Annotated in this window: 69 protein-coding genes and 8 tRNA genes; 41 read left to right on the top strand and 36 right to left on the bottom strand. The window is 45.7% G+C overall.

What is annotated here, in order from left to right:
• Positions 1-51 precede the first annotated feature (51 nt).
• The 8 genes from ACTS60_RS05805 to ACTS60_RS05770 all read left to right on the top strand — a co-directional run bounded on the left by ACTS60_RS05805 (position 52) and on the right by ACTS60_RS05770 (position 949).
• Positions 52-136: transfer RNA gene (locus ACTS60_RS05805), tRNA-Leu, on the top strand.
• Between the two features lie 31 nt (positions 137-167).
• Positions 168-242: transfer RNA gene (locus ACTS60_RS05800), tRNA-Gln, on the top strand.
• 53 nt (positions 243-295) lie between these two features.
• A tRNA-Leu gene (locus ACTS60_RS05795) sits at positions 296-380 on the top strand.
• Between the two features lie 23 nt (positions 381-403).
• A tRNA-Met gene (locus tag ACTS60_RS05790) sits at positions 404-480 on the top strand.
• An 18-nt stretch (positions 481-498) separates the two neighbouring features.
• Positions 499-583 (top strand) — tRNA-Leu (locus ACTS60_RS05785).
• A 21-nt stretch (positions 584-604) separates the two neighbouring features.
• Positions 605-689, top strand: a tRNA-Leu gene (locus ACTS60_RS05780).
• Between the two features lie 46 nt (positions 690-735).
• Positions 736-810 (top strand) — tRNA-Gln (locus tag ACTS60_RS05775).
• 54 nt (positions 811-864) lie between these two features.
• A tRNA-Leu gene (locus ACTS60_RS05770) sits at positions 865-949 on the top strand.
• Between the two features lie 157 nt (positions 950-1,106).
• Here ACTS60_RS05770 and ACTS60_RS05765 read toward each other — a convergent pair.
• The gene (locus ACTS60_RS05765; RefSeq protein ID WP_440887473.1) at positions 1,107-2,282 is read right to left on the bottom strand and encodes a 2-octaprenyl-3-methyl-6-methoxy-1,4-benzoquinol hydroxylase; all 1,176 of its coding nucleotides are present in this window, start codon (positions 2,280-2,282) and stop codon (positions 1,107-1,109) included.
• Between the two features lie 258 nt (positions 2,283-2,540).
• On the opposite strand from ACTS60_RS05765, the gene miaB reads away from it, so the two are divergent.
• From miaB to lnt, 5 genes are all read left to right on the top strand, one after another.
• Complete coding sequence (gene miaB, locus ACTS60_RS05760) at positions 2,541-3,965, top strand: tRNA (N6-isopentenyl adenosine(37)-C2)-methylthiotransferase MiaB (RefSeq protein ID WP_440887472.1); 1,425 nt, start codon at positions 2,541-2,543, stop codon at positions 3,963-3,965.
• 73 nt (positions 3,966-4,038) lie between these two features.
• Positions 4,039-5,136, top strand: coding sequence for a PhoH family protein (locus ACTS60_RS05755; protein ID WP_440887471.1), 1,098 nt, complete (start codon positions 4,039-4,041; stop codon positions 5,134-5,136).
• 2 nt (positions 5,137-5,138) lie between these two features.
• Positions 5,139-5,603, top strand: coding sequence for an rRNA maturation RNase YbeY (gene ybeY / locus ACTS60_RS05750; protein ID WP_440887470.1), 465 nt, complete (start codon positions 5,139-5,141; stop codon positions 5,601-5,603).
• A gap of 106 nt (positions 5,604-5,709) precedes the next feature.
• A complete protein-coding gene (corC, locus tag ACTS60_RS05745; RefSeq protein ID WP_005425551.1) occupies positions 5,710-6,609 on the top strand; it encodes a CNNM family magnesium/cobalt transport protein CorC in 900 nt (299 codons plus the stop codon).
• A gap of 37 nt (positions 6,610-6,646) precedes the next feature.
• On the top strand, positions 6,647-8,167 hold the full coding sequence (gene lnt / locus ACTS60_RS05740; protein ID WP_440887469.1) for an apolipoprotein N-acyltransferase: 1,521 nt from the start codon (positions 6,647-6,649) through the stop codon (positions 8,165-8,167).
• A 51-nt stretch (positions 8,168-8,218) separates the two neighbouring features.
• On the opposite strand, the gene ACTS60_RS05735 is transcribed toward lnt, so the two are convergent.
• Positions 8,219-8,689 carry a zinc ribbon-containing protein gene (locus tag ACTS60_RS05735; RefSeq protein ID WP_010446446.1) on the bottom strand — a complete coding sequence of 157 codons (471 nt, stop codon included), beginning with the start codon at positions 8,687-8,689 and terminating at the stop codon, positions 8,219-8,221.
• 154 nt (positions 8,690-8,843) lie between these two features.
• Between ACTS60_RS05735 and leuS the strand changes: the two genes are divergently transcribed.
• From leuS to lipA, 12 genes are all read left to right on the top strand, one after another.
• The gene (gene leuS, locus ACTS60_RS05730) at positions 8,844-11,417 is read left to right on the top strand and encodes a leucine--tRNA ligase (RefSeq protein WP_440887468.1); all 2,574 of its coding nucleotides are present in this window, start codon (positions 8,844-8,846) and stop codon (positions 11,415-11,417) included.
• Positions 11,418-11,588: 171 nt separating this feature from the next.
• On the top strand, positions 11,589-12,101 hold the full coding sequence (locus ACTS60_RS05725) for an LPS-assembly lipoprotein LptE (protein WP_440887467.1): 513 nt from the start codon (positions 11,589-11,591) through the stop codon (positions 12,099-12,101).
• A gap of 31 nt (positions 12,102-12,132) precedes the next feature.
• Positions 12,133-13,152: a DNA polymerase III subunit delta gene (holA, locus tag ACTS60_RS05720; protein ID WP_440887466.1), complete on the top strand. Its 1,020-nt coding sequence runs from the start codon at positions 12,133-12,135 to the stop codon at positions 13,150-13,152.
• Between the two features lie 90 nt (positions 13,153-13,242).
• A complete protein-coding gene (rsfS, locus tag ACTS60_RS05715; protein WP_029560931.1) occupies positions 13,243-13,560 on the top strand; it encodes a ribosome silencing factor in 318 nt (105 codons plus the stop codon).
• A gap of 4 nt (positions 13,561-13,564) precedes the next feature.
• A complete protein-coding gene (gene rlmH / locus ACTS60_RS05710; RefSeq protein ID WP_005447517.1) occupies positions 13,565-14,035 on the top strand; it encodes a 23S rRNA (pseudouridine(1915)-N(3))-methyltransferase RlmH in 471 nt (156 codons plus the stop codon).
• A 29-nt stretch (positions 14,036-14,064) separates the two neighbouring features.
• Complete coding sequence (mrdA, locus tag ACTS60_RS05705; RefSeq protein ID WP_440887465.1) at positions 14,065-15,984, top strand: penicillin-binding protein 2; 1,920 nt, start codon at positions 14,065-14,067, stop codon at positions 15,982-15,984.
• Complete coding sequence (gene rodA / locus ACTS60_RS05700; RefSeq protein ID WP_440887464.1) at positions 15,984-17,105, top strand: rod shape-determining protein RodA; 1,122 nt, start codon at positions 15,984-15,986, stop codon at positions 17,103-17,105. Before mrdA ends, rodA begins: the two co-directional genes overlap by 1 nt.
• A gap of 3 nt (positions 17,106-17,108) precedes the next feature.
• On the top strand, positions 17,109-17,912 hold the full coding sequence (locus ACTS60_RS05695; protein ID WP_440887463.1) for a septal ring lytic transglycosylase RlpA family protein: 804 nt from the start codon (positions 17,109-17,111) through the stop codon (positions 17,910-17,912).
• 90 nt (positions 17,913-18,002) lie between these two features.
• Positions 18,003-19,181, top strand: coding sequence for a serine hydrolase (locus tag ACTS60_RS05690; RefSeq protein ID WP_440887462.1), 1,179 nt, complete (start codon positions 18,003-18,005; stop codon positions 19,179-19,181).
• 161 nt (positions 19,182-19,342) lie between these two features.
• A complete protein-coding gene (ybeD, locus tag ACTS60_RS05685; protein ID WP_038865384.1) occupies positions 19,343-19,621 on the top strand; it encodes a DUF493 family protein YbeD in 279 nt (92 codons plus the stop codon).
• A gap of 176 nt (positions 19,622-19,797) precedes the next feature.
• A complete protein-coding gene (gene lipB / locus ACTS60_RS05680; protein ID WP_440887461.1) occupies positions 19,798-20,460 on the top strand; it encodes a lipoyl(octanoyl) transferase LipB in 663 nt (220 codons plus the stop codon).
• A complete protein-coding gene (gene lipA, locus ACTS60_RS05675; protein ID WP_440887460.1) occupies positions 20,457-21,422 on the top strand; it encodes a lipoyl synthase in 966 nt (321 codons plus the stop codon). Before lipB ends, lipA begins: the two co-directional genes overlap by 4 nt.
• A gap of 1,004 nt (positions 21,423-22,426) precedes the next feature.
• On the opposite strand, the gene glyA is transcribed toward lipA, so the two are convergent.
• A complete protein-coding gene (gene glyA, locus ACTS60_RS05670) occupies positions 22,427-23,677 on the bottom strand; it encodes a serine hydroxymethyltransferase (RefSeq protein WP_440887459.1) in 1,251 nt (416 codons plus the stop codon).
• A 347-nt stretch (positions 23,678-24,024) separates the two neighbouring features.
• On the opposite strand from glyA, the gene ACTS60_RS05665 reads away from it, so the two are divergent.
• Positions 24,025-24,627: a YitT family protein gene (locus ACTS60_RS05665; protein WP_005530699.1), complete on the top strand. Its 603-nt coding sequence runs from the start codon at positions 24,025-24,027 to the stop codon at positions 24,625-24,627.
• A gap of 83 nt (positions 24,628-24,710) precedes the next feature.
• Here the strand turns inward: ACTS60_RS05665 and treC are convergent, their stop codons facing one another.
• The 4 genes from treC to gmhB all read right to left on the bottom strand — a co-directional run bounded on the left by treC (position 24,711) and on the right by gmhB (position 29,662).
• A complete protein-coding gene (gene treC / locus ACTS60_RS05660) occupies positions 24,711-26,396 on the bottom strand; it encodes an alpha,alpha-phosphotrehalase (RefSeq protein ID WP_440887458.1) in 1,686 nt (561 codons plus the stop codon).
• A gap of 92 nt (positions 26,397-26,488) precedes the next feature.
• Complete coding sequence (gene treB / locus ACTS60_RS05655; RefSeq protein WP_440887457.1) at positions 26,489-27,913, bottom strand: PTS trehalose transporter subunit IIBC; 1,425 nt, start codon at positions 27,911-27,913, stop codon at positions 26,489-26,491.
• A gap of 175 nt (positions 27,914-28,088) precedes the next feature.
• Positions 28,089-29,036 (bottom strand): trehalose operon repressor TreR, encoded by a 948-nt coding sequence (treR, locus tag ACTS60_RS05650; protein WP_440887456.1) that lies wholly within the window; start codon positions 29,034-29,036, stop codon positions 28,089-28,091.
• A 74-nt stretch (positions 29,037-29,110) separates the two neighbouring features.
• Positions 29,111-29,662 (bottom strand): D-glycero-beta-D-manno-heptose 1,7-bisphosphate 7-phosphatase, encoded by a 552-nt coding sequence (gene gmhB, locus ACTS60_RS05645; RefSeq protein ID WP_005381961.1) that lies wholly within the window; start codon positions 29,660-29,662, stop codon positions 29,111-29,113.
• Between the two features lie 343 nt (positions 29,663-30,005).
• On the opposite strand from gmhB, the gene metN reads away from it, so the two are divergent.
• From metN to ACTS60_RS05630, 3 genes are read left to right on the top strand one after another with little or no spacing between them, the layout of a single operon-like run.
• Positions 30,006-31,040: a methionine ABC transporter ATP-binding protein MetN gene (gene metN, locus ACTS60_RS05640; protein ID WP_010446409.1), complete on the top strand. Its 1,035-nt coding sequence runs from the start codon at positions 30,006-30,008 to the stop codon at positions 31,038-31,040.
• Positions 31,030-31,707, top strand: coding sequence for a methionine ABC transporter permease (locus ACTS60_RS05635; RefSeq protein ID WP_440887455.1), 678 nt, complete (start codon positions 31,030-31,032; stop codon positions 31,705-31,707). Before metN ends, ACTS60_RS05635 begins: the two co-directional genes overlap by 11 nt.
• Before the next feature lie 32 nt (positions 31,708-31,739).
• Positions 31,740-32,549, top strand: a complete 810-nt coding sequence (locus ACTS60_RS05630; protein ID WP_440887454.1) for a MetQ/NlpA family lipoprotein — start codon at positions 31,740-31,742, stop codon at positions 32,547-32,549.
• Positions 32,550-32,628: 79 nt separating this feature from the next.
• On the opposite strand, the gene ACTS60_RS05625 is transcribed toward ACTS60_RS05630, so the two are convergent.
• The 4 genes from ACTS60_RS05625 to syd form a co-directional block, all read right to left on the bottom strand.
• A complete protein-coding gene (locus tag ACTS60_RS05625) occupies positions 32,629-33,819 on the bottom strand; it encodes a YibE/F family protein (protein WP_440887453.1) in 1,191 nt (396 codons plus the stop codon).
• A 91-nt stretch (positions 33,820-33,910) separates the two neighbouring features.
• On the bottom strand, positions 33,911-36,106 hold the full coding sequence (locus tag ACTS60_RS05620; protein ID WP_440887452.1) for a bifunctional metallophosphatase/5'-nucleotidase: 2,196 nt from the start codon (positions 36,104-36,106) through the stop codon (positions 33,911-33,913).
• Positions 36,107-36,420: 314 nt separating this feature from the next.
• Entirely contained in the window at positions 36,421-37,197 is a 777-nt protein-coding gene (locus ACTS60_RS05615; RefSeq protein ID WP_440887451.1) for a Zn-ribbon-containing protein, read from the bottom strand.
• A gap of 2 nt (positions 37,198-37,199) precedes the next feature.
• Positions 37,200-37,745: a SecY-interacting protein gene (gene syd, locus ACTS60_RS05610; RefSeq protein ID WP_440887450.1), complete on the bottom strand. Its 546-nt coding sequence runs from the start codon at positions 37,743-37,745 to the stop codon at positions 37,200-37,202.
• Positions 37,746-37,853: 108 nt separating this feature from the next.
• Here syd and queF point away from each other — a divergent pair, with 108 nt between their 5' ends.
• The 5 genes from queF (at position 37,854) to xni (ending at position 45,244) form a co-directional block, all read left to right on the top strand.
• Complete coding sequence (queF, locus tag ACTS60_RS05605; protein ID WP_440887449.1) at positions 37,854-38,699, top strand: NADPH-dependent 7-cyano-7-deazaguanine reductase QueF; 846 nt, start codon at positions 37,854-37,856, stop codon at positions 38,697-38,699.
• A gap of 160 nt (positions 38,700-38,859) precedes the next feature.
• Positions 38,860-41,142 (top strand): tetratricopeptide repeat protein, encoded by a 2,283-nt coding sequence (locus ACTS60_RS05600; RefSeq protein WP_440887448.1) that lies wholly within the window; start codon positions 38,860-38,862, stop codon positions 41,140-41,142.
• Positions 41,143-41,240: 98 nt separating this feature from the next.
• Positions 41,241-42,806 (top strand): diguanylate cyclase, encoded by a 1,566-nt coding sequence (locus ACTS60_RS05595; RefSeq protein ID WP_440887447.1) that lies wholly within the window; start codon positions 41,241-41,243, stop codon positions 42,804-42,806.
• Positions 42,807-43,026: 220 nt separating this feature from the next.
• On the top strand, positions 43,027-44,403 hold the full coding sequence (gene ppnN, locus ACTS60_RS05590) for a nucleotide 5'-monophosphate nucleosidase PpnN (protein ID WP_440887446.1): 1,377 nt from the start codon (positions 43,027-43,029) through the stop codon (positions 44,401-44,403).
• Positions 44,404-44,461: 58 nt separating this feature from the next.
• Positions 44,462-45,244 carry a flap endonuclease Xni gene (xni, locus tag ACTS60_RS05585; protein ID WP_440887445.1) on the top strand — a complete coding sequence of 261 codons (783 nt, stop codon included), beginning with the start codon at positions 44,462-44,464 and terminating at the stop codon, positions 45,242-45,244.
• Between the two features lie 79 nt (positions 45,245-45,323).
• Here the strand turns inward: xni and rlmM are convergent, their stop codons facing one another.
• From rlmM to pomA, 7 genes are all read right to left on the bottom strand, one after another.
• Positions 45,324-46,415, bottom strand: coding sequence for a 23S rRNA (cytidine(2498)-2'-O)-methyltransferase RlmM (rlmM, locus tag ACTS60_RS05580; protein WP_440887444.1), 1,092 nt, complete (start codon positions 46,413-46,415; stop codon positions 45,324-45,326).
• Positions 46,412-46,810 carry a DUF423 domain-containing protein gene (locus ACTS60_RS05575; protein ID WP_440887443.1) on the bottom strand — a complete coding sequence of 133 codons (399 nt, stop codon included), beginning with the start codon at positions 46,808-46,810 and terminating at the stop codon, positions 46,412-46,414. Before ACTS60_RS05575 ends, rlmM begins: the two co-directional genes overlap by 4 nt.
• The gene (locus ACTS60_RS05570; RefSeq protein WP_440887442.1) at positions 46,800-47,423 is read right to left on the bottom strand and encodes an alpha/beta family hydrolase; all 624 of its coding nucleotides are present in this window, start codon (positions 47,421-47,423) and stop codon (positions 46,800-46,802) included. Before ACTS60_RS05570 ends, ACTS60_RS05575 begins: the two co-directional genes overlap by 11 nt.
• Complete coding sequence (locus ACTS60_RS05565; protein WP_274878233.1) at positions 47,404-48,324, bottom strand: transcriptional regulator GcvA; 921 nt, start codon at positions 48,322-48,324, stop codon at positions 47,404-47,406. Before ACTS60_RS05565 ends, ACTS60_RS05570 begins: the two co-directional genes overlap by 20 nt.
• A 520-nt stretch (positions 48,325-48,844) precedes the next feature.
• A complete protein-coding gene (thiI, locus tag ACTS60_RS05560) occupies positions 48,845-50,293 on the bottom strand; it encodes a tRNA uracil 4-sulfurtransferase ThiI (protein ID WP_440887441.1) in 1,449 nt (482 codons plus the stop codon).
• A gap of 211 nt (positions 50,294-50,504) precedes the next feature.
• Complete coding sequence (locus tag ACTS60_RS05555) at positions 50,505-51,452, bottom strand: flagellar motor protein MotB (protein ID WP_440887440.1); 948 nt, start codon at positions 51,450-51,452, stop codon at positions 50,505-50,507.
• 13 nt (positions 51,453-51,465) lie between these two features.
• Complete coding sequence (pomA, locus tag ACTS60_RS05550; protein ID WP_088881250.1) at positions 51,466-52,227, bottom strand: flagellar motor protein PomA; 762 nt, start codon at positions 52,225-52,227, stop codon at positions 51,466-51,468.
• A gap of 260 nt (positions 52,228-52,487) precedes the next feature.
• Between pomA and xseB the strand changes: the two genes are divergently transcribed.
• Genes xseB through dxs form a run of 3 tightly spaced genes read left to right on the top strand, consistent with a single transcriptional unit; the run spans position 52,488 to position 55,522 of the window.
• Entirely contained in the window at positions 52,488-52,730 is a 243-nt protein-coding gene (xseB, locus tag ACTS60_RS05545; RefSeq protein WP_440887439.1) for an exodeoxyribonuclease VII small subunit, read from the top strand.
• A gap of 21 nt (positions 52,731-52,751) precedes the next feature.
• The gene (gene ispA, locus ACTS60_RS05540) at positions 52,752-53,636 is read left to right on the top strand and encodes a (2E,6E)-farnesyl diphosphate synthase (RefSeq protein ID WP_440887438.1); all 885 of its coding nucleotides are present in this window, start codon (positions 52,752-52,754) and stop codon (positions 53,634-53,636) included.
• Positions 53,637-53,656: 20 nt separating this feature from the next.
• Complete coding sequence (dxs, locus tag ACTS60_RS05535; RefSeq protein WP_440887437.1) at positions 53,657-55,522, top strand: 1-deoxy-D-xylulose-5-phosphate synthase; 1,866 nt, start codon at positions 53,657-53,659, stop codon at positions 55,520-55,522.
• A gap of 98 nt (positions 55,523-55,620) precedes the next feature.
• Here the strand turns inward: dxs and pgpA are convergent, their stop codons facing one another.
• The 14 genes from pgpA to ACTS60_RS05465 all read right to left on the bottom strand — a co-directional run bounded on the left by pgpA (position 55,621) and on the right by ACTS60_RS05465 (position 68,425).
• Positions 55,621-56,124, bottom strand: coding sequence for a phosphatidylglycerophosphatase A (gene pgpA, locus ACTS60_RS05530; RefSeq protein ID WP_010446353.1), 504 nt, complete (start codon positions 56,122-56,124; stop codon positions 55,621-55,623).
• A gap of 57 nt (positions 56,125-56,181) precedes the next feature.
• Positions 56,182-57,147: a thiamine-phosphate kinase gene (thiL, locus tag ACTS60_RS05525; protein WP_010446352.1), complete on the bottom strand. Its 966-nt coding sequence runs from the start codon at positions 57,145-57,147 to the stop codon at positions 56,182-56,184.
• A gap of 78 nt (positions 57,148-57,225) precedes the next feature.
• Entirely contained in the window at positions 57,226-57,693 is a 468-nt protein-coding gene (nusB, locus tag ACTS60_RS05520) for a transcription antitermination factor NusB (protein WP_005440182.1), read from the bottom strand.
• The gene (ribH, locus tag ACTS60_RS05515; RefSeq protein ID WP_005440184.1) at positions 57,693-58,163 is read right to left on the bottom strand and encodes a 6,7-dimethyl-8-ribityllumazine synthase; all 471 of its coding nucleotides are present in this window, start codon (positions 58,161-58,163) and stop codon (positions 57,693-57,695) included. Before ribH ends, nusB begins: the two co-directional genes overlap by 1 nt.
• Before the next feature lie 169 nt (positions 58,164-58,332).
• On the bottom strand, positions 58,333-59,442 hold the full coding sequence (gene ribBA / locus ACTS60_RS05510; RefSeq protein ID WP_440887436.1) for a bifunctional 3,4-dihydroxy-2-butanone-4-phosphate synthase/GTP cyclohydrolase II: 1,110 nt from the start codon (positions 59,440-59,442) through the stop codon (positions 58,333-58,335).
• Between the two features lie 159 nt (positions 59,443-59,601).
• Positions 59,602-60,255 (bottom strand): riboflavin synthase, encoded by a 654-nt coding sequence (locus ACTS60_RS05505; RefSeq protein ID WP_010446324.1) that lies wholly within the window; start codon positions 60,253-60,255, stop codon positions 59,602-59,604.
• A gap of 17 nt (positions 60,256-60,272) precedes the next feature.
• Positions 60,273-61,391, bottom strand: a complete 1,119-nt coding sequence (ribD, locus tag ACTS60_RS05500) for a bifunctional diaminohydroxyphosphoribosylaminopyrimidine deaminase/5-amino-6-(5-phosphoribosylamino)uracil reductase RibD (protein ID WP_440887435.1) — start codon at positions 61,389-61,391, stop codon at positions 60,273-60,275.
• A 7-nt stretch (positions 61,392-61,398) separates the two neighbouring features.
• Positions 61,399-61,848: a transcriptional regulator NrdR gene (gene nrdR / locus ACTS60_RS05495; RefSeq protein ID WP_010446320.1), complete on the bottom strand. Its 450-nt coding sequence runs from the start codon at positions 61,846-61,848 to the stop codon at positions 61,399-61,401.
• A gap of 127 nt (positions 61,849-61,975) precedes the next feature.
• Positions 61,976-63,226: a glutamate-5-semialdehyde dehydrogenase gene (locus ACTS60_RS05490; protein WP_440887434.1), complete on the bottom strand. Its 1,251-nt coding sequence runs from the start codon at positions 63,224-63,226 to the stop codon at positions 61,976-61,978.
• Positions 63,227-63,243: 17 nt separating this feature from the next.
• Positions 63,244-64,383: a glutamate 5-kinase gene (gene proB, locus ACTS60_RS05485; protein WP_010446316.1), complete on the bottom strand. Its 1,140-nt coding sequence runs from the start codon at positions 64,381-64,383 to the stop codon at positions 63,244-63,246.
• A gap of 122 nt (positions 64,384-64,505) precedes the next feature.
• The gene (gene crl / locus ACTS60_RS05480) at positions 64,506-64,895 is read right to left on the bottom strand and encodes a sigma factor-binding protein Crl (RefSeq protein ID WP_440887433.1); all 390 of its coding nucleotides are present in this window, start codon (positions 64,893-64,895) and stop codon (positions 64,506-64,508) included.
• A 118-nt stretch (positions 64,896-65,013) separates the two neighbouring features.
• Complete coding sequence (gene frsA / locus ACTS60_RS05475; protein WP_440887432.1) at positions 65,014-66,261, bottom strand: esterase FrsA; 1,248 nt, start codon at positions 66,259-66,261, stop codon at positions 65,014-65,016.
• Positions 66,262-66,351: 90 nt separating this feature from the next.
• A complete protein-coding gene (tet(34), locus tag ACTS60_RS05470; RefSeq protein WP_038886920.1) occupies positions 66,352-66,816 on the bottom strand; it encodes an oxytetracycline resistance phosphoribosyltransferase domain-containing protein Tet(34) in 465 nt (154 codons plus the stop codon).
• A 319-nt stretch (positions 66,817-67,135) separates the two neighbouring features.
• Positions 67,136-68,425 carry an NCS2 family permease gene (locus ACTS60_RS05465; RefSeq protein ID WP_038886921.1) on the bottom strand — a complete coding sequence of 430 codons (1,290 nt, stop codon included), beginning with the start codon at positions 68,423-68,425 and terminating at the stop codon, positions 67,136-67,138.
• Positions 68,426-69,458: 1,033 nt separating this feature from the next.
• On the opposite strand from ACTS60_RS05465, the gene ACTS60_RS05460 reads away from it, so the two are divergent.
• Positions 69,459-70,931, top strand: a complete 1,473-nt coding sequence (locus tag ACTS60_RS05460; RefSeq protein WP_440887431.1) for an aminoacyl-histidine dipeptidase — start codon at positions 69,459-69,461, stop codon at positions 70,929-70,931.
• 70 nt (positions 70,932-71,001) lie between these two features.
• Here the strand turns inward: ACTS60_RS05460 and ACTS60_RS05455 are convergent, their stop codons facing one another.
• Positions 71,002-71,541, bottom strand: coding sequence for a DUF3332 domain-containing protein (locus ACTS60_RS05455; RefSeq protein WP_010446291.1), 540 nt, complete (start codon positions 71,539-71,541; stop codon positions 71,002-71,004).
• 330 nt (positions 71,542-71,871) lie between these two features.
• Here ACTS60_RS05455 and ACTS60_RS05450 point away from each other — a divergent pair, with 330 nt between their 5' ends.
• Complete coding sequence (locus ACTS60_RS05450; protein ID WP_440887430.1) at positions 71,872-72,942, top strand: succinylglutamate desuccinylase/aspartoacylase family protein; 1,071 nt, start codon at positions 71,872-71,874, stop codon at positions 72,940-72,942.
• 97 nt (positions 72,943-73,039) lie between these two features.
• Here ACTS60_RS05450 and ACTS60_RS05445 read toward each other — a convergent pair whose 3' ends face one another.
• Positions 73,040-73,348, bottom strand: coding sequence for a DUF3622 domain-containing protein (locus ACTS60_RS05445; RefSeq protein WP_440887429.1), 309 nt, complete (start codon positions 73,346-73,348; stop codon positions 73,040-73,042).
• Positions 73,349-73,567: 219 nt separating this feature from the next.
• On the bottom strand, positions 73,568-77,491 hold the full coding sequence (purL, locus tag ACTS60_RS05440) for a phosphoribosylformylglycinamidine synthase (RefSeq protein WP_440887428.1): 3,924 nt from the start codon (positions 77,489-77,491) through the stop codon (positions 73,568-73,570).
• Between the two features lie 599 nt (positions 77,492-78,090).
• Between purL and mltF the strand changes: the two genes are divergently transcribed.
• Positions 78,091-79,695, top strand: a complete 1,605-nt coding sequence (gene mltF / locus ACTS60_RS05435) for a membrane-bound lytic murein transglycosylase MltF (RefSeq protein ID WP_440887427.1) — start codon at positions 78,091-78,093, stop codon at positions 79,693-79,695.
• Between the two features lie 285 nt (positions 79,696-79,980).
• A complete protein-coding gene (locus ACTS60_RS05430; protein WP_010446281.1) occupies positions 79,981-80,115 on the top strand; it encodes a hypothetical protein in 135 nt (44 codons plus the stop codon).
• Between the two features lie 63 nt (positions 80,116-80,178).
• Here the strand turns inward: ACTS60_RS05430 and tadA are convergent, their stop codons facing one another.
• Positions 80,179-80,712: a tRNA adenosine(34) deaminase TadA gene (gene tadA, locus ACTS60_RS05425; protein ID WP_440887426.1), complete on the bottom strand. Its 534-nt coding sequence runs from the start codon at positions 80,710-80,712 to the stop codon at positions 80,179-80,181.
• Positions 80,713-80,917: the final 205 nt, after the last annotated feature.

The following is an 80,917-nucleotide window of genomic DNA, read 5'->3' as shown; positions in this document are numbered from 1 at the left end:
ATCCAGGTAGACCTGCCACTATTTTGATTATTGAGTTTACTCAGTAATTATGCGGAAGTGGCGGAATTGGTAGACGCACCAGATTTAGGTTCTGGCGCCGCAAGGTGTGAGAGTTCAAGTCTCTCCTTCCGCACCATTATTTGATATGTCTTAGGACTATCGCCCGTAGGTCTATCGCCAAGCGGTAAGGCAGCGGCTTTTGATGCCGCCATTCCCTGGTTCGAATCCAGGTAGACCTGCCATATTCAATGTTACTGATGTTTTACCAATTACATCAATAACTACAGATTAAGTTGCGGAAGTGGCGGAATTGGTAGACGCACCAGATTTAGGTTCTGGCGCCGCAAGGTGTGAGAGTTCAAGTCTCTCCTTCCGCACCATACTTGATTAAAGAATATAGAATGGCTACGTAGCTCAGCTGGTTAGAGCACATCACTCATAATGATGGGGTCACAGGTTCGAATCCCGTCGTAGCCACCATTAATATAGATTTTAGATGCGGAAGTGGCGGAATTGGTAGACGCACCAGATTTAGGTTCTGGCGCCGCAAGGTGTGAGAGTTCAAGTCTCTCCTTCCGCACCATCTAAAAATAATCTATACTTTGCGGAAATGGCGGAATTGGTAGACGCACCAGATTTAGGTTCTGGCGCCGTAAGGTGTGAGAGTTCAAGTCTCTCTTTCCGCACCATTCTTTCCTTTACAGGAAAGCACTTAGTTGAAAGGCTAAGACTAGTAGGGCTATCGCCAAGCGGTAAGGCAGCGGCTTTTGATGCCGCCATTCCCTGGTTCGAATCCAGGTAGCCCTGCCAATACACAACGTTGTTGAGGTTTTACCAATTACCTTGATAACTACAGAATAAGTTGCGGAAGTGGCGGAATTGGTAGACGCACCAGATTTAGGTTCTGGCGCCGCAAGGTGTGAGAGTTCAAGTCTCTCCTTCCGCACCATTCTTGAGAAACCCAGCATTGATTTGCTGGGTTTTTTCTTTTTTCCGATTCTGGACTCGGTAACTCTCTGAGTTATCGAATTAAAAAAGCGAGCTCATGGCTCGCTTTTTTTCTATCTATTGCTTTATCGACGGCTTTCTATGTGCTCAGAAGTCTTTTACATACCTAGCGCATACTTCAATACTTGCGCTTTAATCGGTCCTGAGTTTTCCGCCAGCTTTAATGCAGCATTACGAGCAAACTTCAATGGACCTAAATCATTGCTAAAGCCTTTGTAGAAGACATCCATGCCTGTTTGCATTAACAAGTTATCGGGACGACGAGTACGTTCATATTTGGCAAGCAATGCATCGTTAAGTTGCTCTTGCTGATCCGTAACTGAAAGCAGGATATCAGCATCTTTGAAGCCAAGATTTACGCCTTGCCCAGCAAGTGGATTGATCGTATGAGCAGAATCACCAACTAACACGCAATTCTTGTTTGAATAGCTTTGAGCATGACGACGAGTGAGTGGGAATGAACCAAACTGTAAAACTTCAATATCGCCCAATTCGGCAGGGAAATGGCGTAGGATCTCTTCTCTTAACTGCGGTTTGGTCATCGCGCACAATTGTTTAATGCGTTTTGGCGAGTCATACCAAACCAGTGAACCCTGCCCGACTTCTTTACCATCTTCAGTTAATGAGCATAGCGGCAAGAACGAGCGTGGACCTGACGGAGTAAATTGCTGCCAAGTGATGTCTTGTTGAGGAAGTTCGGTTTTCACGTTGATCAGCATACAGTGTTGACGGTAATCCCATGCGGTTACACCAATCCCCGCTAATTGACGAACTTTCGAGTTCGCGCCATCGGCACCAATCACCCAATTTGCTTCAAACTGCTCGCCGCTTTCTAGGGTTACACGGTTTACCTCGGTAAATTCTATATCTTTCAATCGTTCAGGGCACATCAACGTTAAGTTGTCATATTGCGCGAAAGTTTGCCAAAGACCAAGTTGGATTAGGCGATTTTCAACAATGTAGCCTAACTGCTCCAATGACAGCTCATCAGAGTGAAAACGAGTACGGCACTCAGGATGTTCCCACGTTTCCAAACGACGATAAGGGCACACACGCATGCTTTCAATTACAGACCACGCACCCAATGAATCAAGTAGCTTCACTGACTGATGGGAAATAGCAGATACACGAATATCCAATGCTTGAGAAGCCTCAAAAGCCTTGGGTTCTGCGCCTTCTACTACCACAACGCTTCTGCCTTGCTTGGCAAACCCAACAGCCACCGCGGCCCCGACCATTCCTCCACCGATTACGGCGATGTCATACTTGTTCATTTTTTGCTCTTCATCGTATTGATTAATTGGCGTTTTTTAATTGTACGTTCCACGACTATTTTTACAAAATTCTTTAACAAAAAACCTTGCTGTATATAGGGCAAAAAACTAGATTTCATCAGGGTTTGCAGAGAATTCGTCAGATCACTAGTCAGGTGCTTTTTAAAGCAGTACAATACGCCGCTTACCGCCGTGATGGCGGCTATAATTTGAGCAATAGCTCTCCGATTTAAGTACAACTGAACGAGCGAAAGTGAGATGAGTAAGAAACTGCTAATTAAAACCTGGGGCTGCCAGATGAACGAATACGATTCATCAAAAATGGCCGACCTGCTTAATGCTGCAAACGGCTATGAGCTGACTGAAGAGCCAGAGGAAGCAGACGTACTTCTACTTAACACCTGTTCGATCCGTGAAAAAGCGCAAGAGAAAGTTTTCCATCAACTTGGTCGTTGGAAAACACTTAAAGATAAAAAGCCTGGCGTTGTTATCGGTGTAGGTGGTTGTGTTGCAACTCAAGAAGGCGATCACATTCGTCAACGTGCGCCATATGTAGATGTAATCTTTGGTCCACAAACGCTTCACCGTCTTCCTGAGATGATTAAACAATCTCAATCGGATGAAGCACCAGTCATGGACATTTCATTCCCAGAAATCGAAAAGTTCGACCGCCTACCTGAGCCTCGTGCAGAAGGTGCAACGGCATTCGTTTCTATCATGGAAGGCTGTTCTAAGTACTGTACTTACTGTGTAGTACCGTACACTCGTGGTGAAGAAGTAAGCCGTCCAATGGATGACGTACTGTTCGAAATCGCACAGCTAGCCGAGCAAGGTGTACGTGAAGTAAACCTACTAGGCCAAAACGTAAACGCATACCGTGGCCCTATGCACGATGGTGAGATCTGTTCATTTGCAGAGCTGCTTCGTTTAGTTGCGTCTATCGATGGTATCGATCGTATCCGCTTTACTACAAGCCACCCATTAGAGTTTACTGATGACATCATCGCAGTATACGAAGATACGCCTGAACTAGTGAGCTTCCTCCACCTACCAGTACAAAGTGGTAGCGACCGCGTGCTGACTATGATGAAACGTCCTCACACTGCGATTGAGTACAAGTCGATCATCCGTAAACTGCGTAAAGCGCGTCCTGATATCCAAATCAGTTCAGACTTTATCGTTGGTTTCCCTGGTGAAACAGACAAAGATTTCCAAGACACAATGAAGCTAATCAAAGACGTAGACTTTGACATGAGCTTCAGCTTTATCTTCTCTCCACGCCCAGGCACGCCAGCAGCAGATTACCCTTGTGATCTAGCTGAAGAAGTGAAGAAAGAACGTCTATACGAGCTACAACAAACAGTAAACACACAAGCAATGCGCTACTCGCGTCTAATGCTAGACACAGAGCAACGCGTTCTGGTTGAAGGTCCTTCTAAGAAGAACCTAATGGAGCTACGCGCTCGTACAGAAAACAACCGTGTAGTAAACTTTGAAGGTAGCGCAGACCTAATTGGTCAGTTCGTTGACGTGAAGATTACGGATGTATTTGCTAACTCACTACGTGGTGAGCTAGTGCGTACAGAAAAAGACATGGACCTTCGTAGCGTGATTTCACCAATGCAAATGATGGCGAAAACACGTCGTGAAGATGAGCTAGGTGTAGCTACTTTTACGCCATAAGCTCGTACAAATAGCCATTGAGAGCCTGGTCGTTATCAGGCTCTCGTTAAGTGGCATAAAATGAGAGGCAACATTGAGCAATAAAATCGTAACGCTAGAAATCAATCTAGAACCTTCAGACAACCGCCGACTAGCAAGCCTGTGCGGTCCATTCGATGACAACATCAAGCATTTAGAACGTCGTCTAGGCGTTGAAATTAACCACCGTAGCGACCTTTTCACCATTGTAGGTAAACCTCATACTGCAGCGGCTGCGTTGGATATTCTCAAAACCCTTTACGTAGACACGGCGCCTGTTCGTGGCGAAATACCTGATATTGAACCAGAACAGATCCATCTGGCAATTAAGGAATCTGGTGTACTGGAGCAAACGACAGACTCAACTTTCGAACACGGCAAAGAAGTCTTCGTAAAAACGAAGAAAGGCGTGATCAAGCCTCGTACACCAAATCAGGGTCAATACCTGATGAACATGGTGACACACGATATCACTTTCGGTATCGGTCCTGCAGGTACAGGTAAAACTTACCTAGCGGTTGCAGCAGCCGTTGACGCACTAGAGCGCCAAGAGATCCGTCGTATTCTATTAACTCGTCCTGCGGTTGAAGCGGGTGAGAAACTGGGCTTCCTACCTGGTGATTTGAGCCAGAAAGTCGACCCTTACCTACGTCCTCTGTACGATGCTCTATTTGAAATGCTGGGCTTTGAGCGCGTAGAAAAGCTGATTGAACGTAACGTGATTGAGGTAGCGCCTCTTGCTTACATGCGTGGTCGTACTCTAAACGACGCCTTCATCATTCTTGATGAGAGCCAAAACACCACCGTCGAGCAGATGAAGATGTTCCTAACGCGTATCGGCTTCAACTCTCGTGCAGTTATCACCGGTGACGTCACTCAGATTGACTTACCTCGCGGCGCAAAATCGGGGCTTCGTCATGCGATTGAAGTACTGAGCGAAGTAGACGACATCAGCTTTAACTTCTTCCAAGCAGACGACGTAGTACGCCATCCTGTGGTTGCTCGTATCGTTAACGCTTACGAGAAATGGGAAGCGCAAGACCAGAAAGAACGTAAAGAGTTCGAAAAACGCCGTCGCGAAGAACGTGATGCCAAACTGCTAGAAGCAGCGAAAGCAGAACTGAGCGCACAAGTCACGGCAACTAAGGAATAACCATGGCAATTGAACTTGATTTGCAACTGGCAGTCGAAAATGAAGAAGGCTTACCTTCTGAGCAAGATTTCCAATTGTGGCTAGATAAGACTATCCCTTTATTTCAGCCTCAAGCGGAACTGACGATTCGTATTGTCGACGAGCAAGAAAGTCACGAGCTAAACCACGAATACCGTGGCAAAGATAAGCCGACCAATGTGCTGTCTTTCCCATTCGAAGTACCACCTGGTATGGAAATGGACCTACTGGGCGATTTGATCATCTGTCGCCAAGTCGTTGAAAAAGAGGCTCTAGAGCAGAACAAGCCTCTATTAGCACATTGGGCGCATATGGTTGTACATGGCAGCTTGCATCTGCTAGGTTATGACCATATCGAGGATGATGAAGCTGAAGAGATGGAATCCCTCGAAACAGAAATCATGCAAGGTATGGGTTATGAAGACCCGTACATTGCTGAAAAAGAGTAACTTTGGTTGCTCGACAGGGAAAGGCGAACCACCCAGATAACTATCTCGTGCTCGTCTTTCTATGTGAGCTATCACACATCTGATAGCGTTACTTAATTGAGAAACAATGAACGAAGATAATTCTCCCTCTTCTAATGAAGGCAAGAAAGAAAAGGCAGAAGGTCCGAGTAGAAAGTCCTTCTTTGAACGTCTAGGTCAACTATTTCAAGGCGAACCAAAAGACCGCCAAGAGCTTGTGGATGTAATCCGCGACTCTGAAATCAATGACCTGATTGACCACGACACCCGCGACATGCTTGAAGGTGTTATGGAAATCTCCGAAATGCGCGTGCGTGACATCATGATCCCGCGTTCGCAAATGGTTACTGTTGAGCGCACAGACGATCTCGATACTTTGATCGCGTTAATCACTGATGCTCAGCACTCTCGCTACCCTGTGATCAGCGAAGATAAAGACCATGTGGAAGGCATTCTACTAGCGAAGGACTTACTCAAATACTTGGGCTCAGGCAGTAACCCATTTGATATCGAAGAAGTAATTCGACCTGCAGTGGTTGTACCGGAAAGTAAACGTGTCGACCGACTGCTAAAAGAGTTCCGTGAAGAACGTTATCACATGGCGATTGTTGTCGATGAATTCGGCGGGGTTTCTGGTCTTGTGACTATCGAAGATATTCTTGAAGAAATCGTAGGGGATATTGAAGATGAGTTCGATGACGATGAAGAAACCGATATCCGTAAGCTAAGCAAACACACGTTTGCTGTCAGAGCTCTGACAACCATTGAAGAGTTTAATGAGACATTCGGTACCAACTTCAGCGATGAAGAAGTGGATACCGTTGGCGGCATGGTAATGACTGCTTTTGGTCACCTACCATCGCGTGGCGAAGTAGTTGATATTGAAGCATACAGCTTCAAAGTGACTGCAGCCGACAACCGTCGTGTCATTCAACTTCAAGTGACGATTCCAGACGAAGAAAAGCTGGTTGAAGCCACTCAAGAGTAACGCGATACCCTAACATCGGGAATATCAGAAAAATAAAATGATGAATGTACTCTTTCATCGCCTCAAGCGGCCCTTAGTGGCCGCTTTTGTTGGCGCCTCCACTACCCTAGCATTTGCCCCTTACCAGTTATGGCCAATCGCCATACTCAGCCCTGCCATTCTACTTATTCTTCTTGCAAACCAATCGCCTAAGCGTGCGCTGTGGATCGGTTATGCATGGGGTCTAGGTCAATTTTCGACTGGCGTTAGCTGGGTTTACGTCAGCATCGCAGGCTTTGGCGGCATGCCGCTGATTGCAAACGTCTTCCTAATGGGCCTATTGATCGCTTACTTGTCGGTTTACACCGGCCTGTTTGCATGGCTCAGCAACAAGTTCTTCCCAGAATTTACCCTAAGCAAAGCGCTGCTTGCCGCCCCTGCATTATGGCTAGTTACTGACTGGCTACGCGGCTGGGTGATGACAGGCTTCCCTTGGCTATGGCTTGGTTACAGTCAAATTGACGCACCATTTGCCAGCTTTGCACCTATTGGTGGTGTAGAGCTCTTAACGCTATTCGTAATGATCAGTGCCGGCGCATTGGCGTATGCTTGGATTCACAAACAGTGGCTGATGATCATCATCCCTGCCGTGTTATTAAGTGCTGGCTTTGGTATCCGCCAATACGATTGGGTAACCCCACGCGTAGGAGACGCTACCAAAGTAGCTCTTATCCAAGGCAACGTTGACCAAAAACTAAAATGGCTACCAAGCCAACGATGGCCAACCATCATGAAATACGCAGACCTAACCCGTGAAAACTGGGATGCCGACATCATTGTATGGCCAGAAGCTGCTATTCCTGCGTTTGAAATCGAAGTGCCATCATTCCTAAGAAATATTGATGCGGCTGCTAAGATGAATAACAGCGCAATCATCACTGGAGTGGTAAACCAAGGTGAAGACGGTCAATTCTACAACAGCATTCTATCTTTGGGTGTGAATCCATACGGTGACTACAGCTTTGATATGGACAAACGCTACCACAAGCATCACTTGCTTCCATTTGGTGAGTTTGTACCATTTGAGAATGTACTGCGCCCATTAGCGCCATTCTTTAACTTGCCAATGTCTTCCTTTAGCCGCGGTGACTTCATTCAACCAAACATCGTGGCGAATGGTAAGCACATGGACCCTGCGTTGTGTTACGAGATCATCTTTAGTGAGCAAGTGCGTCAGAACGTCACTGACGATACAGACTTCATTCTAACGCTGTCTAACGATGCGTGGTTCGGTCATTCAATTGGTCCACTGCAACACATGGAAATCGCTCGTATGCGTGCGTTGGAGCTTGGTAAACCGCTGATTCGCTCGACCAATAATGGTTTAACCGCCGTTACTGACCATAAAGGTAAAATCATCGAACAAATTCCTCAGTTTGAGACCGCCGTACTACGCGCAGAACTTGTTCCGACAGATGGGCAAACGCCATATCGAGTCGTAGGTACTTGGCCGCTGTATATTTGGGCTGGCTTGAGTTTGATGCTGGCTTGGTGGTTACCAAGAAAGAAAAAGTCATAAACAAAAAAAGAGGCTCATGAGCCTCTTTTTTATTTCGTTTGCTAACGTCCACTATGGCTTAAGAGATTGACGACTAAAGCCCGTATGATTGCACTTAATACATGGAATGATGATAGTTGGATGGTTGTAAGTCGTTTTGTGACCACACTCGTCACAGACTAGCGTGCCAAGGCCAATCACCTCGCCCGCTTCGTAAAGCCCCTGATGCTCTAGATCATCAAATAACTCTACCCACTCCACCTTGGTTCGATCGGTAATATCGAGCAGACCTTGCCAGATTGAATCAGCAATCGTGAGGTAGAAAGGTCCACTCTTTCCTTCTTCATAGCTGTCTGAAAACTCTTTCAAATCCGCTTTAACATAAGCCGAGATCAACGAGAGTTCATCTTTAGTCATGTCGTTGGCGGCATCCACCACTTTGCCCGACGTTTCGAACACTTTGTTAACTTCATCCGGACTGTGCTTCAAGGTTTCAATCACATCCTCGAGCATTTCCTCATAACCTGCTTTACGTTTAGGCATAACTGACCTCCATCTTTCTACTGCCAGCACCAATTCAAGGTACATGGGTATAGATTGGCTATTGTTGTGATCCCTAGCTTTAGGTATTCTATGATGATCTATTAAAGTCTGTTCTAACCGAACTCACAAATTCCAAGATAACCGGATACCATCGATGCAAGAACAATACAATCCACAAGACCTTGAACAGAAAGTTCAAAAGCACTGGGATGACAACAAGACCTTTGTTGTAAGTGAAGACCCAAATAAAGAAAAATTCTACTGTCTATCCATGTTCCCATACCCAAGTGGTCGACTGCACATGGGTCACGTGCGTAACTACACCATCGGTGACGTAGTATCTCGTTTCCAACGCCTACAAGGCAAAAACGTAATGCAACCAATCGGTTGGGATGCGTTTGGTCTACCTGCAGAAAACGCAGCTGTGAAAAACAACACTGCGCCTGCACCATGGACTTACGAAAACATCGAATACATGAAGAACCAACTTAAGCTTCTTGGCTTTGGTTACGACTGGAACCGTGAATTCGCAACATGTACACCTGAGTACTACCGCTGGGAACAAGAGTTCTTCACTAAACTTTACGAGAAAGGCCTGGTTTACAAGAAGACGTCTTCTGTTAACTGGTGCCCAAACGACCAAACTGTTCTTGCAAACGAACAGGTTGAAGACGGCTGCTGCTGGCGTTGTGACACGCCTGTGGAACAAAAAGAAATTCCTCAGTGGTTCATCAAAATCACAGAATACGCTCAAGAACTGCTTGACGATCTAGATAAGCTTGAAGGTTGGCCAGAAATGGTGAAAACCATGCAACGAAACTGGATCGGCCGTTCTGAAGGTGTTGAACTCAAGTTTGAAGTGAAAGGTCAACAAGACCTAGAAGTTTACACAACACGCCCAGACACGCTAATGGGTGTGACTTACGTTGGTATCGCAGCAGGTCACCCTCTTGCGACTATCGCAGCTGAGAACAACCCAGAGCTTGCAGCGTTCATCGAAGAGTGTAAGAACACCAAAGTTGCAGAAGCTGAACTGGCGACAATGGAGAAGAAAGGTATGGCGACTGGCCTTACTGCGATTCACCCATTGAACGGCCGTGAAGTTCCTGTTTACGTAGCAAACTTCGTACTGATGGACTACGGTACAGGCGCTGTAATGGCAGTACCTGCACACGACCAACGTGACTTCGAGTTCGCAACTAAGTACGGTCTAGACATCGTGCCAGTTATCAAGCCAGTTGATGGCAGCGAGCTAGACATCTCTGAAGCGGCATACACAGAGAAAGGTGTACTGTTCGATTCAGGTGAATTCGACGGTCTAGAATTCCAAGCGGCGTTCGATGCAATCGCAGCGAAGCTAGAAGCAGAAGGCAAAGGCACTAAGACAGTTAACTTCCGTCTACGTGACTGGGGTGTATCTCGTCAACGTTACTGGGGTGCGCCAATCCCAATGGTAACAACTGAAGACGGTGAAGTTCACCCAGTACCAGCTGACCAACTACCAGTAATCCTTCCAGAAGACGTGGTAATGGACGGCGTAACGAGCCCAATCAAAGCAGACAAAGAATGGGCGAAGACAACTTTCAACGGCGAACCTGCTCTACGTGAGACAGATACGTTCGATACGTTCATGGAATCTTCTTGGTACTACGCGCGTTACTGTTCACCACAAGCTGACGATATCCTAGATCCTGAAAAAGCAAACTACTGGCTACCAGTAGACCAGTACATCGGTGGTATCGAGCACGCTTGTATGCACCTACTGTACTCTCGCTTCTTCCACAAACTACTGCGTGATGCGGGCTACGTAACTTCTGACGAGCCGTTCAAGCAACTACTATGTCAAGGCATGGTACTAGCAGACGCGTTCTACTTCGAGAACGACAAAGGCGGCAAAGAGTGGGTTGCACCAACAGATGTAGCTGTAGAGCGTGACGGTAAAGGCCGTATTACTTCAGCTAAAGACACTGAAGGCCGCGATGTTAAGCACTCAGGCATGATCAAAATGTCTAAGTCGAAAAACAACGGTATCGACCCTCAAGAGATGGTAGATAAATACGGCGCTGACACAGTACGTCTATTCATGATGTTCGCATCTCCTGCAGACATGACACTTGAATGGCAAGAGTCTGGTGTAGAAGGTGCTAACCGCTTCTTGAAACGTGTTTGGAAACTTGTGAACGAGCACACATCAAAAGGCGCAGCAGAAGCAGTAGATACAGCAGCACTTTCTGGTGACCAAAAAGCACTTCGTCGTGACGTTCATAAAACTATCGCGAAAGTGACTGACGATATCGCTCGTCGCCAAACGTTCAACACGGCAATCGCTGCGATCATGGAACTGATGAACAAACTAGCGAAAGCGCCTCAAGAATCTGTACAAGATCGTGCAATCCTTGATGAAGCGCTAAAAGCGGTAGTTGCAATGCTTTACCCAATCACTCCGCACATCTCATACGAGCTATGGGCTGCACTAGGTGAAGCAGACATCGACAACGCAGTATGGCCAACGTTCGACGAGAAAGCTCTAGTTGAAGACGAGAAGACTATCGTTGTTCAAGTAAACGGCAAACTACGTGCGAAACTGACTGTTGCAGCAGACGCAACGAAAGAACAAGTGGAAGAGCTTGGTCTAAATGACGAAAACGTTACTAAGTTCACAGATGGCCTAACAATCCGTAAAGTAATTTACGTACCAGGTAAACTGTTGAACATCGTTGCGAACTAACCTTTCGCGACAAACGAAACGCAGCTTGCAATAACTCAAAGCAGTGCGAACTTATTCGCATGTAAAGAGTCATTAAACAGGGTAGTTCGCTACCCTGTTTATTTACCTCAAACCATTCACGCCGAGTGGTTTAAGGTAAATAACCCCTTCAATTTAGGATGAATACAATCAATGCGCTTTTTCTCTTTGATTAAACTACCAGTGGTATTGGTATTAGCGGGGCTTCTTTCTGCCTGTGGTTTTCACCTTCGTGGCGAGTATTCCGTTCCGGAAGAACTCCACACCATGTCTTTCACAAGCTACGATGAGTACAGCCCACTTACACGCTATGTTCGCTCTCAGCTAGAACTAAACAAAGTTAAATTAGTAACGCCAAGTAAAACGACACCTAACCTATACCTCATTGGAGAAACTACAGAGGAACGCACGCTATCTCTGTATCAAAACAGCCGCGCAGCAGAAAAAGAGCTAACCTACGTGGTACGTTACCAGGTGACTATCCCAGAACAAGGCACTGAAGAGTTCACAACAACGGTAAACCGAAACTTCTTAGATAACCCGCTAACCGCACTGGCAAAATCGGTAGAACGTGACGTTATCGAAGACGAAATGCGCCAACAAGCAGCATCGCAAATGATGCGCCAACTTGGTCGTGTAAGAGCTGAGTTTGAAACAGCTCAATAGCAATAAATTAATAAACAACTGAACGACCCTTATGCGAATTTTTGCAGATAAATTGGCCGACCACCTAGCTAAGCATATCAAGCAAGTTTACCTAATTTTTGGTAATGAGCCCCTTTTGATTCAGGAAAGCCGTCAAGCGATTCAAAACATGGCTCGCCAACAAGGCTTTGAAGAGAGACACCGTTTTGCCGTCGACGCCAGCTTAGATTGGAATCAAGTGTATGACTGCTTCCAAGCGCTTAGCCTATTCTCTAGTCGTCAACTGATTGAGCTTGAACTACCTGAGGCTGGTGCCAACGCAGCCATTAGTAAAGAACTGGTCAGTCTATGCGAAATGCTCCATGACGACATTATGTTAGTGGTGGTTGGCAGCAAACTGACTAAAGCACAAGAAAACGCTAAATGGTTCAAAGCACTGAGTGCCAAGGGTGACTGGGTAAGTTGCCTAACACCAGACTTGCAACGCTTGCCGATGTTTGTGCAAGCACGCTGCCGAGCATTAGGGTTAAAAGCGGATCAGCAATCACTGCAAATGCTGGCACAGTGGCACGAGGGTAATTTATTCGCACTATCGCAAAGCTTAGAGAAACTGGCTTTACTCTATCCAGATGGTGAGCTGACGGTTATCCGTCTCGAAGAAGCACTTAGCCGCCACAATCACTTTACAACGTTCCACTGGATTGATGCCCTACTCGCGGGTAAAGCGAAGCGTGCACAGCGTATCTTGCGTCAACTCGAAGCAGAAGGTATAGAAGCTGTCATTCTGATCCGCAGCATACAGAAAGAGTTCAACCAACTGCTCAACATGCACCGAGACCTGACGCAAATGGCGATGAGTCAAGTCTTTGAAAAACACCGAGTGTGGCAAAACAAACGCCCATTTTACAATGCTGCGCTGACTCGCCTGTCAGCCTCCCGAATTTGCGCGCTTTTATCTCTATTGGCACACGCCGAGATAAAAGCCAAAACCCAATATGATGAATCTGTGTGGCCAACTATCCATCAATTGAGCCTAGAAACCTGTTCACCTGATATTAAGCTGGCAATTTAGCTTACAAAGCGTGATATAGTGCGCAACCAGTTTTAACCCAGTGAAGTTAAAACGCCCACAGATAGAAACAAAAATACCGAGGAAAACCGAGTGCTTCGCGAAGAACTTAAAGACTTTTTAGCCGATAAAGCCGACGACATGAAAGCAGAACAGATTGTTATTCTAGATGTAGAAGGCAAATCAAGCGTGACAGATTACATGATCATTTGTACTGGTACGTCTAAGCGTCACGTTTCATCTATCGCTGATCACGTCGCTTCTGAAGTGAAAAAAGCGGGTCTAGAGCCACTAGGTATGGAAGGCGAAAATGAAGGTGAATGGGTCGTCCTAGATATGGGTGACGCCATGCTTCACGTAATGCAAGAAGAGCACCGCGAGCTGTACCAATTAGAAAAACTCTGGGGTTAATCTTTTGAAAATTCAACTAATTGCCGTTGGCACAAAAATGCCAAAATGGGTCGAAGAAGGTTTTCAAGAATACCGCCGTCGTTTCCCGCACGATATGCCACTTGAGTTGGTTGAAATCCCTGCGGGTAAACGTGGCAAAAACGCAGACATTGCACGTATTCTACAAAAAGAAGGCGAAGCAATGTTGGCTGCAGTACCTAAAGGTGCGCGTATAGTCACGCTCGATATTCCTGGCAAGAAGTGGGATACCCCACAACTGGCAGAACAATTAGAAGCTTGGAAATTAGATGGTCGTGACGTTTCAATCCTGATCGGCGGCCCTGAGGGTTTGGCACCAGCATGCAAAGCAGCGGCAGACCAAAGCTGGTCACTTTCAGCACTGACATTGCCACATCCTCTTGTGCGTATCGTAATGGCAGAAAGCCTATATCGAGCGTGGAGCATTACAGCTAACCACCCTTACCACCGCGAATAATAGCGACTTAGCAGTAGAGATAAGCGTTAATGATTCGTAGACGTCGCACCCAAATTCGAGACTATCAAGCAGAAGCACGCCTGTTCGCCAGCCGTGCTGTTGTTGCTTTTTTTGGTATTGTAGTCTTGATGGGCCTGTTAGTTGCCAATATGTACAACATTCAGGTCAACCAGTTCCAAGATTATCAAACTCGCTCCAACGACAACCGCATTAAAGTGGTTCCTATCGCACCTAACCGCGGCCTTATCTACGACCGCAACGGAGTGCTACTCGCCGAAAACCGTCCCGTTTATAACCTGGAGTTAACGCCAGAAAAGATTAAAAACATTGACGAGACGATCCAAGGGTTACAAACCATTCTGGAAATTACCCCAGAACAAATAGAACGCTTTCAACGTGAGCGCAAGCGTACACGTCGCTTTAAATCTGTTCCACTTTTGACCCAATTAAATGAAAAGCAAGTAGCCGTATTTTCTGTCAATCAATACCGTTTCCCTGGTGTTGAGATCAGTGCGACCTTGAAGCGTTACTACCCATACGGAGAAGTGCTGACTCACGTAATTGGTTACGTATCACGAATCAACGACCGCGATATGCAACGCCTGATCCGTGAAGAAAAAGATGCAAACTATCAAGCCACTCGCGATATCGGCAAATTAGGTATCGAAAAATATTACGAAGACTTATTGCACGGCACGGCGGGCTACCAAGAAGTCGAAGTCAATAGCCGTGGTCGTGTCATCCGTACACTAAAATATATTCCTCCGATTCCAGGCAAAGACATCGTCTTAAACCTCGATATCAACCTTCAGTTGTACGTGCATCAGTTGCTGGATGGTCGACGAGGTAGTGCTGTAGTCCTTGATCCTCGTGATAATGGCGTATTGGCTATGGTTTCTAGCCCAAGTTACGACCCAAATGCCTTTGTACATGGTATCTCAGGTAAAGCTTATCGCGCTCTACTGAACGACAAGAATCGTCCACTGGTTAACCGAACTACGCTCGGAATTTATCCACCAGCTTCGACGATTAAGCCATTCATGGCGGTGGCAGCACTGGAAGAAGGCGTTGTCACACCTAAAACAACCCGTAATGACCCAGGTTATTGGCGCATTCCAAACTCCGACACTCGTCCATTCCGCGACTGGTTACGTTGGGGACACGGCCGTGTTGATATCATCAAGTCAATCGAAGAGTCTGTCGATACTTTCTTCTATCAAATCGCCTACGACATGGGCATTGACCGAATCTCTAACTGGATGATGATGTTTGGTTTTGGTGACTACACGGGAATCGACATTTACGAAGAGAGCAAAGCCAACATGCCGACGCGTGATTGGAAAATGGCTCGCCATAAGACACCTTGGTACAAGGGCGATACAATACCTGTTGGTATTGGCCAAGGGTATTGGACAGCTACACCAATGCAAATCGCCAAAGCAACATCGGTTCTCGTCAATGAAGGCGCGGTAACTGCACCGCACTTACTCAAGGCAACCATTGATAATGGCGGCAACTTTGAACAGCAAAAAACAGCCGAATACGTCACTTACCCTCCGATCCAAAACGTTCCAGATAAATACTGGAATATGGCAAAAGAAGGTATGCGCTTAGTTAACCATGGTCATAAAGGCACCGCTCGCCGCTCGTTTTACAACATGACTTATCAAACGGCTGGTAAATCAGGAACAGCACAAGTATTTGGCCTTGGTGAAAACGAAGAGTACAAAGCAGACGAAATCGCCGAACACTTACGTGACCATGCATTGTTTACAGGGTTTGCACCATTTGACGATCCAAAAGTTGTTGTCACTGTTGTACTAGAAAACGCAGGTGGTGGTTCAAGTAATGGTGCACCGGTAGTGAGAAAGATCTTCGACAGAGTTGTTTTGGACGATAACGTAGCATCACAAGACGATAACCCAGCGAAGAAAAAGGTATCGCACTAATGAAAATGGATCCTTCTACAGGTAAGAATCGAGCTTTATTTGAGCGTTTTCATATCGACTTGCCATTGCTGTTAGGCATACTAGCACTAATGGGATTTGGTTTGGTCATCATGTACAGTGCGAGCGGACAGAGCTTTGCTATGATGGATCGCCAAGCGATGCGTATGGTGTTATCACTGGCAGTAATGATCGTTTTAGCTCAGATATCGCCAAGGACTTATGAAAGCCTAGCCCCACTGATGTTTGTCGGAGGGGTTATCCTCCTTCTCGGAGTTCTCTTTTTTGGAGAAGCTTCCAAGGGTGCTCAGCGCTGGCTTAACCTTGGTTTCGTTCGTTTTCAACCTTCAGAACTGCTAAAACTTGCCGTACCGTTAATGGTAGCGCGCTACATAGGTAGAAAGCCTCTGCCACCAACATTAACCACACTCATTGTCGCTCTGATGATGGTGTGTATTCCAACTATTCTCATTGCCAAGCAGCCAGACCTAGGAACATCAATCCTGATCGCAGCCTCAGGAATCTTCGTTATCTTCTTAGCAGGTATCAGTTGGAAAATCATCGCTGGTGCTGCCATTGCGCTGGGGGGCTTCATTCCAGTCTTGTGGTTCTTCCTGATGCGTGAGTATCAAAAAGTCCGCGTTCGAACTCTTTTCAATCCAGAATCCGATCCGCTCGGTGCGGGTTATCACATCATACAAAGCAAAATCGCGATTGGCTCTGGTGGTATTTCAGGCAAAGGCTGGTTACAAGGCACGCAATCACAGCTAGAGTTTCTTCCTGAGCGACACACTGACTTTATCTTTGCAGTAATTGCGGAAGAATGGGGTATGATTGGCTTCCTTTGCCTACTAGCCATCTATCTATTTATCATTGGGCGTGGTCTCTACCTCGCAAGCCAAGCGCAAACCGCGTTTGGTCGAATGATGGCAGGCAGTATTGTACTCAGCTTCTTCGTGTATATTTTTGTAAATATTGGCATGGTAAGTGGCATCCTACCTGTTGTAGGCGTACCTTTACCGTTGATCAGTTATGGTGGTACCTCAATGGTGACCTTGATGGCTGGTTTTGGCATTTTGATGTCAATTCATACACACAGAAAAGCATTCTCTAAGGCAACCTAGACCATGCAAAAACGCGCTTTATATTTCTTAGTTTTTTCTGCTGTGATTTTGGCGGGCTGTTCTTCTACCGACCAAAAAACACAGGAAGGCCGCTATGAGCTTGAATCCGATGTAGCTCCTGATAAACCCCTGTCGGTCGAGCACATTGAGGATGCGCATCCTAAATACGAACCTTACAGCTTAGGCGGTAACAGCGATTACAACCTACGTGGTTCGGACTACAAAATCGTTCGTGATGCAAAAGGCTTTAAGGAAAAGGGTCGTGCCTCTTGGTACGGCAAAAAATTCCAAGGCCATTTAACCTCGAACGGCGAAATCTACGACATGTACTCAATGACGGCAGCGCATAAAACCCTGCCACTGCCGAGCTATGTGAAAGTGACCAATACCGACAATGGCAAGTCGACCGTAGTACGTGTTAATGACCGTGGTCCTTTCCATGAAGGCCGTATCATTGATTTGAGCTACGCGGCGGCACATAAGCTGGATGTGGTGAAAACCGGTACCGCAAACGTAGAAATTGAAGTCATTACGGTAGATAAACCGACCGATGAAAAGTCACTCGCTGCGCACCCGAGATACGTAATTCAGGTTGCGTCATCAAAATATGCAGATCGAGCGCGAACTTTAGGCCAAGAGCTTGGTCAAAAGCTGGATACGGAAACTTTCTTGGAGTCTTCGAAAGATACGTATCGCTTATTGCTAGGCCCATATACTGACTATTCCCTGACGCAAGCCACTCTGGATAAAGTAAAGTTGCTCGGCTATTCGACCGCATTTATTAAAAAACACAAAACTGTTAAATGACCCGATTCATGAATTTCTATGCAGAGCCTCTCTTATATAACCAGGGATTCTGTTAAGATGTCGACAGTTAACCAAAAAATTTGAATTACCATGAATAAAAATAAGTTTGTGAAATCTATTCTCGTTTCTTCGGTTGCTCTTTCTGCAACCTTTGCTCAATCAGCACTTGCATCACCAATTGTTGTTCCAGACGCACCACAAATCGCAGCGAAAGGCTACGTATTGATGGATTACCATTCAGGTAAAGTACTGGCAGAAAAAGAGATGAACACTAAGTTATCTCCTGCAAGTCTAACGAAAATGATGACCAGCTACGTAATTGGTCAAGAACTAGCGCGTGGTAATATTTCAGAAGATGATGATGTAACCATCAGTAAAAATGCATGGGCTAAAAACTTCCCAGATTCTTCAAAAATGTTCATCGAAGTAGGTACTACCGTTAAGGTACATGACCTAAACCGCGGTATCATCATCCAATCTGGTAACGATGCTTGTGTTGCGATGGCGGAACATATCGCAGGTTCAGAAGATGCATTTGTTGATTTAATGAATGCATGGGCTGATACCCTAGGCATGACGAACACGCACTTCGCAAACGTACACGGTCTAGACAACCCAAATCTATACTCAACGCCTTACGACATGGCACTGCTTGGTAAAGCACTGATTCGTGACGTTCCTGATGAGTACCGTATTTACTCGGATAAGAAATTCACTTATAACGGCATCACACAGTACAACCGTAACGGTCTATTGTGGGATAAGAGCATGAACGTTGATGGCATCAAAACTGGCCATACAAGCAATGCCGGTTACAGCCTAGTAAGTTCAGCAACAGAAGGCCAAATGCGCTTGGTTGCTGTTGTTATGGGTACAAAAGATGCGAACGCGCGTAAATCAGAAAGCAAAAAGCTACTGAGCTACGGCTTCCGTTTCTTCGAAACTGTAGCACCACACAAAGCGGGTGAAACTTTCGTAGAAGAAAAAGTATGGATGGGCAGCCAAGATACAGTAGCACTAGGTGTTGATGAAGATACCTATGTTACCCTACCTCGCGGTCAAGCGAAGAACCTAAAAGCAAGCTTCGTACTTGAAAAAGAACTAGAAGCCCCAATTAATAAAGGTGATGTGGTTGGTAAGCTATACTATCAAATCGATGGTGAAGATATTGCTGAGTACCCACTAATGGCACTGGAAACAGTAGACCAAGGCAGCCTATTTAGCCGCATGTGGGACTACATCGTATTGTTGTTCAAGAGCTTCTTCTAAGAGTCGCTTCTGACCAACAAACAAATCTGCAAAGCCGCCAACTAGGGCGGCTTTGTTATCTATACTCAAGCGACGTTAAGATGCTTGGGGATGATCTTGAGTTCCCCCTAATTTGACTGTACTATTTCGCACCGCAACGAATACCAACTGGAGTTATCGATATGCTAACCATCAACTCTGATGCAAAATTGAAAGACCTGCTTGAGTTCCCTTGTTCATTTACTTACAAGGTAATGGGCCATGCAAAACCCGAGCTTCCAGAACTTGTTCTTGAAGTAATCCAGCGCCATGCTCCTGGCGACTACAGCCCAGCAGTAAAACCAAGCGCTAAGGGTAACTACCACTCAGTGTCTATCAACATCACTGCGACCTCTATCGAGCAGGTTGAAACCCTATACAAAGAACTGGGCGAAATCGACATCGTACGCATGGTTCTATAATTTTTTGATAAATTAAATTTTTTTTGAAAGCAGCTTCGGCTGCTTTCTTTTTATTTATCATATAGATAATGCAAAACCTCTCATGCAACAGTTAAAAATCTGTTACTCAGCTGTAGAGCATTAGGGTTATCCGGTTTATAATCCAAAAACTTTATTTATTAGCGACAGGAATTTCCATGCAACACCAACTTGTTGTAAAACGACTTGGACGCCAAGATTATGAGCCTGTATGGAAGGCAATGCATGAGTTTACCGATCAACGCACAGAAGACACACCTGATGAAGTTTGGTTGGTAGAGCACAATCCAGTATTTACACAAGGTCAAGCGGGGAAAGCTGAGCACCTTATCAACACTGGAGATATTCCTGTTGTACAAAGCGATCGTGGTGGCCAAGTGACCTATCATGGACCGGGTCAATTAGTTGCGTATTTCTTGATCAATCTACGTCGCAAAAAATTAGGAGTGCGAGATCTCGTTACGCACATTGAGAACCTCGTTATTAACACTCTGAAGGCATACAATATAGATTCTGCTGCGCGACCTGACGCTCCGGGCGTTTATGTCGACGGTAAAAAAATATGTTCTCTCGGACTTCGCATTCGTAAAGGATGCTCATTCCATGGTCTGGCGTTGAACGTGAATATGGACTTAGGTCCGTTTTTACGTATTAACCCATGTGGCTATGAAGGAATGGAGATGGTTCAGGTAAGCCAAATAGGCGGACCAGAAGACATCAAAGCCGTGGAAAAACAACTAATACAAGAACTCGTTACTTTGCTTGATTATGAGCAAGTAGATTTCAGCACAGAAGCACCTTCTCAAGGTAACAAAGCATGAGCAAACCAATCCAGATGGAAAAAGGCGTCAAATACCGCGACGCTGATAAGATGGCATTGATTCCAGTAAAGAACATGCCTGCAGAGCAGAAAGAAGTGCTACGTAAGCCTGATTGGATGAAGATCAAGCTACCAGCCGACAGCCAACGTATTCAAGACATCAAATCAGCAATGCGCAAGAATGACCTTCATTCTGTATGTGAAGAGGCGTCTTGCCCTAACCTAGCTGAATGTTTTAACCACGGTACGGCAACTTTCATGATCCTAGGCGCGATCTGTACTCGCCGCTGTCCTTTCTGTGATGTTGCCCATGGTCGTCCGCTCCCTGTTGAAGCAGAAGAACCAAAGAAACTAGCGAAAACCATCGCTGATATGAAGCTGAAATACGTAGTGATTACTTCAGTAGACCGCGATGATCTTCGTGACGGTGGTGCTGAACACTTCGCTAACTGTAACCGCGAAATCCGCGAACTGAACCCACACATCAAGATCGAAACTCTGGTTCCTGATTTCCGTGGTCGTATGGATGTGGCGCTTGATCTAATGAAAGACAACCCGCCAGATGTCTTCAACCACAACCTAGAAACGGCACCTCGTCTGTACCGTAAAGCTCGCCCAGGTGCGAACTACAAGTGGTCGCTACAACTGCTGCAAAAATTCAAAGAGCAGCACCCAAATGTACCGACTAAATCAGGCCTGATGATGGGTCTTGGTGAAACAAAAGAAGAGATCGTTGAAGTACTGAAAGACCTTCGTGCTCACGGCGTAACCATGCTGACGCTTGGTCAGTACCTAGCACCAAGCCGCCACCATCTGCCAGTAGAACGTTACGTTCCACCTTCAGAGTTTGACGAGCTAAAAGAGATCGCACTAGAGCTTGGCTTTACGCACGCGGCATGTGGCCCGTTCGTTCGTTCTTCTTACCATGCTGATATGCAGGCTCAAGGTATTGAAGTGAAATAAGCGCTCGCTTGTTTTGATGAGAAAAGGTTGGCTGAGTGCCAACCTTTTTTGTATCTGCCGAACATAAAACACTGTCATTCATACAATAAACCTCTGTCTCAGAATCAAAAACGCGTCATTCCGAAGAGCTTAGGCAATATCAGGAATCTGCTTTCAGCGCGCTCTAAGCTGTAGTAACACCAAGAGATTCCCTACCCCGCTCGTTCCTCGCTTGTAGGGAATGACGAAGTTGGGCTCTTGAGTAAATCCGAAGCATATTCAGAGTTTAATAATCTCTTTCGTTTTCGACTCAAATACTCCCAAGCTTCCACATAACAACTTGTCTCTCAGAACTAAAAACGCGTCATTCCGAAGAGCCTAAGCGATATCAGGAATCTCGTTTCAACACGCGCTCTAAGCAACAGTGACAATTAGAGATTCCCTATCCCGCTCGTCCCTCGCTTGTAGGGAATGACGCAGCTGGGCTCTTGAGTAAATCCAAAGTATATTCAAAACCTAATAACCTCTTTCGTTTTTCTACTCCCCCCAGAAGCCTCCACACAACAAACCTATTTCTCACAACTAAAAACGCGTCATTCCGAAGAGCCTACTCGTTTCAACACGCGCTCTAAGCAACAGTGACAATTAGAGATTCCCTATCCCGCTCGTTCCTTGCTTGTAGGGAATGACGAAGTTGGGCTCTTGAGTAAATCCAAAGTATATTCAAAACCTAATAACCTCTTTCGTTTTCCACTCAAATACTCCTGAGCCTCCACATAACAACCTGTCTCTCAAAACCCAAAGCGCGTCATTCCGAAGAGCCTAGGCGATATCAGGAATCTGCTTTCAACGTACTCTGAGCTGATACTTCCATACGCTAGAAAAACAAAAAGGCCCTCAAATGAGGACCTTTAAATTGGGTGAACTTTCGAAATAGATGGGTCGAACTCTAGGAGAACACACGGAGTTTGCTTCTAGCAAATGAGTATGTTCGACAACGAAATCGGCTCAGTCTATGAAGAAGGTTACGCGTAAACTGGTAGACGCTTACAGATCTCTAGAACTTTCTGTTTCGTCGCTTCGATAACTTCTTCGTTGCCGATGTTATCTAGAACATCACACATCCAGTTAGCTAGATCTTTCGCGTCTTCTTCAGTGAAGCCACGACGAGTAATTGCTGGTGTACCTACACGGATACCAGACGTTACGAATGGGCTGCGTGGATCGTTTGGTACAGAGTTCTTGTTTACTGTGATGTTTGCTGCACCTAGTGCTGCATCTGCATCTTTACCAGTAATATCCTTGTCGATTAGGTCAACTAGGAATAGGTGGTTCTCAGTACCGTTAGATACGATCTTGTAACCACGCTCTTGGAATTGACCAACCATTGCTTTTGCGTTTTTCACTACGCGAGCTTGGTAAGCTTTGAACTCAGGTTCCATTGCTTCTTTGAACGCTACAGCTTTACCAGCGATAACGTGCATTAGAGGGCCACCTTGACCACCAGGGAATACTGCTGAGTTCAGCTTTTTGTACATCTCTTCGCCGGCATTAGACAGGATTAGACCACCACGTGGGCCTGCAAGTGTCTTATGCGTAGTCGTTGTTACTACGTGAGCGTGTGGCACTGGTGTTGGGTATTCACCTGCTGCGATTAGACCAGCAACGTGCGCCATGTCTACGAATAGGTAAGCATCAACTTTGTCTGCGATTTCGCGCATGCGTTTCCAATCAACAATTTGCGAGTAAGCAGAGAAACCACCGATGATCATCTTAGGCTTGTGTTCAAGCGCTAGCTGTTCCATCTCGTCGTAGTTAATTTGACCCGCTTCGTCGATACCGTAAGGAATCACATTGTAGTGCTTACCAGAAAAGTTAACTGGTGAGCCGTGAGTTAAGTGACCACCGTGTGCTAGGCTCATACCTAGAACTGTGTCACCTGGGTTTAGAAGCGCCATGTAAACTGCGCTGTTTGCTTGAGAACCTGAGTGAGGCTGTACGTTCGCGTACTCACAGCCAAACAGTTGGCATGCACGATCGATTGCTAGTGCTTCAGCTTTATCTACGTACTCACAACCGCCGTAGTAACGCTTGCCTGGGTAGCCTTCAGCGTATTTGTTCGTTAGCTGAGAACCTTGCGCTTCCATTACACGTGGACTTGTGTAGTTTTCAGAAGCGATAAGTTCAATGTGCTCTTCCTGGCGAAGAGTCTCTTCCTGGATAGCTGCGAACAGTTCCGCATCGTAATCTGCGATGTTCATATCACGCTTAAGCATCTGTATCTCCTGACTCAGATTGGTACTGAAAGTTGCAAAAAAACTGAATAACGACCTAACGCAAACGTTTACGTCGAGCTAATGGCGCGCATTTTACATAATTTGATCTAGGTCATAAAGAGAAATTTGCAATTTTTCTCATGCAGTTTTTTCATGATGACAAGTAAGAAATATCATGACGATGTTGCAATCGTTTAACCATGATCCCCTAACTGTCAATTTTGTGCTTTACACCCTGTAAAACAACAATTACATAGGTTTACCGCAAATTTTACCCTCTAGCTACCGAAAAGATCATCTTTTTACTACTATGCATGCCCGATTTATCATCAACGACTGCGTATTCGATGGAAAAACACTCAAGAAAAGAAGACTGGATGGCAATTCTTACAGGTACCTTTTTGGTAGCTCAAGGGGTTTTCTTTCTCCAATCTGCCAACCTCTTAACCGGAGGCACGACAGGATTGGCTCTGCTTATTAGTCAATTTACACCTTTTACGTTTGGTGTGCTTTACTTTTTAGCCAACTGTCCTTTTTACTTACTGGCATGGAAACGCTTTGGCCGTCATTTTGCGATTAACAGTGCAATTTCTGGTGCTTTGGTTTCTATCTTTGCCGATAATCTGTATTTACTGATTTCACTGGAATCTATCAATGAGATTTACTGCGCCGTAGCTGGTGGGCTCTTGATGGGCTTGGGAATGCTGATCCTATTCCGCCACCGCTCAAGTTTGGGTGGCTTCAACGTATTGTGCCTATTCATTCAGGACAAGTTCGGCATTTCGGTCGGGAAATCTCAGATGGCGATCGACGCGTGTATCTTGTTTGCGTCTTTCTTCTTCGTCACACCTTGGGTGATCGGCTTATCGATTCTTGGCGCCTTCGCACTGAACCTTGTACTTGCAATGAATCACAAACCACATCGTTATTCTGTAAGCTACGGGTCATAGGATGAAAAAATAAAAGGCTTTGGGGAGCACTCCAAAGCCTTTTGTTTAGGATCGAAATCCTTAGGGGTATTTTTTATTTACCTTTAAGATTCAATCAGCAAGATGCGTGTTTCGTAAGGACGCAGGACTTGATGATTGGAAGCAATCGCACTGGTCGCATTCTGATAGTTAGAAAGCAGATTCTTGGCTTTGCTCATATCAAAGCGCTCTGGTAACACACACTCCACCTCTTCACCGTAGTAGTTATTGATACACAGCAGCGTTTGCTTTTCGTTCTGACGAGCGTAAGCAAAAATACGTTTGTGGTCAGGCAGTAAGTCCTCATAACGACCATCGGTGATTACGGGAACCTGTTTACGCAATTCAATCAGACGCTTGTAGAAGTAGAACACCGAGTTCAAATCGGCAATCGCGGCTTCTACATTGATCTCAGAATAGTTCTGAGCCACCTCTAGCCACGGCGAGCCTTCCGTAAAGCCCGCGTGTTTCTCGTTGTTCCATTGCATTGGCGTACGTGAATTGTCACGCGACTTCTGCGCCAAAATCGCCATCATATCGTCGTGAGATACGCCATCGCGATTAACCATAATGTCGTACATGTTCGTGCTTTCAACATCGCGATATTGGCTGATTTCGGTGTAGCCCGGGTTGGTCATGCCGATCTCTTCACCTTGGTAAACATAAGGTGTGCCTTGCATCATATGTACTGATGCCGCAAGCATTTTGGCAGACTCTATACGGTATTGTTCGTCGTTACCTAATCGGCTTACAACACGCGGTTGGTCGTGGTTACACCAAAATAGCGCGCCCCACCCTCTGCCATTTAAGCCGGTTTGCCAATGGTTGAAGATCTGTTTCAGTTGGATAAAATCAAACGGCGCTTTCGTCCACTTATCACCATTTGGGTAATCGACTTTAAGGTGGTGGAAGTTGAACACCATTGATAACTCTTTGCCATCTTGCGCTGAGTATTGCTGACAATGCTCTAGTGTGGTGGAAGACATTTCACCTACCGTCACGCTGCCATATTTTTGGAACACGGCTTCACTGATCTCTTGAAGGTATTCGTGCACACGTGGACCATCCGTGTAGAAACGGCGACCATCGCCAGTATCATCACTTGGAAAATCTTGCTGCTTGGAAATCAGGTTGATGACATCCAGACGGAAACCATCCACACCTTTCTCTGCCCAGAAGCCGATGACTTCTTTCACTTCTTCACGCACTACCGGGTTTTCCCAGTTTAGGTCCGCTTGCTCTTTAGCAAACAAGTGCAAATAGTACTGACCTGTTTTTTCATCCAGCGCCCAAGCATTGCCACCGAACTTAGATTGCCAGTTGTTTGGCTCTGCGCCATCAACCGGATCTTTCCAGATGTAGTAATCACGGTAAGGGCTGTTTTTATCACCCAATGCCGATTGGAACCACTTGTGTTCCGTCGAAGTATGGTTAACCACGATATCCATGATGACTCGAATACCCAGCTGATGAGCCTCTGCCAACAGGGTATCGAAATCTTGCATGGTGCCGAAGTCAGGGTTGATCGCATAGTAATCGGAAATGTCATAACCATTGTCGATCATTGGCGATTGATAAACCGGCGTCAGCCAAATCGCATCCACACCAAGATGTTTTAGATAATCCAGTTTAGAAATGATCCCTTTAATGTCGCCCGTGCCTTTACTTCCACTGTCACAAAAGCTTTTTGGGTAAATTTGGTAGATGGTTGCGGTTTTCCACCAGCTCTCATCATGCTTGGTCATTGCCATTTCTAACACTCACTTACCATTAAACGGAAACTTAAAAATCTTAAAAAATTGAGGAGATAAACGAGGCAGCCAAATCGCTGCCTCAGTTTGAATTACGCGCTAGCGGTTTCTAACTCGCCTTTCATTTGCGCACGCTTATACAGCACAAGCGTCAGCGCTACCGGGACAACAATCGCCACCAACATCGCCAGAGCAAAGACACCCCAGAACTGTGGTTGGATTGACAAGATGCCCGGCAAACCACCCACACCGATACCGTTCGCCATCACACCTGCGCTGCCACAGATAGCGGCGGCAATCGCACTGCCGATCATCGCACTCAGCATTGGGAACTTGTATTTCAAGTTGATGCCGTACATCGCTGGCTCAGTCACACCAAGGTAAGCAGAGATAGCCGCAGGCACTGAGATATCACGCTCGCCATGTTTTTTACTGATGATAATGATGCCGACTACTGCAGACGCTTGAGCAATATTTGAAAGTGCAATCAGAGGCCAAATTGGCGTACCGCCTAGCTCTTGCATTAATTGAAGGTCAACCGCGTTGGTGGTGTGGTGAATACCGGTAATCACCAATGGCGCGTATAAGAAGCCGAAGATGGTTGAGCCAATCATTGCGAAGTCACCCGTCATGGCTGCTTTTGCTGCGAAAGCAACGCCGTCACCCAACATACGACCGAATGGACCAATGATAGAGTGGGCAAGAATTACAGACACAATGATAGAAACAAACGGCACGACCACTAGGTAAAGGTAAGACGGAATGATGCGCTTTAAATTGGTTTCAATAAATGCCAGTGCAATACCGGCTAACATCGCTGGAATCACTTGCGCTTGATAGCCCACTTTCTCGATGGCGAATAAGCCAAAATCCCATACTTCGGGCACTTGCTTACCAATCAGATAGGCGTTCATTAACTGTGGCGAAACCAGAGTGACACCCAATGTGATACCCAGAATCGGAGTGCCGCCGAGCTTTTTCACTGTCGACCAACACACACCAACCGGTAGGAAGAAGAAGATCGCCTCACCAATTAGCCATAAGAAAGAGTGTACCGTAGCCCAAAACTGGCTGATTTCCGTTAGTGTTTGACCATCAAACATCTTGATGTCGCCAATCACGTTACGGAAGCCAAGAATCAGACCACCGGTGATGATCGCTGGTAGCAGTGGTACAAAGATTTCTGCAAGGTGGGAAATACCACGCTCAACGATATTCATGTTTTGACGAGCGGCGTTCTTAGATTCATCTTTACTCGCTTCACTTTTACCGCTTAGCTCGATCAGTACCTTGTATACCTCATCGACTTCCGTGCCGATCACTACTTGGAACTGACCTGCGTTGGTAAAGCAGCCCTTCACCATAGGCAGTGCATCTAACTGTTTTGTATCGGCTTTTTCAGTGTCATTTAACACGAAACGTAAGCGAGTTAAGCAGTGGCTTACACTGGCAATATTGTCCGATCCCCCGACCAGCTCAATAAGACGCTGTACATCTTGACGCGCAATCTTACTCATAACTTTGTCCACCCTGTATTGGATACATTCAATTCATCGTTTTATTTTTATAATGGGAACATTCCCATTTGATAATTTTAATAGTGCCATTTCGCATTCAAAAACAAAATGGGAACAGTCCCATTAATTGAGAATGATCACAGTATAATTTTAGAGCAGATCATCGAAAGGTGGATTAATGACGAATAGGCTGCTGGGTAAAATGCACCACAGACTCATCACCATTTAATTGATTAATCAGCATGTTAGCGGCTTTTTCACCAGCATGAGAGTAGCCTGGATCTACGCTGAAGACATTAGGGAAGAGAAAAGAAAGTAATTCGTTGCCACCGACACCAGTAACCACCACATCTTCACGTCCTACTTCTTGCAGACGTTTAATTACACCGAGAGCAATGGTATCACTGGCACAAGCGATGGCTTGCGTATCGGATTGAAGGACTTGATCCACCAGCTGATAAGCACTTTCGTGGTTGAGCTTACCGGTTTGAAAGCGAGGTTCGATGCGCTTTTGCTCGCACCAAGATTGGTAAGCATTTAGGCGAGCAAGACCTGTGGTGCGGTCTTCCGGATCAACACCAATGTAGGCAATACGAGAAATAGATTGTTGTTCCAGATGAGAGAGCGCCATATCGATAACGCCTTGGTTGTCGTAGTTGATCGAGGAGACCATTTGCGTGTCCATCGCGATCACGACAATGCGATTGCCCCACTCCGCTAACGCCAGCTCATCACATCCAGTAAAGCCAAACACGATCACCCCATCGACATTGCGACGCTTAAGAACGTCCAAGTGCTCGTTGGTTTTATCGCGATCGAACTGGCTCTCCATGATCACCACGTCGTATCCTGCTGAGTACAAAGCGTTGAGCATAGTGCCGACGGCGCGGTTTTCTGATGGTGAATCCAAACGAGAAATGATCACGCCAACCACTTTCTGACTGCCACCACGCATCGACTGTGCCGATTTGGATGGCACGTAACCTGATTCACGAATGATTTGCTCTACCTTCTCACGCGTTTGCGGTTTTACCTTGGGATCATTGGTAAGCACACGACTGACCGTCGACTTGCCCACGCCAGCCAATTTCGCGATATCAAGAATGGTGAGTTTTTTGCTCATAAGTGTTCAGACTAAAAGAAGGAATCAAACAAAAGGGAAGCAGCGGCTTCCCTTATCTCAATCAGTAATGAAGATTACTTGTTTAGGTACGCAGGCACGTCTGCAATGCTATCTAATACTACCGTTGCAATCGCTTCGCCTTGTTCCGTTACTGGCTTACCAGTGCGAACCAAAATCTTAGTGCCAACGCCTGCCGCTTCTGCTGCCATCATATCTTCGGCTTTGTCGCCGATCATCACAGATTTCTCCATGTCGATCTTCAAGAAGTCACGTGCAGAAATGAACATGCCTGGTTTTGGCTTACGGCACTCACAATCTTGCTTGTACTCACCAATGCCATGTTCAGGATGATGTGGGCAGTAGTAGATGCCATCGAACTCAACGCCATTATCAGCGAAGTTCCAGTCCATCCACTGAGTCAGAGACAAGAAACGGTCTTCGCTGAATTTACCACGTGCAATGCCGGATTGATTGGTCACAAGCACCAACAGGTAGCCTTTATCTTTCAGCGCTTTCGTCGCTTCAAAGACACCATCAATGTACTCAAAATCATGTTCGTCATGAACGTAGCCGTGGTCAACGTTGATCACGCCGTCACGATCGATAAAAACAGCAGGTTTTGCCAAAACGTATTTCTCTATTTACTCGGTTTCATCAGATTATTACATACCTTATTAGCACTCACACTATCTAATTGGTGTAAGTAGGTGACAAAACTGTTGATTTGTCACCCGAGAATAGGTAAATCTTGAGTATCCCTCTTATAAGCTCACTTCCGCTGAACGACCTCTGTTTTACTTTCCCAACAGAACATCCATACATTTAGACGTCTAGACGTAAAAATATCTATTGACTTAAACCAGCTTAACCCATAGCATCAACTGAGAATTGAGATAGAGTTCAAAATTTACTCCTGTTAAAAGCCGTTTTTAACAGCGAAGTTCCCAGTATCTCTGTGCAGGTTGAAACATGATAGAAATAAAAAACGTCAATAAAGTGTTCTACCAAGGCAGTAAGGAAATTCTTGCCCTTAAGGACATTAACCTAGATATCGCGAAGGGCACCATCTTTGGTGTTATCGGCTCATCGGGCGCGGGTAAAAGTACCCTGATCCGTTGTGTAAACATGCTGGAAGCCCCAACTTCGGGTTCCATCATCGTAGATGGCGTTGACCTAACCAAATTAAGCAAAAAGCAATTGGGAGAAACTCGCCGCAACATCGGCATGATCTTCCAACACTTTAATCTGCTGTCGTCTCGCACCGTTTTCGACAATGTCGCACTCCCTCTTGAGCTAGCAGGTAAAGACAAAGCGCAAATCACAACAAAAGTGACTGAGCTTCTTAAGCTCGTTGGTCTTGCAGACAAACATGAAAGCTACCCAGCAAATCTAAGTGGTGGTCAAAAGCAGCGCGTGGCGATTGCTCGTGCATTGTCATCAGACCCTAGCGTGCTGCTGTGTGACGAAGCAACCAGCGCGCTGGACCCTGCAACGACTCAGTCCATCTTGGAACTACTAAAAGAAATCAACCGCAAGCTCGAAATCACCATTCTTCTGATCACTCACGAAATGGAAGTGGTTAAGAGCATCTGTCACGAAGTGGCGATCATCGGTGATGGTGAGCTGGTAGAAAAAGGCACCGTTGGTGAAATCTTCGCCCATCCGAAAACTGCACTGGCACACGAGTTCATTCGCTCTACTTTGGATCTTTCTATCCCAGAAGATTACCAAGCACGCTTACAAACCACGCGCGTAGAAAACAGCTACCCATTGGTTCGCCTAGAGTTTACTGGCGCAACCGTGGATGCCCCTCTGATGACGCAAATCGCACGTAAGTACAACATCGACGTGAGTATCCTAAGCTCTGATCTGGATTACGCTGGCGGCGTGAAGTTCGGCATGATGGTTGCGGAACTGTTTGGCAACGAAGAAGACGATAACGCAGCGATTGAGTTCCTGCGTGAGCACAACGTGAAAGTAGAGGTACTTGGCTATGTCCTTTAATACGATTTCTGAATGGTTGAGCTTAAATAGTAACCTACTTCTAGGTGCTACGTGGGAAACTCTTTACATGGTTGCTGTTGCGGGCATCGTTGGCTTTGCGGTTGGTATTCCACTGGGCGTAATTTTGCACACCACTAAAAAAGGTGGCTTGCTGGAAAACACCAAACTCAATCGCATACTTGGCGCCATCGTTAACATCGGTCGCTCGGTTCCTTTCCTAGTACTAATGGTTGCGATTATTCCAGTAACCAAACTGTTGGTTGGTACCTTTATCGGTACAACAGCAGCGATTGTTCCTTTAACCATCGGGGCTATCCCATTTGTGGCGCGTCTGATCGAAGGTGCACTGCTGGAAGTACCATCAGGTTTGGTTGAGGCAGCGCAATCTATGGGCGCGACGCCAACACAGATCATCACAAAAGTTCTGCTTCCTGAAGCAATGCCGACTATTGTTAACTCAGTAACCATTACTCTAGTAACGCTAGTGAGCTACTCAGCAATGGCGGGTACGGTAGGCGGCGGTGGTCTTGGTGACGTAGCTATCCGTTATGGCTTCCACCGTTACGACGTAGTGATCATGGCAGTAACCGTCGTGATGCTGATTGTTCTAGTACAAATTATTCAGTCTATCGGTGATGCCATCGTACGCCGTGTAGACCACAGATAAGAATTGAAAATACCAATTATAAGGAGATAAAGATGAAATTTAGCCTTAAGAGTCTTTTGACTGTTGCAACCGCCGCTTCTGCACTGGTTCTTGCAGGTTGTGGTGATAAAGAAGTCGACGCAAACAAAGTAAAAGTTGGCGTAATGGCTGGTGCAGAAGCACAAGTTGCTGAAGTCGCAGCAAAAGTTGCTAAAGAGAAATACAACCTGGATGTTGAGTTGGTTACCTTTACCGATTACGTAACACCAAACGCTGCGCTGGATGACGGCTCAATTGACGTAAACGCATTCCAACATAAGCCATACCTAGATCAGCAAGTTAAAGATCGAGGCTACAAACTAGTAACGGCTGGCAACTCTTTCGTATACCCAATAGCTGGTTACTCTAAGCAAGTGAAATCAGTGGATGAGATCGAAGAAGGCGCACGTATCGCGGTTCCAAACGATCCAACTAACCTAGGTCGCTCTCTTCTGCTTCTTGAACAACAAGGTCTGATCGAGCTACGTGATGGCGTTGATCTATTAGCAACGGTACGTGACATCGTAGGTAACCCGAAAAATATCACTATCGTGGAGCTAGATGCAGCACAGCTTCCACGCTCTCTAGATGACGTTGCGGTTTCTATCATCAATACCACTTACGCAAGTTCTATTGACCTGACTCCTGAGCGTGATGGCATCTTCGTTGAAGACAAAGAGTCTCCATACGTAAACCTAATCGTTGCTCGTGAAGACAACGTTCAGGCAGCTAACGTACAAAACTTCGTGAAAGCATACCAAACAGATGAAGTTTACGAAGCTGCGAAAGACATCTTCAAAGGTGGCGTAGTTAAAGGTTGGTAATCCCCTCTTTCTACAAAACTTAAATACTAAAAAGGGCGCTCATCGGAGCGCCCTTTTTGCATCTGTTTTAATTATATACTTAGAACAACTGAACTTCGTCTTCCTTGATGTTCTTTTTCACCTGTTCAGCCTTCGCATCCACTTGAGGATGTTTGAACACATAAGGCGCTAAAAATGCCGTAAATGGAATGGTAAGCACAATCCCCACACTACCCGCCAACGCATTCACTACCGCCAACCCCACCAGCGGCATGTTCATAAACTGGCTAGCGGGCATATTAAGCCCCCACACCATCATGATGGTCGTTAACGAGCCACCAGCAAATGCCAAGATTAAAGTGTTGGTCATGGTGCCCATGATGTCTCGACCGATGTTCATTGATGCTTTAACCAACTGTTTTGGTTTTAGTTTCGGATCGGTTTGTTGCAGCTCCGCATACGCCGACGCAATCGAAATCGCGACATCCATAACCGCGCCAAGCGCCGCGACGACAATGGTCACGAACATTAACCAACGAATACCCATTTTCACTGAGGTGAGGTAAATCACGTCTTCGCCTTTGTCGAGGTAAATACCCGACAAGTGGGCCATTTCGCCAAACCACTGCGCCATTACACCCGCAGCTATCACACCCAATAACGTGCCGCCCATGGCGCACAAACTCTTCCGGTTATAGCCAGAAACGAGAATAAAGCTGACCACGATGATCACCACCATCAATAAGATACTGACCAACATCGGATTCCAACCCGCAAAAATACTTGGTACCAATACGCCAACGATCAAGGCAGCAGTGAAATAGAGCGCGACCATCGAATTGATGCCCTCTTTCTTACCAAAGCTCAGCAGCAGCGCACAAAACAGCGCAAGCATAAGGTAAATTGCGTCTGAGCGTTTGTGGTTATACGCCCAATAAACGGTACCATTGGTGGTTTCGCGGATCATCATGATGAAGGTATCACCTTCACTGACATATACGTTGTGCTGGCGACTAAGAGGATTGGTGACTTCCACCTCTAAGCCTTCGCTCTCTCCTTCAAGAATTTTTGCCATGAAGACTTGTTTACCTGTCATCACATCCGGCACGAGCGGATCAGGCGCAACATGGTTTGAAATCGAACGCGTGACAGTTGCTTCAACAAACTCTTGCTTCTGGCGCGATTTAGGACGGAAATCTTCACTCCACGAAGAAGAAAACTGAAAGATAAGTGTGGAGACAAGGATAATAAGTAGGGTGAAACCCCAACGGTTATAGATTTTTTTGATCATGAAGCACTCTTCTACATCACTCACTCAAACCATTATTGCGTTAGGTGAGCAAAATTAGGCGCGGTATCGATTACCGCGCCCACATGCAGGGTTAATGAGCTGGATTACAGCCTGCCACTTTCTCATCAATGGTCGCCGCATCTTTGTTAGGGTTAACAAAGTAGCTTGATGAATCATTGATGTTCACAGACTTAACAATCGCTGGGTATTTCGGGTTCTCTAAGTCAATAGAGACGCAGATTTCCATGTTCTTCAATTGCTCCCAAAGCGCTTTGCCTTCACCATCACGCAATACTGTGATCTCACCGCTTGGCTGGTATTGAGTGAATGCCCAGTTGCCAACATTACCACTGAAATCAGCGACATCAATTCCGTTGTTCTTCTCAACATAAGCGGTCAACATATCGCGAATTGCGTAAACTGGCTCATTCACAGAATCGTAGAACACGTCATCTTTGTCTGCCCAACCAAACTTCTGAATTTGCGAACCAAAGCGGTAGCTGTTCATCGCCACTTTGTAAGTCGCATTTGGATCAAACTGCTCGCCACCGATACTGGTGATGTTCACGCGGTTACCTTCGTTAGTCACCGCATTATTCTCATCTAGCTCAAGTGATTCCTTGCTTAAATCTACCGTGAACTCGATGTCACCATCAAACTGGTCGTATAGATAAGCTGGTGCGCCTTTCTTGAACGATACGGTAATATCACCCGGCTTGTATTGATTAAAGTAAGAGTAAGACCACTCAATAAAACGTTTCAGGTTCGCACCTGTCATCTCTACGCCAAGCAAAGTGTTATCGTACTTGTACAAATTGGTCGACTTACCTTTGGTGTAGACTTCATTATCAATTAGGTTAGATTGATCAGAGAACAGTGATGCTGCAGATACAACAGCCCCTTTACCCTCACCCACAGCCGCTTCAATTTGCTGCATTTGGATCTGGTTAATCACATCCATCAATGGTGTATCAACCACTTTAGCAAGGTGAATAGTCGAGTACAGACGCTCTGCGGTGTAGCTGTAGTCTGTCGCCGTCGCTTCATCTTGGAAGCCTGTTGCGCTTGGCGTAAAGTTACCAATCACACGACCGAGCTCACGCGTCGCATCTTCAACTGAGATATCATGCACGTATTGGAATTTCGCTTGTACCGCTTTATCTTCTTCCACTTTCTTCGTGCCAATATTGGTTAATGTTGTGTCCACCATGGTCCACTTGCCATCAACTTTTTTCAGCTCAATCTCAGCTTTCGCAAGGTAAGCACCCCATTTACCTGGCTCAATGATTTTCACGCTTTGGGTACGGTTTTCTTGGTTGTACTCACCAGATTTAGCTTTGTCTTCGATTAGAGAATTATCACCACCAATTTCTGACGTTGCTTTGCTGATTGGCGTAACCGTACCATCTGCATTTACTTGCTCGATGTAGTTTGCGTGTTCGTGGCCCGCTAGAATGACATCAAATTTATCCGCCATTGCTGAAGCAATCTTATAAACACCCACGCCACCATCTTCTTGACGGCCAAGGTGAAGTGCACCAACAATCACATCTGGGTTGTATTCAGCAACTAACTGATCAACGGCTTCTTTGGTTGCATCCAATTCGTTCTCAAACTTCAAACCTTTGAAGTGATCCGGCGCAGATGCTTCCCAGTTAGGCACGTTTGATGGTGTTAGACCAACGATCGCCACTTTCACCCCTTCGACTTCAAACATTTGGAACGCACGAATGTAGTTCACATCGTTGCTTTCCCATTTGATGTTAGATGACAGCACCGCACCATTAAAATGATTTAAGTTACGATCGATAAACGAACGCTCAAAGTTGAATTCATGGTTGCCTGGTACCCACACGTCAAAGCCCAGAGAGTTCATGCTCTCTACCACTGGGTGAGTTGGATCGTCATTGAATAGCTGTGCAGAGTTACCTTGAACCGTATCACCAATATCAATCAGGATCATATTTGGATGAGCGGCTTTTTGATCTGTAAGTAAGGTCGCTACACGAGTGACACCTGCGTCATCGTCTTCCGCATTCAACGCGTAGTCAAAGCCAAATAAACGACCGTGTAAATCCGATGTTGCTGCGATGGCGATCGTCACTTCATCAGCTTGCGTCGCTTCACCTTTTACCACCATATCAGGCGTGTTAGTTAGCGTTTTACCCTCTGCGACAACCGGACTGTAATCCGACGGTACATCTACATATTTTGTTTCATCATCGTTACAGCCAGCCATCAAACTGACTACGGCGATACAGACTAAGCTTCTTTTAAATAAAGTCATTTCAATTCCTTCCAGATTATTTTTATATATTTTCGGAAGGGGCCCTCTTCCCAAAACCTTAAATAGGATAGGGATATTATTTGAAATTTTTGAGAAGCAAACGTTTCAATGCTTACAAATCATGCAGATGCGTTACATTTTTCTTTGAACATGAACACAGGTCACAAACTAGGGGATGAGAAGTATCCTCAAAAAAAATGACTTCAAAACAACGTATTGATACCGCAAATAATATGAAAAACCAATTAAGCAACCACCTCTCATTTGTACGGGATAAAAAAAAGCTGGCATAAATGCCAGCTTCTAAAAATGAACTATTTTATGTGATCCCAAGAGATGTTGGAGACAATTCTGCAATCATCACATTTGAAATAAAAGATGTCGTGCAGCGGTTCGTCGAGCAACCAGTCACCATCACATTTTGGACACTTACGTGATTTTTCCGCTTCAAGTGATTCACCACCAACTCGATATTGGTAATAGTATGTCGGAATCTTAGTGATGTATTCGATACGACCACGTAAGTCCCAACCGCGGCGGAACAGCACACTGTCAGCATCACAGATTTCATGCAGTGCAGCGTGTTCAGCACGGCAGCCGCCCGCCATTTGAATTTCATCGCACGCTTGCCATTCAGTTTGCCATTTCACTACCGCTTTGTGGTCGCCATTCAGTGTCGCGCCGTTGCGATAAAGAGGGATTGGCAACAGTGTTTCGCCACTGCGCAGAGGAGAACAAGTATGCACGTATGTGGTGTACAGCACTTGCCAGCTTGGTGTTTCTTCTTCAGCCGCTTCTTCTGAATTTAAATCACGACCCAACATGCGCATTTTCGGTGCCAACAGTGACGCTTCTGACAAGCGGTTCATGCATACCTTCACGAAGTCAGAATGGTAGCGCGGGTGTAAACTGTCTTGTTCTGGGCAAACCACACGAACATAAAACTCGCCGTCACCCATTACGATAGGGAACTCACGTCCAAGCACCTGACCGTTATAACGCAACGCATCCATCAGACCATTAATCGCTTTATCAACCGCGCTTACGGTGGTGTTATCAAAACACTCAAACTGCAACTCAACAACGTACATGATTACACCGCTGCCTCAAGTTTGCTTAGAAACTCCGCTAGCGTCTCTGCTAGTACGTCACGCTTATCTGAACCCAAGCGCTCAAGAATCACATTACCAGTTAGGTTGCAGATTGAAATCACATCCAGCTCTGCGTCCGTTGCAGCGATAAATACTGTTGGCTTTAGCTTTAAACGGCGCTGGGTCACAAGGTGACCAAGGATGTTCTCTTGCAGCCGAGTGAAATCATCGTCACTCCACACTTGCAGCAGCGTCAGTTCATTACCTTGCCAAGTCGCGTCCATATCCGCGCTGTATTGAGAGCCGTAGAAAAGCTTAATGTCTTCGTGCAGTGTCAACTCAATTGCGTTCTCAACGTTAGTGAAATCCGCCATTTCTTCACGTGGGAATGCTTTCCACAGTACTGCCCCATCGCGCTTCTCTTCTACACATGGAGAAACAAGATCAGCAAGCTCTTCACTGCGTGGCAGTTCATTGTGCTCGTCTTGCCAAGCTTGTTGGTAGCGCAGGCTAAAATCCTGTAGAGCCTGAGGAACGGATTGGGTCATGAAGGTCTCCTGGTTTGATATTTATCAGGTCGCGGTGTCTGCCGGATGGCAATTAATCAGCGGATTCAGTAAAATTCTCGTCATTCTAATCGAAAATGACCACAAAGTATGAGCAAATATTCTGACGCTAAAGAGCTGGCCGGCCTGACGCTTGGTAAAAAGACCGAGTACGCAAACCAATACGATGCAAGCTTACTGCAACCTGTGCCTCGCAGCCTAAACCGAGATGACTTAGAGCTTGGTGACAGCCTACCGTTTTTAGGCCATGACATCTGGACTCTATACGAGCTATCTTGGCTAAACAGCAAAGGCTTGCCTCAAGTGGCGGTTGGCGAAGTGTACATTCCAGCGACCAGCGCCAACTTGATTGAATCAAAGTCGTTCAAACTGTACCTAAACAGCTACAACCAAACCCGTTTTGCTACTTGGGAAGAAGTGACTGAGCGTCTAACGCAAGATCTATCGGCATGTGCAGGCGAAGCGGTACTTGTGGAAGTAAACCCAGTTAACCACTACACCAACCAACCAATCGTAACGATGGAAGGTGAGTGTATTGACGACCAAGACATCGAAATCACCAGCTACGATTTTGACGCAGCACTGCTTGAAGGCGCAGCAGGTGAAGAGCAAGTAGAAGAAATTCTCCACAGCCATTTGCTTAAATCAAACTGCCTGATCACCAACCAACCTGACTGGGGCAGCGTAGAAATTCGCTACCAAGGCGCTAAGCTTGATCATGAAAAGCTCCTTCGTTACCTCGTTTCATTCCGTGAACACAACGAGTTCCACGAACAATGTGTTGAGCGTATTTTCACTGATTTAATGAAGTATTGCCAACCAACGAAACTAACGGTATTCGCGCGTTACACTCGCCGCGGAGGTTTGGATATCAACCCTTACCGCTCAACGGAACAAGACAAGCCAGCACACAATAACCGCATGGCGCGTCAGTAACCTGAGTAGATAATTAAAAGTGCTTGAGTTCCACACTCAAAAACTAATTGCTTAAATACTCAAAAACGCCCAGCTATCTGTTGGATTGCTGGGCGTTTTTCTCTACTATTGCTTATTCAAAAATACGTACATTACGACACAGTTCGAGGGAACGAAAAGGATGTTTTGGGACAGTTCGCGTCTATTCAGGCTGATTGGCTTTCTTTGCTTATGGTTAGCGCAGCCACTTCACGCGACCATTTTATCTTCTACTTTGCTTAATGAAGCTCAGCAATTAGCTGAGATTGAACCTTCACAAGCCAAACAAGTCGCCAAAAACTACCTTTTACAACGTGAACTGACTGACCGAAAAGAAAACGGTAGCCCTTCTGCAATGTCACGTGAAGAAACTGATCGTAGTATTCGCACTCCTAGCAGCACCATTGAAGCACATAAAATCATCGCGCAAGCTGATTATGCTATGGGCAATATTAAGGGAGCCATCGACAATCTAAACGAAGCTGAACAACTCGCCATCGAATATCAACTTCCCTACCTAAATCTAGATGTGCAGCTCATGCGCAACCAAATGTTATGGATGAATGATAAAAACTACGCGGCGGCGGAAGATAAACTCGCTCAAGTCGAACAGCAGATTGAACAAGCTAACCCCGTTTTACAGCGCACCGACAGTGTACGATACCGTTTGGTGATGCAACGAGCATTACTCGCATCCCACAGCGGCAATTTTGTCGAGGCCGAACGCTGGTATACAGAAGCCAAAAACATGCTGGCCGATAACCGTTCTGACATCACATTAATTGACTACCATACTGCCGTTGGCGAGTTTTATCTCAACTACAAAAAATACAACTTAGCGTTATCAGAGCTACTTTTCGGTTATTGGCAATCGATTGAAAGTGATAACGGCGCACGTCTTGCAAAAGTAAACCGACTACTAGCGCGTCTATTTCGTGAGAGACGAGTCTACGACAAGGCCATAGAGTACCTTTCGCAAGCTGCTGACTTTTATGATAGCTACCCAAACTCACCTATTTTAGCGGATGTTCTTGAGCAAATGGGTGATGTTTACTTCTATCAAGGTAAGTTCAATCTTGCCCTCGTTCACTACTTCAATGTTCTGGACCATGACAGCACCGCAAAAAATATTGAACGCATCATTAAACTCCGTCTCAGCCTTGCCGCCACTTATCTTCAACTTTACAACTATGCGCTGGCAGAACAATACCTCGATCGCTCTTTAGATTTACTCGAGTACGCAAAGATACCTCATTTGGAAGCGAAAGCGTCATTGCTTAAGTCTGGCCTTGCGTATCACCAAAATGACAGCAAAAATGTGATAAATAATGCCCAGAAAGCCCTCGACCTCATTGAGATAGCGCAGGACGATACTGGCTTCATCAAACAACAGTCATACCGATTGTTAGGTTTAGGTTATGAGCAAGCTGGCGAATATCAACTTTCTTTGCAAGCGTACAAAAAATACACCAGCTTAGTTCGCTTAGAGCAAAAGCAACTTAACCAGATCAGTGAGGATGCCTTCCGCCAGCAAAAAGAATTTGCCGAACAAAGCATCCACTATGTAGGCCAAGCGGATCGCTTGGCTCAAGTAGAAATGGAGCATCGTAAGTTCCAGAAAATATCATTCGCATTGTTTATCACTGTTCTGGTGATGTTTTTGTTTATTATGCGTCGCGGCGTAATCATGCAACGCCAAACGAATGAAATAGAGAAACTGCGCAACGATCTATTTACCCACTCACGTTCACGCTTGCGCAACTTACGTATGCTCAACGTCAAACTATCGCGCTCACTGCAAAAATCCAGCGAGACTTTCGAGCAATGGCAAATGGGAGAGTTAATCCACGAACCTCTCAACGACCGCTTACGCTTTGTGATGATCGATTTACCATTCTTACGCAGTATGTACGTTCAGCACGGCTACAAAGCAGGTTTGGAGCTAGAACGCGCATTCGGAGAATTCTTAGCGGAGCGCATTAACAAACCGACTCGTTTGTACCACTTCTCTGATGCAAACCTGCTATATATCGAACCAAATGCTGATCGTGACGCTTCCGCAGAAGCCACTTTTGAGAAATTCCAAAGCTGGGTAGATGAATTCGCAGAGCAGCACAATGTAAATAGAATTATCCGTATGGGCATCAGTGACTACCCATTTTTACCTCGGGCTTATACCGCAATCAACGATGAAGAATTGCTTGATCTGCTGCTATTGGCCACACACATTGCCCGAGAGGTCAGCTTAAAAGACAAAGCAAGTCACTGGGTATTTTTGAAAGCCATCGACAATGCACCAGCGGCAAGCTTTGCAACTGGTGACATACGTACGGCATGCCAACACGCTATAAACCAAGGGCTAATAAAGATCCACTCTTCGTACCAGAATGAGGACAACCTCAAAAAAATATTAAAAAGTGGGTAATTAAACAGCGGTTAAACACGATACCTAATGACGCTATAAAGTTTTTTGTTATTATCAGTTAATTGTCATTAGTACATGGACTTAGCCACAGTTTTTTCATGGGAATCTTGGAATCCGATATTCAGTCGCAGCTTCATCAGCTGAGTTGTCAACTCGACCAACTCAGGCTGGCACATCGTGATACTTCGCTCAAATTTAAGCGAGAGCAGCAAGTTCTGAAGCGAGTTGTGGCATCATTGACCTCTGCATGTCAGGGTTCAAGCACGCAAGTCACAAACTACTTGCTTGAAATTCAGCGAGAATTAGAACACCAAACAGATATCAGCTCACTGATTCCCCGCCTTGCAATATTAGAACGACTACTAAAACAACAGTCTATGGCGATGGAAAAACAAAACAGTTATCTTGATGAGCAGATAAAGCACAGTGGTGAAACGCTTCAGCGAATCACCGGTTTGCCTGCGCAACTCAAACGTGAACTACGTAATCTGATGAGCTTTTCAGAGGTTTATGCTGGTAAAAAAGTGGACCAAGCAGTAAAGCTTCTCAGCATTTACGAACGCGCACTTAAAATAATTACCTCTAACTCACGTCTTAATTTAGGTGAACTCGAAAACTCGCCTGATAAGTCACAATTAGAGTGTCTTGCTTCTGATCTGCAATACACGATTACGGAGCTAGACTTTGAAGGTGAATCTGGAGAGCAACTACTCGATATTCGAGCTAAGCTTCTGCTAGGTGTAAACGCAGAGTCACTAATTGAACTCACGTTGAATACACTAAAACTGGTTATTGAAGCAACCAAATTTGAGCGTAAGTCTTCTGAGCAATTCCTCGATCAGCTGAATACTTCCCTCTCTTCCAATTTAAAAACAGCACATCAAAATGTCGATCAACACCAAACCTATTTTGAGCACCGACAGGACCTAAATTCAGAGCTTTCTTCGTTAGTGGATCGAACTAAAACGACGCTCGATCAAGCTGCAGAACTGGAAGCACTCAAAGCTGACATGTCACCATTACTGGCTCAAATCGCTTCATTAACTGAAAGGTTAAAAATGACAGAAGAGCGTGAGCAGGCTCTTCAAGAACGCCTAAGCTACAGTAAAAACCAGCTTGAAGCCGTATTCGAGACTACCCAAGATTATCGTCGTCGATTGGAAGATCAGGCTCAGCGTATGCTGCTAGATCCACTGACTAAGGTGTACAACCGAGCAGCATTTAATGATCGCTTGGAATTAGAATACCGTCGCTGGATTCGCTCTCAACAAAATCTGCGCGTCGTGCTGTTTGATGTCGATAACTTCAAAGCGGTTAATGATAGCTATGGTTACACAGCAGGTGACAAGGCATTGAAGATCCTTGCTCGCACGATGAGAAAACGCATCTCCGATACCGATACTGTCGGACGCTTTGGTGGAGAAGAATTTATCTTGTTGATCCCTGATCAAAGCGAAGAATACACGCTTGATTTACTCAAGCAGATCCAACGAGATGTGAGCCAACTACCGTTTAAGTTCCGAGAACAAAACATCATGATTACGCTGACTGCCGTATCAACCAGCTTTAAAGAGTCAGATAGCCCTGAATACGTGTTGGATCGATTAGGCAGGATGCTAAAAGAGACGAAACAAAGAGGCACCAACCAAGTAAGTTGGAACTAACCAATTGTTCAAAAAAACACCGAACAGACTGCTATCGCTGTCTGTTTTACTATATAGCCTTCAAATTTCAAAGAGTTATCACATTTCTTCTCTACTTGTCTGCTAAGCTGTTTAAACGCTATAAAACAATAACTGCCAACCGCTAAGTAAAACAAAACGTATAAGTGAATTAAGTGGCTTGGTTCCTACCCTTAGAAGAAAGCATTAGCAAGGAGGCATTATGATTACCCATATAAGCCCCGCAGGTAGCATGGATTTGCTATCACAACTCGAAGTTGAACGTCTTAAAAAAACAGCATCCAGTGACCTTTATCAGCTCTATCGCAACTGTACGCTCGCTGTCCTCAACTCGGGAAGTCATACCGATAACTCAAAAGAGTTATTGGACAAATACCTATCGTTCGATGTGAATGTGGTTCGACGTGAGCGAGGGATCAAACTTGAACTCACCAATCCACCAGAGCACGCGTTCGTTGACGGTGAGATCATCAAAGGTATTCAAGAACACTTGTTTTCTGTATTGCGCGACATCGTATACGTGAACATGCACTTAGCGGACAACCAACGCCTTAACCTTACCAATGCCACTCACATTACCAACCTCGTATTTGGCATCTTGCGTAATGCCGGCGCTCTGACTCCTGGTATCGAGCCAAACCTAGTAGTGTGTTGGGGTGGTCACTCGATCAATGCTACCGAATACCAATACACTCGTGAAGTGGGTAACGAGCTTGGCCTGCGTGAACTGAATATCTGCACGGGCTGCGGTCCTGGCGCGATGGAAGGCCCAATGAAAGGCGCTGCAATTGGTCATGCCAAACAGCGTTACACAGACCAACGCTACCTTGGTTTGACAGAGCCATCAATCATTGCAGCCGAGCCACCAAACCCAATCGTCAATGAACTGGTCATCATGCCAGATATCGAGAAACGTCTTGAAGCCTTCGTTCGTATGGCGCATGGCATTGTCATCTTCCCTGGTGGTCCTGGTACCGCCGAAGAGCTACTGTATATCTTGGGTATCATGATGCACCCAGAAAATGCCGACCATCCAATGCCAATCGTGCTGACGGGCCCGAAAGAGAGCGAAGCCTACTTCCGCTCAATCGATGCCTTTATAGCTGATACCCTTGGCGAAGAAGGTCAGAAACACTATCAAATTGTGATTGATGATCCTGCAGAAGTTGCTCGTATAATGAAGCGTTCAATGGAAGACGTCCGTCAGCATCGTAAAGAGAAAGGCGACGCCTACAGCTTTAACTGGTCTCTGAAAATTGAACCCGAATTCCAACTGCCATTCGAGCCAACTCATGATGCTATGGCAAGCCTAAACTTGAACATCAATCAGCAACCTCAAGTGTTAGCCGCTAGCCTACGACAAGCGTTTTCTGGCATTGTAGCAGGTAATGTCAAGGCTGAAGGGATTAGAGAAATCGAACGCAAAGGCCCATTTACCATCAATGGTGATCCTGTATTGATGAAAAAACTCGATAAGCTATTGAAGGACTTTGTTGACCAACACCGCATGAAACTACCAGGTAAAACAGCTTATGAGCCTTGCTATCGAATTGCCCATCAAGAAAATGGTGGTCGATAGATAACTCAGCTTTGGTTACACTAGGGGCATTACGCCCCTTTTTTATTGCTAAGTCATTATGTCTATTCATCTTGTTATTATTGATGCTCTCAACCTGATCCGCCGCGTGCACTCTGCACAACCCGATCCTACTGACATAGCAAGAACCATTACCACAACAGGCAGAACGCTGACTCGCATCCTGTCTGAAGCGCAGCCAACCCACATCATCGCAGTATTTGATCATCACGAACAAGACCGTGGCTGGAGAGCGAAGATCCTTCCCGATTACAAACAAAAACGTAAGCCGATGCCAGAGCCACTCATGCAAGGTTTAGACGCAATCCAACAAGCGTGGTGGGAGCAAGGTATCGACTCATTGCTGTCTGAAGGTGATGAGGCGGATGATTTAGTTGCGACACTGGCAACCAAGGTAGCCAGCCACGGTGAGAAAGTGACGATTGTTTCCACTGACAAAGGATATTGCCAACTGCTTTCCCCTACTCTACAAATTCGAGACTACTTTCAACATCGTTGGTTGGATGAACCGTTTATCGAAAAAGAGTTTGGCGTAAAACCAAGTCAACTTGCCGACTACTGGGGCTTAACGGGTATCAGCTCAAGCCAAGTGCCGGGCGTGCCTGGTGTGGGACCAAAGGCTGCCAAAGAAATTCTGACTCAGTTTGAGGATATTGAAGCAGCATACGCCAGTGAAGAGCTGGTGCCAAAGTACCGTAAAAAGCTGAACGAACACATTGAGTCAGCACGTTTGTGCAAGCAAGTAGCTGCGTTGAAATGCGATATCGAACTCGGCTTTAACCTGCAAGACATTCGCTTTACAGGGCCAAATAAAACGGAATAGAGACTCGACTTGAGATCAAAAAAAAAGCGCCTGCATAAGGCGCTTTTTTGATTCTGTTCTACCACATAGAAACGTTAGCTTAGTGTGGTGATATATTAGACAGACACTGAATGTGAATCGTGATTTCTTCGCGATCATGGTACAGGTGTTTTGCTTGCAGCTTGAACTTCACCTTATTCTCAATCAGGAACATTTTTAGGTTTTCAAGATCTTGCAACACTTCGTCGTAGCGACCTTTCATTGGTAGCTTAAGGTTGAAGATCGCTTCTTTCGCCCAACCTTTTAGCAGCCACTGCCCCATCAGGTGCGCCACGCGTGCAGGCTTCTCAACCATATCACACACAATCCAAGTTACGTTCTTACGGTCTGGCTCAAACTTAAAGCCATCCACCATGTGGTGCTTGATTTGACCCGTTTCCATTAGGCTATCTGCCATCATGCCGTTATCGACACAGTGCACAAACATCGAACGTTTCACCAGTTGGTAAGTCCAACCGCCCGGACATGCACCTAGATCAACCCCCCACATGCCAGGAGCTAAACGCACATCCCACTCTTCACGAGGAATAAACACGTGAAACGCTTCTTCCAGTTTCAGCGTAGAACGGCTTGGCGCATCTGCAGGGAACTTAAGGCGAGGAATGCCCATGAAGAACTGCGAGTTGTTGCCTGGGTAAGAGTAACCCACGTAACAATGACCCGGTGCAACAAAGCAAATATGAAGCACTGGCTTCTTCGCGTTGTCTTTACTCCACATCAGACCTTTACCACGCAATGCTTGACGCATTGGTACGGTAAACTTACGGCAGAACTTCAACAGCTCTTTCGCTTCGTTGGTGTCCGGAGTTTCAATGCGCAGATCGCCACAACGTGGGAAATCTTCAATTTCAGACAGTTGAGCAAGAATAGGGCTGATACGGTCATCGCTTGGTAGCGCTTCAAACTCAGCCGCAACAGCAAACATTTGGCGAGCGAAAATCAGAGCGCTAAAGTCTAAGCCTTTTGCTAGCTTGTCTGCGTCTCCATCTTGGTAACACTCGAAGACAACATAACCTGAGTTTTTCTTCACACGAGGGAAGCCGTACACTTCCAGCTGTGTCGCTTTGTCCTGAATTTCACCAGCACACTCTTTCTCAAAGCCAGAACGGCAATAGAGCATTAGTTGTTTCACTTGGAGACCTCTTTGATATTAAACGCAGCAAAAAAGAACAGACACCAGCCGATCATGAACAAGAATCCTCCCATCGGAGTGATTGGCCCAAACCATTTAATGCCCGTCAGCGCCAGCGCGTAAAGACTGCCGCTAAAACAAAAGATGCCGATGATAAAGCAAATCGCGGCAATGAAAAAATACTTTTGTGCTTTTTGTCCCAAATTGAGCAACAGCAAAATCGCACAAAATGCGATAGCCAAAGTATGGATGAACTGGTACAAAACGCCGGTTTCAAATACGCCAAGTAAATAAGACGATAACTTCGCTTGCAAACCATGTGCAGCAAATGCACCTAATGCCACCGAGGTTAAGCCAGAAATGCCTGTAAAGGAGAGTAACCACTTACTTTTCACCGTACACCTCTTTAATAAATACTGCCAACTGATCTACCGTTGACGCAATATTACCGGCTTCTGTATAGCCTGAACTCTTACGAGGCTTAAAGCTGTGGTCACCATCTGGCAAAAAGCTCACTTTCACTTGCTCAGACAGCGCAAAGCCATCGAACTCTTCGCGCTTACCGAACGTATCGCGCTCACCTTGCAGAATTAGAGTTGGCTTTTCAATGCCCGCAAGGTGTTCACCTTTGTATTTTTCTGGCTTACCCGGAGGATGGAAAGGAAAGCCTAAACAAGCAATGCCCGCTACCAACTCATTGTCTGCGAGTAAGCTCGACATGCGACCACCCATCGACTTACCGCCAATCACGATTGGCTGCGAGGTAAAGTGAGTGAGCACTTCTTCATAAGCTTCAAGCAGCTTTGGCGCACGATCTGGTGGACGCTTCTTGCCGTCTTCAGCTCGCTTAACCATATAAGGGAAATTAAAACGCACCACGCGTATACCCTGCTCAACTAATCCTTTGGTGACGGCAGTCATGAAATCGTGTTCCATGCCCGCCCCAGCACCGTGAGCAAAGATAAAAAGTGGTCCGTTTTCAGGCCCCTCAGCTATCCAATGGCTCATCCAATACTTCCTCTTGTTCTTTTCTCGCAGTTGCCAACATCCAGTCTCTAAACGTTGCAATACGTCCCATGTCCGCTTGCTGTTCGTGGCACACCACGTAGAAGGCATTCTTCGATACCAATACCTCATCAAATGGCGCAATCAAGCGCCCCGCTTCCATTTCAGGTTTGGCGAGTACGTTATTTCCTAGGGCGACACCTTGTCCGTGCGCAGCCGCTTGAAGCACCATGGTTGAGTGACTGAAAATCGGACCATGATTTACATTAATGCCTTCAATATTTTGTTGACGAGCGAACTGCTTCCAATCTTTACGAGAGGTATCATGTAACAAGGTGTGTAATTTAAGGTCACTTAGAGATTCTAATGGTTTGTTACCTAAAAGTAACGAAGGTGAACAAAGTGGGATCAAAAACTCTTGGTAAAGTTTATCGGCACGCAAACCCGGCCAATTACCACGACCATAGTAGATAGCGACATCAACATCATCAGTCAGTGAACCTTCATCCATATCCACCGCTTTAATACGCACATCGATATCTGGTTCTTGGGTATTAAAATCGGCCAAACGAGGCACAAGCCACTGGATAGCAAAACTTGGTGGCAAACTGATGGTCAGCGCACCTTTTTCGCTACGTTCCAATACCTTATCGGTCGCTTCTGCGATCGATGTAAAGATATCTTTAATGTCTAGGAAGTAACTTTGTCCCTCTTCTGTGAGCAACAATGAGCGATTACGACGACGGAAAAGTTTCAAAGATAGGAATTCTTCAAGGGCTTTGATCTGGTGACTTACAGCCGCTTGTGTAACAAATAGCTCTTCAGCCGCACGAGTAAAACTAAGATGGCGAGCAGCCGCTTCAAAAACGCGAAGTGAATTCAACGGAGGCAATCTGCGAGACATTATGGGACCTCAAGTAGGATTAGTTTTTTTTATCTGAAACATTATAAAATGTCCGTTGTCGAACAGCCAGATAAATTCTATATTTCATCCCGCAACGCGAGCCTGAACGGCTTGATTCTTTTTAGAATCAATTGGCTTGCTGTTGCGATGTTGTGTTTGCAAACTCGTATTTCGAGTTAGGTAGATTTCTACCATGATGTTTTGTTTACAACTCCCTGTGACAAAACAGATACTTCCTGTATTTATTTTGACCTGTCTGTCAAATTTCTTACACCGCCTTATTAGGCGGTGTTTTTTTATCTAAATATCTCATCTTCCATCCTCTTCAAAAACTGGCAGCAATCTCACTCGTTCTTCCTTATTTCGGATTAATTATCGTTATATCAATACAAGTTCCAAAGAGTGCGATTGAGTTCAATCTTATCACTTCATAAAGATAAATTTTGCGCGTGCTAAAACGAAAAAAGCGCAAACTGATTTCTCAATTTGCGCTTTCATGGCTATCTGGGTTACAACACGATTATGGTCGGTAAACCTTCACGTTGTTGAAGCCTTGTTCTTGCAAGTAAAGCGCTTGCAGACGGCTCATCACACCACGGTCACAGTACAGTAGATATGTTTTAGTTTGGTCTAAATCACCAAACTGCGTACCCAGCTTGTAGAATGGGATGTGTTTAACATCAACGCCATCGATTTCTAGTGGGCTGTCGTCTTCCTCTTCAGGGCTACGAATATCCAATACGATTGCGTGCTCTTCTACGGCTTGTACTTGCTCAACTTCTGGAGCGGCTTGCTCAGACTCTTTCGCGATGTCACGAATATCCATCATGCGGGCTTCTTGAACCACCTGCTCAAGAATGCTGAAGTCGAATTTCTCTTCTTCGGCTTCTAGCTTACCTTTCACCGCTTTCACTGTCGGCTTCTTAGAGATAACCCCGCAGTATTCTGGCATTGTTTTCGCGAAGTCTTCTGTACCGATTTCACGTGCAAGATTGATGATGTCTTCTTTATCCCAGTTGATAAGCGGACGAAGAATTAATGTATCGGTTACGTTGTCGATGTGGCGTAGGTTAGTCAGTGTTTGGCTAGATACCTGACCTAGCGCTTCACCGGTCACCAATGCTTCGATCTTCATTCTTTGAGCGACCATACCCGCAGCACGCATAAACATACGCTTCAGGATCACGCCCATTTGGCCATCGTCGACTTTCTCTAGAATTTCAGCCACTACTGGTTCGAAATCAATAGAGATGAAGCGGACTTTTGCCGAAGAGCCATATTTATTCCATAGGTAGTGAGAAACCTGCTTAACGCCGATTTCATGAGCTGGGCCACCTAGGTTAAAGAAGCAGTAATGTACTTTTGAACCACGTTTGATGTGTAGGTAGCTAGAAACACCAGAATCGAAGCCACCAGAAATCAGGCTTAGTACGTCTTCTTGTGTGCCTAGAGGGAAACCACCTAGACCTTTATGACGAGCCAATACTTGGTTTAGTTTGTCATTAGATACTTCAATCTTGATCGTTACATCTGGGTTATGTAGCTTCACGCTCGCGCTCTCAACCGCTTGGTTCAGACCGCCGCCAACATAACGCTCTAGCTCAATAGAAGTAAAGTCATGCTTACCACGACGCTTCGCACGTACCACGAAGGTCTTGTTTTCGATCGATGCACCGCTTAGTTCAAGAACTTGCTCGTAAATATCGTGCAGATCTTTGAATTCTGTCTGTTTCACTTCAAGAGAGTGGTGAATACCCGGCGTATGTGTCAGGATTTCCAATACTTCAGCGTGAAACTCATCACTTTCAGAGGTCACTTCAATGTGATCACGACGGTTGAATACCGCGACTGATTCCGTACGGCTCTTAACGATGTTACGAATGTTGCACTCTAAAATCTTTGTGAAGCGCTTGCGCACAGATTCACTTTTTACAAAAATTTCTGGATGGGGCTTTACAATAAATTTCATAGTCTAATTCGCAGGTTAGTTTCGCAATCAACAATGAGTGACACTCACCATAACTGTACAACCAAATAAAAGTACGTATTGAATTCTCTTATTGGTCAGTTTTAAGAGTATGAGCTCACTTTAAGGGCGCAAGATTATACACCTAAGCGGATTGGAAAGACAAAAAAAGCGAGCCATCAGCTCGCTTTTGTTCATTATGTCGTGAAGGGGTTTAGTGCACGGCAGGCACTTCATCACTATAAAGAGGCTCACCCTGCATGATACTAATTTCAACCCGGCGGTTAAGTGCGCGGTTGGCATCTGTATCATTAGGAGCAACAGGCTCAGTATCCGCCATCCCTCTAACGCGTAGACGTTGATGTGAGAATCCTCTAACCTTTTCCATCTCTTGAGCCACAGAAACGGCTCGCTGTGATGACAGATCCCAATTCGAGCGATACAACTCAGAATCAAGTCTTTGATTGTCAGTATGCCCAGAGATACGAACAATCCCAGGTACATCTTTTACTAACTCAGCGACTTGTCGTACTAGCGGCCTAAACTTCGGTTGTAGGAATGCTGAGCCTTCAGGAAACGCTCCTTTCTCTCTGATTCGAATCACAATTTGCTGGCCAAGGTTCTCAACCTCGATAGCACCTTGTTCAATCTCCCTCTCCAACGCTTTCTTGATGCTTTCCATCAAGGTCTCCATCTCTTGAGACTTAGCTTCTGACTGCTGTTGTTGCTGCATTTCAGCTTCCGAAGATTGATTTGTTTGTGTTGAGGTTTCTGGCGATTGACCACCGGTTAGTTTACCTTGATCACGCTTAGTTCCCCCCGCGCGATCCGATTCCCCTTCATGGAACTCAAGCGTCTGCTGCGTAATGTCCATGGTCTGTTGCATGATGACATCTATTGGCGTTGGCTCGGGACGACCAGGTCTAAATTCTTGCGCGATAATACTGGTACCTTTGGGAATATCCTTCACCTCAAGTTGGTTTTGAACACCAAAGGCAAACTTCATCGAACCTGCGATCTGCTTGAACTTCAGAACATCCATTTCCGAGAACGAAAGCAGAAGTACGAAGAAACACATTAGTAGCGACATCAGGTCAGCGAATGTTCCCATCCACAACGGGAGACCGGGTGGCGGACAATCACATTTTTGATCTTCATCCATTACAGCCCCCTAATTACTCGTCAATCTCAAGAACGCGCTTACCTTCATTGAGGTAGTTCTTCAGGTAACTATCGATAACTCGTGGGTTCTGTCCATCTTGAATCGCCAACACACCGTCCATAATTAGGCGGCGGTTTAATGTCTCTTGATCACGACGCAGAGAAAGCTTGTCAGCAATAGGGAAGAACACCATGTTTGATAACACCGCACCGTATAGGGTGGTCAAAAGTGCTACCGCCATCGCTGGACCGATCGCTTTTGGGTCATCCATGTTCGAAAGCATGGCAACCAGACCTACGAGCGTACCGATCATTCCCATCGCAGGAGCAACGTCACCAAACGCACGAAATACACCTGTGCCTTGGGTATGACGTTCGTCGGTCAGAGCAATATCTTTCTGTAGTGCTGCTCGAACAACTTCTGCATCATGACCATCAACGAGTAAGTCGATACCTTTTTGCATAAAGCTGTTGCTGATCTCCATTTCTTCTAGTGCGAGGAAACCACCTTTACGAGCTGCGTCGGCCATTTCAACAATCTTAGCGATTAAATCTTCTGGCTCGTCCGCTTTAAACATGAAGGCTTTGCCTGCAATTTTTGCTGCTCCAAAGAATTGACCCAATGTGAACTTCATCAACACTACGAAAGCAGAACCGCCCACTACGATTAAGATTGAAGTGACGTCGACAAACATGCCGATACTGCCACCCAAAACCATCGCCATGATTACGAAGGCAAATCCACCTATCAAACCTATTAGGGTTGCTAAATCCACAAAGCACTCCTCATGCTATCTAACTATGCCACTTGAGCAGATTATTACTTGTATCGACACTTAGAACAGTTTTTTTAGAGAAATCTTGGTTAATACATCACAAAATGATCGTTCACTCTCGATTTATATGATCAAGATTGTCTCATCAGAGTCACCTAGAGCCAATTTTGTGACAATTATATAAGGTTAAATTTGACCAAGTTAGTAGGCTAAGGTAACTTGCGTGCATTCATTAGAGGCTTGATTAGGGCAGATAAACGATGGCGGTCAAGAAACCAGAAAACATGACCTTTGAAGCAACCATTGAAGAGCTAGATGGCTTGGTTGATCAACTAGAGAATGGCGATCTTGCCTTAGATGATGCCTTACGCAAATTTGAACGGGGTATTGCACTAGCTCGTGCTGGCCAAATTAAACTGAGTGACGCCGAGCAACGCGTGAGCATTCTTCTTAGTGAAGATGACGAAGCACCACTAAGTGACTTCAACCCAGAGTCAGAATAATAATCAGTAGTGAGCAATGTGATGCAAGAGACATTGACGTCTTATCAACAACGTAATAACCAACAACTCAATCAATGGCTTGAGCAAATGCCTCACCAACAACAGCCATTGATTCAAGCGATGAAGTACGGCTTACTCCTTGGTGGTAAACGTGTTCGTCCTTTCCTTGTTTATATCACGGGCCAAATGCTTGGTTGCCAGCTACACGATCTCGATACACCCGCTTCGGCAATTGAGTGTATTCACGCATACTCTCTTATCCATGATGATTTGCCAGCGATGGATGACGATGAGCTGCGCCGAGGCCAACCGACTTGTCACATAAAATTTGATGAAGCAACAGCGATTCTTACTGGTGACGCACTGCAAACCTTGGCTTTTACTATCATTGCAGAAGGTCAGCTGAATCCAAATGCAGAAAGCCAGCGTATAAAAATGGTGCAATCTTTAGCTCAAGCATCGGGTGCAAATGGTATGTGTGTTGGCCAAGCACTTGATCTTGGTGCAGAGAATCGTCAAGTCACACTTGCTGAGCTAGAAGAGATACACCGAAATAAAACTGGCGCTCTGATTAATTGTGCCGTCAAACTTGGTGCGCTAGCAGCAGGTGAAAAAGGTTTGGAAGTCTTGCCACACTTAGAGCGCTATTCTCAAGCTGTTGGTTTGGCGTTTCAAGTGCAAGACGATATTCTTGATATCATCAGTGATACGGAAACACTAGGGAAACCGCAAGGTTCAGACCAAGAGCTGAACAAAAGCACTTACCCATCTCTACTGGGTTTAGAGGGAGCAATGGAGAAAGCTCACACTCTGTTACAGGAAGCACTTCAAGCATTAGAAGCAATCCCATACAATACTCAGTTACTCGAAGAGTTCGCCCGATATGTCATCGAGCGCAAGAACTAACACAATAAGCGCGCATTTATATGACTCTTGATATTTCAAAGTACCCAACACTGGCGTTAGCAAATACACCGGAAGAGCTACGACTCCTTCCGAAAGAAACATTACCAACTTTGTGCGATGAACTACGCACGTATCTGCTAAATTCAGTGAGTCAATCTAGCGGACACCTAGCGTCCGGCTTAGGCACGGTTGAGCTGACCGTAGCCCTACACTATGTGTATAACACACCGATCGACCAATTAATTTGGGATGTGGGTCATCAAGCTTACCCACACAAAATTCTAACTGGTCGTCGTGACCAAATGCCAACCATCCGCCAAAAAGACGGGCTGCACCCGTTCCCATGGCGTGAAGAGAGCGAGTACGACACGCTATCTGTTGGTCACTCGTCAACTTCTATCAGTGCTGGTCTTGGCATGGCCATCAGCGCAGAGAAAGAAGGAATAGGCCGTAAGGTAGTTAGCGTCATTGGTGATGGAGCAATCACTGCAGGTATGGCATTCGAAGCCATGAACCACGCCGGCGACGTTCATCCCGACATGCTAGTGATTCTGAACGACAACGAAATGTCGATTTCAGAAAACGTAGGCGCATTGAACAATCACCTTGCTAAAGTCCTTTCTGGCAGCTTGTACACCTCTATCCGTGAAGGCGGTAAGAAAGTGCTGTCTGGCGTACCACCAATCAAAGAGTTGGTTCGTCGTACCGAAGAACACTTAAAAGGCATGGTCGTTCCAGGCACGTTATTTGAAGAACTAGGCTTTAACTACATCGGCCCAATCGATGGCCACGATGTCAATGAGCTGGTCAAAACCCTGAAGAACATGCGTGAGCTGAAAGGCCCTCAATTCCTGCATATCATGACCAAGAAAGGTAAAGGTTATGAGCCAGCAGAAAAAGATCCTATCGGCTACCACGGCGTACCAAAGTTCGACCCATCACATAACAGCTTGCCGAAGAGCAGTGGCGGCAAGCCAACCTTCTCTAAGATCTTTGGTGATTTCTTGTGTGACATGGCAGCGCAAGATCCTAAGCTGATGGCGATTACACCAGCGATGCGTGAAGGCTCTGGTATGGTTCGCTTCTCAAAAGAGTACCCTGAACAATACTTTGACGTAGCGATCGCAGAGCAACACGCGGTAACGCTTGCTACCGGTATGGCAATTGCGGGCGATCATCCGATCGTAGCAATCTACTCTACCTTCCTACAACGTGGTTATGATCAACTGATCCACGACGTTGCGATCATGGACTTACCAGTGATGTTCGCTATCGATCGTGCTGGTCTGGTTGGCGCAGACGGCCAAACTCACCAAGGTGCGTTCGACCTTAGCTTTATGCGTTGTATCCCGAACATGGTGATCATGGCGCCGAGTGACGAAAACGAATGTCGTCAAATGCTGTACACAGGTCATAAGCACACAGGCCCAAGTGCGGTTCGTTACCCACGCGGTAGCGGCATGGGCACAGACATTGAACAAGAATTTACTGCGCTTGAAATCGGTAAAGGTCGTGTGGTTCGTAAAGGCGAGAAAGTGGCAATTCTAAGCTTCGGCACCTTCCTAGGTAACGCACTAGAGGCCGCTGAAAACCTAGACGCAACAGTAGCAGACATGCGCTTTGTTAAGCCACTTGATGAAACGTTGATTCGTCAGCTTGCTGCAGAGCACGATGTTCTGGTTACGCTAGAAGAAAATGCGATTGCAGGTGGCGCTGGTGCAGGTGTAATTGAGTTTATGATGCAAGAGAAGATCATCAAGCCAGTACTAAATCTTGGCTTGCCAGATTGCTTCGTTCCTCAAGGTACGCAAGACGAGCTACATGAAGATCTTGGCTTAGATGCAAAAGGCATCGAGAAGTCGATCAACGATTACTTAACTAAGTAAAGTAAACGTAAAAGCAATAAAATCGCGTAAACACAAAAAAGGGATGCTATGGCATCCCTTTTGTTTATTTGTCGATTGGCAGTGCTATGCGATAGGTACTACATCCAACCTGCGTATTTCGCCACTAAAAACAGTGCGATGCCCGCCATAATGCCTGCCACGATATCATCAATCATGATACCTAAGCCGCCGTGAACACGTTTATCCAACCAACCGATTGGCCATGGTTTTACCATGTCAAAGAAGCGGAACAAGATAAAGCCTGTCAGTAGCCACTTCCATTCCGTCACAGGAATATTCAGTGCTGGTACTAGGCTCATGGTGATCCAAAAGCCCGCAAACTCGTCCCATACAATAGAACCATGGTCATGAACGCCCATGTCATCTGATGTCACTTGGCAAATCTTAATGCCAATCACACAAGAGAATAACACCGCAACCACATAAAGTGGGAAAGGCAGTTGTGCCAAAAGCAGAAACAGCGGAATTGAAGCAAGCGTGCCCATTGTGCCTGGCACTACTGGTGATAAACCGCTACCAAAACCTGTCGCCAAAAGATGCCACGGGTTCTTTAATGAAATCAGAGAGAGAGGGTTGGTCATTTCCTTAAACCTATACTGCGAGTTTGGTTTCAATCTTAGGCTAATGCCTAGCTCATATCATTTAAAGTGGTCAAAGCCAGTCAGATCCCAATCAAGGGGTTGATTGTCATCGTGCAGCTCAAACGTGCCTTTTGGTCGAATCTGACCTATGCAAGTGACTTTACAACCAGCATGAGACAATGCGCTTTGCAACGAGCCATTATTTTGCTCAGGCACAGTAAAGCACAATTCATACTCTTCACCACTTGATAAAGCATACTGCTGAGCACTGACCTTATCATCTAAAAATTGAACCAACTCAGAAGAAATTGGTAATTGGGAGACATCTAAACTCACACCAACGTCGGAACGCTTGAGAATGTGTTTGATATCAGAAATTAAACCGTCGGAGATATCAATCGCCGCCGAAGCTAAACCGACCAATGCTTGCCCTGCTAATACGCGAGGTGTACTAAGATAATGTGCTTTCTCAAGCTGCTGCGCTGCAATGCGTGAGCGTAATGAGCCATCCAAAATCACATCAAGCCCTGCTTTTGCATCACCAAGGTCCCCCGTCACATACACCCAGTCACCGACTTTCGCTCCGGAACGAGTCAATGCCCTGCCTTCTGGAACAAAACCTTGTACTGTCAGTGTCAAACTCAGTGGACCTTTCGTCGTATCACCACCAATTAGCTGAATACCAAAGTAATCCGCTAGCTCGAAAAATGCATCACAGAAAGGAGCAAGCCAAGCTTCATCCGGCTCAGGCATGGTTAACGCGAAGCTTACCCACGCAGGCGTTGCGCCCATTGCAGCGAGATCGCTAATATTCGATGCCAGCGCCTTATGTGCTACCCATGCAGGATTAGCATCCGCAAGGAAGTGGGTTCCAGCCACCAATGTATCGGTACTAATGGCAATTTGTACGTTATCTGGCGCTTTCACTAACGCACAGTCGTCACCCGCCGCTAGGTGTACGTCTTTGCGTTGGCTTTGACGCCCAACGAAGTACTTGTCGATCAGATTGAATTCACCAGACATTATTCACTTACTTTTTGATGTAAAAGCTATTGATACAAAAAAGGTCAGCATCTGCTGACCTTTTTATTGAAGAAATTGTTATTTCTTACGTACGTGCGGTGCCGCTTTATCTAGCACACCATTCACAAACTTGTGGCTGTCTTCTGCTGCGAATACTTTTGCAAGTTCAATCGCTTCGTTGATTACCACTTTGTAAGGAACATCTTCGCGACGAGTCATCTCGTACATAGCAAGGCGAAGAAGAGCAAGTTCCATCATGTCTAGGTCTTGCATTGGACGTGACACGTATGGACGGATTTTGCTATCTAGCTCAGAGTGGCTAAGTACAACACCGCTTAGTAGTTCACGGAAGTAAGCTACGTCTGTTTCAGGAGCAGCTAGTGCAGGCTCAGATGCGTGAAGTTCTTCTTCATCGTATTTGTCGCCAGACAAAAACTGTTCTTCGATCGTGGCAACATTGTCTTTAGTAATTTGCCATGAGTAGATCGCTTGTAGAGCGAATTGACGTGCGTTACGACGTGCGGCTGGTTTCACACTGGCCCCCATTAGGAATCAATTTCAGATAGTACGTTAATCATTTCAAGTGCGCTTAGTGCAGCCTCTGCACCTTTATTACCAGCCTTGGTTCCTGCGCGTTCAATCGCTTGATCGATAGTATCAACAGTCAGTACGCCAAATGCTACTGGAAGGCTGTATTCCAGAGAAACTTGTGCAAGACCCTTGTTACATTCACTACAAACATAGTCAAAGTGTGGTGTGCCACCACGAATTACTGTACCTAGTGATACGATAGCATCGTATTTACCAGTCTTAGCAACACGTTGAGCTACCAAAGGCAGTTCTACGGCACCAGGACAACGAACTACTGTAATGTTGTCTTCGCTTACTTGTCCGTGACGCTTTAGTGTATCGATCGCACCAGATAGTAGGCTTTCGTTAATAAAACTGTTGAAACGAGAAATAACGATAGCAATTTTTGCATTTGGCGCTGGGAAGCCACCCTCGATCACTTTCATTAGCTTTCCTTTAACTCTATTTTTAAGTGAAAATTGTTCATCAAGTGAGAATCGCCGGATTCTAGCACAATTTTGTGAGCAATATCTAATGGAAATTGGAAGCGAGTCATTCCTCTTCCGCGGTAAACGAATAAAGAACGTCTACCGCTTAGAGGTTATCGCTTAGTTATTATTCGCAGACATACTCAACCACGTTCAGACCAAAACCGCCTAGTGCGTGGTATTTCTTGTTGGTAGAAGAAAGTAAGCGCATATCGTGAACGCCCAAGTCTGCAAGGATTTGCGAGCCAACACCTACACGGCGAGACGTGCCTTGCTTCTTCGCAAGCGTTGGTGCCTGACCTTTGTCTTGCGCTTCGAACATCTTCACTCGATGGATAAGCAGATCAGTTGATTCTTCATTACCAAGTACAACCAGTACACCACCCTCTTCGCCGATACGCTTCATCGCTTTTTCTAGTGTCCAGCTGCGCTCTGCATTACGGTCACTACGGAGTACATCAGTAAATACATCTTGTAGGTGCACACGAACCAATGGCGCATCTGCAGTTAGATCACCTTTGCACATTGCGTAATGCACTTGGTTATCGATGGTATCTTTGTAAGTCACCAGCGTAAATTCACCGAATTCGGTTGGCAGTGCACATTCAGCAACGCGCTCAATAGTCGTTTCAGTGTTGTTGCGGTACTCAATAAGATCCGCAATGGTACCAAGTTTCAATCCGTGCTTTTCAGCAAACACTTCAAGATCTGGACGACGTGCCATCGTGCCATCGTCATTTAGGATCTCAACGATAACCGAAGCTGGCTCAAGACCTGCTAGACGAGCTAAGTCGCAGCCAGCTTCTGTATGACCAGCACGAGTTAAAACGCCGCCGTCTTGTGCTGCGAGAGGGAAGATATGACCCGGTTGTACTAAGTCAGCCGCTTTTGCATTTGACGCAACGGCAGCTTGTACTGTGCGGGCACGGTCAGCGGCTGAAATACCAGTCGTTACACCTTCAGCGGCTTCAATAGAAACAGTAAAGTTGGTGGTGTATTGCGCGTTGTTGTCTTGCACCATTGGCGGCAGCCCAAGATCCTCACAACGCGCTTTTGTCATGGTTAGACAGATCAAGCCACGACCATGCGTAGCCATAAAGTTGATTGCTTCCGGCGTTATGTGCTCGGCAGCCATGATCAAATCACCTTCATTCTCGCGGTCTTCATCATCCATAAGGATGACCATTTTGCCCGCGCGAATGTCATCAATAATTTCTTGTGGCGTGCTGATAGGCATATTCTGTTTCCCGTTATTCAAAAATTTATTATTGCAGCAGCAATGCTTTTAACGTTTCGGTCAGTCACGTCTACTGGCTTTAGTTAGCAAAGCAGTTTGAAGCTAACCTTCATTAAGTCAATTAACCTGATAACGTTCTGTGATTATGGTCGGCTTCGCCTACGCGAAACCATTTTGCTGCAAGAATTCCATCGTAATGCGTGATTCTTGCGATTCCTCTTTTTGACCTTGTAGCAAGCGTTCCATGTAGCGAGCCAATACATCCACTTCTAGGTTCACTTTACGACCAACTTGGAATTGATCGATGGTCGTCTCTTCACTAGTGTGGGGAACAATCGTCAATTTAAAACCATTCTTACGTAGGTCGTTGACGGTCAGACTAATACCATCCACCGTGATAGAGCCTTTTTCTGCCACGTACTTACAGATTTCCGCAGGCATCTCTACCCAAAACTCAATCGCACGACCGACTTGGTTACGCTCGACAATGACGCCCACGCCATCGACGTGACCAGACACAATATGGCCGCCAAAACGAGTGGTTGGTAGCATGGCTTTTTCTAGGTTCACTTTGTCGCCAACTTGGTAAGCGGCAAAACCTGTTTTATTTAGTGTTTCCAAAGACAAGTCAGCACTGTAGTAGTTACTACCGAAGTCTACGACCGTCAAGCACACACCGTTGGTCGCGATGCTGTCACCTAGCTTAACGTCAGACATATCCAGCTTACCTACTTCTACCGTTACGGTGATATCTTCGCCTTTTGGCGTAATGGCAGTAAGTTTGCCTACTGCTTCTACAATTCCTGTAAACATAATGCTTCTTTCTAGCTTTAAATACGTTTGACGGCGGCGGTGATGCGAATATCCACGCCAACCATTCGTACGTCGGTAATAGTTAAATCGATAACTTGTGTCATCTCGGTCAAACCAAGCGCACCAATCAAACCTCGTCCATCGCTGCCCATTAATTTAGGCGCAAGATAAACAATCAGTTCATCTACAAGGTTAGCTTTGATTAACGAACTCGCGAGCGTTGCTCCAGCTTCAACCCACAAATGATTGATATCGTGCTCTCTCGCAACTGCTTTTAGTGTCGCCGCTAAGTCAATTCGGTCATGTCCATCCAACTGAGGCGCTACATCACCATCAGGACTAACAATAATACGCTCACCGTCCGTGTTAAATAGTTTTAGATCATCACTAAGTTGAGATTGGCGATCAAAAATCACACGTGGTGGCTGACGGACCTCATCTTGAGGATATTGCGCTTGTATACTTTTGGGTAAGTCATCCCATCGCACATTCAAAGACGCATTGTCATCAATCACGGTTTTACTGGTTGAGAGAATAGCACCACTTAACGCTCGATAACGCTGTACGTCTTGGCGAGCCTTTGGGGAGGTAATCCATTGACTCTGACCATTACAGAGGGCACTTTGGCCATCGAGGCTGGCTGCCATTTTCAACTGAACATAAGGCATGCCGGTTTGCATGAACTTAACGAAGCCTTTATTCAGTTCGATCGCATCGTTTTCTAACAAGCCGACTTGCACTTCAACCCCTGCATCACGCAGCATTTTAAAACCACGTCCTGCTACTTTCGGATTTGGGTCTTCCATTGCGCAGACAACACGGGCAACTTTAGCTTTGATTAGCCCTTCAGCACAAGGTGGTGTGCGACCATAGTGAGAACAAGGCTCCAGCGTTACATAAGCGGTTGCCCCTTCGACTTTATCACCTGCCATACGCATTGCATGGACTTCGGCATGAGGTTCACCCGCACGGTGGTGATGACCTTCGCCAACAATCTCGCCATCGCGGACAATAACGCAACCTACATTAGGATTAGGTGCGGTGGTGTAAATGCCGCGCCTGGCTAGCTTGAGCGCGCGCGACATCATTTCGAAATCTTGAGAGGTAAATACTGAGGAAGCGTTCTGTTGAGCCATGATTCAATCAGTCTTCTAGGCGAGCAATTTCTTCGCCAAATTCACGGATGTCTTCAAAGCTACGGTAAACCGATGCGAAACGGATGTAAGCGACTTTATCCAGCTCTTTCAGCTGGTCCATAACTAGGTTACCAATCATTTCGCTTGGTACTTCACGCTCACCTGTCGCACGCAACTGTGACTTAATCATGCTGATAGCAAGCTCGATAGCGTCAGCACTTACTGGGCGTTTTTCTAAAGCACGTTGAATACCACCGACCATTTTATCTTCATCAAACGGTTCGCGGTTGCCGTTAGATTTAATCACTTTAGGCATCACCAATTCCGCAGTTTCAAACGTAGTAAAACGCTCGCTACATGCAAGACACTGGCGACGACGACGCACCTGATGGCCGTCAGCAACTAAGCGGGAATCAATTACTTTTGTATCGTTCTCAGAACAAAAAGGACAATGCATATCACCTCCAAATAGCGTGCGATTGGGGTCGTCCCAAAAGCAAGACTAGTGTAGCGGAATTGCTATATTAGCGAAAACAAAAAGGGGCTGCTCTGCCCCTTTTTTAATCAATATCAGGCAGTTTCTGTTAACTGCGTGCTAGGTAGTTTGCTTTGCCAACCCATTTGTAACTGGTTAGCTCTTCCAAACCCATTGGACCACGTGCGTGCAGTTTCTGGGTGGATACCGCAACTTCTGCGCCAAGACCAAATTGAGCGCCATCAGTAAAACGCGTTGCTGCATTCACATAAACCGCTGCAGAACCGACAGAGTTAATAAACAGCTCTGAGTTTTGCAAGCTGTTGGTCATGATCGCATCTGAGTGGCTAGCATTATGAATACGCATGTGGTCAATCGCTTCTTTCACATCAGCAACCACTTTTACGCCAAGCGTGTAACTTAGCCATTCTGTATCAAAATCGCCTTCACCCGCATCACGAATTTGCTGAGCTTGTGCCATAAGCGCTTTTGCTTTTGGCTCTGCGACAAAGGTAACTTTATCGTTCATGCGCTCTACGATCATTGGCAGGAACTGTGCAGCAATATCTTGGTGGACAAGTAGAGTGTCTAGTGAGTTACATGCTGACGGACGTTGAACTTTTGAGTTCTCAACAACATTCAGAGATTTCTCTAGCTCTGCTGATTCATCAACAAAGATATGACTGATACCAAAACCACCAATGATTACTGGAATAGTACTGTTTTCTTTACACATTTTGTGTAAACCAGCACCACCGCGAGGAATGATCATGTCTACGTAGTCGTCTAACTTGAGCAACTGAGAAACAAGTTCACGATCTGGCTTTTCAATGTACTGAACCGATGCGGCTGGCAAGTTTGCTTTTGCCAGTGCCGATTGGATAACTTTTACCAGTTCCATATTGGAGAAAAACGTCTCTTTACCACCGCGAAGAATACTTGCGTTGCCCGTTTTTAGACACAATGCTGCAATATCGATAGTTACGTTTGGACGCGCTTCATAGATTACGCCGACTACGCCAAGAGGAACACGGCGACGAGACAATGACATACCGTTTTCTAGCACTTTGCTGTCGATTTCACTACCGACAGGATCATTTAGGCTGATCACATTACGAACGTCATTTGCGATGCCCGTTAAGCGCTCTTCGTTCAGTAGAAGACGATCTAGTAGTGCATCAGTTAGACCCGCTTCGCGGCCAAGTTCGATGTCTTTTGCATTCGCAGCCAAAATAGATGCTGCGTTTGCTTCTAGCTCATCGGCGATGATGGCTAGCGCTTGGTTTTTTTGTGCGGTTGACGCTGTCGCCAATTCGAAAGCTGCATCTTTAGCAGCTTTACCCATATTCGTTAAATCCACTTTGCTTCCCTCAATTTCTATTCTTGAATGACAACAAGATCATCGCGATGAATCACTTCTGAGCCGTAGTCATGACCCAAAATAGAGATGATATCTTTACTGTGCTTACCAGCAATTTTCGCTAGGTCTTCACTTGAGTAGGCGCTAATGCCACGGGCAACCAGTTTACCGTGTGAATTGGTCACACGTGTTACCTCACCACGAGCGAAATCACCACTTACTTTGATAACGCCTTTCGCGAGTAGGCTACTGCCTTTACCCACGACGGCATTCACTGCCCCATCATCAATAAAGATATCACCCGCAGCGGCTGGCCCCGCTAAGATCCAGCGCTTACGATTCTCTAATGCTTCAGAACAAGGTAGGAAACGAGTGCCTTGTGGCTCTGAACTCAATGAGTCAAAGATAACATTTGGCGCGCTACCCGCTGCGATAATAACTTCAATACCTGCGCGACGTGCGATGTCTGCCGCTTGAAGCTTGGTTGCCATACCGCCAGTACCTAACGTTGTGCCGCTACCACCAGCAATTTTACGCAAAGTATCATCAATTGTTTTCACTTCTTTGATTAACTCGGCATTTGGATCTTTACGTGGGTCTGCGGTAAACAAACCTTTTTGGTCAGTCAGGAGCAGCAATTTATCTGCACCACACAAAATCCCCACCAAAGCCGACAAGTTGTCATTGTCACCTACTTTGATTTCGTTCGTCGCAACTGCGTCGTTTTCGTTCACGATAGGAATAATATCGTTTGCTACCAGTGCATTAATAGTGTCACGTGCGTTAAGGAAACGCTCGCGATCATCTAAATCTGCGCGAGTCAGCAGCATTTGACCAATTTTAATACCGTAAATACCAAACAGAGACTCCCATGTTTGAATCAAACGGCTCTGCCCCACTGCTGCAAGTAACTGTTTACTCGCCATCGCGTTGGGCAGTGCGGGGTATCCAAGATGCTCACGGCCTGCTGCAATTGCACCAGACGAAACCATTACGACTGAATGGCCTTGTTTTTTTAGCTCCGCACATTGACGAGCCAGCTCTACCATGTGAGCACGGTCTAACGCCAAAGTGCCGCCGGTTAGCACACTTGTACCCAGTTTCACAACGACGGTCTGTGGTTGTGAAACAACTGCATTCTGTTGATTCGTTGTCATGATGTCTTCTGAAATGAAAAACAAATAAAGAGTGAATGTTTTAGCAATCAAATGGGGATTTAACAAGCAGAAAAGGTGCGAAAACGCACCTTTTTGTCTTATAGAGGAAGAAAGCTGCCAAATTAGGCGAAATCAAACGATTCTGTATGATATTCCACTTCCAGCTTGAAATGCTCAGCTACCGTATCAATGAGCTTTTGATGGAAGGTACTTTGAGTATGGTACACTTCTTCAGTTACCTTTTTTGGTAACGATTCAGAAGTCCAATCCCCATCTTTATTATACTTGCCAATATAGTATTTGGCGGTAAAGCCTCCGTCGACGGATTCCAATTCCATCCACCACCCCCAAAACTCGCGTTTCTCTGGGGATTTTTTATCGTCTACACAAACTGATAAACAGTCAAAATAGTAATGACCTTGTTGTGACTGTGGTTCGCGCAAGTAGGGCCCTATCGCCTTCAACTTTGACATCAAGCGAAAGTGAGTCGGTCCTTGAGTCGTCTCTGACATAAGAATCTCCGTTTCCATAGTAAGGATATTTAGTTACCCAAGAATGATTATTATTTTTAATTATCATGAGCTTATTTTTTGCTCACATATATCACTCTTAACTAAATTAGGAGATTTGTCATCTTAATAATTCGTCTTCCAGCCACTTTATGGCTAAATCGAGGGATTGCTCATACCCTTTTGTAATCGTTTTGGAACTGATTTTCTTTGCTTGACCGTATTGACTAAACAACGCAACAAGCTGGTTATCACTATGCGGAGATACCGGATCTCCTTCTAGGCTCAACGCCAAAATAGGAACCTTCGTCTTACGGCTGCTTAGGAAACCTTGCACCTTCAGTGACCATGCCATCATCTGACCAGCCATGCTGTTAATATCGACCGCGTGCTTACCCAAGCGTGAAGCGAGTAAATCGAGGTACATCTTAGGCATTTTCTGAAGCTTTTGAGGGGAGGTAAATAGATCATGTACCGGCGCACCCAATGCGACACACGCTTTAATTTTTTCTTGTTCAACGAATGAAAGACGGATCATGGCATTACCACCAAAGCGGAAACCAATCAAACCTACTTTATAGTGGTCGACCCAAGGCAGTTTATACAACTCATTCAACACCGCTTGGTGTAAGCAGCTAGAGTCTTCCGTTAGTGGCCAATGAGAACTGTGGCCAACGGACGGCATATCGATAGTCAACATCGCGATGTCTTTTGGAGCAAGGTGATTGCGGAACAAACGCCACATGTCCGTTTGTAGGCTATCTAACCCTGCACTGACCATCACAACGGGGAGTTGCTTATCAGTACGAGGAAGATGCAGGTTCGCGATGATCTTGCGCTTCTGGTAAGGCACTTCGATCTGCTTAACGACATATTTCGTCTTCTCTGAGCCTTCGGTGTAGGCTTTATTTGCCAATACTTGCGCTTGAATGGCTAAGTTGTCGTTCTTTAAATGCGGGTAGCCCGCGATGCTAAAGCACAATGACGCAGTAAATAGCTCGTCTGCGGCTTCTTCACCTTGCATTTCATTCGCACGACGTTGATGCTCCATGCCCAACTTAATCCATTCAAATGTCCAGTTACCACTGTGGTACCCCATGACGGTATCAAGCCATTTATCTTCCGTACGAGAATGATTCGATGATGCAATCTTAGACAGCACGCCTTCCATCTCAATTGGCGATAAGCCCTGCCAAGACCATTGAAGACGTCTCAAATGACGATACCAAGCACGCTCACCACGCTCTTCTCTTTCATCAAGAACCTTTTGGCTCGTTGGCATATATTGAGTAAGGGCGGAAGTTTCTCTCGCTTGCTTATGTTTAACAAACAAAGTTTCAGAGAGGTTTTTACTGACGTCTTCTGACATAGGAAGAACTCTAAGCTGGTTGCAATAGCGTAATAATAATAAAAAAAATGCCCCTATAAAGGGGCATTTCTCAATATTCTTGGCACAAACTTACTTTTGCTTGCGGTTTACTGGCTCAACGAACTGGATAGACATATCCCATGGTTGCTCAATCCAAGTATCTTGAGCGATGTCTACCACGTAGTCATCAAGCAGTTCTTTACCAGATGGCTTCGCACATACAGCAATCAGTTTCGCTTTTGGGTACATTTCACGAAGTTTACGTGCTGTATCGCCACTGTCTACTAGGTCTTCAACGATTAGGTAACCTTCGCCGTCACCTTCAGGTGCTTTAATTACCGTCATATCGCGTTGGTGATCGTGATCGTAGCTTGAGATACAAATAGTATCAACGTGACGAATACCTAACTCACGAGCTAGGATAGCTCCAGGAACCAAACCACCACGGCTTACCGCCCAAATACCTTTCCATTGCTCAGCTGGCATTTGTTTCTCAGCCAGTTCACGGCAGTAAGACTGCATCGCATCCCAAGTGATAATGAATTTTTTACTCATTGTAATAACCTAATAATTTCAAAATATGCATCCCCTCTGCTTAGCTGATGGCGCTGAAATGGACTCATCAAGCTAAACTTTCCACACCAGAGGAAATGGGGGTTTCAAGCTGCGCAAACGATTATTCTACCGAAACACTTCATTAATACCAACGCTGATATCAAAATTCTCCGCCTATTACGCAGAAAAATCGAATTCGGTGAACAACACAAAATAGAGAAGTGAATGAAATTGCGTAGAAACTACTCACACAAAAAACGCAAATAAAAAGCCAGTGTGAACTCTGAGCCCACACTGGCTTTTCTTTCATTGGCTGAAGTTAGCCTAGAATGTACTTCGCAATGAAGATTGCAGACATCACCCACACACTCATCGAAACTTCACGACCTTTACCACTGAACAGTTTGATCGCCGCGTAAGCGATGAAGCCCAGCGTGATACCTTCTGCGATAGAGAAAGTCAGCGGCATTACCAAACACGTTACTACAACAGGCGCAGCTTCTGTTAGGTCGCGCCAGTCGATACCAACAAGACCAGAAAGCATAAGGATAGCAACGTAGAATAGTGCACCAGAAGTTGCGTAAGCTGGGATCATACCCGCTAATGGCGAGAACAACAGAGCAAGAAGGAACAGCACGCCAACAACTACTGCCGTAAGACCTGTACGACCACCAGCAGCGACACCAGAAACACTCTCAATGTATGAAGTCGTGTTTGATGTACCTAGTAGAGCACCCACTGACGTTGCTGTTGAGTCAGCAAGCAGTGCTTTGTTTAGGCGAGGAATGTTACCGTTTTCGTCAGTCAGACCTGCTTTTTGTGAAACGCCAACTAGCGTGCCAGCGGTATCAAACAAGTCAACAAATAGGAAAGCAAACACCACTGAGATCATGCCCACTTCGAACAGACCAGAGAAGTCTAGCTGCATGAAAGTTGGCGCGATGCTTGGTGGTGTAGACATGATGCCGCCCCATTGAACGTCACCAAAGATAAGACCAAGAATCGTCACACCTAGGATAGCGATCATAACCGCACCTTTCACACCACGGTGAACCAATGCAATCGTCATGAAGAAACCAATCGCCGCAAGTACAGAAGGTAGTGACGTGATGTTACCCATTGAAACTAGCGTTGCTGGGTTATCTACTACAATACCTGCGTTTTTCAGCGCGATGAAAGCAAGGAAAAGACCGATACCCGCAGAGATACCAGTACGTAGAGAAAGTGGAATCGAGTTGATGATCCATTCACGAATCTTGAAGATACTCAGTAAAATAAACAGCAAACCTGACACGAATACTGCTGCTAGTGCCACTTGCCATGTATAGCCCATACCAAGTACAACTGAGTATGTGAAAAACGCGTTTAGGCCCATGCCTGGAGCCTGAGCGATTGGGTAGTTTGCTACTAAGCCCATGATGAAACAGCCAATAGCCGCCGCAAGACACGTCGCAACGAACACGGCACCACGATCCATACCAGTATCAGCAAGGATCGCTGGGTTTACAAAGATAATGTAAGCCATGGTTAGGAAGGTTGTGACACCTGCGATGATCTCAGTGCGCACGTTGGTGCCATTTTCACTAAGTTTAAAGAGCCTTTCGAGCATGATCGAATCCTGTAAAGGTAAAAAGTAAACGGTTGCGTAATCGATTGGCTCGAATTATAAAGTTATCAAATAACAAATTCCAGATAGAATTTTCACTCTAACAGGATTTTTTTCTTTGGATATGAAACTTATTCGCTAGCTTTTTTAACAGACGGGAAGTTTAGGTCTTAATAAACAATAACTAACAGAGTTACGTTCTATCCGCCCCAACGTGTACAAACTGAACAATGTATTAAACTTTCAAACGCAAACCCACGGTTTTAGCTGTTAAATACCCACAGAATTGGTCGGCACGTGAAATAAGACGAAGATGTAATAGCAGAATAGAAGCTTGGTGGTGAGAAAGTGGTCGATATTGGGAGTAGTAGATAAAAAAACGCCACTCAAATTGAGTGGCGGTGAATCATGTCAGCACTATGCACTGAAAAAAAATTCCAATTTATAGGGGTGAACAAACTTGTTCGAGTCACATGCGTTGGCTTCAATTAGTAACCAAAGCTTGTTGGGTATACAAAGTTACCGGTGTAAACAGATTTGCTGTTCCAGAACATTGCACTTGGTAAACCTTTCATAAATATCACCTTCTAAATCAATTAATACTGTCAATTTGGTTGATTTCTCGGTTCCTTGGAGGCGATAAACGGACTCATCCTTTGAGCATTTCATTCTTCTCTCAGAAGCTGGTTACAAATATACCACCAAGAAATTTAATTACAAGCATTAAAGTGACTAAACTCACACTTTTTATTTAAATTGATCCATATCAAATAAAAACTGTAAGTTAATTACAGTTTTGTGAATTAAATTCTTAAATTCATTCCAACAGAATAAACCTTGTTGCATAAGTGTATTTTGTACTGTTCAGAATCTGTGACAGCTCATAGTGATTTCCTTTCGACCTCGACTACTCGCCCCTCTAATCTGGTGGTATGCTTGGTGCCAATTCAAAAGCCAAAACCAAATAGCATTTATTGCTAAACACTCAATGTATTTACGGTTTAAATTTGGCAAAGCACATCAAAAGGAGTCTTCCGTGTCTGAATTCCATTCTGAAATCAGTACCTTATCACCTGCTCCACTTTGGCAGTTTTTCGATAAGATTTGTTCAATCCCTCACCCTTCTAAACATGAAGAGGCCCTAGCGCAGTACATTGTTACTTGGGCGACAGAGCAGGGTTTTGACGTACGCCGCGATACAACTGGCAACGTGTTCATTAAGAAACCAGCCACACCAGGCATGGAAAACAAAAAAGGCGTCGTTCTTCAAGCGCACATCGATATGGTGCCGCAAAAGAACGAAGACACTGACCACGACTTTACGAAAGATCCAATCCAGCCATACATTGATGGCGAATGGGTAACAGCAAAAGGCACAACACTTGGCGCTGACAACGGCATCGGTATGGCTTCTTGTCTTGCAGTTCTTGCTTCTACTGAAATCAAACACGGCCCTATCGAAGTGCTACTGACTATTGATGAAGAAGCGGGCATGACAGGTGCATTTGGTCTCGAGGAAGGTTGGTTAGAAGGTGACATCCTTCTAAACACGGATTCAGAGCAAGAAGGCGAAGTGTACATGGGTTGTGCTGGCGGTATCGATGGCGCAATGACATTCGACATTACTCGTGACGCAATCCCAGCAGGTTTTGTTACTCGTCAGCTAACACTGAAAGGTTTAAAAGGTGGACACTCTGGTTGTGACATCCATACTGGCCGTGGTAACGCAAACAAACTGGTTGCTCGTTTCCTAGCGGGCCATGCACAAGAGTTGGATCTTCGCCTTGTTGAATTCCGTGGTGGTAGCCTACGTAACGCGATCCCTCGTGAAGCTTTCGTGACGGTTGCTCTACCAGCAGAGAATCAAAATAAGCTAGCAGAACTGTTCAACTACTACACTGAGTTACTAAAAACTGAACTTGGTAAAGTAGAAACAGACATCGTGACTTTCAACGAAGAAATCACAACAGATGCACAAGTGTTTGCGATTGCAGACCAACAACGTTTCATCGCTGCATTGAATGCTTGCCCTAACGGCGTAATGCGAATGAGTGACGAAGTAGAAGGCGTGGTTGAAACATCACTTAACGTTGGTGTTATCACAACAGAAGAGAACAAAGTAACGGTTCTTTGCCTAATTCGTTCATTGATCGATTCAGGTCGTAGCCAAGTTGAAGGTATGCTTCAATCAGTAGCTGAACTTGCTGGTGCTCAAATTAGTTTCTCTGGCGCTTACCCAGGCTGGAAACCAGACGCAGATTCAGAAATCATGGCGATCTTCCGTGATATGTACGAAGGCATCTACGGAAACAAGCCAAACATCATGGTTATTCACGCTGGTCTTGAATGTGGCCTGTTCAAAGAACCTTACCCGAACATGGATATGGTTTCTTTCGGTCCAACAATCAAGTTCCCTCACTCTCCAGATGAGAAAGTGAAGATTGATACCGTTCAACTGTTCTGGGATCAAATGGTTGCACTTCTGGAAGCGATTCCAGAAAAAGCGTAATCCGAATCAGATACGACAAATACGAAAAAGGGTGCCGAGGCACCCTTTTTTATTACAAGCTATTTGTAAATTACGCGCGAGTTTGTGCGTAAGCTGCTAGCTCATCCATAGAAGTCTTCGCTACTACTTCACCATCGATGTAGTAAGTCACGAAATCACCTTCACGCACACCCATTAGCGTCGCTTTTTCACCGTTGTTGTAAGTGATGTCCATTTGTACTGTGTTTTCGTCAAGCTGCTGCATTTGACCTTGTTCGATAACGCGGTTGTTCGTTAGAGGACCAATTGGTGCCGTCGTTAGAGACTTATCTAACTGATGGTTTACATCGATGTAAGTATCCATCTTAGTGTCAAAGATGTGTGGCTTGCCGTTTAGCGGGTTTTTGCCAGTCCAGAACTCTAGTGAGTTGAACACGATGTAGTCAGCTGCAATAGCAACACCGTAAACTGGCGCCATTAGCATGTTTAGGCCGCCACGAGCGTAACGGTTATCTACAGCTTTCAAGTTAAAGCCCATAACGTAGCCCGTTACTGCGTTGCTGCCTACACAGCCAGAAAGAGAAACTGCAACAGCAGTCAGTGCGCCAATTTTAGCGATCGCCTTTTTCATCAAAACCTCTAGTTAAATGGTATTAGGTCAAAAATTCGGCGGGGATATTAGCGGATAAAAACTCAAGGTAAAAGTCTGTTTTTCTCAAAAAAAATTGATGTATTAAATTTAACACAGCCACATTAGTTCAATGAATGAGACGCAAAAAACAAGGCGAACAAATCTTTCAATTAAAACAAAAACAACCCAAAGTAACATACACAAATTGCACGCATGTCGATATTTTAACCATGTCGACAAATTCTTTTTTTCGTCACATCAACAAGAATGATTAGTGTGATTTTGAACCAGTTGTTACATTGTTGATAACGTATTTGACAGAGATGGTTTATGGCCAGAAGTAAAAAAAGCAAAGTATTTGAGCTACTCGGGCATCAAGTACAACCAGGGCAGCGATTAGAAACTGAATTTGAAGCAGCGCAGCTTTACACGCACTCACCGCTTTCTATCCCTGTGGAAATTATCCACGGTAAGCAAGAAGGTCCTGTACTTATGGTGAATGCCGCGATCCATGGTGATGAGCTTAATGGCGTAGAGATCGTTCGTCAGATGATCAACCAATTGGATCCTGCAAAGCTGAAAGGTACCGTGATTGCCGTGCCTATCGTGAACGTGTTCGGCTTTATCCATAAATCGCGCTACCTACCAGACCGCCGTGACCTAAACCGCTGCTTCCCAGGCAGTGAGAAAGGAGCATTGGCATCACGTATGGCGCATGGCTTCTTCAATAACATCGCCAAGCGTTGTGACTATATTTTGGATCTTCACACGGGTGCGATTCACCGTACTAACCTGCCACAGATCCGCGCGAACTTGAGTAATCCCGAGACACTGCGTATTGCAAAAGCATTTGCAACACCAGTAATCGTAGACTCAGCTCTACGTGACGGTTCTCTGCGAAGCGAAGCAGAGAAATGCGATATCCCTGTGCTGACCTATGAAGCGGGTGAAGCTCTACGCTTTGATCCACTATCCATCAGCGCTGGTGTACTGGGCGTTCAACGTGTGATGCAAGCAATCGGTATGCTACGTGCGAGCCGTAAGAAACTGCCTGAACCAATTATTGCGAAATCCACCAGCTGGGTTCGTGCATCTGGTAACGGAATTTTGCGTACCGTTGTTAACTTAGGTGACAAAGTAGAAGAAGGCGAAACGCTGGCTTATATCAGCTCCCCTCTTGGTCACGATGAGCTTGAACTCTTAGCGCCAAAAGGCGGTATCGTTATTGGCCAACAAACGCTACCACTTGTGAACGAAGGCGATGCAATTTTCCATATCGCGTACTTCAAACAAAACGATGAAATGGTAGAGCAAGCGGTTGAAAGCTACATTGAGGAGCTTACTGAGTTTGATGTTGACCAAGTAACGACGGGCCAAATCCCGCTAGATACCCAGCAGTAACCTCTTAATCTCCACTCAAACAAAAATGCCCCGAGATATACTCAGGGCATTTTTTTATTCATCATCGATGGCAAAAATGCCACCTAGCAGATAGCGATTACTCTTCGTCAGTATCTACGTTTGCTTCACGAGCTTGACGAGCTTCTTCTTTACGAACTTTTGCCGCTAGTTGCTCTGCTTCACGCTCTTGACGTTGTGCAGCTTTACGCTCGTTGCGAACTACTTGGTTTTGAACAAAGCCAGCTAGCTCTTGCTCAGCCCAAGCTTGTGCTTTCTCTTCGCTGTCAAAACCAGTTTCACGTTTTGATACTGCAGTTTTACGAGACGTCACTTGACGAGTGATCTCTGCGCTCCAACCGTTACGTTTTTCAGTTACGCGGATAGCAAATTTTGGATTTTTAGACATTTCTTTCATTTCCTAAGGGATTAATCAGGGATTCGGTCAACTTGATAACTCCATCTAAGCTGAGCTGTTTAACACCATCCCTTGGTAAGCGCGGTATTAGAGCACAATTGATTCGTCTTTGCGCGACTTTTTTAATGCTATATGAGCATTTTTCTTGGTTAAAACAAAAGCGCAGACCTTTCGGATCTGCGCTTTTTTCTATTTCATGGATTAACTGGATTAACCGATGTTCTTACGTGCGTTTTGGAACATACGCATCCAAGCGCCATTCTCGCCCCAACCTTCTGGAGACCATGAGTTCGCCACTGTACGGAATACACGCTCAGGGTGCGGCATCATGATAGTCACACGGCCATCTTGAGTCGTTAGGCCTGTGATAGCGTTTGGCGAACCATTCGGGTTGTTCGGGTATTGCTGCGTAGCATTACCTTGGTTATCCACGTAACGAACTGCAACCGTACCTGACGCTTCAATCGCCGCTAGATGGTCAGCGTCACGTACTTCTACGCGGCCTTCACCATGAGAAACTGCGATTGGCATACGAGAACCTGCCATGCCGTCGAAGAATACAGAATCAGACTTTTGAACTTCAACTAGGCTGAAACGTGCTTCGAAACGCTCAGATTCGTTGCGAACAAAGCGCGGCCACAGGTCTGCACCTGGGATTAGCTCTTTCAGGTTCGATAACATCTGACAGCCGTTACACACACCTAGAGAGAAGGTATCTTCACGCTGGAAGAAACCTTCAAACTGGTTGCGAGCTTGCTCGTTGAACAGGATAGACTTCGCCCAACCTTCACCTGCTCCTAGTACGTCACCGTAAGAGAAGCCACCACAAGCCACTAGGCCTTGGTACTCTTCTAGCACGGCTTGCCCTGTTAGGATGTCGCTCATGTGAATATCAGTTGCTTCAAAGCCAGCACGATCAAATGCCGCTGCCATCTCAACGTGAGAGTTAACGCCCTGCTCACGCAGAATTGCCATCTTAGGCTTAGCGCCCTTGTTTATCATAGAGCCGGCAATGTAAGGTGCTGCGATGTCTTCGTTCACATCGAAGCTTAACTTCACGTTTAGACCTGGATCAGAGTTGTCTTTCTTCGCTTCGTGCTCTTGGTCAGCACATGCTGGATTATCACGTAGACCTTGCATCTTATGCGTCGTCTCAGCCCAGATAGTACGTAGTTCAGTACGGTTGCGCTCTAGAACAACAGTTTCACCTGAAGTAATCACTAGCTCATCAGACGCAGCCCCTTCACCAACTACAGAGCCAATAACATGTGAACATTCTTCAAGGCCGTTTGCAGCAAGTGTAGAAAGAACAACGTCTAAATCTTCGTTCTTAACCTGTAGTACCGCACCTAGCTCTTCGTTGAATAGCGCCGCTAGTGCATCTTCGCCAAGGCCTGCGATATCAGCTTTCACACCACAGTGACCCGCGAATGCCATTTCAGCAAGAGTCACGAATAGACCACCGTCACCCTTATCGTGGTAAGCCACTACTTGGTCGTTTGCTACTAGTGTTTGAACACCTTCGTAGAAACCTTTTAGCTGTGCTGCGTTGTCTACGTCTGCTGGCTTATCACCAAGCTGCTTGTAAACCTGTGCCAGTGCAGTCGCACCTAGACGGTTCTGACCGTTACCTAGGTCGATAAGAACAAGTGACGTGTCACCTTTGTCAGTGCGAAGTTGCGGAGTGATTGTCTTACGTACATCTTCAACACGAGCAAACGCCGTGATGATTAGAGATAGCGGAGACGTCACTTCTTTCTGCTCGCCGTTCTCTTCCCACTTAGTCTTCATAGACATTGAGTCTTTACCCACAGGGATAGTCAGACCAAGTGCTGGGCATAGCTCTTCACCCACGGCTTTCACTGCTTCGTAAAGACCTGCGTCTTCACCCGGGTGACCTGCTGGAGACATCCAGTTTGCAGACAGTTTGATGTGTTTGATATCGCCGATGTTTGTCGCTGCAATGTTTGTGATTGCTTCACCAACCGCTAGGCGAGCTGATGCACCGAAGTCTAGTAGAGCAACTGGCGTACGCTCACCCATCGACATTGCTTCACCATGGTACGTGTCGTAACTTGCTGCTGTTACCGCACAGTTGGCAACTGGAACCTGCCATGGACCAACCATTTGGTCACGCGCTACAAGGCCAGTTACGGTGCGGTCACCGATAGTGATAAGGAATGTTTTCTCTGCAACCGTTGGTAGACGTAGTACGCGGTCTACCGCTTCGTTTAACTCAATACCATCACGGTTAACCGCTGGGTTGTTCGCTTTCAGTGTCTTCGCATCACGGTGCATTTTAGGCGTCTTACCTAAAAGCACATCCATTGGCATGTCGATTGGTGTGTTGTCGAAGTGTGAATCTTCAAGTTTCAGTTCACGTTCTTCTGTTGCGATACCAACAACTGCGTATGGTGCACGCTCACGCTTACAGATTGCATCGAATACTTCCATGTTCTCAGGAGCAACTGCCATTACGTAACGTTCTTGAGATTCGTTACACCAGATTTCTAGCGGGCTCATGCCCGGCTCATCGTTTGGTACACCACGCAATTGGAAGATACCGCCACGCTCGCCATCGTCAACAAGTTCAGGAAGTGCGTTAGAGATACCGCCTGCGCCAACATCGTGAATGAATGCGATTGGGTTAGCATCACCAAGCTGCCAACAACGGTCGATCACTTCCTGACAGCGGCGTTCCATCTCAGGGTTTTCACGCTGTACTGATGCGAAATCTAGATCTTCTGCTGATTGACCAGATGCCATTGAAGAAGCAGCACCACCGCCAAGACCAATGTTCATTGCAGGACCACCAAGTACAATTAGGCTTGCACCTACTGGGATCTCTTTCTTCTGCACGTGCTCGTCACGGATGTTACCCATACCACCGGCAATCATGATTGGCTTGTGGTAACCACGAACCTCTTCACCTGCGTGAGAGTTAACTTTTTCTTCGTAAGTACGGAAGTAACCAAGTAGGTTTGGACGACCAAATTCATTGTTGAACGCCGCGCCACCAAGTGGGCCTTCTAGCATGATGTCTAGAGCGTTAACGATGCGACCCGGTTTACCGAAATCTGTTTCCCATGGCTGTTCAAAACCAGGAATACGTAGGTTAGAGGTAGTGAAGCCAACCAGACCAGCTTTTGGCTTACCACCAATACCAGTCGCACCTTCGTCGCGGATTTCACCGCCTGAACCAGTCGATGCGCCCGGCCAAGGAGAGATAGCCGTTGGGTGGTTGTGCGTTTCCACCTTCATTAGGATGTGAGCTTTCTCTTGGCTGTAACCGTACTGGCGAGTTTCAGGGTTCGGGAAAAAACGACCTACATCTGAGCCAACCATTACCGCTGCGTTATCCTTGTATGCAGACAGTACGTTTTCTGGCGTAGTTTCGAAGGTATTCTTGATCATTTTGAACAGAGACTTCTCTTGCTTAACGCCATCAATAGTCCAATCTGCATTGAAGATCTTGTGACGACAGTGCTCTGAGTTTGCCTGTGCAAACATCATCAGTTCGATGTCGGTTGGGTTGCGATCTAGCTTATTTACGAACGCATCGTAAAGGTATTCGATTTCATCATCTGCTAGGGCAAGACCGAGGGTAACGTTTGCGTTTTCAAGCGCAGCACGGCCGCCGTTTAATAGGTCAACGTCCGCAACTGGTGCAGGCTCCGCAACTTGGAATAGTGCTTGTGCGGAATCGAAATCAGTGAAGATCACTTCCATCATTCGATCATGAAGAATCGCTTTTAGTTCAACCAACTGAAGCTCTGAAAGCTCAGCGGATGTCTCGATGTAGTAAGCAGTACCACGCTCAAGACGAACAACTTTACCCAAACCACAATTGCGAGCAATGTCAGTTGATTTAGAAGACCATGGAGAAATTGTTCCCGGTCGTGGAGTCGCGAGCAGAAGCAAACCTTCTGGCGTATGTTCTTCAATTGTTGGACCGTAAGTCAGTAGTTTTTCTAGTTTCTCAACTTCTTGATCATCTAGATCTGCTGATAGCTCAGCAAAGTGAGCAAACTCCGCGTAAATGCCAGTGATAGGCAAGCTTAGTTCACGACAAAGCTCTAAAAGCTTGTTAACACGAAATTCAGATAGAGCTGGGGAGCCACGAAAAATTCTCATGTGCTTAGGTCTCTTATGCAATTGGTTAAGGTCTATTGACCTGAGGTGATATTGGAATAAATTCAGTGGGTTAAACTGTTTTACTTCGAAGCTATTCCCGAAGGTTTGCAAACCTATGCCGATTCCACCTCTTGGTTGCGAGCGCATTATATAGCAATTGTTTTTGTGATGTAACACCAAAAGCAACCGTTTGCGTCATTTTTTTTGTCAAATTTGATTTATACCGAAATGACTGCAAGGTGCAGGGTTCAGAGCGTTGTTACTGATTCAAGCTCAAGGAAAACAACTTGGTAATAGCCGGCTCTTTCCAAATGGTTTGACGACAACTACGTTTCTGTTACGGACACCAATTCATAATCACGGAGACTTGGTCATATACTTCGTTAACGATTTTCAATTGAGAACCACTAGATCTTCAAATGGTTGCCTCGGTTTCAAACCAAGTCATTCTCGAGGAACCAAGCACTCAAGGTAACTTGTTATAGCGTTAAAATGTCGATAAAACACACAATGTCGCACTCTATCTGCCTGATTCACTTTGCCCGACTTGCACGCTTTGATATAAAGGCAACTAGAATTTATCGAGACGTACCCAATTAATGCAAATAAGTCAGTTCAACCGATTCAAGCGCATCGCCCTCCTTTTCACCTCTGTGCTTTTACTTTCTGCTTGCCAGATTGAATCGGAGCCTAAGAGTGAGTTCGAGCTAATCCAAGATCGGGGAGTTCTGCGCGTTGGCACGCTCAACAACCAGCTTTCCTATTACATTGGTCCCGATGGTCCGGCTGGCTTGGATTACGAACTAGCACGTAAGTTTGCTGAGCAACTAGGTGTAAAGTTGGAAATTAAGCCTGCTTTTCGCCAAGCTGAGTTATTCCCTGCACTAAAGAAAGGGGATATCGATATCATCGCAACTGGGTTAAACCAAACTTCTCAAGCAGTGCAACGTTTTCGTCCGGGCCCAGCGTACTACTACGTAAGTCAACAAGTTGTGTATAAGAAAGGCCAGCTTCGCCCACGCGATATTGATCAACTTATCAACTATCAAGAATCGAAAGACGACAAAGCAGAAGATGAAGAAACCAATGCAGGTGCAGAAACGCTACAAATCGTAGAGCAATCTCAATTTGTCCCAACATTAACGGCACTGCAAAAAGAATACCCTGAGCTTCAATTCGAAATTGTTGGTGATGCAGATACCCGTGATCTACTAAAACAAGTATCAACAGGTGAACTCCGATTTACTGTGACTGATTCGGTAGAGCTTTCTTTAGCTCAGCGACTGTATCCTGACCTTGCTCAAGCCTTTGAATTGACAGAAGACCAGCCTGTATCTTGGTTTACACGTCGCTCTGAAGATGAAAGCTTATACGCAATGTTGATCGAATTCTTTGGCAACATTAAACAATCTGGTGAGTTAGCAACGTTAGAAGAAAAATACATCGGTCACATTGAAGCCTTTGACTACGTAGACACTCGAGCCTTTATTCGCGCATTGGACAACACCTTGCCAAAATGGGCACCGCTGTTCCAGAAATACGGTGAAGAATTTGATTGGCGCTTAATTGCCGCGTTAGCTTACCAAGAGTCCCATTGGAAACCTGCTGCAAAATCACCGACAGGTGTGCGGGGTATGATGATGTTAACGTTGCCTACAGCAAAAAGTGTTGGTGTAACTAACCGCCTTGATCCTGAACAGTCCGTGCGTGGTGGTGTGGAATATCTGCGTCGTATCGTCGCGCGAGTGCCTGATTCAATAAATGAGCACGAGAAAATCTGGTTCGCCCTAGCCTCCTACAACGTAGGCTACGGCCATATGATGGATGCAAGACGCCTGACCAAAGCGCAAGGCGGCGATCCAAATGCTTGGGCAGATGTAAAAGAGCGCCTACCGCTGCTTCGTCAAAAGCGTTTTTACAGCCAAACTCGTTATGGATACGCCCGTGGAGATGAAGCGCGTAACTACGTAGAAAACATTCGTCGTTACTACCAATCAATCATTGGCCACGTAAGTCAAAAACCTGTCATCGATGAAGATACAGAAGATCTACAAGTCATACCGCCACTTGATCCAAATTTGCTAATTTCTGGAGCAGTGGAAACCATCGCAGATCAAGAATCAGATGCAGAAGAAATGAAATCTGATTTGGAGCAAAGTTCGGTTCCAAATGCGGAAACCTCACCGCCTCCTAGTACAGAATAAACCTTTCGAAAATAGCGAGCTCACAGCTCGCTATTTTTTTATTGAGTCAACAAAAAAAGTTATCTAGAATCCGCTCTTTCGAGCTTATCTACCTTGTAAGGATATTGAGTACCATACCAATACTGAACAAGCAGAAAGGATAAACTCTTTTGGTCACCTCTCCTCAATCTGATGTCACCATCATCGGTAAGAATGCATCACAAGAATGTCATCTATTGATCATGAATCAGACGCCCCGCTAAGTCAGGGGGAGAGAGTGTTCGTTGTCTGCAAGAGGTTCTGATTATGAGAAAACGCAGAGTGCAGTCAAAACGTTTGAATAAGACAGTGGCTGCGAACCGCCGTAAGCGCAAGCTTACAACAATGAAGAAAAAAGTCAGTGCACGTAACCGTGTTTTTGTTCACCTAGTGAACCACTGAAAACTTGAAGCAAACATCTGCTGCAGAGTAGATGTTTGCTAAACGGACTCTTCCCTTCGGGACCTATTCTCCCTTCGCTTCCTGCTCATTATCTAACGCTTTTTGCGCCTGTTTCTTGGCTTTAATTTCTTTGCGACGACGCTTAAAGAAAGCTTGCAATTGAGTTCGGCACTCTTCCTCTAATAAACCATTCTCTACCGTTGCATAATGATATGCCGCTTGGCTTTCAAATAAGTCCAATACCGTCCCTGCTGCGCCTGCTTTTAAATCTGGAGCTCCATAAACAACACGCTTCACTCGGCTGTGTAATAACGCACCAGCACACATCGGGCATGGCTCTAAGGTCACATAGAGCGTGGTATCGAGTAAGCGGTAGTTCTCTAATACTTCACCCGCTTTACGCAAAGTTTGGATCTCGGCATGTGCCGTTGCATCATGCGAGCAAATTGAGCGGTTCCAACCTTCTGCAATGATCTCTCCGTCTTTAACTAATACAGCACCAACTGGCACCTCCCCTTCGGCTTCAGCTTGTTCAGCAAGCTCCATCGCGCGGCGCATAAATAGTTCGTCTTGAGGGGAAAACTGAGTATCTGACAAAAGGGGCTCCGGTATTTGGGGTTGGTCGTTATGGAAAGTGGATTTTAACCTTCAAAGAGGGGAAGGGAAAGAGACGAGAGACGAGAGACGAGAGACGAGAGACGAGAGACGAGAGACGAGAGACGAGAGACGAGAGACGAGAGACGAGAGACGAGAGACGAGAGACGAGAGACGAGAGACGAGAGACGAGAGACGAGAGACGAGA

Source organism: Vibrio sp. WZ-1 (genome assembly GCF_052037695.1).
Classification (GTDB): domain Bacteria; phylum Pseudomonadota; class Gammaproteobacteria; order Enterobacterales; family Vibrionaceae; genus Vibrio.
The sequence above is the reverse complement of the archived record's forward strand: the minus strand, read 5'-3'. Positions and strand labels throughout refer to the sequence as shown.

Excerpts from the sequence above, each read along its gene's own strand:
- queF (WP_440887449.1), top strand. The coding sequence starts at position 37,854 with ATGAGCAAATATTCTGACGCTAAAGAGCTGGCCGGCCTGACGCTTGGT.
- ribH (WP_005440184.1), bottom strand. The coding sequence starts at position 58,163 with ATGAAAGTGATCGAGGGTGGCTTCCCAGCGCCAAATGCAAAAATTGCT.
- ACTS60_RS05625 (WP_440887453.1), bottom strand. The coding sequence starts at position 33,819 with ATGATCAAAAAAATCTATAACCGTTGGGGTTTCACCCTACTTATTATC.
- treC (WP_440887458.1), bottom strand. The coding sequence starts at position 26,396 with ATGGCAATGACCAAGCATGATGAGAGCTGGTGGAAAACCGCAACCATC.
- ACTS60_RS05665 (WP_005530699.1), top strand. The coding sequence starts at position 24,025 with ATGGAAAAACACTCAAGAAAAGAAGACTGGATGGCAATTCTTACAGGT.
- nusB (WP_005440182.1), bottom strand. The coding sequence starts at position 57,693 with ATGGGGGCCAGTGTGAAACCAGCCGCACGTCGTAACGCACGTCAATTC.
- ribBA (WP_440887436.1), bottom strand. The coding sequence starts at position 59,442 with ATGCCTATCAGCACGCCACAAGAAATTATTGATGACATTCGCGCGGGC.
- ispA (WP_440887438.1), top strand. The coding sequence starts at position 52,752 with ATGCAAGAGACATTGACGTCTTATCAACAACGTAATAACCAACAACTC.
- ACTS60_RS05615 (WP_440887451.1), bottom strand. The coding sequence starts at position 37,197 with ATGTACGTTGTTGAGTTGCAGTTTGAGTGTTTTGATAACACCACCGTA.
- ACTS60_RS05465 (WP_038886921.1), bottom strand. The coding sequence starts at position 68,425 with ATGCTCGAAAGGCTCTTTAAACTTAGTGAAAATGGCACCAACGTGCGC.
- ACTS60_RS05725 (WP_440887467.1), top strand. The coding sequence starts at position 11,589 with ATGCGCTTTTTCTCTTTGATTAAACTACCAGTGGTATTGGTATTAGCG.
- treB (WP_440887457.1), bottom strand. The coding sequence starts at position 27,913 with ATGAGTAAGATTGCGCGTCAAGATGTACAGCGTCTTATTGAGCTGGTC.
- ACTS60_RS05620 (WP_440887452.1), bottom strand. The coding sequence starts at position 36,106 with ATGACTTTATTTAAAAGAAGCTTAGTCTGTATCGCCGTAGTCAGTTTG.
- ACTS60_RS05630 (WP_440887454.1), top strand. The coding sequence starts at position 31,740 with ATGAAATTTAGCCTTAAGAGTCTTTTGACTGTTGCAACCGCCGCTTCT.
- pgpA (WP_010446353.1), bottom strand. The coding sequence starts at position 56,124 with ATGACCAACCCTCTCTCTCTGATTTCATTAAAGAACCCGTGGCATCTT.
- ACTS60_RS05595 (WP_440887447.1), top strand. The coding sequence starts at position 41,241 with ATGGGAATCTTGGAATCCGATATTCAGTCGCAGCTTCATCAGCTGAGT.
- ppnN (WP_440887446.1), top strand. The coding sequence starts at position 43,027 with ATGATTACCCATATAAGCCCCGCAGGTAGCATGGATTTGCTATCACAA.
- proB (WP_010446316.1), bottom strand. The coding sequence starts at position 64,383 with ATGACAACGAATCAACAGAATGCAGTTGTTTCACAACCACAGACCGTC.
- ybeD (WP_038865384.1), top strand. The coding sequence starts at position 19,343 with ATGCTAACCATCAACTCTGATGCAAAATTGAAAGACCTGCTTGAGTTC.
- ACTS60_RS05635 (WP_440887455.1), top strand. The coding sequence starts at position 31,030 with ATGTCCTTTAATACGATTTCTGAATGGTTGAGCTTAAATAGTAACCTA.
- ybeY (WP_440887470.1), top strand. The coding sequence starts at position 5,139 with ATGGCAATTGAACTTGATTTGCAACTGGCAGTCGAAAATGAAGAAGGC.
- leuS (WP_440887468.1), top strand. The coding sequence starts at position 8,844 with ATGCAAGAACAATACAATCCACAAGACCTTGAACAGAAAGTTCAAAAG.
- rodA (WP_440887464.1), top strand. The coding sequence starts at position 15,984 with ATGAAAATGGATCCTTCTACAGGTAAGAATCGAGCTTTATTTGAGCGT.
- ACTS60_RS05430 (WP_010446281.1), top strand. The coding sequence starts at position 79,981 with ATGAGAAAACGCAGAGTGCAGTCAAAACGTTTGAATAAGACAGTGGCT.
- ACTS60_RS05450 (WP_440887430.1), top strand. The coding sequence starts at position 71,872 with ATGGCCAGAAGTAAAAAAAGCAAAGTATTTGAGCTACTCGGGCATCAA.
- xni (WP_440887445.1), top strand. The coding sequence starts at position 44,462 with ATGTCTATTCATCTTGTTATTATTGATGCTCTCAACCTGATCCGCCGC.
- ACTS60_RS05570 (WP_440887442.1), bottom strand. The coding sequence starts at position 47,423 with ATGAGCCATTGGATAGCTGAGGGGCCTGAAAACGGACCACTTTTTATC.
- nrdR (WP_010446320.1), bottom strand. The coding sequence starts at position 61,848 with ATGCATTGTCCTTTTTGTTCTGAGAACGATACAAAAGTAATTGATTCC.
- syd (WP_440887450.1), bottom strand. The coding sequence starts at position 37,745 with ATGACCCAATCCGTTCCTCAGGCTCTACAGGATTTTAGCCTGCGCTAC.
- thiL (WP_010446352.1), bottom strand. The coding sequence starts at position 57,147 with ATGTCTGGTGAATTCAATCTGATCGACAAGTACTTCGTTGGGCGTCAA.
- ACTS60_RS05735 (WP_010446446.1), bottom strand. The coding sequence starts at position 8,689 with ATGCCTAAACGTAAAGCAGGTTATGAGGAAATGCTCGAGGATGTGATT.
- lipA (WP_440887460.1), top strand. The coding sequence starts at position 20,457 with ATGAGCAAACCAATCCAGATGGAAAAAGGCGTCAAATACCGCGACGCT.
- glyA (WP_440887459.1), bottom strand. The coding sequence starts at position 23,677 with ATGCTTAAGCGTGATATGAACATCGCAGATTACGATGCGGAACTGTTC.
- frsA (WP_440887432.1), bottom strand. The coding sequence starts at position 66,261 with ATGTCAGAAGACGTCAGTAAAAACCTCTCTGAAACTTTGTTTGTTAAA.
- purL (WP_440887428.1), bottom strand. The coding sequence starts at position 77,491 with ATGAGAATTTTTCGTGGCTCCCCAGCTCTATCTGAATTTCGTGTTAAC.
- lnt (WP_440887469.1), top strand. The coding sequence starts at position 6,647 with ATGATGAATGTACTCTTTCATCGCCTCAAGCGGCCCTTAGTGGCCGCT.
- ACTS60_RS05445 (WP_440887429.1), bottom strand. The coding sequence starts at position 73,348 with ATGTCTAAAAATCCAAAATTTGCTATCCGCGTAACTGAAAAACGTAAC.
- crl (WP_440887433.1), bottom strand. The coding sequence starts at position 64,895 with ATGTCAGAGACGACTCAAGGACCGACTCACTTTCGCTTGATGTCAAAG.
- ACTS60_RS05765 (WP_440887473.1), bottom strand. The coding sequence starts at position 2,282 with ATGAACAAGTATGACATCGCCGTAATCGGTGGAGGAATGGTCGGGGCC.
- ACTS60_RS05555 (WP_440887440.1), bottom strand. The coding sequence starts at position 51,452 with ATGGATGAAGATCAAAAATGTGATTGTCCGCCACCCGGTCTCCCGTTG.
- miaB (WP_440887472.1), top strand. The coding sequence starts at position 2,541 with ATGAGTAAGAAACTGCTAATTAAAACCTGGGGCTGCCAGATGAACGAA.
- ACTS60_RS05600 (WP_440887448.1), top strand. The coding sequence starts at position 38,860 with ATGTTTTGGGACAGTTCGCGTCTATTCAGGCTGATTGGCTTTCTTTGC.
- ACTS60_RS05455 (WP_010446291.1), bottom strand. The coding sequence starts at position 71,541 with ATGAAAAAGGCGATCGCTAAAATTGGCGCACTGACTGCTGTTGCAGTT.
- corC (WP_005425551.1), top strand. The coding sequence starts at position 5,710 with ATGAACGAAGATAATTCTCCCTCTTCTAATGAAGGCAAGAAAGAAAAG.
- treR (WP_440887456.1), bottom strand. The coding sequence starts at position 29,036 with ATGAGCAAAAAACTCACCATTCTTGATATCGCGAAATTGGCTGGCGTG.
- ribD (WP_440887435.1), bottom strand. The coding sequence starts at position 61,391 with ATGGCTCAACAGAACGCTTCCTCAGTATTTACCTCTCAAGATTTCGAA.
- dxs (WP_440887437.1), top strand. The coding sequence starts at position 53,657 with ATGACTCTTGATATTTCAAAGTACCCAACACTGGCGTTAGCAAATACA.
- ACTS60_RS05690 (WP_440887462.1), top strand. The coding sequence starts at position 18,003 with ATGAATAAAAATAAGTTTGTGAAATCTATTCTCGTTTCTTCGGTTGCT.
- mrdA (WP_440887465.1), top strand. The coding sequence starts at position 14,065 with ATGATTCGTAGACGTCGCACCCAAATTCGAGACTATCAAGCAGAAGCA.
- lipB (WP_440887461.1), top strand. The coding sequence starts at position 19,798 with ATGCAACACCAACTTGTTGTAAAACGACTTGGACGCCAAGATTATGAG.
- ACTS60_RS05505 (WP_010446324.1), bottom strand. The coding sequence starts at position 60,255 with ATGTTTACAGGAATTGTAGAAGCAGTAGGCAAACTTACTGCCATTACG.
- mltF (WP_440887427.1), top strand. The coding sequence starts at position 78,091 with ATGCAAATAAGTCAGTTCAACCGATTCAAGCGCATCGCCCTCCTTTTC.
- metN (WP_010446409.1), top strand. The coding sequence starts at position 30,006 with ATGATAGAAATAAAAAACGTCAATAAAGTGTTCTACCAAGGCAGTAAG.
- ACTS60_RS05695 (WP_440887463.1), top strand. The coding sequence starts at position 17,109 with ATGCAAAAACGCGCTTTATATTTCTTAGTTTTTTCTGCTGTGATTTTG.
- thiI (WP_440887441.1), bottom strand. The coding sequence starts at position 50,293 with ATGAAATTTATTGTAAAGCCCCATCCAGAAATTTTTGTAAAAAGTGAA.
- ACTS60_RS05565 (WP_274878233.1), bottom strand. The coding sequence starts at position 48,324 with ATGTCTCGCAGATTGCCTCCGTTGAATTCACTTCGCGTTTTTGAAGCG.
- xseB (WP_440887439.1), top strand. The coding sequence starts at position 52,488 with ATGGCGGTCAAGAAACCAGAAAACATGACCTTTGAAGCAACCATTGAA.
- holA (WP_440887466.1), top strand. The coding sequence starts at position 12,133 with ATGCGAATTTTTGCAGATAAATTGGCCGACCACCTAGCTAAGCATATC.